Raw genomic sequence first — 115,057 nt, 5'->3', positions numbered from 1 at the left:
GGGAGGTCGACCAGCACAGTGCGAGGCAGCCTCCTGGCCTGAGCCAGGTGTGGGCGAGTCCGGCGACCGCGGCGCGGCGGAGCCGGTGGAAGGCATTGCCGATGACGATCGACTGGAAACTGTCCGGCCCGGCGGGCAGATCCTCGGCGCCGACGGTGATCGTACGCATGTGGGCCGCGCCGACGGTGATCGCCTTGGCGCGGACCGCTTCGGTCATGCCGGGTTCGGCGTCCACGCACCACACGTCCGCGAACGAGTCGCGCAGCGGGAAGGCGAGTTGGCCGGTGCCGCATGCCAGGTCGAGCAGGCGCCCCCTTCCCGAGGGGGCTGTCCGGCGTACGAGATCGGCGATCATCACGTCGGGGTAGGGAAGCCGGAACCGGCCGTAGTATCCGGCCGTACCGCGGTAGAGATCGGGCTCGAACCTCACGTCACCGGCCATGCGACCACCCGTCAGGTAGTGGCCAACAACAGATCTTCTCCGCTCGACGGGCGAAGGCCGTCGGTCCGATCGGCGAAGTAGCGTTCGGCGAGGACGGTCCCCGGCACGTGGTGGACGTCCTTGAAGCCGGCGTGACGGGCCAGCGCCACCATCTCCTGCGGGGCATAGAAGCTGATGGACGGCGTTCCGGCCGCTTGCGCCCGTGGCTTGGTCGCCTCGAGTGCGGGGCGGTCTGCGTCATCGACGAGTTCGGCCGGCAGCATGAAGGTCATGGCGAGCGTCGAGCCCGGGGCGAGCAGGGCGAGCCGCCGCAGGGTCGCCGCGATGGCGTCTTTGGTGAGGTACATGGTGACGCCGGTGCAGGCGACGACCGTCGGCCGGCCGGGATCGAAGCCGGCGTCGGACAGTTGCTCCCACCAGTCCGCACCCGCCTCGAAGTCGACCGGCACGAGTCGCAGCCGGTCGGGGATCCCGTAGCCGAGTTCGATCAGGCGTCGGCGCTTCCAGGCCTGGGTGCCCGGCTGGTCGATCTCGAACACCCTCAGACGGGCGGCGATCTCGGGCCTGCGCTGGGCGAAGGTGTCCAGACCGGCGCCCAGCACGACGTACTGGGCGACGCCGTGGCCGGCCTGTTCGGCCACCAGGTCCTCGATGAAACGGGCTCGGGCCACGATGGCCGCCCGGAACCCGCTGGTGCCCCGCGGGTCCATGTCCGGGCGGAGCCACCATCCTTCCTCAGGTGCCGCCAGTCGCAGCCCGATCTCGTCCTCGATCACGTAGGGCGACGAGTCGACCCGCACGTGCATCGCCCGCCAGAGGGCGACGCGCACCGCGGTGCTGTCCGGCACCTCGCTCTGCTCGTCCGTCACGATGCACCTCTCCTTGCGGTCGGTCTCCGAGTCGGCCGTGGACGACCGCGACGCGGGTTCCCGGCGCACCGGCCGAGAGCGTCGCGATCAGCCGGGCCCACGCCCCTTCCACACGCCGGGGCCTCAGTAGCCGAAGCTCGTCGTGTAGGCGCACTCGGTGTAGATGTAGCCGGACCTCAGCTTGGCCGTGTCCGAGGCCGGGGACTTCCCGGTTCCGCTCCGGGCCTTGTGCACGAAGTACGTGGTGCCCGCGGGCAGTCGGATGGTCCGTTGCGGATATTTCTTCCCGCTGTCGTTGCACGGTGTGAAGCCTCGCACGAGCGTGCTGGCGAGGGAGTAGGACGAGCAACTCCCGCAGGCCTTGAGAGGGAAGCTTCCCGTCACCGGCCCCGTGTACATCACGGTGATGTCGTCGGGACTGTCGTTCTTGACGGTGACGGAGATACTGCCGCCGGATGCCGTCGTGGGCAGTCTCTTGCCCGCGGCGGGCACCGTCTGGGCGATTTCCGCCGCGATGGCGATCTTCTGGGCGCGGGCTCGGTTCGTGTGGTGCGGATGGTTCTTGACGAAGTCGTTCATCGTGGTGACGGCCTCGTCGAAGCGCCCGTCCTTGTACTGGTCCACTCCGCAGGCGTACGTACCCGAGTCCGCGGTCCTGTCGGCCCGGTCGGCGTCCTTGCCGAGGTCCGCGGCCACACCCGCCTCTTCTCCGGGCAGCGCACGGACCTGGGTACCCAGGCTGTTGAGGTGCTGGACGGCCGTGCAGGGATCGCCGCCGGCCACCTGTCTCACGGCCTTGTCGACGGCCGTTTTGACGGTCGGCTCCACCTTCGCGGCCGCCGCGGACCGCGGGAACGTCGTCAGGAGATCGCTGAAGTGCGTGGTCCAGTCCGCCTCGCCGCCGCTCAGCGACGTCGACGCGCACTCGTAGAGCGAGGTCGCCAGCCGATCGTCGGGCCAGGTGGACAGTGCTCCGAGTGCCCGCTTGCCCATGGTCCTCGGTACGGTGCGCAGGTACTTCAGGGGCGCTATGGCGTCGCAGTAGTTCTTCTGGTCGTAGGGCGCACCGACTGTGGCGTAGTACGTCTTGAGCCGGTCGGGGACCCGGGCTGCCGCGCGGGAGCCGGGATGGTCGCCGCGCAGGCCTTGATAGACCGCCAGGGCCCGGCGGTAGTCGGCCTCCGCCGTCGCGAACGGCTGTTTGCCGGCGGTCTGGACGAGCTTGTCCGCCCGCTCCAGCCGGTCCATGAGCATCGCCTCGGTGGCGTCGTCACGCGCGCCGTCGTACAGGGCGACGCCTCCGGTCGGCACGGCCAGAAGGACGACCCCGAGCGCGATCGCGAGCCAGGCGCGCGGTGGCCACACCAGACGGGTCCGCAACCCCACGACCGCACCATGAACGGCCGCGAGACCGAGGAAGACCAAGTAGGCGACAACGGCTGCGGCCGGGACGCCGTCCGGGTCCGCGGGGAGGGCCACCAAGAGCAGCAGCGCGGTCGCGACCCAGCACAGCGCCATGAGTCCCCGACGGCGCACCAGCGCGTAACCCAGGCCCAGTCCGCACAGGTTCAGCAGGGCCACCGCGGCCGCTCGGGGCCCGTCAGCCGGAGCGGGCGGCGGTGTGCTCGGCATCGGCGGTACGACAAATCCGGCGCGCGGGCCGTTGTTGTCCCAGGACATGACGGCTCCCCCAGTCAATCACGCCCGAAGTTCTATGACTTGTCAGAGTACGTTCAATCATTCGGACGCGACAGAGGGTGCGCCGCGGCAGTGCGGGCACACGGGAAGCGGAGTGTCGCCGTCGGGGATCACCTGCCGTCGCCGGGGATCGCCCGTCCGGTCATTACTAACATTTGATTGGCCAGTCCAGACTGATAAAACTATTGTTAGTACTTGTGCAGGTGGATAGAGAAGCAGGTACCGATCACCCCCACGGACCGAGCGACACCGTCCGGCTCGCCTCCGACCTTCGCCTCGCCGTGGGCCGGATGACCCGGCGACTGCGCCAGGCCCACGCCGTGGGGGACGTGTCACTCTCCGGTGTTTCGGTGCTCGCGCGGCTCGCCGCCGACGGCCCCAGTTCCCCGGGATCCCTCGCCGACCTGGAACGCGTACGGCCGCAGGCGATGGCCAGCACGCTCGCCGTACTCGAACAGCGCGGGCTCGTCGGTCGTGGCCCCGACGCGGCGGACGGGCGACGGATCATCGTGGCGATCACCGAGGAAGGACGGGCCATGCTGGCGGAGCGGCGCTCCGAGTCCGTACACCGGCTCTCGGCCGTCCTCGACGAGTTCACCCCGGAGGAGCGCGGGGCACTCGCGTCGGCCCTGCCCCTCCTCGACCGACTGGCGGAACGGCTGTGACCGCGCCCACCTCGCGCTGGACGCGCCGGAAGGACACCCCCGCGGGCCCCGGCTACAAGTGGGTCGCCCTGTCCAACACCACGCTCGGTGTGCTGATCGCCACGATGGACGCCTCCATCGTGATCATCTCGCTGCCCGCGATCTTCCGCGGGATCGGGCTCGACCCGCTCGCGCCCGGCAACATCGGCTATCTGCTCTGGATGATCCTGGGCTATCTCCTGGTGTCGGCCGTGCTCGTCGTCGTCCTCGGCCGACTCGGCGACATGTACGGCCGGGTCAAGATCTACAACCTCGGTTTCCTCATCTTCGCGTGTGCCTCCGTCGCGCTGTCCCTCGACCCCTTCCGGGCCGGCGCCGGCGCGATGTGGCTGATTCTCTGGCGCATCGTGCAGGCCTTCGGCGGCTCCATGCTCACCGCCAACTCGGCCGCGATCCTCACCGACGCCTTCCCCACCCGGCAGCGCGGCATGGCCCTCGGCATCAACCAGATCACCGCGCTCGCCGGCCAGTTCCTCGGCCTGCTCGCCGGTGGCCTCCTCGCCGCCGTCGACTGGCGCGCGGTGTTCTGGGTGAGCGTGCCGATCAGCATCACCGGGACCATCTGGTCGTACCTGAGCCTGCGCGAGACCGCGGCGGGGCGCCCCGGACGCATCGACTGGCTGGGCAACATCACCTTCGCCGCGGGCGCCGGAATCCTGCTGGCCGGCATCACCTACGGCATCCAGCCCTACGGCTCCGACGCCACCGGCTGGGGAAATCCGTGGGTGCTCAGCGGCCTGATCGGCGGCGTCGTACTGCTGCTGCTCTTCTGCTACGTCGAGTCGCGCGTCGCCGACCCCATGTTCACCCTGTCGCTGTTCAAGATACGGGCGTTCGCCGCGGGCAACCTGGCGGCGCTGCTGACCGCGATCGCACGCGGCGGGCTGCAGTTCATGCTCATCATCTGGCTGCAGGGCATCTGGCTGCCCCTGCACGGCTACGCGTTCGAGGACACCCCGCTGTGGGCGGGCATCTTCATGCTGCCGTTGACGCTCGGCTTCCTGATCGCGGGCCCTGTCTCGGGCTACCTGTCGGACCGGTTCGGCGCCCGGATGTTCTCCACGGCCGGACTGGTCGTCGTCGCGGTGTCCTTCCTCGGGCTGCTCGCGCTGCCCATCAACTTCGACTACGGGCTCTTCGCGACGCTGCTCCTGCTCAACGGGCTGGGCCAGGGCATGTTCTCCGCGCCGAACACGTCCTCGATCATGGGCAGCGTGCCGCCCGAGTACCGGGGCGTCGCCTCGGGCATGCGCTCCACGTTCCAGAACTCGGGCACCGCTCTGTCCATCGGTGTGTTCTTCTCCCTGATGGTCTCCGGACTGGCCTCATCCCTGCCCGCGGCGCTCAGCAGCGGACTCCAGGCGCACGGCGTACCGGCCGGCACCGCCGAGCACGCCGCGTCGCTACCCCCGGTGAGCACGTTGTTCGCCACGTTCCTCGGCAACAACCCCATCGGGCACCTGCTCGGATCCGGCGGTACCCTCACCCACCTCACGGCGGCCCAGCACGCCACCCTGACCGGTCACACCTTCTTCCCGCAACTGGTCTCCGGCCCGTTCCACCACGGACTGGCCATCGTCTTCAGCGTCGCCGCGGGCATGGCGCTGGTCTCCGCCCTCGCCTCGGCCCTACGCGGCGGGACGCGCCCCGCCCAGGACAACGCGCCGCAGAGCCGACCGCCCGCTGCGGCCGGCCCGGCACCGGCGGAACAGCGCCGGGACAACGCACCCTCGTAGACGCGGGTCGTCGCCCAGGCCTGGCCGTGCGACGCCGGTACGGGCGGCCCGAGAACGGCCGTCGACCGCTCCCAGGCGATCTCAACCGGCGATCTCAACGCTGAGTTGGGAGCCCAGCTCCTCGAAACCCAGTACGGCGGCGACACGCCGGGAGGCGGGAGGCCGCGCGCGCCATTGCGGCAGGAGTCCGGCAGCGAGGGCATGCTCGACCGTCGCCGAGCCCGTCACCCGTGCCAGCCCGCGTCCTCGCGCTCCCGGCGCCGTCAGCACGCCGATGTGCGCGGTCCGACTCGGCCAGGCCCGATACCCGGCAGCGGCAACCACCTGCCCATGTTCTCGGATCACGAACACGGGCGACGTGCTCTCGTCCAGTGCGGCCTCGCCGGCGTCCTCACGACCTGCCGCCCGCTCCAGCTGCCGCAGTTCGGGGTGGCCGGCCGGCAGTCGCTCCACCGTCGCCGCACCGGCTTCCACCGGACGAAAAGCCTCCGGAGACACGTAAGAAAGCGCTGCCGGCCCCAGCACCCGGGCCACGGGCAGCACCTCCCGGACCGCGACGCCATCCACGACGTCTCCCACCGGCAGACCCGCCACAGCGTCGCGAACGGTCACGGCGGCGCTCTCGCTCGGCACGGTCACGATCGCCGACCCGCCCAGGGCGACCACTACGACCCAGCCGACGGGGCACAGCCCGGACTCCGCGGAGACCACCACGTTCACACCACCCGTCGGCGCGAACGACACCGGCACCCGGGCCAGGCCCTCCCACAGCCCACGGGCTCTGACCAGCAGCAGTTCCTTCGGCATGGCCCCCATCCTGCCAGCATGCCCCAGCTCCCACGATCGTCCGGCCGAAGCCCCATGGAGCCTTCCGACGAGAGGTGCTCGTCCTTCGCCGTCTTGACTCGGCGGCTCCGCCCCTCTAGTTCTGTCATGTCTGCGACAGTTCAACATACTGACTTCTGTTCGAAATGCCGAATCACTGGGTGGGGTGGGCGACATGACGATGAAGGACCAGCGGCGCGGCGGCGGCGCTGAGAAGCGGGCCGGTGACGACGCGATCGAGGACTCGCGCGGCGCCCTGAGTGGCGACGTATCACGGCGTCGGGCTCTGCAACTGGGCACGGTCGCCGTGGGCACGGCAGCGCTCGCGTTCGACCCGCCGGCCGCAGCGGCCGATCAGGACGGTCCGGCCCGGGTCGGGTGGGCCAGGGAGTGGTCGTTCGACGAAGGGTGGCTCTTCTTCCGCGGCGACACGAGCGACGCCGCGGACCCGTCCTTCGACGACGGTTCCTGGCGGGCGCTCGACCTTCCGCACGACTGGAGCATCGAGGACCTCCCGTACGCCACCTCCACCGACGGCGCAGCGACCAGCGACCCGTCCCTCCTCGTGCTCAAGGAACCCGACCCGTCGGCGCCCGAACCTCCCCAGGTGATAGGCCCGTTCGACACGAAGAACAGTCAGAACGGCGGCTCGACCGGATACACGGTGGGCGGCATCGGCTGGTATCGCAAGCACTTCAGGGTGCCGGAGCTCGGCGGCGGTCGTTCCACGTCGGGCTTCGACGCGGGCGGGCCACAGGTCGAGCTGCGCTTCGACGGCGTCTACCAGAAGGCGGACGTCTGGCTCAACGGCGTACACCTGGGCTTCCACCCTTACGGCTACACGGCGTTCGCCTACGATCTGACCCCACACCTGAACCCGACGGGACCGAACGTACTCGCCGTCCGGGTCGACAACAGCGGCCAGAACAGCCGCTGGTACTCGGGATCGGGGATCTACCGGCATACGTGGCTCACCGTGACGGGGCCCGTGCGGATCCCGCTCTGGGGCGTTCACGTGACGACGCCCGAGGTGAGCGAGCGCCGCTCGGTCGCTCACGTGGAGGTGTCGGTCGCCAACCTCGGCGCACGGCCCGCCAGGGCGTCCGTACGGGTCACGGTCCTCGACCCGCGCGGGCACGTCGTGGCCACGCGACACGCGCCCGCACGGAGTGTCGGATCGGGCGTCACGGCCGGCTCGTCGCTCGACATCCCGATCGAGCGGGCCGCGCTGTGGTCCCCCGGCTCACCGAACCTCTACACCGCATGCGCCGAAGTGCTGGTGCGCGGCAGGGTCGTCGACACCGTCACCGTCCGGTTCGGGATCCGCTCACTGGTGTGGAACGGCCAGGTGGGCTTCCTGCTCAACGGCGAACCGCTCAAGATCACCGGTGGGTGTGTCCACCACGACCACGGGCCGATGGGGGCCGTCGCGCTCGGCCGCTCGGAGGAACGCCGGGTCGAGATCCTCCAGGCGGCCGGCTTCAACGCCCTGCGCACCGCCCACAATCCGCCGACACCCGCTCTGCTCGACGCCTGCGACCGGCTCGGCATGCTCGTGATGGACGAGTTCTTCGACGTGTGGGACACGGGCAAGAACCCCCAGGACTATTCCGTGTACTTCCCCGAATGGTGGGAGCGGGACCTGACCAGCGCGGTGCTGCGGGACCGCAACCACCCCAGCGTGGTGATCTGGTCCCTGGGAAACGAGATCACCGACAGGACGAACGGACAGCGGGGCGCACAGCTGGCGGATCGCCTGCGTTCCCTCGACCGAACCCGCCCGATCACCCTGGGCGGCGGCTCGACCTTCAGCGCGGACGATCCGTCCTGGAGTTACGTCGATGTGGGCGACGTGCACTACAACGCGAACGGCAAGGGCTACGGGCCCCTGCACGACGCCCACCCCGAGCGGGCGATGACCCAGAGCGAGGGCTTTCCCGCGACGATCCACCAGGACACGAAGTTCGTGAACGACCACACGTGGGCCGCGGGGAACTGGGTCTGGGCCGCCTGGGACTATCTCGGAGAGTCCGGGATCGGCAAGACGCCGATGGCACCCGAGGGCACGGCCGCGGGCATCGGCGACCAGGACGTCATGCCCGGATGGTCGATCGCCCGGACGCTGCACCACTCCTGGGGCGGCTTCGGCTACCCGTATCCCTACTTCCAGGGGAACTGCGGGGACCTCGATCTGATCGGCCGGCGTAAACCGCAGAACCGCTGGCGGGCGGCCGTGTCGGGCGTCAGCCCCGTGGAGATGCTGGTGGAGCGTCCGACGCTGCCGGGGACCGAGCAAGTAGCCGTCTGGTGGGGCTACTTCGACGAGTTGGCGAGCTGGACCTGGGACGTCGAGCCCGGCCGCCCGATGACGGTTCATGTCTACACGCCGGGCGACCGTGTGCGGTTGCTGCTCAACGGTGCCGAGGTCCCGGGCGGCGCCGCGACTCCCGAACGTTCCATGGCCACGTTCACCGTGCCGTACGCCCCTGGCGAGTTGACGGCGGTCGCCGGCCGCGACGGCGAGGAGATCGGCCGGACGACGCTCGGGACGGTGGGCGCTCCGGCCGCGTTGCGGCTCGTTTCGGACGTCACGGATCTCACCACGAGCCGCGACGACCTCGCGCACGTGCTCGTCGAAGTGACCGACAGCCACGGCCGTCTCGTCCCTGACGCGACGCTCGAGGTGACGTTCCGGGTACACGGCGCGGGTGAGCTCGCCGCCGTGGGCAACGGCAATCCGCACAACGTCGACAGCTTCCGGCAACCACGCCGCCACACCTGGCACGGGCAGGCACTCGCGATCCTCCGGCCCGCGAAGAGGCCGGGCCGCGTCACCCTCACCGCGAGCTCACCCGGACTGCGGCCGACGGCACTCACGCTGGCAGTCGGTCAGCAGCGAACCCACTCGGACCGAGCTCAGCCGTAGCCCGGACCGCATACCGGAAGAGGGGGCCGGGGTCACCAACACCGTGCTCGCCGCCGCTCGTTCGGAGGACTTTCCCTGCGTGGTGTCGCCGCTCTGTCTCCAAATCCCCGCGGAATTGTCCGTGATCGGTAACGGACGCATCCCCCGGCGGTCCATCGCCGTCCTCACGGGTGCACGAGATCCACAAGGACGACGAGGAGTGGGGCGGACATGTCGCGGCATGGGGGACGGGGTTGGCACGGGCGGGTTCTCGCGGCGGCGGTCGGAGTGACGGCGGCGGCTGCCGCCACCTCGATGTGGACCGCGCAGGCCAATCCCGTCGAGGGGCGGCCGGCCGGCAGCTCGGCCCACTCCGGCGCGCCGAACGCCGGGTCCGAGGCTCCCGGTGGCAAGCCGGTGTCGGTGGACATCGCCCATGCATCGGACCGCGGGACCCACGGCGTCAACATCACCATCGACGACGGACCGGACCCCACGTGGACGCCGCAGGTCCTCCAGGTGCTGCGGGACAACGGCGTGAAGGCCACCTTCTGCATGGTGGGCACCCAGGCCCAGGCCCACCCGGACCTGGTCAAGGCGGTGGTGGCCGCCGGGCACCGGCTGTGCGACCACACCGTCTCGCACGACACGACCATGGACACCAAGTCCCAGGCCTACCAGTCCCAGCAGATCCTGGACGCCGAACGCATGATCACCCAGGCCTCCGGAGGCGTCCGGCCGGAGTACTACCGCGCCCCGGGTGGCGCCTTCACCCCCTACAGCCGCCACCTCGCCGCCTCCCACGGCATGCGACCGCTCGGCTGGAACGTCGACTCCAAGGACTTCGAACACCCCGGCACGGGCGCCATCGTCGCCACCGTCAAGAGCGAGATCTCCAACGGCCCGACCATCCTCTTCCACGACGCCGGCGGGGACCGCTCGCAGACCGTGGCCGCCCTGCGTGAGGTCCTGCCCTGGCTGAAGCAGCAGGGGTACTCCTTCGGCTTCCCCGTGCGCTGAGTACCCGCCACTCGTCCTCCCAGCGGATGAGTGCGACCCTTCAGCGGGTGAGTCCGGCCCGTTCGCAGGCGGGCCGGAGCTCGGCGGTGCAGATCTCGTCGACCCTGTACATGCCGTCCTTGAGGAGCGTCGGCTTGATCTTGTCCACCGTCACCGCCCTCGGCGTGAGCAGGACTGAGGGGATGTGCCTGGTGGTGGGGCTGTCGGTCGTCGTCGTGGCGATCGCGCCGAGGTCCTCGCCGCGTCCCAGGGCGACGGCCATGGCGGCGGCCGCGGCGGCCTCCGCCTTGAAGGGTTTGTAGACCGTCATGTACTGCTCACCCCTGACGATGCGCCGCACGGCGTCGAGGTCGGCGTCCTGGCCGGTGACGGGAGGGAGGTCCTTGACCCGGGCGCTCTTGAGAGCGGCGATGACGCCCGCGGCGATGGTGTCGTTGGCCGCCAGGACGCCGTCGATCCGGTCCGGCCCCAGGGCCGCCATCGCGGCGGACATATTGGCGTGGGCGCTGTCCATGCTCCAGCCCTGGGTGTCGTACGCCCTTCCGATCTTCACCCTGCCGGAGACGACGGACAGTGCGCCGCTGCGGAACCAATCAGCGTTGGGGCTGCTCGGATCGCCGTTCATCATGACGACGTTGGCGCCGTTCGCCTTGTCACCCATGGCCTTCAGGAGCGCCTCGCCCTGGAGCCTGCCGACCTGCGCGCCGTCGAAACTGACGTAGCCCGAGATCGGGCCTTCGGCGAGCCGGTCGTAGGCGACGACCGGGACACCCGCCTCGTGCGCCTCCTGGATCGAGGAGCGCAGCGCCCTGGTGTCGGTGGCGTCGAGGATGAGGACCCTGACCCCTTTGGTGATCATGGAGCTCATCTGTTGCCGCTGCCTCATCGCGTCGTTCTGGGCGTTGGCGTAGTCCAAGGTGCAGTGGGGGCACAGTTGTTTCAGCCGCTTCTCGATCAGCGGCTTGTCGGACCGCTCCCAGCGGGGGACGGTTCGGCTCGGGAGCAGCAGGCCGACGGTGAAGCCGTCCTTGCCCCTCTTCTCTTCCACTTCTTCGCAGGCGGCCAGGCACGTCGTCATGAATCCCGCGACGAGCACCGCTACGACGTGCCGTGTACGGGTCCTCATGGCAGACCCCCTCGCTCCGTCCGGGGCCCCGCGTCCACGTGAGCCTGCTCGCAGTGCGGCACGACGAGCTCGCTCCACACCTGTTTGCCGCCGGCCACCGGCACGGAGCCGAAGGACTCCGACATCGCTTCGACGAGCAGCAGACCTCGGCCGCCGGTCGCGTCCCAGTCCACGATCACCGGCTTGGCCGGGGCACGCGGCGAGCAGTCGCTCACGCTGACCCGCACCCGGTCCCCGCGGAGCATCAGGTCGACGCGGACCGGGCCCTGAGTGTGCACGAGGCCGTTGGTGACCAGTTCCGACACGACCAGCAACGCCGCGTCGGTCACTTCTTCGACTTTCCACCGACGCAGCGCGCGTGCGGTGAAACGGCGTGCGTGCATGACGGCGTCGGGCAGCCGCCACACCGCCCAGCCGGCCCGTATCGGCCGGGTCTTCATGCCGTCGTAGCGCAGCAGCAACAGCGCCACGTCGTCCTCACGAGGGTCGAGTTCGCCGAGCAGTTCGTCGGCCATTTCTCCCGGATCCGCCGGATCAGCCGCGGCGAGCGCGCTGCGGGTCCGGTCCATACCCTCGTCCAGGGGCAGGTCGACGGCCTCGACCAGGCCGTCGGTGACCATGACGATCACCGTGCCGGGGGCCAGCGCGCAGGTGGTCATGGGGAACTCCGCGTCCGCGAGGATGCCCAGCGGGAGTCCGCCCTCGACCTGTACCTCCTCGGTCCTGCCGTCGGGATGGCGCACCAGCGGTGCGAGGTGCCCGGCCCGTACGAACAGGACGTTGCCCTCCTCCATGTCCAGCTCGGCATAGCAGCAGGTGGCGAACAGATCGGTCTCCATACCGACGAGGAGCCGGTTGGCGTGCGAGACGACCACGTCGGGCGGATGGCCCTCCACGGCGTACGCCCTGATCGCGGTGCGCATCTGGCCCATGATCGTCGCGGCTCCGGCGCTGTGTCCCTGCACGTCGCCGATGACCAGCGCCACCCGGTCCTCGGAGAGGGCTATGACGTCGTACCAGTCACCACCCACCTGCAAGCCCCGTCTGGCGGGCAGGTAGCGGGCGACGGCCGTACCGCCGGGCAGCTCGGGCAGGCGCCGGGGCAGGAGACTGCGCTGCAGCATCGTCGCGAGCTCCTGTTCGGCGTCGTGTTCGCGCGCACGTTTGAGGGCCTGTCCCACCAGCGCCGCGGTGGCGGTCAGCAGGAACCGCTCCTCGGGGACGAATTCGTGCGGCTGGTCCCAGCCGACCAGGCACACGCCGGCGACCCAGCCCTTGGCGGGGAGCGGCAGGACGGCCAGCCCTCCGGCGCCGATGCCCGCGAGTCCGGGTTCGAGGGCCGCGCCGGCGGGCCACAGATCCATTCGTCCGTCCCGCAGAGCCATCTGAAGGGTGGGCAGGGCGCTGACCGGCGCGTCGGGCCACTCCGAACGCCACTCGGAACGCCACCACTGCGGCCAGGCGGCGGGCTCGGGCGGATCGAGCACGGTGACGGCGAGCCGGTCGTCCTGCAACTCGGCGAGCACCACCCGGTCGGCGCCCAGCGGCTCGCCCAGCGCGGTGACCACCACCCGGCTGACGTCACGGACCGTTACGGCGTCGTCGAGTGCGGCAGTCAGCCACTGGATCCTGGACACGTCGTCGGCGCTCTGCCGCAGGACCGAGGTCGCCGTCACCACACCCAGGACCTGCTCCGGCCGGCCGTCGAAGTCGGCCGCCACCTGGCAGCTCAGGCTCAGCCAGCGCATCTCACCGGTCGGGTGGCGGACACGGAACTCCAGTTCCCGTCGGCCGACCGTCTGGGTGGAGGGCTCCAGGACCGACATCAGCGCGTGCATGTCCTCCGGGAGGGCATGCGCGAGCAGGGTGTCCGCCTTGCCGTCGAAGTCATCGGGCGTGATGCCGGCGAGCTCGAGCAGCGTCTCGTCCGCCTCGATCAGGCCGGTGTCCGGCGTGATGACGAAGGAGCCGACGCGCAGACTCCGCAGGGCCGGACCCAGTAGCGGCGGAACGGGCCGCCCGGTTCCTGCCCGGAGCACGGCGCCGACGGCGTCGGCGTACTGCTCCAGGAAGCGCCGTTGCTCGGCCTCGAAGCCGCCCGCCGAATCCCCCACGACGACGAGGCAGCCCAGCCGCCGGCCCTCCGTCCCGAGGGGCAGCGCGGCGAGCGAGGTCTCCGGCCGCGGGGGCGTGGGCCCGCCCGTGGAGTAGGAGGCGAGCGCATCGGGTGTCAGCCACAGTGGTCGGCCGGTGCGAAAGGTGTGCGCCGCGGGTGAATCAGCGGACAGTGGCAAACGCTCCGGCAGTCCGTACTCGCAACGGGCGCATCCGGCCGTTTCCACCAGCCGAAGCTCCTGATTCCCGGCACCGGGCAGATAGACCGCTGTCAACGCCGCCCCCACGAACGTCAGGGCCCGCTCGCTCGTGACCGCCTCCGGCACCGGAAGCGGTGAACCGGTGTCGGCGGCGTCGGCCTGGTATGCCCGTGGCTTCACACCAGAATCGTATATGGGTATCAATGGGACATATTCCTCAGCCGGTGTCACACTTACGACGTGGTCGTCCTGCCACCGGGCCCTCGCCGCGCGAGGTGAAGGACAGGGAGGTCTCTCGCATGAAGGCCTGCATCCGGGGCGCGGCCATCGTCATGGCCGCGATCTCGACGGCCGTCGCTCTCACGGCCTGCGGGCACGACGCCGGGAACAGCTCCGGCGGTGGCAAAAACCTGACGATCGGTCTGCTGCTGCCGGACGCCACCACGACTCGCTGGGAGACACAGGACACGCCGCTGCTCACGAAGAAGATCACGGAGCTGTGCCACAACTGCACGGTCGAGCACGTCAACGCCAAGGGCGATGTGGCCATCCAGCAGGAACAGATCGACTCGATGATCACCAGGGGGGTCGATGCCATCGTGCTCGTGGCCGTCGACGCCAGATCGCTCGGCGTCGCGGTCAAGAAGGCCCATGCGGCAGGTATCCCGGTCATCGCCTACGACCGTCTCTCCGAGGGCCCGATCTCCGGTTATGCCTCCTTCGACGGCGAAGAGGTCGGCAGGCTCCAGGGCAGGGCACTACTGAAGGCGATGGGCGCCGAGGCGCGCACCGGAGCGATCGTCATGCTGAACGGCGATCCCAGCGACCCCAACGCGGTGGCGTTCAAGAAGGGCGCGCTGTCCGTGCTCAACGGGAAAGTGAAGATCGGCAAGGCGTACGACATCCTGCAGTGGCGGCCGGAGAGCGCGAACCTCGACATGTCCGGTGCCATCTCCGCCCTCGGCGTCTCCACCATCCACGGGGTCTACGCCGCCAACGACGGCCTCGCCGCCGGCAGCATCTCCGCCCTCAAGGCGAACAAGGTCGCCCCACTGCCTCCCGTCACCGGGCAGGACGCCGAACTGGGAGCCCTGCGGCGCATCGTCGCAGGCGATCAGTACATGACCGTCTACAAACCCTTCCCACCCGAGGCTTCCGCCGCCGCGGCCATGGCCGTGGCCGCGGCCCGCCATGAAGACCTCGACCGGGTCGCCACGGGCAAGGTGAGGACCCGCGACGGGAGGACGGTTCCCGCCGCATTGCTCACCCCCGTGTCCGTGACCGTCGGCAACATCAAGAACACCCTGGTGAAGGACGGCGTGTACACGATCCGGCAGATCTGCACCCCTCAACTCGCGGCCGCATGCGGCAAGGCGGGGCTCACCTGACAGGCGGGTTCCGAGCAGGTCCGGGCCCCGGGAAGGAGATGGTGACCGTGCCGACTCCCCCCTTGCTGGCGCTGCGTGGCGTGTGCAAGCGCTATGGCGTCGTCGAGGTCCTCACCGACATCGACCTGGAGATCTACGCCGGCCAGGTCCTCGCTCTTCTCGGGGACAACGGGGCCGGCAAGTCCACCCTCGTCAATGTCATCTCCGGCGTCGCCCCCGCGGACAAGGGCACCATCGAGTGGGAAGGCCGGGCGGTCCCCATCAAACGCCCCCACGACGCCCGGGACCTCGGTATCGCCACCGTCTACCAGGACCTCGCGCTGTGCGGGAACCTCGATGTCGTCGGCAACCTCTTCCTCGGGCGCGAGATCCGCAGGTTCGGGTTCCTCGACGAGGTGGAGATGGAGCGCCGTACCAGTCACCTGCTGGAACGCCTGACCAAAGCTGTCCCCGATCTGCGGGTTCCCACCGTCTCACTCTCCAATGGCCAGCGGCAGACAGTCGCCATCGCCCGCTCGCTCCTCGGCAACCCGCGCGTTCTCCTCCTGGACGAACCGACCGCGGCTCTGGGATTCGAGCAGACGCGCGAGGTCCTGGACCTCGTCGACCACCTGCGCGACCGCGGCCTGGGCGTACTGCTCATCAGTCACAACATGGGCGACGTCAAAGCCCTCGCGGACCGGGCCGCCGTGCTGCGGCTCGGTCGCAACAACGGCTTCTTCGACGTGAACACCGCATCTCAGGAACAGATCATCTCCTCCATCACCGGCGCCACGGAGAACGTGCCCCACCGGATGGCCTCCCACGAGTCGGGGTGGTGAAAGGGATGCGCAGGACGGCGGACAACGCTCGGGCCGAACCCACCGAACCCGACGCCGAGGCCCCGCAGCCCCGCCGCGGGCAGGCCTTCGTCCGTGCCCTCGCCCGTCTCGTCGATCGCTGGGCCGCCGTCGCCCGGCGCAAGCTCAACGCCGGCGAACTGGGCTCACTGCCCGTCGTCCTCGTCCTCGCCGCGGTCTGGATCACCTTCCAGTCCCTGAACAAGAACTTCCTCTCGCCCCGGAACCTGTCCAACCTCAGCGTGGACGTCGCGGGCACCGGCCTCATCGCGGTCGGCATCGTCTTCGTCCTGCTGATCGGTGAACTCGACCTGTCGGTCGGCTCGATCAGCGGTCTCGCGGCGGCCGTCTTCGCCGTTCTCGACGTCAACAACGGCGTGCCCGAGTGGCTTGCCGCCATCATCGGGGTGCTCACGGGTACCGCGGCGGGAACCATCCAGGGCTTCTCCTTCGCGAAAACCCGGGTGCCCGCGTTCGTCGTCACGCTCGCGGGACTGCTCACCTGGAACGGCTTCATGCTGTACATCCTCGAGACCAGCGGCACCGTCAACCTCGACGAGAACGGCCTCGTCGCCAAGCTGACCAGCTACTACTTCACCAATGACGCCGTCGCCTACGGCCTGGCGGCGCTCGCCGCGGCCACGGTCTTCCTCGTGCGCTACGAAGACAGGCGGCGCCGCAAGACCGTCGGCATGCCGTATCGCTCGCTGCGGGGAATCGTGGCGCACACCGGAGTACTCGCGGTGATCGCGTTCACCGGCGCGTATCTGCTCAACCGTTTCCAGGGCCTGCCGCTCGCCCTCCTGATCTTCCTCGTCGTGGTGGCCGGCCTGGACATCGTGCTGCGCCGCACACACTACGGGCGGCAGATCTACGCACTCGGCGGCAGCGTCGAGGCAGCCCGTCGCGCCAGTCTCAGTGTCACGGGGGTGCAGACCGCGGTGCTCGCGATCTCGGGCACCATGGCCGCGATCGGCGGTCTGTTCCTCGCCTCGCGCATCACCTCGGTGAGCCAGAGTTCGGGCTCGGGCGTCCTGCTGCTCAATGCCATCGCGGCAGCCGTCATCGGGGGCACCAGCCTGTTCGGAGGACGCGGCACCACCTGGTCTGCCGCGCTCGGCATGCTGATCATCCAGTCGATCGCCTCGGGCATGGCGCTCACGGACACCCCCGCCGCCGTCCAGTTCGTCATCACGGGCGGGGTGCTCTTCGCCGCGGTGGTCATCGACTCGCTGTCACGCCGCTCGCAGAAGGCACACGGGCGGGCTTGACGGGTGTGGCCCGGGATCACCTTGGCAGGTTTGGCCGCGAGCTACGAGGCTGCTGTGAATTCGTGCGGCGTTTGAACGCTGCCGGGCCCGTCTGCGTATGGCATGGGGGATTTCCATGCCTGGCCTGCCACGGGACGTAGGAGTACACACGTGAGACGCAACACGCGCAGACGCCCCATGGGGGCACAGCGTGCAACTTTTGCCGCAGCCGCACTGATACTGGGCGGCGGAGGGCTGGTAGCGGTCAATGTCTACGCTTCAGCGACCGAGAGCGGCTCGGCCGGTGAGCCCGGTCAGGCGAACCCGAGCAACCAGACCTGGGCATCGGGTGCCGCCACGATCGACTGTCCGGACGTGGGCAGCAAACTCGCCGAGGTGCCACAGCAGGCGAGGGCGGAGGTCGACAAGGAACTCGCCCTTCTCGACCAGCAGGTCTCCGAGGCGTACGCGCGAATGACCTCGGAGCAGCAGGCCAAGGCACAGGACGCGGACTTCCTCCAGAACGCGATCCTCGGTCCGCTGAAGGAGAAGCGGGGCGCGGTCATCGACCGCATCAAGACCGACTTCAAGAACGCGGGCGCCGAAGCCCCGAACTCGCTCGACGCTCTGGCCACCTGCACCGCGGTCCCCGCGGACCAGACCCAGAACAACGCCGGTGGCCAGAACAGCAACGGCCAGCAGCAGAACAACAACGGCGGTCAGCAGGGCGGGCAACAGGGCGGCGGCCAGCAGGGGGGCGGCGCGAGCCCCGTCAGCGGCCCCGTCGCAGCGGACTTCGTGGACATCACGACGCTCCAGCCGAACGTGCCGCAGAAACCGGGCAGCAGCGGCAACGCCTCGACCGGCACGTTCACCAGCTCGTGCGGTGTGAACGCCAACAAGAAGTTCAACACCGACAACGTGATCGTCGCCCCCGGTGTCACCAACGGCGCCCACCACCTGCACGACTACGTCGGCAACCAGTCGAACGACGCGTTCGCCACGAACGACGATCTCGCCAAAGCCGCGACCACGTGCCAGAACCAGGGCGACAAGTCCACGTACTACTGGCCGGTGCTCCGAGTGCAGGACGGTACGCAGGAGTTCGACGCCGACAAGAACGGTGGCGGCCTGGAGGGCAACGTCGGGAAGGTCCTGCAGGCGAAGCAGGCGCAGATCGAGTTCATCGGCAACCCGCAGAGCAAGGTCGTCGAGATGCCGACGTTCCTGCGCATCATCACGGGCGACGCGAAGGCGTTCACCAACGGCCCCGCGAACGCCAACGCGCACTGGAGCTGCACCGGCTTCGAGGACAAGGTGCAGCTGACGGACAAGTACCCGATCTGTCCCCAGGGCAGCAGCGTGGTGCGGTCGTTCGCCTTCCAGAGCTGCTGGGACGGTCAGAACATCGACAGCGCCAACCACCGCACGCACGTCGCCTTCGCCGACGCCAACGGCAACTGCGCGGGCGGCTTCAAGGCGATCCCGCAGCTGACGATGCGCCTGCTCTACGACGTTCCTGCGCCGACCCTCGAGAACGGCCAGGTGAAGAACCCGTACGCCGTGGACGGGTTCCCGGAGCAGGTGCACAAGGCGATCACCGACCACGACGACTTCATCAACGTCTTCGACGCATCCCTCATGCGGGAGATGGTGGACTGCATCAACACCGGACGACAGTGCGGCGACGGTGCTGGTGGAGGGACCGGCGGCGGTGCTGGTGACAACGGCGGTGCCGGTGGCAACGGCGGTGCCGGTGGCAACGGCGGTGGCGGCGACAACGGCGGTGCCGGAGGTGCCGGCACGGGCGAGCCGTCGCAGGGCGAGCCGTCCCCGAGTCCTGACGCCTCCTCCGGCGGCAACGACGCGCCGGCCTCCGCAACCCCCACGGACACACAGACCACGCAGCCTCCCGCCGGCACGCCCGGCACCACCGAACCGACGCGCGGCGGCCAGACCACCGGTACCGGTACCGGCCACACCGTCGTCGTGCCCAAGGCGGACACGTCGCCCTCAGCCGCGGCGAGCGACACGGCCGCCGCGCACGAGCACCACGGAAGCGACGCGACCCACCGGGCGCAGACGCCGGCCGCGGGCGCGGACGCCCCGTCCACGCAGGCGACAGCGCAGGAAACGTCGCAGGCAGGTTCGCAGTCGCAGTCGCAGACCGAACCGCAGGCGGTCACCGGCGATCTGGCCGACACCGGCACCAACCTCTGGCCGGCCGCGGCCGGTGGGGTTCTCGTGATCGCGGGCCTGGTGCTCCTGCGCCGCATCCGGCGCAGCTCCGTGTGACAACACCCCTGGGCCGCACACCCCGCCGCCCGTACCCGCACACCGCGGGTACGGGCGGCGCGGTGTCACTCCGGCGCGCTGTCAGCGTCGCCCGGGAATCACGTGGTCCCCGGCGGTTGGATCCACCCCAGCGACCGCTCGACGGCGCGCTGCCAGTTGTCGTATTCCAGGTCCCGCCGCTCGGGGTCCATGTCCGGCAGCCACTGGGCGGCCCGGTGCCAGTTGCGGCGCAGCACTTCCAGGTCCGGCCAGTAGCCGGCGGCGAGCCCCGCGGCGTAGGCGGCGCCGAGGGAGACCGTCTCGGCGACCATGGGCCGCACCACGGGCACATCGAGCACGTCGGCCACGAACTGCATGAGCAGGTTGTCCGCTGTCATGCCGCCGTCCACCTTGAGCTCCTTCAGCGCGACCGAGAAGTCGGCGTTCATGGCGTCGACGACCTCGCGCGTCTGCCAGCCGGTGGCCTCCAGGACGGCTCGGGCCAGGTGTCCCTTGGTGATGTAGGAGGTGAGGCCGACGATGACACCGCGTGCGTCGCTGCGCCAGTGGGGTGCGAAGAGACCCGAGAACGCGGGGACGATGTAGCAACCGCCGTTGTCCGCGACCGTCCGCGCGAGCGTCTCGATCTCCGGGGCGCTGTTGATCAGCCCCAGGCGGTCACGGAACCACTGGACCAGCGAGCCGGTGACGGCTATCGATCCTTCCAGGGCATAGACCGGGGGCTGGTTCCCGATCTTGTAGGCGACGGTCGTGAGAAGTCCGTGCCGGGACCGCACGAGATCGGTACCGGTGTTGAGCAGCAGAAAGCTGCCCGTTCCGTACGTGCACTTCGCCTCACCCGGTGTGAAGCAGGTCTGGCCGAACAGGGCGGCCTGCTGATCACCGAGAGCTGCCGTGATGCGGACGCCAGGGAGGACCGAGCGGGCATCCCCGTAGCCCTCGGCCGAGGACCGGATCTCGGGCAGCATGGGGCGGGGAACCCCGAAGAACTCCAGCAGCTCCTCGTCCCAGGTGAGGGCCCGGATGTTCATCAGCATGGTGCGACTGGCGTTGGTGGCGTCGGTGATGTGCAGGCCGCCTTCCGCGCCCCCGGTGAGGTTCCAGATCAGCCAGGTCTCCATCGTGCCGAACAGCACCTCGCCGTCCTTGGCGCGTTGATCCAGTCCGTTCACATGGTCGAACAGCCAGCGGATCCGCGGTGCCGAGAAGTAGGTCGAGGGGGGCAGACCGCAACGCTCGAGAAAGAATTCTTCCCCGGGCCGGCTTCTCAGGTCATCGACGAGCGGTGCCGTACGCGTGTCCTGCCAGACGATCGCCCTGCCCAGCGGCGCACCCGTCCGCCGGTCCCACAGCACCGTCGTCTCGCGCTGATTGGCGATACCGATCGCGGCGACCTCTCCCGCGCCGACACCGGCGTCGGAGAGCGCCTCGGGCATGATGCGCCGCAGATTGCGCCAGATCTCGACGGCGTCGTGCTCGACCCAGCCGGGCTTGGGGAAGTGCTGCTGATGCTCCCGCTGGACGACCGACACCAGCCGCCCATGGTGGTCGAACAGAATGCATCGAGTGGAGTTGGTGCCCTGATCGATGGACATCACATACCGTTCAACCATGATCCGGTCTGCCTTCCGATGTGTCGAGGAGGCGGGGTTCTCCTAGCGTGCTGCTCCCAGATCTCTGGAGATCGCCCGTGCGGCCTCACGGAGCAGAGTGATCAGGTTCGGCCGGGGACGGCCGTGGCCGTCGCAGATCCTCTCGACCGGGCCGGAGAGGCCGACGGCACCCACGACGAGGCCGCCGTGCCCCCGGATCGGCGAGGCGATACCGGCTTCCCCCATGCTCATTTCCTGGATCTCCGCGGCCCAGCCGACTTCCCGGACCTGGGCGAGCGCCCGGGTGAGCTTCTCCGGTTCGACCAGGGTGTGCCGGGTGTAGGCCTCCAGCCCGGCTGCCGAAGCCGACTCGAGGGACGCGGTCCCGTACGCCAGCAGCACCTTGCCCAGCGAGGAGGCGTGCAGAGGCAGCAGTGAACCCACGTCCAGGGTCTGGAGGGTGTCGTCCGGCCGGAACACGTGGTGGATCACGAGGACCTCGCCCTCGAAGGGGGTGCCCAGGCGGACCGCCTCCCCACTACGGGCGGCAAGGGCATCGGCCCAGTTGATGGAGCGCGACCGTAGCTCGTTGATGTCGAGGTAGCTGGTGCCGAGGTGCAGCAGCGCCGCGCCGAGCTGGTACTTCCCCGTCGACGCGTCCTGCTCCACGAAATCCACGTGCTGGAGGGTGCGGAGAATGCCGTGCGCCGTGCCCTTCGCCAGCCCGAGCGAGGCCGCCACCTCGCCGAGCCCGAGTCGACGGGGCCCACCAGCGAGCAGACGCAAGATCGCCGCCGCCCGCTCGATCGACTGGACTGGGCCGGCCATGAGGCGAGCCTAGTACCGCCACGGAGGGTTCGCTTTACGTGCAGGCCGCCGCCGGTTCACCACTGGGTCAAGGTGAGCGTTCGGTAATGGCGACCGCCGTTCATTGACCGGCCCCACTTCGCTTCCTACCGTTCACTGAGGCCCGGCAACGCGCGCTGTGGCTCGGCAACCGGCCGACAGCGCTCACCGGAGGAGAAGACATGGCGGCACAGCTCAATACGATGCTTCGGGAGGCGGTCGAACACGTCGGTCCGCTGCCCCATGTCGCCGAGGTCGTCTCGGCCGCACGCCGGCGCGTGAAGGCGGTCCTCGCCGACTGGAACGTGTCCTGCGAGATCGCCGAGGACTGTCTTCTGGTGGTCTCGGAGCTGCTCACCAACGCGATCGTCCACGCCCTGCCCCCGGCGGAGCTGCGGCTGTCCTGGGTGCGGGCCGAGGGGCTCAGCACTCTGCGCGTCGAAGTCACCGACGCGGGATCCGCGCTTCCGGCCGGACAGTCGCCCCCCGGAATCGATCCGGACGAGCACGGCCGGGGCCAGGAGATCGTCCACGCGCTGGCGACTCGGCACGGCATACGTGTCCACTCCGGCGGGATCACTCGGTGGGCCGACCTCGTCGGACCCTGAGAGCACACCACTCATTGACGAGAGCACGTGTCTGACTCCCTGCGAAGCGAGCTCTGCCGGTCAGCCGTGTCGGCGCAGGTCGTGGAAGAAGTCCTCGATGACGTGAAGGTGCCCGGATCGGGCCGTCTCGTTGTAGACGTATGTGCCGACGGCGAGGTCGAGCACACCGAGTCCGAAGGGTGAGAACACCAGGGGCCGGTCGGTGGGTTGTGTCGCTCGGCCGGTCATGACGTCGGCGAGTGTGCCGTGCAGGAAGTCGCGGTTGCCGGTGAGCTGCTCGGCCAGATGGGGGGATGTGTCGGCCTTGAGGCAGTGGTCGACGTCGTCGACGATGTTCGCCGAGGCGAGGATGATCTCGGGTGCGAGGTCGCGCAGGGACACATGCAGGACCAGGGGGTTGTGGTCGAACCAGGCCGGGTCGCCGATGTGCGGCTCGCCCGCGATGGTGGCGAAGACGACGAGGTCGCTGGAGCGGATGACCGCCTCGGCACTCTCGTGCACGGTGACCTGTCCCGCGGCGTCGCTCTGCTGGACGTGGTCGCGGAATCCGGCGGCGCTGTCGCCTGACAGGTCGTACACGCCGGTCTCCTCGAAGGACCATCCCACGGCTGTCAGGAAAGTGTGGATGTAGCGGGCGATCAGGCCCGTACCGACGAATCCGATGCGGGTGGGGCGCAGCCGGTTGCGGGTGAGGTGGTCCGCGGCCAGCGCCGCCGACGCGGCGGTTCTGGTGGCGCTGATGATGGAGCTCTCCAGGCAGGCGAAGGGGTAGCCCGTGTCGTGGTCGTTGAGGATCAGTACCGCGGAGGCCCTGGGGATGCCGGCCTGGACGTTGTCGGGGAAGCTGGAGATCCATTTGATGCCGTCCACCGGCGCCGGTCCGCCGAGGGAGGCGGGCAGCGCGATGATCCGGGCGGTGGGTCGGTCGGGGAAGCGCAGGAAGTAGGACGGGGGGGTTGACCGACTCTCCGGCGGCGTGCAGGTGATAGGTGGCCTCGACGAGGTCCACGATCTGCTTCTCCCGGTCCTGAAGGGCGTGCTGGACCTGGGCGCCGGAGATCACCGCGAATGTCGGCACGAGGTGCGGCTGGGACATGACGGGCTCCAGTGCGAGGGAACGGACGGTGGTCATACGGCGCTCACCCCGCCGGCGGGCGGCCACGCGGCCCGGCGCAGCGGCTCGGCCATGGCGAGGAGGACCTCGCGTGGTCCTTGGAAGGTGTCGCCGGGGTGCGGGCCCGCCTCGATGAGGGCGCCGGGGTCGCGTACGGCATGGTGCTGTTCCTTTCGATGTCGGCCAGGTCGATGTCGTTCAGGTCGATGTCGGTCAGGCGGAGGCCGGTGGTGGGGTCGTGTGGCGTTGGGGTCCGTGGTCGACCAGAGCGGCGAGGTCGGCGAGGACCGGGTGTGCCATGACGTCCTTGAGGGACACCGCACGATCCAGGGTGATGGCAAGCTTCACCGCCGAGAGGGAGGTGCCGCCGCGGTCGAAGAAGTGGTCGCGGCGTCCGATCCGTTCTTCCGGGACGCCGAGGACCTTCGCCCAGGCGGCCGCCAGGCGCTGCTCGGTCGGGGTGGCCGACGGCTGGTGCTCGTCGTCGGTGGTGGCGGGTTCTTCGGCGAGTGCCGCCAGGGCCTTCTTGTCGATCTTGCTGTTGGCGGTCAGTGGCAGGCTTTCGCGCCAGTGGAAGGCCGACGGGACCATGTACTCGGGCAGCGACTCGGCGAGCCGGTCGGTGAGGGTCCCGGTGTCCAGGGGCTTCGGGCCGGAGTAGAAGGCGACCAGGTGCTTGCTCCGGTCGGCGCGTTCGACCGTCACCACCGCGCCGTCGCGGACACCGGGGAGACGGAGCAGGGTGTTCTCGATCTCGCCGATCTCGATCCGGAACCCGCGGATCTTGACCTGGGCGTCCCGGCGGCCGAGGAACTCCAGCTTTCCCGAGGGGTGCCAGCGGCCGTGGTCGCCGCCGAGGTAGAGCCGTGTGCCTTCGCGGTGCGGATCGACCAGGTAGGAGGCCCGGGTGAGTTCGGGGTCGTTGATGTAGCCGCGCCCGACGCAGACCCCGGAGAACGCGATCAGACCGGGGGCGCCGAGCGGCACCGGAGTGAGGTGTTCGTCGACGACGTGGACGCGCACGTTGTTGACCGCGCGGCCCAGCAGGACGCGCTCCGGCGCCCGGTCCATGACCTCGTGGTTGGTGTCGTCCGAGGTCTCGGTCAGCCCGTAGGCGTTGACCAGCTTGATCCCGGGCTGGACGGCGAACCAGCGCTCGGCGAGCTCCTTCTTCAACGCCTCGCCGGTGACCGACACGTACCGCAGGCCGGGCAGCGGGCGGGGGCGCTGTTCGAGCTCCGTCAGGACGGCTTCGAGGTAGGAGGGCACGACCTGGAGGACGGTGACCTCTCCGTCGGTGAGGGTGTCGAGGAAGCGGGGTACGTCGAGGATGACGTCCTGTGCGACCAGCAGGGTCCGCCCGCCGACCAGCAGTGCGCAGACCAACTGCCACAGGGAGATGTCGAAGCACTGGGGCGCGGTCTGGGCGACCACGTGCCCCTCGCCGACCTGGAGGTCGTCGATCTTGGCGTAGAGGTGGTTGAGCATCCCCGCGTGCTCGCACATCGCGCCCTTCGGCTCACCCGTGGAGCCGGAGGTGAAGTAGATGTAGGCGAGTTGGCCGGGCGTGACCGGGATGCCGAGATCACCGTCGGGGTGGTCTTCCGCGTAGGCGGTGTCGACGAGGAGCCGCTCGGTTCCGGGAAGGAAGTCGAGGGCCTGGTCGAGGGTGGTGGTGCTGCCGGGTTCGGTCAGCGCCAGGGTGCATGCGGCGCGGGAGAGGGTGGCGGCGATGCGTGCGGCCGGGAAGTGCGGCTCGATGGGGAGGTAGGCGCCTCCGGCCTTGAAGACCGCGATGACGGCGGCCAGCCAGTCCAGATTGCGTTCGGTCACCACCGCGACGACGCCTTCGCGGGCAAGCCCACGAGCTACTAGGGCGCGGGCGAGCCGGTTGGCCCGGGCGTTGAGCTCCGCGTACGTCCACTGCCGGTCGGCGTGCACGGCGGCGACGGCGTCCGGATACTTGCGCGCCCGGTCCTCGAACAACTCGTGCATCCGCGCATCGGGCAGTTCCCGGTCCGGTCCGGCCAGTTGGTCGAGCTGGAACCGCAATTCCTCGGCGGACAGCAGGCTCTGGTGTGTGTGCTCGGCATCGGGGTCGGCGGTGATCAGCGTGAGAGCGGTCAGGTGGTAGCCGGCGATCCGGGCGGCACTGTCGGCGTCGAGCGCGTCGGTGCGGTAGCGCAGCCGCAGGACGAGTCGCCCGTCGTGGTGACGGACGCTCACCCGCAGTTCCGTGTCCTCGGTGAGGGCTCCGTCGATCGCAGCGGGATCGCGGACGATCCCGGCGGGGTCGGAGACGGTCTCGGTGAGGTCGAGGACGGTCTCGAACAGCGGCCCGGTCAGACCCAGTTCGCTCTTGAGAGCCTCGATGTCCTCGGCCGGGACGTCCTGGTGCGCGGACAGTCCGGTGGCGACCTGGTGGGTGTGGAGCAGCAGCGCGCGCCAGGAGGCGGGTGCGGTGGTGAGGCGGCACAGGAGCGGGCTGCCGCCCCGGGCCACGTAGCCGGTGGTGATCTCCCGCTCTCCGGACAGTGCCGCGAGCACCTTGGCGTGCGCGGTCAGCAGGAGCGAGGGCAGTGGTACCGCCAGCTCCGCCACCAGTCGGCGCAACCCGGTCACGGTGTCGTCGGGGACCGGTGTCTCGTACTCCCCCACGCCGGGCACCGGCTGAAGGGTCCACCGTGGGGCGGGCGTGAAGCCCCCGGCTGTCAGTACGCCGTGCCAGTATGCGCGGCCGGTCCGGCTGGGACTCACATGCGTTGCCATCGGGTCTTTCCTCTGCTTGTCGGCGGCGCGCGGTGTCAGAGACCGCGAGCCGGGGCGGTCTGGGTGGCGTGGGGTTCCTCGCCGGCCTCGACCTGGGTCTTGTGGTCCGGCATTTCCCGGGCGGGGTTGCCTCCCCATTGGGCGTGCGAGGGGATTTCCTCGCCCTTCATGAGGAAGGAGTCGGGGGCCAGCGCGGCGCCGTCCGCGATCGTGACGCCGTAGTGGACGAAGGCGCCGACCCCGAGGGTGCAGCCGTTGCCGAGGGCGCTGCGGTCTGACTTGAAGGCGCCGTCCTCCTGCGAGTGGCACTGGACCACGGTGCCCGCGTTCAGCGTGCTGTCGTCACCGATGGTGACGAGGGTGCGCTCCGGGAAGAAGCAGCCGTCGTCGAAGACCCGCTTGCCGATCCGGGCCCCCAGCAGCCGCCAGATCACGTTCTTGAACGGGGTGCCGTCGAAGGCCTGGATGTAGTGGACCGAGGCCATCTTCCAGAAGCGTTCGTGGCGCCAGAAGGAGGGTTCGTAGATCGAGCAGTACAGCGGCTTCTGGGGCTTGAATCCGGTGGAGGCCCGCTCGACGAGCGCGAAGTGGACGACGGTGTACGTGAGGGTGAGGACACTGGCCAATGCGATCGCCAGTGCGCCGAACGAGGGGTAGAGGTCGACCGCGCCCATGGTGATGAGGGTGATCACGAACAAGTGGATCAGCCGCGCGAGGAGATACAGGCCGGCGGTCGCCGCGTTGTGCCTGTTCTTGGCGGCCAGGCGGCGGCGCAGTTCGTCGCCGGTCTCGAGGTGGTTGAACCGGTTGTCGCGCATCACCGTGCGCGGGATCTCGAAGCTGGGTGAGCCCAGCAGGCCCACGCCTTCGCGCACGGGTCCGTCGATGGGGACCATGACCTTCGTCGCGAGCAGGCAGTTGTCTCCGGTCCTGCCCTGCGCGGGGTAGGCGATGCGGTTTCCGAGGAAGTTGTGCGGCCCGATCGACGTGCGGGACACACGGAAGGACGTGCTGGAGAAGTCGGCGTTCATGATGGACAGTCCGTCGGCGATCATGGTGCCGGTGCCGACCGAGCTCAGGTACGGATTCTCGTGCTGCACTTCGGTGCCGAAGTTCGACCCGGTCTGCTGAACGCGGGACAGGTCGTATCCGAGGTAGCGCAGATAGTGGACGATGCCGGAACTGTCGCCGAAGAGGGTGGTGAGGGACTTCCTGTTGGTCATCACCGCGATCGCCTGCTGAATGCCGTAGTGGAAGCCGTACAGCGGATAGACCTTGCCGGGTTTGACGGCCCGGCTCAGAAGACGCGGCACGGTGCCCACGACGAGGAGGGCGGCGAGCAGGGATCCGAAGAGGAGGATCACGGAGGCGATCAGGGCATCGACGTAGAACGCCGGGCTGGCCATCGGCTGCGGGTTCAGGAGCGTCTGAAGCTGCGGGAGCCCCGTGATCAGGGCTGTCACGCCGCCCAGCGCCAGCGGCAGGTACACCGCCAGCAGGCTCAGCAGCTGCACGACTCCGTACGCGGTCCTTTTGGCGGTGGGGCAGTCGGCGGGGGCGACCCTCCGGTAGTCCACCTCGGTCGGCTGCGCGGGGGAGCCGTGTCGGCGTTCACCGGCGGGCACCACCTGGCCGGTGTGCAGGGAGGAGGCGTGGCCCAGCTGGGCGCCGTCGCCCATCGAGGTCTCGATGTCGAGGACCGTGTGCTCGCTGACGAGCACGTTGCTGCCGAGGGTGACCGGGCCGGTCTGGATCACGCCGGCGTGGGCGCGGTAGCAGGACAGCAGCACGTCCTTACGGATGATCGTGCCCTCGCCGACGGTGAGCAGGTCGGTGCAGACCGGGATCGTGTGGGTGAGGATCGTGACGCCCTTGCCGATCCGTGCCCCGAGCGCCCTGAGGTAGAGCACGTAGAGCGGTGAACCGGCGAACAGACGCACCGGGCTGGTGCGGATCAACGTCTTGACGACCCAGAAACGCAGATAGGCCATGCCCCACAGGGGGAACTCCCCGGACCGCCAGCGGCCGACGAACGTCCACTTCACCACGATCGGAAAGGCGCACAGGCCGAGGAAGCCCGCGCCGGCGAGCAGGACGGACCGCAGGTAGAGGTCGAACAGGCCTGATCCCGCGGAGATCCACTGCTGACCTTCCTCGACGGCCAGGGCGACAAGGCAGGAATAGCCCAGGAAGATCAGGAACTGCAGCACTCCACAGACGACGTAGCGCCGTGTACGAGCCGCAGCCCGCGCCTCGGCCCGCGTCGGCCTCTCGGCCGATGCCCGTACATCGGTCGGTGACGGCGCCTCCGCGGACGGAGCCGAGGCGGGAGCGGGGACAGGGGCGGGAGCGGGAGCGGGAGCGGCGTCGACGAGCGCGGTGGCCAGGCTCCGGATGGTGGGGTGCCGGTAGATGTCCTTCATCGACACCGCCGGCATGTCCCCCCGCTTCCTGACCCGCGCGCAGAACTGGGCCATCACCAGGGAATCGGCACCCAGGTCGTTGAAGAAGTGGCTGTCCACCGGGACCTGCTCAACGCGTACGACGCCGGCCAGCACGTCGGCCAGAAGCCTTTCGGTGTCGGTCCCCGAACCGGTGTCCCCGCCGTCCTGGAGGGGTGGGATGTCAGCCGGTTCGGCCGTCAAGACCTCCACGGATTTCTCTAGCACGTGAGCTCCTCGATGACGTGTCATTCAGCGTCGGTCGGTACGGACGGAATCGTGATGTCCGCGCCCCTCCAGTAGGCCCGGCCGGGGGCTTCCTGTCCTGCCCCTGCATTTCGGGGCTTGACGAAGCGAATGGGTCTTGATAGTCGGGCCATTTTGCCTGTCGTCGCCCCGCGCGCCCCTGCTTTCCGTGCGCGTCGCGCGGGCTTACGACCACGCCTCACTGAGACCCGTTCGATCCGCGGGAAAATCACCCGGGAATTGAGCCGAACGGCCCCGCCCGGCCAGGTCACGGCCGCTTTCGCACGAAGACAGCGCGTGTCAAGTCCCGAATTTCGGTGGCATGACAGGGGGTCCGGATCAGGGCGTACTGGAGTCGTTCCGGCGACTCGCGAATCGCCGCTCCGAATTCCTCTCCGCGCCAGACCCGGACGGATCAGCGGCAGGAAGACCAGAAGGCAATCGCACCCCCGCAGTGAAGGAGACGACCATGCCCGTCATATCCGTCCCCCAGGACTTCAACGAGGACGATCTCTTCGTCGACCTTGAGGGAATCTTCGGGCACTCGCTGTTCCTCAAGTGCGAGGGCTTCAATTTCGCCGGTTCGATCAAACTCAAGGCCGCCACCGAAATGGTCGAGGCCGCCGAACGCGACGGCCTGCTGACGCCGGGCTCGGTTCTGGTCGAGTCGTCCTCGGGCAACCTGGGCGTGGCCCTGAGCATGATCGCTGCCGCGAAGGGCTACCAGTTCCTGTGCGTGACCGACTCCCGCTGCAACCTGGCGACCCGGCTGATGATGGAGGCCCTGGGAGGACAGGTCCACGTCATCACCGAACCCGACCCCGTCAGCGGCTTCCTCGGCGCGCGCATCGACCACGTCCGCGCGCTGTGCGCCTCCGAGGACCGCTATGTGTGGCTCAACCAGTACACCAACCCCAACAACGGCATGGCCCACTACCGGAGGACCGCACCGGCCATCGCCCGGCAGTTCCCGGACCTGGACGTCCTGTTCGTCGGGGCCGGCACCACCGGGACCCTGATGGGCTGCGCGCGCTACTTCCGCGAGTGGCACCGCCCGGTGCGCATCGTGGCCGTGGACAGCGTGGGCTCCGTGACGTTCGGGGGCGCCGCCGGTCGGCGGATGATTCCGGGTCTGGGCGCCAGCAGACGCCCGCCGATGCTGGACGAGTCCTACGTGGACGACGTGGTGCGCGTGGCGGAGACCGACACCATCCGGGCCTGTCACCGGCTGGCCGGGCGCGGGTTTCTGTTCGGAGGGTCCACCGGCACGGTGGTCAGCGGCGCGATGGACTGGCTGGCCCGGCACGAGGGGCGGGAGTTGACCTCGGTGGCCATCGCCCCGGATCTGGGTGAGCGGTATCTGGAGACCATCTACCAGACCAACTGGGTGCAGGACCTGTACGGCGAGGACGCCGTCGACCGCCAGGCACTGAGCGACGCGTCCCAAGCACTGGCCGGCGCGTCCCAGGCCGCCTGACCCCGTGTCCGTGCAGCGCCCCGCAACCGGGGAAGCGAGCGGGGGAAAGACACTGACGGCAGGTCAGGGGCAGGACCGCTTGGTGTTGTTCTCGGCGGTGGTGCGCGCCGTTTCGGCGAAGTCGGCGAATCGACCGGCCAGGGCGGCGAGGGCCTCGGGCCTGAGCCGGTAGTAGACGAACCGGCCGCACGGCTCCGTCTCCACCATCCCGGACTCGCGCAGCACCTTCAGGTGGTTGGAGAGGTTGGTCTGTTTGGCGCCCGTCTCCTCGATCAGGTGCGTGGTGCAGAGCGTCTCCCGGGCGAGGAGGGTCACGATCCGGAGCCTGAGCGGGTCGGCCAGGACCCGCATCAGATCAGCATCGGCTGACGTCAGCATGGACTGATACTGTCACATCACTCGAGGCTGATACGAGTTCCGGCCGACGCCGATCAGGGTTCACGCCCTCCGGGCCGACACTCACCCCCGCACGACCCGTTGACCGCGAAAGAAGTACCGATGTCTGCCACTCCGCTCGCCTCCGTGCTGTTCGTCTGTGTGCACAACGCCGGGCGTTCACAGATGGCGGCCGGCTTCCTTGCGCAGCTCGCGGGCGACCGGATCGAGGTCCGCTCGGCCGGTTCGATCCCGGGCCAGCAGGTCAACCCGGCCGCGGTCGAGGCCATGCGGGAGGTCGGCGTCGACATCGCCGGCCGGCAGCCGAAGCTCCTCACCACCGAGGCCGTCCAGGCGTCCGACTACGTGATCACCATGGGCTGCGGCGACGCTTGCCCGGTCTTCCCCGGCAAGAAGTACCTCGACTGGGCCGTGGAGGACCCGGCAGGCAAGAGTGTGGAGTCCGTGCGCCCCGTCCGGGACCGGATCAAGGCCCGTGTCGAGAACCTGATCAGCGAGATCGATGCCGCCCGGCAGGAGGCGTGAGGCCGTCGGTCCTCCCTCCAGGTTCGCGTAGACCGTGGCTCCGTCTCATTCGAGCGGGACGTAGGGTACACGGTTGGTGAGGGAACGTGCACGCAGTGGATCGGAAGTCCCGGCGCGTCGGTGACGGGGCCGTCGGACGACGGGGAGACGCAGTCGATCCGTTCCGACATGGAGGAAACGAGACCAGGGGAGGCGATGGAATGCGGCAGGCCGGTGTACTCGACGTCGGGTGCCACAGCGCTCTGCTCACGGTGGTGCGATCGCGGCCGGGCCATGTGATGGAGCCGGTGTTCTCCCACAAGGTGCGGCTGCGACTGCACGAGACGCTCGACCGCAAGGGGCGGCTCGACGACGCCGGGGTGGAGAGCGTCGAGCGCGCCGTCGCCCAGGCGATCGCCTCCGACCCCCGACTGCGCGGCACCGACATGTTCGCGTTCGCCACCTCCGTCATCCGGGACGCACCCAACCGTGACGAGGTCATCAGGCGCGTGGCGCGCAGAACCGGCACCCAGCTGAGCGTGCTGGACGGCGAAGAGGAAGCGCGGCTTGCCTACGTGGCCGCCCGCGAGTGGGTCGGCCCGGCGGCCGGCCGACTGCTGGTCCTGGACGTCGGCGGCGGCACCGTGGAGATCGCCTCGGGTACCGGCGACCAGCCGCACAGCGTCCACTCCCTGCCCCTGGGCGCCCGCAGAATCACCCGGGACTGGCTGCCCGGCGGCATCGCCCCGTCCAAACAGGGTCTCACCGAGATCCGTCGGTATCTGCGTCGAAAGCTGGAAGCCGTCCCCGACCTGCCGCGGGCGGAACCGGGCACCCGTGTGCTGGCCTGTTCCAAGACCTTCGAGCAGCTCGCCCGGCTTGCTGCCGCCCGAGGCAAGGCACACCGCTCGCAACGGAAGCTGGCCCTGTCCCAGTTGAGTGCCTCCGTCCCGGTACTGGCCGCCGCGAATCCGGCGCGCCGCGCCAAGCTCCCCGGCATCTCCCGGCACCGCGCCGAGCAGTCCCTGGCCGGAGCTCTGGTCGCAGAGGCCCTCATGGAGGCCTGCGAGGCGAAGGCGGTCGAGGTCTGCCCCTGGTCCACCCGCGAAGGCCTGCTGCTCGAGCACCTCGCCGCCCTCCACGACACACCCGGCGATCCGGAGCCTCACCGGCCCGGGCGGACAGGGAAGTCGGCCATGAGGGTGGGCGAATGACGAGCCGAGTGATGATGATCTCCCCCGCGATCAGTGCGGCGCTGCGGGAGGCACGCTTCGACGACGGATGCCCGCTCGACCCCACCGGCGCCGCGCGAGCGCGATCGGCCGCGGGCTCCCTTCCGGCAGCGCAGCGGGTACTCGTATCCCCCACCCCGCGATGCCGGGAGACCGCGTCGGCGTTGGGGTTCGACGGCGCTGTCGAAACCGCTCCGGCCGGGCTCGACGTGGGTGGTTGGCGGGGCCGTACGCTGGCCGACGTCAGCGCCGACGCCCCGGACGCCGTCGCCCTCTGGCTGGCGGACCCGACCGCCGCACCGCACGGCGGCGAGTCGGTGCGCCAGTTGTGCGAGCGGGTCGCGGCCTGGCTGGACGAGGCCGCGCGGTTCTCCGGCCGGACCGTCGCCGTGGTGGAGCCGGACATCGTACGAGCCGCGGCCGTTCGGGCCCTCGGGGCACCGGAGTCGGCGTTCTGGCGGATCGACGTACCGCCGCTGACCGCCACCGAGTTCAGCGGTCGTGCCGGACGCTGGAACGCGACGTTCGGGAGACCGCTCGCTCACGCCGAGAGTGGCGATCAGGGCAGCACTCACTGAGCTGACGCAGACGACTGACGGCTGCGCTCAGCGCCGACTGTGGGACCAGAGCACGGGGACAGGATGCCGGCCGCGGCCATCCCGTGCGGGGTGCCGAGGGCGACCCGGCCCGCCTGATCCGAGCGGTCGTACTGCTCGTCGGTTCGGATCGCCGGTGTTCGCCCGGGCCCGGGCCTCCACGGTCGGGGCGATCGGTCGGCTCATGACATGCGCCGGTCGCGACCGGCGCGATCCGCGCGGACGTCACCCCGGAAACCGCCTTCCGGGCCGTGGGGCATCCGCGCCTCGCACGACCAGCCCGGCTGGGAGGCCGGCGCTGAAGCCGTGGTACGCCTCGTTCGACGGCCTCCGCGACACCGCCACCGACCGGCGCTGCACCCCTACGACGGCGCCGGCTACGACGGCACCGGCCGCTCGTACGGCGTCTCCCGCCACGTCACTCCTTGTGGGCGACCTAAGTGCGGCGGGCCTTGCGAGCGAGCGACTGCCCCTCTCGGCCCCGGTCAGCGCCTGGGACGGCCGGCCGGGCACTGCGCCGAAAGCCAAGCGGGGGACGCGCACGGTCCCGAGTCCACCGGCCCCGTTCCGGGGACCATCGCGCGCTTGCACCACCCGCACAGCAGGCTCGCGTCGGCGCCGACCGCCGTCAGACGTCCCGCAGCGTCCACGGCCGCCCCGAACCATGTGTCCTCGACGACCACGACCGGGACGGATTCCAGCAGCCGCGCACTCCGCCACGCGCTCGGACCGGTGATCGACCGAACCGCCTGGACGACATCCATCCTCCGGCCGCCGGTACCGGTCGGCACCACGCTGAACTCCGGCTCCTCCACCGTCCCCCCAACCCCTCGGAACCCGGATCGCTTCAGCTGGACTCGCGGACGATCAGTCGGCACGGGACGGTGTGCACCCCCGGTGCCGGGTCGGCGTCGATGGCTTCGAGAAGTCGCAGGGCGGCGATCCGGCCGATCTCGGTGAGGTCCATGTCGATCGTCGTGAGGGGCGGCCTGCTGGCCAGGGCCATGGTGTCCCAGTTGTCGTAGCCGACGACCGCGATGTCACCGGGCACGTTGACGCCCCGCTCGCGCAGCGCGTCCGCCACGCCCCGGGCGATCTGATCGTTGCCGCAAAAGAAGGCGTCCGTGTCCGGTGCCGTGCGCAGGACCGCGTCGGCGGCGCGGCGCCCCCACGCCTCGCTCCACTCCCCGTGGTGCACCCGTCCCGTCGAGAGTCCGAGGGAGGCCCGCTCCAGATGCCCGATCGCGTGCCGGGCCCGGTCGCGGGCGGCCGCGTGGTGTTCCGGGCCGGTGATGTGAGCGATGCGCGTGCGGCCCGCGGCCAGCAGGTGCTCGACGGCCAGTACGGCCCCGCCCCGGTCGTCGGAGACCACCGAGGTGTCGGCCGGGTCGGTGGACGGCGAGAGCGCGTAGACGATGGGGACGTCCTCGATGCCGTCCAGGGGCGGACGGGGGTCCGTACGGCGGCCGGTGACGATGATGCCGTCCACCCGGCGGTCCATCAGGTTGCGCAGGTGGTGCTGTTCCCGGATCGCGTCGCCGCGGGTGTCGCACAGCAGGACGGAGATCTTGCCGGCTCCGAGCGCGTCCTCGGCGCCGAGCAGTACGGGGGTGCTGAAGCGGCCGATGCCGTCGGTCGTCATCAGCCCGACCGTCCAGCTGCGCCCCGTGTGCAGGCTCTGCGCGTGCTGGTTGGGCCGGAACCCGAGTGCCTCGACGGCGTCGAGGACCCGCTGGCGGGTCTCGGGACGCATGCGCCCGCCGCCGTTCAGCGCCTTCGACGCCGTACCCACACTGACGCCCGCCAGGGCGGCGACGTCGGCGAGCTTCGCCGGGCCGGCGGAGCGGGAACCTGGAGCAACGGTCACGAGCAAACCTTTTCCTGGACGGCAACGACCCGTCCATCGTCGCAGTCACCCGGGGGTGAGTGCCAGCCACCGGGCAACAGAAAAATCTCTTGCCGCGACTCTTGACCCGACTACCCCGCTGCCCTCTACTTCTCGGCAGGAAAAACGGTTGCTCAAACGAGTTCCGAGAACCTCCCGCCTCTCGAGCACGGGGGCCGTCGCGCCCTGCCCCGCGGCCCGGCTCCCTCCCGCCACCACCCCTCTCGGAGAACCATGCCCCGCACAGACTCGGCCCTGCCCTCCCCCACCGACGTCTCGGCTTCCACCGAACAGGGCGCTGCCCCCGTGGGCCCGGTCCGGCCCGGCCCGGCCGCCCCCGCCGCGCTGCGCCCCGCCCACGCGGAGGTGCGCACCGGCTTCTGGCACGCCCGGCGCGAGGTCAACGCCCACATCTCGATCCCGCAGGGCCCCGCTCTGCTGGAGTCCGCGGGAAACCTGCACAACCTGCGCCTGGCGGCCGGTACGGCCCAGGGCGAGTTCCAGGGCGGTTACCCCTTCGTCGACACCGACGTCTACAAGTGGCTGGAGGCCGCCTCCTGGCAGCTCGCCCGCAGCGGGCCGCCGGCCGACGGCGAGGAGAACAGCCCCGACCCGCGCGAACTCGCCGCCGAAGTCGCGCGGATCATCGCCCTGGTCGCCGACGCCCAGCAGTCCGACGGCTACCTCAACACCTGGTTCCAGGTCCGCAAGAACGGTGAGCGCTACCAGGACCTGCGCTGGGGGCACGAGCTGTACTGCGCGGGCCATCTGATCCAGGCGGCGGTGGCTCATCACCGTGCGACCGGTCGCGACGAACTCCTCGTCGTGGCACGACGGTTCGCCGACCACCTCGACTCCGTCTTCGGCCTTCCCGGCAGCGGCAGGCCGATCGACGGCGTCGACGGCCATCCGGAGGTGGAGACCGCCCTGGTCGAGCTTTACCGGGAGACCGGCGAGCGACGCTATCTGGATCTCGCCGGCTACTTCGTCGACCGTTACGGCCACGGCCTGCTCGGCGGCGAGGCGTACTGCCAGGACCGCGTGCCGTTGCGCGAGGCGGTCACCGTCGAAGGGCACGCCGTGCGCCAGTTGTATCTGCTGGCCGGTGCGACGGACGTGGCCACCGAGACGGGCGACGCCGAACTGCGCTCCGCCGCCGAGCGGTTGTGGCGGGCGATGACCACGACCAAGACCCATCTGACCGGTGGTCTCGGGGCGCACCACGACGAGGAGGACTTCGGCGACCCGTTCGAGCTGCCCAACGAACGTGCCTACTGCGAGACCTGCGCCGCCATCGCCTCGATCCAGTGGAGCTGGCGCATGGCTCTGCTGACCGGCGAGGCCCGCTACAGCGACCTGATCGAGCGCACCCTCTACAACGGGTTCCTCGCCGGTGTCTCACTGGACGGCGAAGCCTGGCTGTACGTCAATCCGCTCCAGGTCCGTGACGGCCACACGGACCCCGGTGGCGACCAGTCGGCCCGCCGTACCCGCTGGTTCCGCTGCGCCTGCTGCCCCCCGAACGTGATGCGGCTGCTGGCCGGACTCGAGCACTACCTGTCCTCGACCGACGCCGAGGGGCAGGGCCTGCAGATCCACCAGTACGTCACCGGCCGCTACCGCGGTGACCTCGACGGCATGCCCGTCACCGTGTCCGCCGAGACCGACTACCCCTGGCACGGCGCGGTGTCCCTGACCGTCGAGGAGACCCCGCGGGAGCGGCCCTGGACGCTGTCCGTGCGCATCCCGCAGTGGTGCCAGGAGTACCGCGTGCGGTGCGGCGACCGGACGTACGACCAGGCCGACGCCCCCGTCTCCGACGGCTGGCTGCGCCTGGAGCGCACCTGGGCGCCGGGCGACCGGGTCGTCGTCGAACTCGGCCTGGAGCCCCGCCTCACCGCGGCCGACCCGCGGGTGGACGCGGTCCGCGGCTGTGTCGCCATCGAGCGGGGCCCGCTCGTGTACTGCGTGGAGCAGGTGGACCACCCCGGGGGCGGTCTGGACGACGTCGTCATCGACACCGCGCGGCCGCTCGCCGTGAAGCAGCGGCCTGATCTGCTCGGCGGTGTCACCACCGTCCTCGCCACGGGCCGTCGCCGCGCGGTCCCGGACACCGGCTGGTGGCCCTATCGGTCCGCCGGCGCCGACCCGGCCATCGCGCCCTCGGGCGAGTCCGTCGAGCTCACCGCGATCCCCTACTACGCCTGGGCCAACCGGCAGGACGGCAGCATGCGCGTCTGGCTGCCCACCTCCTGACGCCGACCGACCTCCACGGCCTCCACCCGGCACCCGGCACCCGCCCACACCCCATCGCCCCGTCACCCCGTCACCCCGCACGACCACTCATGACAACGAGGTCACCGCAATGCGAAACACCCGCAGAACTCTCCTCGCCGCCTGTGTCGCCGTCGGCACCCTCGCCTCCGTCACGGCCTGTGGGGGCGGGGGTTCGGGTTCCTCCGGCTCCACCGGCAAGTCGGCGACGTACGCCTTCTGGGACCCGTACCCGCAGTTCGACACCTCCTCGGACTGGGGCAAGCGCGTGGCCCAGTGCGGTACCTCGGCGGGCGTCAAGATCAAGCGCACCGGCTACGACACCACCGACCTGGGCAACAAGGCGCTGCTGGCCGCCCAGCAGGGCAACGCGCCCGATGTGATGCTCGTGGACAACCCGGTCGTCTCCACCCTGGTCGAGGCGGGGATCCTCAACAAGACGACCGACCTCGGTCTGGACACGTCCGCGATCCAGAAGAACATCATCGGCGCGGGCACCATCGACGGCGCTTCTTACGGTGTACCGATCGGCGCCAACACGCTGGCCCTCTACTACAACAAGAAGATCCTGACCGCCGCCCACGTCGACCCCGCCTCCATCAAGGACTGGGCGTCGCTCACGACCGCGCTGAAGAAGGTCAAGTCGGCCGGGAAGAAGGGCATCACCTTCTCGGCGATCGGCACGGAGGAGGGCAGCTTCCAGTTCCTGCCGTGGTTCTGGGGCGCGGGCGGCGACCTCACCCACCTCGACTCGCCGAAGAGCGCCGCCGCGCTGTCGCTGTGGAAGCAGTGGGTCGACGAGGGTCTCGCGCCCAAGGACGTCCTGAACAACACCCAGACCACCAGCTGGCAGGAGTTCGCCACCGGCGACTACGCCTTCGGAGAGAACGGCACCTGGCAGCTCGCCAACGCCGAGAAGGCCGGATTCCCGTACGGGGTCGTCAGCATCCCCGGGCAGAACGGCGGTTCGGCGCCGGTGCCGACCGGCGGCGAGTTCGTCACCGTGCCCGTGCAGCAGGACACCGCGCGCTACGACGTCAGCAAGAAGATCGTCACGTGTCTGACCAGCTCGGAGAGCTTGCTGGCGAGTGACACCGCCCTGACGTACGTCGCGCCCACCGCGGCGGTCCAGGCCCAGCAGGTCGAGGCGAACCCGAAGCTGAAGCCGTGGGTGGCGGCCGTGGCCGCCGCGCGTGGCCGTACCAGCGGTGGTCTCGGCACGAAGTACCCCACCATCTCGCAGCCGATGTGGACGGCCGTACAGGCGGCCCTGTCCGGTGGCAAGAGCCCTCAGGCAGCTCTCGACGCCGCGCAGACGGCGGCCCGCAAGAGCAAGGGCTGACGCGGCCGGCCGGCACGAGCGCTGACAGCGCGCGGCGCCGCAGGCCGCGTCCCGGACACCGCCACCCGCATCCAGGAGTTCGCATGACCATCGCCCGAGCCGACCGCCGTCCCAAGCGGTCCCCGGCCGTGTCCGGAGCGGCGGGCGGCGCCGACCGGCGTGACGTGCCGCCACGCCGTCGGCGCGGCAGGAACCGGCTGACCGCGCTGGGCTTCCTCGCCCCGCTCGTGGCCTACCTCGCCGCCTTCTATCTCTATCCGCTCTACCGCAACCTCGATCTGAGCCTGCGTGACTACACGGTCCGCTCGTTCGTGGCGGGCGACGCGCCGTTCTCGGGCTGGGACAACTTCTCCCAGGTGCTGAACGACCCGACCTTCGGGCCCGCGATGCGCAACACGATGGTGTTCACGTTCGTGTCGATCGCGCTCCAGTACGCGGCCGGGCTGGCGCTCGCGGTCTTCTTCAACCGGCACTTCCGTCTCTCCACCACACTGCGGGCGCTGTTCCTCATCCCGTGGCTGCTGCCGCTCATCGTGTCGGCGTCGACCTGGTCCTGGATGCTGAACAGCGAGTCGGGCGTGGTCAATTACGCCCTCCATCTCGTCGGCGTCCCGCCCGTCGACTGGCTGACCTCGCCGCACTGGGCGCTCGCCTCGGTCGTCATCGCCAATGTCTGGATCGGGATCCCCTTCAACCTCGTCATCCTCTACAGCGGTCTGCAGAACATCCCCGGGGAGCTGTACGAGGCCGCCTCGCTGGACGGGGCGAGCGGTCGGCAGCAGTTCCGCCGCATCACCTTCCCTCTCCTGCGGCCGGTCTCCGCGATCACGCTGCTGCTCGGACTGGTCTACACGCTCAAGGTGTTCGACCTGATCTGGATCATGACGAAGGGAGGTCCCGGCGACTCCTCGTCGACGCTGGCGACCTGGTCGTACCAGCTCGCGTTCGGCACCCTGCTCCCGCACTTCGGCCCCGGTGCCGCCGTCGGCAACATCCTCATCCTCATCGCCCTCGTCTTCGGCCTGCTGTACGTCCGCGTCCAGAGGAGGCAGGAAGCGTGAAGTCCCCCGCGAGCTCCCGCCGTTACACCGCCGTCGGACTCCTGCTGACCGCGCTCATGCTGTTCCCGGTGTACTGGATGCTGAACGTGTCCCTCACCCCGCAGCAGGACATGCGCAAGTCCCCGCCCGACCTGTTCCCGCTGCACCCCACGTTCGAGGGCTACCGGGCCGTGCTGCACGACCAGCTGCCCTACCTCGGCACCAGTCTGCTGATCGGCCTCGGCACGGTCGCCGCCACCCTCGTCCTCGCCGCACCGGCCGGCTACTCACTGGCGAAACTCCGCCCCCGCGGCGGCGGCATGATGGGCCTGGCCCTCCTCGTCGCCCAGATGATCCCCGGCATCGTCATGGCGATGGGGTTCTACGGGATCTTCCTCAACCTCGGCCTGCTGAACTCCTGGTGGGGCCTGATCATCGCGGACTCCACCATCGCCGTGCCCTTCGGCGTCATGATCTTCACGGCGTTCATGTCGGGCATCCCCGACGAGCTCACCGCCGCCGCGCGCATCGACGGGGCGGGTACCTGGCGCACCTTCTGGTCCGTCGTCCTGCCGGTGAGCCGCAACGCCGTGGTCACCGTCTCGCTGTTCAGCTTCCTGTGGGCCTGGTCCGACTTCGTCTTCGCCAACACCCTCGACGGCGACGGCGATCTTCGCCCGATCACCCTCGGCATCTACCGCTACATCGGCAACAACAACCAGGAATGGAACGCGATCATGGCCACCGCCGTCGTCGCGTCCGTACCCGCCGCCGTCCTGCTCGTCCTCGCGCAGCGGTACGTGGCCGCCGGGGTCACCGCGGGCGCGGTCAAGGACTGACCGGGACGTCAGCCACCCATCCACCTCCTCAGCTGTCAGGAGAGCCGCCACCCATGCCTGTTGCGAGATCTCAACCACGCACGTCCAGAAGGCCGTTCGACCGCACGGCCGCCGCCGTCCTGGCGACGGCCCTGGCCGCCGCCGCGACCGCCCTCACCGGCACGCCCGCCCAGGCGGCCCCCACCGCGTCCACGACCCTGGTCGTCAACGCCGCCCAGACCCTGCGGTCCGTCACCCATGTCGCCACGGGCAGCCTCTACGGTCTCGCCGACGCGAGCACCCCGGCCGACAGCCTCGTCCAGCCGCTGAAGCCGAACACCTTCGTCCAGATGGCACCCGGCGGCCACCAGTTGCCCAACGGTGAGCCAAGCCCCGCCGGAGACTCCCTGGTCGTCGCCCCCAAGGCCGCCAGGGCCGGTGCGAAGGTCGTCGTCCGGATGCCCGACTGGTACCCCGACTTCCCCTACAAGTGGGTGAGCTGGAACGACTGGCTGTCCGCCGTCGACACCCAGGTCGCCTCGGTCAAGTCCTCCGGCGCCGGAAACATCAGCGCGTACGAGCTGTGGAACGAGCCCGACTGGACCTGGGACACCGCCAACGCCGGTGCCTTCGACGCGGGTTGGGCACGTACGTACAAGGAGGTCCGTGCCAAGGACGCCGCCACTCCCCTCCAGGGCCCCAGCTACTCGGCGTGGAACCAGAGCTGGATGAGCCAGTTCCTCACCGACGCCAAGGCCAGTGGCACCGTCCCGGACGTCATCGCCTGGCACGAGCTCCAGGGCAGCAAGGACATCGCCGCGCACGTCTCCGCCTACCGCTCCCTGGAGAGCAGCCTCGGCATCAGCCCGCGGCCGATCTCCATCGAGGAGTACGCGACACCGAGCGAGATCGGGATACCGGGTGCCCTCGTCGGCTACGTCGCCAAGTTCGAGCGGGCGGGCGTCCACGACGCGGAACTCGCCTTCTGGAACCACTACGGAACCCTGGGCGACACCCTCACCGACACCGGCGGATCGCCCAACGGCTCCTACTGGCTCTACAAGTGGTACGGCGACCTGTCCGGGAACATGCTCACCACCACTCCCCCGGCGCAGACCGGCATCGACGGCGCCGCCTCGCTCACCGGCGACGGCCGGCAGATCAGTGTGATCTTCGGCGGAGGCACCGGTTCGACGGCCGTCACCGTCAACGGACTCGGCTCCCTGTCCGCCTTCGGCGGCACGGTCCACGTCAAGCTGGAGTACACCCCGTCCAAGGGCCGCACCACGGCCGTCTCCGCCCCGTACACCATCTCCGAGAGCGACTATCCGGTCAGCAACGGCTCCGTCACCGTGCCCGTCGCGATGAACGCGTCCGACGGCTACCACCTGGTCATCACGCCCAGCGGGACGTCCGCCTCGCTCGCCGGGCGCTATCAGATCACCAACAAGAACAGCGGGCTCGCGCTGGACACCCAGAGCGCGGGCACCGCACAGGGCACCGCCGTCGTCCAGGCCACCTCGACCACCGGCACCGACCAGAACTGGACGCTGGTGTCGGCGGGTTCGGGCCTCTACAAGATCGTGAACCAGGCCAGTGGTCTGCTGCTCGGCGTCAACGGCATGAGCACCGCCGCCGGAGGTACGGCCCTGATCTGGGGCGACAACGGCACCGCCGACCACCTCTGGCAGCTGATCCCCGCCGACAACGGCTCCTACAAGATCGCCAACTACAACAGCGGCCTCCTGCTCGGCGTCACCAACATGAGCACCTCGTCCGGCGCCCAGGTCCTCCAGTGGGACGACAACGGCACCGCCGACCATCTGTGGAAACTCACCTCGCGCTGAGCACCGGGCCGAACGCTCCCGCGCCTGCCACGACCACCGACTTCGGCACCACCGCCCTGCCCTCGCAGGTCCATGGCGGTCGCCGCCCCGTTCGCGGGGGCGGCGACCGCCTTGGCGCTTCCGTGGGCTTCGGGCCGTCGCACCGGCCTGTCAGGCGGCTTGTGCGGTTGCTGGTGGGGCGGCTGATCGGTGCCGGAAGCGACCGCCCGGTACGCGACGCGGGTCCCCTGCGTGTCACAGTCCATCGGCCATCCCGTTGCCCCAAGGTATCCCGTCCACCGTCAGATGGAGGGTGACCCAGCGTCCGACCAGGCGTTCACACCTTGACATGGCATCGCAGCGGCCGCCGCCCATCATCGGATCGAACGGCAATTCGACACGCATACTTACCGGCTCCTCGGGGAAAACGCGTCGACGACAACCACCCCAAACATGCCCAGTTCAACACCCCAGTCCCCCAGCGAGCACCTCTCCTTGACCAACACAGGCGGTCCCATCGTGAGCAAGTCTTCCTTCGCCGAGCCGGAGCAATCCGAATCGCCGGTCCGATCGAAGACTGAACACCGCGAGGTGACCCATCCCGGTCCACTGCCGTCCCTCACCGGTCTGCGCTGGGTGGCGGCCCTTCTCGTCTTCTGCCTGCACACCCGCAACCTGGGCTACTTCAACGGGCAGGCCCGTCACTTCGCCGACTGGGGCTTCGGGGCGGGCTCCACCGGGGTCTCCTTCTTCTTTCTGCTCTCCGGCTTCGTCCTCGGCTGGTCCGCCCGCTCCGACGACCGCCCCACGGCCTTCTGGCGCCGCCGCTTCGCCCGCCTCTACCCCGTCCACCTGGTCACGGCCTGTATCGCGATGTTCGTCATGGGCATGGGCAAGCCGGCCGGCAGCGCGGCGAATCTGCTCCTCGTCCACTCCTGGTGGTACCCGTGGTGGCAGACACTCGACCCCGTCAGCTGGTCCCTCGCGTGCGAGGCGTTCTTCTACGCGACGTTCCCCGTGTTCGCCCTGCTGCTGCGGCACGCCGGTGCCCTCACCGCGACCGCGCTCGCCGGCGCGAGCGTCCTGACCGTGCTCATCCTGACCCGGGCGGACCTGGAGCTGGGTGTCGGCCGCACCCTGTACTCCTTCCCCGCCGCCCGGCTGCCGGAGTTCGTCCTCGGAGTCGCCGTCGCCCGCCTCGTGCTCCTCGGCCGCTGGCGCGGCCCCGGCCTGGAGGCGTCGGTGGCCCTGACGATCATCGGCTACTTCCTGGTCTCCCAGGTCGGCGGATCGTACGCCTGCGTCGCCTGCACCCTGGTCGGTTTCACCTGTCTGATCCCCGCGGCCGCCCTCGCCGACGTGCGCGGCCTGCCCAGCTTGTGGCGACATCCGGCCCTCGTCCGGCTGGGTGAACTCTCCTTCGCTTTCTACATGGTCCACCTGCTCGTGCTGCGCGCGGGACAGCACCTGTTCAAACCGTCGCCGATCGGCGCGATCAGCGCCTTCGCGGTGTCCCTGGCATTCGCCTGGCTCCTGTACGAGTACGTGGAGGTACCCGCCCGGCGATGGCTTCTGCGGCCCTTCCTGAGATCCCTGCGACGCACTCCGGTGTCACGCTGATCAGGCGGGACCGTCCCACAGCACATGCAGGGTGGGCGGCTTGCGGAAGACCAGCCCCTGCGGAGTGGCCGGTCGGGCCGGGTCGAGGCGCAGGGCGGGCAGGCGTTCGAGCAGGCGCTGAAGGGCGATACGGGTCTCCAGCCGGGCGAGGTGCGCGGCGATGCAGTAGTGCGGGCCGTGCGCGAAGGCCAGCTGGAGACGCGCGTTCTCGCGGCGGACGTCGAACCGATCGGGATCGGGGAAGACGGCCGGGTCGCGGTTGGCGCCGGCCAGAGAGACGGTGACCAGTTCACCCCGGCGGATCGTGGCCGGGCCGAGGACGGTGTCACGGGTGGCGTACCGGTCCACGACCGCCGCTCCGGGTTCGAGGCGCAGCGATTCCTCGATCGCGCCGTCCAGCAGGCCGTCGTCGTCACGGACGAGGGCGAGTTGGCCGGGGTGTCGCAGCAGGTGCAGCAGCGCGTTGGTGATCATCGCCTCGGTGGTCTCTATCCCGCCGAACATCAGCACCGCGGCGTTGGACGCCACTTCGGGCAGCGCCAGCCGCTCGGCGGCGGAGCCGAGGAGCGACGCCGCGCCCCGGTCGGCGACGGTGGCTTCGACGGCGGCCCTCAGCCGCGCGTACGCCTCGGCGCCCGCGGGTGCCGCCGCGTGTCCCGCGGTGATGTCCGAGACCGACCGCACGATGGAGTCGTACCAGGAGAGCACCGTGTCCGCGCTGGTGCCGACCAGCCCGAGCGCCTCGGTCACGACGGCGACGGCGAGCGGGCCGGCGAAGGCACGCCGCAGTTCGACGGCGCCCGCCGGTTGCAGCGCGGTGATGAGCCGGTCGGTCTCCCGCTCGATGAACGAGGCGAAGCCCTCGCGTACTTCCCTGGGGCGGAAGGGAGCGGTGAAGGGCTCCCGGTGGCGGGTGTGCTCGTCACCGTCCAGGGACAGCATGCTCGGGCCGACGACCTGTGCGGTGGAGAACCGAGGGTCGTCGACGGTGAAGGTCGCGGGGTCCCGCATCACGTTCAGCGCGAGATCACGGCGGGTCACCAGCCAGCCGTCCAGCTCGGGCAGCCAGGAAACGGGCTCGTGGGTACGCAGTCGCGCCAGGCGCGGATGCGGATCCGCGGCGAGTTCGGCGAGCGTGGTCGCGGCACCGAGCGGGAAGGAGCCGACGGCGCTCATCGCAAGCCTTGGCCGGGCACGGGGAATTGGATCACAACCAAGGCTAACAATCGTGCTGAAGCCGCGGCTGACGGGGGCGTGATAATTTGCCGGGGCCAGTCAAGGGAATCCGGTGCGAATCCGGAGCTGACGCGCAGCGGTAAGGGTGACGGGCGGGGCAACACGAAGCCACTGGACGGCGGTCATACGTGACCGGAGTCCGGGAAGGCGCCTCGTCCGGCCGATCCCGAGCCCGAAGACCTGCTGGCGGACCGTACGAACGGGCCCCGCGCCTGGGCCCTCGACGCCAGAGGATGTCCCGTGCCCGTTGCGCGCCCAGCCCACCACTGTGCCCTGCTCCTTTCCGGAGCCCTGTTGCTGACCGCTTGTGGCGGCGGCTCGTCCGCCGACGGAGACAAGTCGCCGAAATCCACCGGTGCGGTGTCGCTCGACAACTGCGGCCGGAAGGTCACGATCGCCTCGGCGCCGAAGCGGGCCGTGTCCCTGAACCAGGGCAGCACGGAGATCATGCTGTCCCTCGGCCTCGCCGACCGCATGGTGGGCACCGCCACCTGGACCGACCCGGTCATGAAGGGCCTGGAGAAGGCCAACGGGAAGGTGCCGCGGCTCGCGGACGACGCCCCCTCCTTCGAGAAGGTCCTCGACGCCGAACCCGACTTCGTCGCCGCCTCCTTCGCCTCCACACTGGCCAAGGGCGGTGTGGCTCCGCGCGAGAAGTTCGAGGAGCTGGGTGTGCCCACGTACCTCTCGCCCGCCGACTGCGAGGGCAAGGACAACAGCGGTGACGGCGATGGCGTGCGCACCGGGCCGCTGACCATGGAGGCGGTCTACGGCGAAGTACGCGACCTGGCCGCGGTCTTCGGCGTCGAGGAGCGCGGCGCCACACTCGTCGCGGACCTGAAGGCACGGGTGGCGAAGGCCACGGACGGGATCGACGCGTCCGGCACCACGGTCCTCTACTGGTTCGCCAACCAGGAAGCCCCGTACATGGGGGGCTGCTGCGGCGCCCCCGGCATCATCACCAACACCCTCGGCGCGAAGAACGTCTTCGCCGACACCAAGCAGGAATGGCCCCAGATCAACTGGGAGACCGTCGCCGACCGCGATCCCGACGTCCTGGTGATCGGTGACCTCACCCGCAGGTCGCAGACCGCCGAGACCGCCACGAAGAAGATCGAGTTCCTGGAGACCAATCCGGCCACCAAGAACATGGACGCGGTGAAGAACAAGCGGTACGTGCTGCTCAGCGGACAGGCGATGAATCCGACCATCCGCACGGTCGAAGGTGTCGAGAAGGTGGCCGCGGCGCTGCGCGAGTACGGGCTCGCCGGGTGACCACCGCCGCCATGACCTCCACCGTGGTGCGTGCGGCGGCCGGGCTCGCCGTGCTCGTCGCGTCCGTGGCGGTGGCCATCACCATCGGCCCCGCGGACATAGGCGTCGGGGAGGTCTGGTCCGCGGTGGCCTCCCACCTCGGTGGCCGGACCTCGGAGCTGTCCCCCATCCGCGACGGCATCGTGTGGAACCTGCGGTTGCCCCGCACCCTGCTCGCCGCGGTCTGCGGCGCCGGGCTCGCGGTGTGCGGGGCGGTCATGCAGTCCTTGCTGCGCAACCCGCTCGCCGACCCGTTCGTCCTCGGCGTCTCCTCCGGGGCCTCGACGGGGGCCGTCGTGGTCGTCGTGCTGGGCGCCGGCGGTGGAGCGCTGTCCGTCTCCGGGGGCGCGTTCGTGGGCGCGCTGTGCTCCTTCGCCCTGGTGCTGCTGCTCAGCCACACCCTCGGCGGCACGACCGATCGGGTGGTGCTCGCCGGGGTCGCCGCCATGCAGCTGTTCTCCGCGCTCACCTCCTTCGTCGTGATGACGGCGGCCGACGCCGAGACCACCCGGGGTGTCCTGTTCTGGCTGCTGGGCTCGCTCGGCGGAGCGGACTGGACCGATGTATGGCTGTGCGCGGCCGTCCTCGCGATCGTCCTGCTGGTCTGCCTCGGACACGCGCGCACACTCGACGCCTTCGCGTTCGGGCCGCAAGCGGCGGCCTCCCTCGGCGTCTCCGTGGCCCGTACCCGGCTGGTGCTCCTGTGCGGCACGGCGCTGCTGACCGCCGCGCTCGTCAGCGTGGCCGGCGCGATCGGCTTCGTGGGCCTCGTCCTGCCGCACGCCGCACGCGCCCTCGGCGGCCCCGGACACGCCCGGCTGCTGCCGGTGACCGCGCTCACCGGGGCGGTCTTCCTGGTCTGGGCCGACACCGTGGCCCGTACCGCACTCGACCCGCAGGAGGTGCCCGTGGGTGTGGTCACCTCGCTGATCGGTGTGCCCGGCTTCGTGCTGATCCTGTACCGCACCCGAAGGGTGAACCGATGACGCTCGGCGCCGACCGTGTCTCCCGCACCGCCGCCGGCCGGCTGATCCTGGACGGCGTCGACCTCACACCACTGCCTGGATCCGTCACCGGTCTGCTCGGCCCCAACGGCTCCGGCAAGTCCACCCTGCTGCGTCTGCTCGCCGGTGTCCTCACTCCCGCCTCCGGCGTCGTCACCCTCGACGGGCACCCGCTCGGCGACCTCGGCCGCCGGGCCATCGCCCGGCGCGTCGCCGTCGTCGAACAGCAGGTCGACACCCAGCTCGACCTGACCGTGCTCGACGTCGTACGTCTCGGCCGCATCCCCCACCGACGCGCCTGGTCGCCCTCGACTCCGGCCGACGAGAAGGCCGTTCGCACCGCGCTGGAGCGTGCGGACCTGACCGACAAGGCCGACCGCTCCTGGCACACGCTCTCGGGCGGCGAGCGCCAACGCGTCCACATCGCCCGGGCACTCGCGCAGGAACCACGCGAACTCCTCCTCGACGAGCCCACCAACCACCTCGACATCCAGCACCAGCTCGACCTGCTGGCCCTGATCGCGGAACTCCGCGTCACCAGCGTCGTCGCCCTGCACGACCTCAACCTCGCGGCCATGTACTGCGACCGGGTCGTCGTCCTCGCGCAGGGCCGGGTCGTCGCCTGCGGTACTCCGGCGGAGACGCTCACCGAGGCCCTGATCGCCGACGTCTACGGCGTACGCGCCACCGTCACCGGAACGGGAGAAGGCTCCGGCGACCATCCCCACATACGGTTTCTGGGAACACTCCCCGACCGCTGAGGAACCTGCCGCGCCCACTCGGCGCGGCCCGACTCGTCATCTCGCCAGCGGCGACCAGCCCGGCCGGAGGAGTTCATGGACGTCGGTACCACCGTCTATCAGGGCGACACGGCGCTCGGCGTCGTCGAGGAGTTCGTGCATCTGCGGCTGGTGTCGTTGCGCGAACGTTCGCCCGAGCGGGACGAAGAGGTCGCCTCCAAGATGCGGCAGCGGATCGCGGACGAGGTGCGCCGGCCAGGGTTCCTGGCGGTGACCGCCCGCATCGGCAGTCGGCTGTGCGGCTTCGGCACCGCCGTACGCTCCGCGGATCCCGCCCCGGAACATCCGGCACTGGGGGCCCGGCGGTCGCAGGAGTGGCTCGCGGGTGCCGTACGGATCACCGATCTCGTGGTGGCGCCCGCGGCGCGCGGCCGTGGCGTCGGCACCGGGCTCCTCGACGTTCTTCTGCTCCCCGCCATGGACGACCGGGCCTGGGCGGTGACCGACCATCAGGACACCGCGGCGCTGAACTTCTTCCGCTGCCGGGGCTGGCGCCAGACCGTGTACCCGCAGCCCGGGGCGCGCCCCGACCAGATCGTCCTCCTCGCTCCGCGGCACCCGGCACTGTCCGAAATCCGTGTGCTGCCGTAGTACGAACCCGGCCTGTTGATCAAGACCACCCCTGGGAGGTCAAGGTCACAACCTCCGGGAGGTCAAGGTCACAGCCGCGTCCTCTGCTGCTCACCTGCGTATTTGGCCTAGCATCCGAGCATGACGGTCCTGCCTGACGACGGGCTCTCGCTGGCCGCCGAGTTCCCTGACGCGACCCATGAGCAGTGGCAACGCCTCGTTGAAGGCGTCCTGCGCAAGTCGGGCAAGGAAGTCTCGGGCGCGGCAGCGGAAGAAGCCCTGTCCACCACGCTGGAGGACGGGCTGCGCGCCCGCCCTCTGTACACCGCGGACGACTCCGCGCCCGATCCCGGCCTGCCCGGTTTCGCTCCCTTCGTACGGGGCGGACGCCCCGAGGGCAACACCCTCGGCGGCTGGGACGTACGGCAGCAGCACACGGCCGACGACGGCGCGGCGGTCCTGGCGGACCTGGAGAACGGCGTCACCTCGCTCTGGCTGGTCGCCGGTGCGGGCGGCATTCCGGTGTCCTCGCTCGGCCGGGTCCTCGACGGCGTCTATCTCGACCTGGCGCCCGTCGTCCTCGACGCGGGACGTGAAGTCGAGCCCGCCGCACGCGAGTTGCTACGGCTCTACCAGGAGCGTGGGGTCGCCACGGCGGCGGTGCGCGGCAACCTGGGAGCCGACCCGCTGGGCCACGAGGCCCGTGCGGGAGACGGCGGGTTCGACTTCGCGCCCGTCGCCGCTCTCGCGGGGCTGTGCGCCGAGGAGTACCCGGGGCTGCGGGCGCTGACCGTGGACGCACTGCCGTACCACGAGGCCGGCGGCTCGGCGGCGCAGGAGCTGGGCAGTTCCCTTGCGACCGGCGTCGCCTATCTGCGGGAGCTGACCGAGGCGGGTCTGACCGTCCAACAGGCCGTCGCCCAGCTGGAGTTCCGGTACGCGGCCACCGCCGACCAGTTCCTGACCATCGCCAAGTTGCGGGCGGCGCGCCGGCTCTGGGCACGGGTGACCGAGGTCTGTGGGGCCCCGGGCGGGCAGGTTCAGCACGCGGTGACCTCGCCGGTGATGATGTCCCGCCGCGATCCGTGGGTGAACATGCTGCGCACGACGGTCGCGACGCTGGCCGCCGGAGTGGGCGGCGCCGACGCCGTCACCGTGCTGCCCTTCGACCACGCCCTGGGTCTGCCGGACGCGTTCGCCCGGCGGATCGCCCGCAACACCTCGACGATCCTGGTCGAGGAGTCGCATCTGTCCCGGGTGATCGACCCGGCGGGCGGCTCCTGGTACGTGGAGCGGCTCACGGACGAACTCGCCCACGCGGGCTGGGAGTTCTTCCAGTGGATCGAGCGGGAGGGTGGCCAGGCGGCGGCCCTGCGCTCCGGGCGGCTCGGTCAGGACCTCGCCCGCACCTGGGAGGCGCGCAGCGCGAAGCTCGCCAAGCGGCGCGAACCCGTCACCGGGGTCAGCGAGTTCCCGAACCTCGCCGAACGACTCGTGGAACGTGCTCCCGCCCCCGTACCGCCGTCCGGCGGGCTGCCGCGGGTGCGGCGCGACGAGGCGTTCGAGGCGCTGCGGGCCCGCTCCGACGCCCACCTGGCGGCGACCGGTTCCCGGCCGCGGATCTTCCTGGCCGCCCTCGGCCCGGCCGCCGCGCACACCGCCCGCCTCACCTTCGCCTCGAACCTGTTCCAGGCGGGTGGCATCGAGCCCGTCGCCGAGGGCGCCTTCGAGGACAGCGGTGCCACCGAGGTCTGTCTGTGCTCCAGCGACACGCTGTACGAGGAGCGGGCCGCGGAGGTCGCCGGGGAGCTGAAGGCGACGGGCGCCGGGCACGTGTTCCTCGCGGGCCGTCCCGGGCAGTACCCGGATGTCGATGCCTATGTCTTCGCGGGGTGCGACGCCGTCGCCGTGCTCTCCGCCACCCTCGACCGTATGGGAGTGTCCTGATGGCAGCGATGGGAATCCCCGACTTCTCCGGGATCGAGCTGGGGGTCCCGAAGGCCGACGGCGGGAGCGACGAGTGGCGCGGCGCCGTCAAGAAGGCCACGGGCGGGGCCGACCTCCTGTGGGAGACCCCGGAGGGCATCGCGGTCGAGCCGCTGTACACCGGGCAGGACCTGGAGGGCCTGGACTTCCTCGGCACCTACCCGGGCATCGCCCCGTATCTGCGCGGCCCGTACCCGACGATGTACGTGAACCAGCCCTGGACGATCCGTCAGTACGCGGGCTTCTCCACGGCCGAGGAGTCCAACGCCTTCTACCGGCGTAATCTCGCGGCCGGCCAGAAGGGCCTGTCCGTCGCCTTCGACCTGCCCACCCACCGCGGCTACGACAGCGACCACCCGCGCGTGACCGGTGACGTCGGCATGGCGGGCGTGGCGATCGACTCGATCTACGACATGCGTCAGCTCTTCGACGGCATCCCGCTGGACAAGATGACCGTGTCGATGACCATGAACGGTGCGGTACTGCCCGTACTCGCGCTCTACATCGTGGCCGCCGAGGAACAGGGCGTACCGCCCGAGAAGCTGGCCGGGACCATCCAGAACGACATCCTCAAGGAGTTCATGGTCCGCAACACCTACATCTATCCGCCGAAGCCGTCGATGCGGATCATCTCCGACATCTTCGCCTTCACCTCGCAGCGGATGCCGCGCTACAACTCCATCTCCATCTCCGGCTACCACATCCAGGAGGCAGGCGCGACGGCCGACCTGGAGCTGGCGTACACGCTGGCCGACGGAGTGGAGTACATCCGGGCGGGGCGGGAGGCGGGGATGGACGTGGACGCGTTCGCGCCCCGGCTCTCCTTCTTCTGGGCGATCGGCATGAACTTCTTCATGGAGATCGCCAAGATGCGGGCGGCGCGGCTGCTGTGGGCCAAGCTGGTCAGGCAGTTCGATCCGCAGAACGCCAAGTCCCTTTCCCTGCGCACCCATTCGCAGACCTCCGGCTGGTCGCTGACCGCGCAGGACGTGTTCAACAACGTCACGCGTACGTGTGTGGAGGCGATGGCGGCGACGCAGGGGCACACCCAGTCGCTGCACACCAACGCCCTCGACGAGGCGCTCGCCCTGCCCACCGACTTCTCGGCGCGCATCGCCCGCAACACCCAGCTGCTGATCCAGCAGGAGTCGGGCACGACGCGGGCGATCGACCCGTGGGGCGGCAGCGCGTACGTCGAGAAGCTCACATACGACCTCGCGCGCCGGGCCTGGCAGCACATCGAGGAGGTCGAGGCGGCGGGCGGCATGGCCAAGGCCATCGACGCGGGCATCCCCAAGCTGCGCATCGAGGAGGCCGCGGCCCGCACCCAGGCCCGGATCGACTCCGGACGCCAGCCGGTCATCGGCGTGAACAAGTACCGGGTGGAGACCGACGAGAAGATCGACGTCCTCAAGGTCGACAACTCCTCCGTACGTACCCAGCAGATCGAGAAGCTGCGGCGGCTGCGCGCGGAGCGCGACGAACAGGTGTGCCAGGACGCCCTGCACGCCCTGACCCGGGCCGCCGAAGGCACCGGCAACCTCCTGGAGCTGGCGGTGGACGCGGCCCGCGCGAAGGCCACGGTCGGCGAGATCTCCGACGCCCTGGAGAAGGTGTACGGGCGGCACGCGAGCCAGATCCGTACGATCTCGGGTGTGTACCGCACCGAAGCCGGCGAGTCGCCGTCCGTCGAACGCACCCGCACCCTGGTGTCCTCCTTCGAGGAGGCCGAGGGCCGCCGGCCCCGCATCCTGGTCGCCAAGATGGGCCAGGACGGGCACGACCGCGGCCAGAAGGTGATCGCCACCGCCTTCGCCGACCTCGGCTTCGACGTGGACGTCGGCCCGCTGTTCCAGACCCCGGGCGAGGTGGCACGCCAGGCCGTCGAGGCGGACGTGCACATCGTCGGGGTGTCCTCGCTGGCCGCCGGGCACCTCACGCTCGTGCCGGCGCTCAGGGAATCGCTCGCCGAGGAGGGCCGGGAGGACATCATGGTCGTGGTCGGCGGGGTGATCCCGCCGCAGGACGTGCCCACGCTCCTCGAGATGGGCGCGGCAGCCGTCTTCCCGCCCGGGACGGTGATCCCGGACGCGGCGTACGACCTGGTGCAGCGGCTGTCCGCCGACCTCGGCCACGACCTCTGACCCCCATGGCGATCGACCTGGGCACCTATGTGAAGGGCGTACTCGACGGAAAGCGGGCGCTGGTGGCACGCGCCATCACGCTCGTGGAGTCGACGAGGCCCCAACACCGCGTCCTGGCACAGGAGTTGCTGACCGAGCTGCTGCCGCACAGCGGGAAGGCGCGGAGGATCGGCATCAGCGGCGTACCCGGTGTGGGCAAGTCGACGTTCATCGACGCGTTCGGCACGCTGCTCACCTCGCTCGGGTACCGGGTCGCGGTGCTCGCCGTCGACCCGTCCTCCAGCCGGACCGGCGGTTCGATCCTCGGCGACAAGACGCGGATGGAGCGTCTGGCCGTCGACCCGGCGGCGTTCGTGCGCCCCTCCCCCACCGCCGGCACGCTCGGCGGGGTGGCGAAGGCGACCCGTGAGTCGATCGTGGTGATGGAGGCGGCGGGCTACGACGTGGTCCTGGTGGAGACGGTCGGCGTCGGCCAGTCCGAGACCGCCGTCGCGAACATGGTCGACTCCTTCCTGCTCCTGACCCTGGCCCGTACCGGGGACCAGTTGCAGGGCATCAAGAAGGGCGTCCTGGAACTGGCGGACGTCATCGCGGTCAACAAGGCGGACGGACCGCACGAGCGGGACGCCCGCGCGGCGGCACGGGAGCTGGCGGGCGCGCTGCGGCTGATGCATCCCGCCGACGCGGCCTGGACCCCGCCGGTCCTGAGTTGCAGTGCCCGTGAGTCGACCGGTCTGGACACGGTCTGGGAGCGCCTCGAACAGCACCGCACGCTCCTCGAATCCACCGGCCGCCTCGCCGCCAAGCGCCGCGACCAGCAGGTGGACTGGACGTGGACGATGGTGCGCGACGAACTCCTCGGCCGCCTGCACGCCGACGCGGCCGTACGCGCCCTCGCCCCCGGCCTCGAACAGCAAGTGCGGGACGGGGAGTTGACGGCCACGCTGGCCGCCGAGCGCATCCTGGGGGTGTTCGGCGGCCAGCGCGGCTGAACCGTGGGCAACGGCGCACCGGTTGATGCAGTGAGCCCTGTACGCGCCCCTGTGTGCCGGGGGAAAATGCGCCGTGTCGACGGTCATATGGCTGAGGTGGTGCGTACTCAGCCGCTCATTTTCCAGAAAGCAGGTCGGCTGCCGTGCTCTTGCGTCTGCCCACGTCCGTTTCCGAAGCGCAGGAGTGCATGGCCGAGGGGGCGGTGCCCATAGGCGGGGCGACCCTGATATGGGCCACCTGGCAGCGGGACGGCTTCCCCGAGCAGGCCATGTCGCTGCGCGATCTGCCGGAAGCCAACGCGATCGGCCGCGAGACCCTGGGCGGCGCCGTGATACTGAACCGGATCGACGACCGCGTGCCCGAAGCACTGCGCCGGGCGGCCGCCACCGTGGGGACCGGAGCCGTGCGCCGCACGGCCACCGTCGGCGGCAACATCGTCGGGAGCACCGTGCGCTGTCTGCTGCCCGCCGCACTCGTGCTGGAAGCGCGCGCGGTGGTCCTGGATCCGGACAGCGTCTACGAGACCGACCTGACCGAAGTCCTGGCAAAGGGCCACCTGCTGCTCGGCCTCCGCTGGCGCGATCCGATCACCAGCGCGTATCGCAAGCTGCCCGGCGAAGCGGGCGGTCCGCCGCCGCTCGTCGTCGCCGCCGCTCTGCACACCGCCGACACCGGAGGAACGCGCCTGCGCGTCGCCGTCCGCGACGGGTACGACGTACTCACCGAGAGCACCGAGTACGACGCCGGCTCCGACTGCACACAGGTCCTCGACGACCTGCGTCGCACGGGCGTCGGCGCACTGCACGCCACAGCCTGGGAAGCGGTCCACGAGCTGGTCACCGGCCTCTTGTCCCGTCCCACCGGTCGTTGAGGGCCCTCCCGAACACCGCCGGCACGGTCTTGGCGCTGCCGCCGTCGGCCCGAGGTCGCCCGTCGGGCAGGATGGGCGCCATGACCGAGATCCACACGCCCCGCCTCCTCCTCCGCCGCTGGTCCGACGACGACCTCGTGCCGATGGCGGACATCAATGCCGACCCCCGCGTCATGCGCTGGATCGACGACGGCTCCGTTCGCGACCTGGAGTACACGGCGGAGGCCATCGAACAGTGGGAAGAGGAATGGGACGAGGAGGGCTTCGGCCTCTTCGCCGTCGAACTGCTGGCCTCCGGCGAACTGGCCGGCTTCGTGGGCCTGTCCGTGCCCGAGTTCCTGCCGGAGGTACTGCCCGCCGTCGCCATCAGCTGGCGGCTCGGCTCACCGTTCTGGGGTCAGGGATACGCCTCCGAAGCCGCCCAGGCCACGTTGGAGTTCGCACTCCAGGACCGTGGCCTCGACCGTGTCATCAGCATCACCCGAGCGGGAGACGACGCCTCCGAGAACGTCATCCGCAAGCTCGGCATGACGCCGGAGCGTGAGACGACACACCCGGTGTACGGCCATCCGCTGCGCGTTCACGCCATCGATCTCACCGAGTTCCAGGCCTGAACCCCGCCGAGCCGTCGATTCCCGCGGTTCACGCCCTGGTACGGTCCGGCGCGGCCGGCGGCGCGACGAGCACCTGGGTGAGCGGGATCCGCGCCAGCAGGATCGCTCCGTACAGGATCAGGGCGGCCCCGACGGTCTCGGGGATCAGCCACCAGCCGGTGCGCACCCGCTCCGCGTACAGGGTGACGCCCAGGACGAGGCTGACCAGGGCGTCACCGAGGGTGAGGGCGGGCTGGGAAGCGACGAGGGGGCCGGACTGGACGGCGTTCTGCAGGAGAAACAGCGCGCAGACTCCGGTGGCGGCGAAGGCGTAGGTCTGCCAGGCGAGGAAGAACCCGGTGACGCCGCCCGTCTCCCAGGCGTGCGTCGCGTCCTTGATCAGGGCCGCGGTGAGTGCGTAGCCGATGGCCGCCGCGGCGCCGAAACAGGCCGCGCGTGCGCGTCCGGCCGGGCACCTCAGCGCGACACCGACGGCAGCCACGATGACGCCGACGCAGCACACGATCGCCAGGATCCACCCGCCGGTGCTGGGCCGGTCGGTCCCGACCGAGGGGGCGGCCGCGGCCAGCACGGTACCCAGCCCGACGGCGATGCACGCCACGGCGATCCACCCGCGCCGGGTCACCCGACGTCGCAGCACCAGACCGCCGATGAGCAGCGCGAACGGCAGTTCCAGGACGAAGATCGGCTGTACGACGGACAGCGCTCCGTTGACCAGCGCCAGCGCCTGGAAGCATGCCGCCGCCATGACCGCGGCCATCCCGCCCAGCCACACCGGCCGGTGCAGCAGCTCGACGAACAGCCTGGCGTGGAAGCCCTCGGACAACGGCACGTCCTGTGCCGCGCGGCGCTGGAGCACAGTGGCGGTCGCGTTGCTGACCGCGGCCAGCACCGCGAAGACGACCGAGAACACCAACGTCACCGGCTTGCCCCTCCTCCTCTCCCTCTCCCCCTCCCGCTCCTCTCCCACGGGCACCGGCCGAGGAGCACGCGTCACCCCCATGCTCCCGCGACACCACGGAGTCCGCCCCTTGGCACACCCAGGTGCCGGTGCCCGGACCACGGACAAGGCCCTGGCCGCCGCCCGCCCGGCCGCACCTTCGGCGTCATGGGCGGATGCGGGCGATCGCGCAGTGTGATGGTCCGGTTACATCGCCTTCGCGAGACGTACGCTTCCGGCCTGCCGGTTGGGGCAGACAGTGCGCTCGCGGTTTGCCCAGCCTCCCGGGCCATGCGATCCACTCTGCAGATCGCCGCCGACTCCGGCTGCAACGGCAACATCGGCTTCTCCTCGTACTTCTACGCCGAGTTCAGCGACAGCGCCAACTCCAACGGCGGTCCGGTCTACACGACAGCCTGGACTGGCGGCCGTCGTACGCCCTGAAGGAGTCGCTGGCCGCGCTCTGGGCGGCGACGTCCGCGCGGCCGGAAGGCGGCCGGGTGCCGTGAGCCTGCTCGGGGCCGACGGCTGCTTCCTGGACCGGGTGACCTCGGACCCGGCCGAACTGCCCGCCTGCCGAAGGCTGGTGCGTGCGGTACGCCGGCTGGCACCACGACCGTCGTGCTCGATCCCGGGGTGCACCCGGCGCCGGGGTACACGCGCGTCGCCGACCTGACGGTGACCTTCGAGGGGCACTGGACGACCTATGTGTCGGCGTTCAGCACACCGGCGTGGACCGCCCGGCACCCGCCCGACCGGTTCTGCCATCTCGTCCACGGTGTGCCCGAGGTGCTCGTACCGCTCGCCGTGCGCACCGCGCGCGAACGCGGCGCGGCGGTCCACGGTCCCGTGACGGGAGAACCTCCCCGTCCCCGGGCGCAGTTGACGCCCGCGCTGAGCGAGGCCGACTGAGCCCGGAGTCGCCGCGGACGCCGGGAAGGACGCACGGGCGTCGACACGTGCCATGCTGGAACCGCTGATCATGGCGGAGAGCGAGGCAGAACACCAGCGTGAGGACAGCGACACGGCCGGGCCGGACGAGGATCTGGGACCGATTCGCGGCATCGGACCCCGGGCTGCTGCGGCTCATGGCCGGGCTGCGGACGGTGGGGGCCATCGCGCTCACGCTCGCCGTACTGGCGCTGCTCGGGGCCGGTAAGACTCACTTGGTTGCCGGTTCCATCTCGGCCATGGCCGCGACCTTCGCCATCAAGGAGAAGCAGCGGCGCCAACAGGCCGTCACACTCGCGCTCGGGCTGGTCGTGGCACTCGCCGCGATGTCGCTGGGGGCACTGCTCAGCACCCACGTGGTCGCGGGTGACCTCTTCTTCCTGGCGCTGATCTTCGCCGCCGTGTACAGCCGCCGCTTCGGTGATCGCGGAACGGCGCTGGGCCTCATCGGGTTCCAGGTCTACTTCGTGTCGCTGTTCGTCAGGGCCGGTGTCCCCGGTCTGCCGGGACTGTGCGGGACCGTGATCGTCGCGTTCGTGTGCAGCGCGCTGGTGCGTTTCGTCGTCGTACCGGAGACGCCCGAGCGTGTGCTGCGTCGGTTGCGCGTGGCCTTCCGGGCCCGTCTGGCGCAACTGGTGGCCGCCCAGATCGAGTTGCTGGACGCCGGCCCTGACCGGGCGGAGAAGGCTCTCGATGAGGTCAGGCGGCACACCGCCCGGCTCCACGAGAGCGCGATGATGATCCAGGGACGGCTGGCGGAGGGGACCAGCGACAGCGTCACCGCCGCGCTCGTGCAGCGGCGGATCGCCGACGCAGAGATCGCCGCCGAGCGGCTCGGGGTGCTCATCCTGACCGCCCGCAGCGCGGAACGCGCCGACACGCTCACCCTGCATCTGCCGAACGCGCCCGTGCCCGCGGCGAGCGACCGGCTCCGGGCGCAGGACGGCACCACCGCCACCCTGCGCCGTGATCTCGAAGCGCTGCGCCTGCTCGTCCTGCGGCCGGTCGCCGAGGACCGCGGCACCGGGATGGCCCATGTGCGCAACCGGCTGCTCGGTTACCGCGACGAGGAGAACCTGCCGCGCGCCTCGGCGGCCGTCCAGGACGTCTTCCGCGGGATCGGGGAGACGGGGCGTTCCGTCCTGGGACTGCGACTCGCCATCGACGGACCGCAGGACGAGTCCGACGACACACCCTCGACGACCCGTTCCCGTGAGGAGTTGGACGCCGAGGACGTCGCCATCGCCAAGGAAGAGGAGGAGGACGGGGAGGGCGCGCACGACCCCACGGGGTGGAAGCGTCCGACGACCCGTACCGCGGTCCAGGTGTCGGTGGGTTCGGCCCTGGCCATCGTCGGTGGGGAGTTCCTCTCCAGTCAGCGCTGGTACTGGGCCGTGCTGACCTGCTGGGTGGTCTTCCTGAACACGGCGTCCACCGGAGAGATCCTGGTCAAGGGGTACCGGCGGCTGCTCGGCACCGTCCTCGGCGTCATCGCCGGTGCCCTGCTGGCGAGTCTGGTCGGCTCCCATACCTGGACCGCGTTCGCCCTGGTGCTGCTGTTCATCTTCGCGATGTTCTTCACCGCGCCGCTGTCGTACGCCCTGATGTCCTTCTTCGTCACGGCGATGCTGGGCCTGCTGTACACGCTGCTCAACACCTACAGCACCGGGGTGCTCGTCCTTCGTATCGAGGAAACGGCGCTCGGCGCCACCTGTGGTGTCATCGCGGCCGCCCTGGTGCTGCCGGTGAACACGGACCGCCGTACCGACGAACTGCTCGCCACGGTTCTGAAGCGGCTCGGGGAGGTCACCGGTGCGGCGGTCGACCAGCTGAGCGGCGGCCCGGCGATCGAGCTGCTGGACAAGGCGCGGGATCTCGACACGGCTCTGGACGATCTACGGTCCTCCACGCAGCCGTTGACCCATCCGATCACCCCGCTGCGAGCCCGCCGGCAGACCGCGCGCTATCTCGTGGCGCTCCTGGAGACGTGCGCGTACCACGCGCGTTCCCTGGCGGCGACGGCCGAGCTGTTGCCCTACAGCAAGACCGTCGCGGCCGATCCCCGGCTCAAGGGGGCGGGCCGGCGCATCGCGCGCAACATCGACGTCCTGGTCGCACGCGTCGAGGACGACGACACCGAAGGCGTGGCCGAGACCGGGCCCAGCCTCGCGTCCATGCTGGAGACGGACCGGCCGGGCCTTCCCCGGCACGACCGCGTCACCGACCGGGTGCTGCGGCATCTGCAGCGCCTGGACGAAGGCGTGATCGGCCTCGCCCGCCCCCTCGGAGTACCGGTGTCGACCCCCGCGAACATGGCGTCCCGGGGGCCCGCCGCCTAGGAAGTGCCGGTGGTCACGCCTTCAGGAATGCCGCCAGGCCCTCCAGCAGCCGTTCCACGTCGTCCTCGTCGTTGTACGGCGACAGTCCGAGGCGCAGGCCTCCGGTGTCGCCCAGGCCGAGGTGGCGCGATGCCTCCAGCGCGTAGAAGGTTCCCGCGGGCGCGTGCACGCTCCGCGCCGCCAGGAAGCGGTAGGCGTCGTCCGTGTCTCGGTCGTCGAAGGTCAGGAGCAGGGTGGGCGTGCGGTCGGCCGCCCGGGAGCGGATCGTGACGCCCGCGAGTGCGGCGAGGCCGTTCTCCATCCGGTCCCGCAGCGCTCGCTCGTGCCGCTCGACCGACGCGAACGCGGACCGCAGCCGGGTGCGCCGGTCGTCCGCCGGACCGGTCCCGAGACCGGCGAGCAGGTCGACGGCGGCGCGGGTGCCGGCGAGGAGCTCGTAGGGCAGCGTCCCGAGCTCGAAACGCTCCGGGACCGCGTCGGAGGAGGGCAGCAGCTTGTCGGGACGCAGCGTCTCCAGCAGGGCCGGAGCGGCGGCGAGCACGCCGTGGTGCGGGCCGAGGAACTTGTACGGCGAGCAGACGAAGAAGTCGGCGCCGAGTCGCGCGAGGTCCACGAACGTGTGCGCCGTGTAGTGCACGCCGTCGACGTAGAGCAGTGCGTCCGTGCGGTGGACCAGACGGGCGATCTCCGCGACGTCGGGGAGCGTGCCGATCAGATTGGAGGCGGCGGTGACGGCGACCAGCCGGGTGCGTTCGGTGAGCAGGTCACCCACGGCCGCGGGCGGGAGTTCACCGGTGACCGGATCGAAGTCGGCCCATCGCACCCGGGCGCCGGTCCGCTCCGCGGCCTGGATCCAGGGGCGGATGTTGGCGTCGTGGTCGAGACGGCTCACCACGATCTCGTCGCCGGGGGCCCAGTCCTTGGCCAGCGCCCGGGAGAAGTCGTACGTGAGTTGGGTGGCGCTGCGGCCGAAGACGACTCCCGAGGGTTCCCCGCCCAACAGGTCGGCCATGGTCTGCCGGAACTCCCCGACGAGAGCCTCCGCGTTCGCCTCTCCCGCCGTGACACTCCCCCGGTTCGACAGCGGGCGGGTGAGCGCGTCGGCGATCGCCGCGCCGACCGGCGCCGGCGTCTGGGTGCCGCCCGGACCGTCGAAATACGCGATGCCGGTCCGCAGGGCGGGGATCTGGGCGCGCAACGCGCCGACGTCGTAGGTCACTCGGGCTCCTTGGGCTGCGATGTCGTCCGCTCGGGGACCATGACATCAGGCGAGTCGTCGGGGCGGCAGGCTTCGGTAGTAGCTGCCGACCCGGGCCAGGTATACGGGGTCCAGGGTCTCGCGGTCGATCCGGACGTTCCGAAGACCCACACGCCCCCTCCTGAATCGTCCACCCCAGGTGTCAGCGCCTGCGCCCGCGGGTCGCCCAGCCGCCGCCGACGCCGGAGACGTGCAGGGCGAGCAGGGCCAGCCCTATGAGCATGACGTTGGTCGACGTGAAGACGTCGTTCGTCGAGAGGTCCGCGGCATTGATCAAGAACGCGATGAACAGCACGATCGCCGCAACGATTCCGAGCATGAACTCTCCTCTTCCGAAGTGATGGTGGAGTCCGAGTGCCCCCAGGAATCCTGTCGACACGACTGCGCGGGGCCGAACCGCGGGTCCTGCCGTCATCATGGAGCCCACCACCCGGGCCGCACACGCCCCCACCGGCCCTCAGCTCGTCGAAAGCGGACAGCAATGGCACACACCCCGGCCGTATCGGCCCGTTCCCCCTTCGGAGCCGGTTCGTGAACGCGGCCCGTGTCCCGGGTCTGGTCTTGCCCCTGGTCTATCTCTGCGGGCTCGTCGCGGTCCTGGTCTGGTACTGGCGGCACCGTGGCGAGTAGGCGGCACCGCGGCGAGTAGAGCGAGTACGGCGAGCAGCGAGGGGCACGGCCGGCCACCGTGCGGAGCGATCGCGGTCATCTCCGGGCGAGGTAGCTGCGTACCGTCGTTCCGGACGTGGCGGTGTGGACGCGTACCAGGTCGGACAGGAAGTGGACGAGGAGCAGCCCCCGTCCGCCGAGTTGGTCCGGGCGCACCGGGCGGCGGCCGGCCAGGGGGTCGGTCAGGTGTCCCTCGTCACGCACCTCGCAGACGATCTGCTCGCTCTCGGCCCAGATCCGCAGCGTCCCCGAACCGCCTCCGTGCACCACGCTGTTGGTCGTCAACTCCGCGACGACGAGGTTCAGATCCTGCAGCCGGGGCGGCGCCATCCCCCGCTCCCGTGCCTCGCGCAGCGCGAAGTCGCGTGCGGCGGGCAGCATTCCGGCGGCGAAGCGGACCGTGGCCGCTCCCGGCGGATACGGCAGGGTCTCGTTGTAGCGCGCGAGGACGCGTTCGGGATCGTAGGCGTGACTGACGCCCGGCCGCCCGTCGCTGATCACCACGGGGTGCGTGGCGTGTGCGTCGGTGATCACGTCGTCGGAGAGGGTTCGGGCGTCGTACGGGCAGAGGATGGTCGCGTCGCGGCCGTGGAACGCCGTGTTGATGAGGGCTTCGTGCTGGACGCAGGCCGGGTACTCGAGCGGCGTGCGACCGTCCCAGACCGGCTCCCCGATGATGCGCACAGGGCGTCCGGGGTGGGCGTCGACGAAGGATCGCAGGACGGCGGGGATGATCCGGCCGGGGTTCCGGCCGGCCTGTGTCATGTCGATCCAGCGGACCTCGTGGGCGACTGGTCCGAGTTCCGCCTTGAGCAGCGACAGTCGGGACGGAGGTGCCGCCACCGCCACAGGCAGGCCGGTCGCGAGGCCCTCGGACACGAAAGGCAGCGTGCCTTCCGCGTACTCCTGCTCGGAGCGGTACAGGAGCGCGGGGTGCGCGAACGGCTCCGCCCGGTCTCGGACGAGGGGCGAACGCGCTCCGTCTTCTCCCTGCTCCATGCCCACTGGCTCACCTCGGATCCCACTGTAGGCGGCGGCGGTTGCCGTCGGCGTGCATCCGGCAGAGGGCTTCGGCGAGAAGGAGTACTGACGCCACGTCCGGCGGGCCGCGGAAACGAGGCGTTCCGCGGGTTTCGGAGCTTGGGTGGCATGACTGGCTTGAGACGGGGCAGACGGGCTCTGTCTTCAATTCCTTCGAACGAACAGGGGTGGACCGCATGGCAGCCGTGACGGCAGCGAAGGCAACCAACACGGCACAGCAGGCAGGGACGGCACAGGAGGAGGTACTCCCCCTGATCGACGAGCCGCTGAAGATCAGCCCGAAGGACGCGCGCGCGTTGTCGCGTCAGTTCTTCGACCGGCTGGCCGTGCTGGAGGAAGGCACGCACGACTACCAGTACGCGCGCAACACACTCATCGAGATGAACCTCTCCCTCGTGCGGTACGCGGCGGCCCGCTTCCGCAGCCGCAACCAGGACGAGATGGAGGACATCGTCCAGGTCGGCACGATCGGGCTCATCAAGGCGATCGACCGTTTCGAGCTGACCCGCGAGGTCGAGTTCACCTCCTTCGCCGTTCCGTACATCGTCGGCGAGATCAAGCGTTTCTTCCGCGACACCAGCTGGGCCGTCCACGTTCCCCGGCGTCTTCAGGAGGCGCGGATCGAACTCGCCAAGGCGACGGAAGAACTGCGCACCCGCCTGGGCCGCACCCCGACCACGCGTGAGCTGGCCGCGCTGATGTCCCTCTCCGAGGAGGAGGTCATCGAGGCGCGCAAGGCCTCCAACGGCTACAACTCCTCGTCCCTCGACGCCGCGCTCACGGCCGACGACGGCGCGGACGGGGACACCGTTCTCGCGGACTTCATCGGCGAGGACGATCCCTCGCTCGAACTCGTCGACGACTTCCAGTCCCTGGCCCCGCTGATCGCCGAACTGGACGAACGTCAGCGCCGGATCATCCACATGCGTTTCGTCGAGGAGCGCACCCAGGCCGAGATCGGCGAGGAACTCGGCATCTCGCAGATGCACGTCTCGCGTCTGATCACCCGCATCATCAAGCGTCTTCGCACCGGGCTGCTCGATCCCGCGGTCGCCTGACGCACCGCGGTCGTCCGACGCGCCCGCCTCGGGCAGCGTGCGACCGGCGCGCCGCGGGACGGTCCCGCCCGACTTCGGGCGGGACCGTCCTGTGCGTCACCGGGCCGGAGTACCGGTCGACGCCGTGCTCGGCGCCGGGGCGTACCCGGCGGGCCGGGCGGTGAAGACTCCCCGGCCCCGGGTCCGGCTGCGCAGCCGGGTCGCATAGCCGAACAGCTCGACCAGCGGCACGGTCGCGGTGATCACCACGACGCCCGCCCGCGCGACGGAGCCCGAGACCTGCCCGCGTCGCGCCGCCAGGTCACCGAGGACCCCGCCCACCGCGTCGTCCGGCACGGTGACCGTGACGTCCGCCACCGGTTCCAGGAGAACCATCGCGCAGGCGCGCAGTGCCTCCCGCAGCGCGAACCGGCCGGCCGTCCGGAACGCCCGCTCCGAAGAGTCCTTCGGATGGGTCGCTCCATCGGTGAGGACGACACGCACCCCGGTGACCGGGTGCCCGCCGAGCGGCCCGTCGGCCAGCGCGTCACGGCACCCGGCCTCCAGCGCCCGGACGTACTCCTGCGGCACCCGTCCGCCTACGACGGTCGAGCGGAACTCGAAGCGCGTCGCGCCGCCGCCGTCGCCGTCGCCTGTGACGTCCTCCAGCGGCTCCACGTCGAGCACGACATGGGCGAACTCACCGGCGCCGCCGTCCTGTTTGACGTGCCGGTGGACCAGCCCCGACACTCCCCGGACGACCGTCTCCCGGTAGGCCACCCTCGGCCGGCCGACCCGGACGTCCAGACCGTGGGCGAGCCGGATCTTCTCCACCGCCACCTCCAGATGCAGTTCGCCCATGCCCGACAGGACCAGCTGGCCGGTCTCGGGGTCGGTGCGCACGACCAGCGAGGGATCCTCCTCGACCAGCCGCGTCAACGCGGACACCAACTGCTCCGCTTCAGCGCTGCCGACGGCCTCGACGGCCACCGAGACGACCGGATCGGCGACGGTCGGCGGTTCGAGAACCAACGGAGCCCCGGGGGTGCACAGGGTCGACCCGGCGCGGGCCGACTTCAGCCCGACCACCGCGACGATGTCGCCCGCCACCGCCCGCTCCAGTGGGGCGTGACGGTCGGCCTGGACCCGCAGGATCCGGCCGATGCGCTCGGTGCGCCCCGTGCCCGAGTCCCACACCGTCTCTCCCCTCCCGATCGTGCCCGAATAGACACGCAGATACGTCAGCCGCCCCGTGGCGGTCCCGTTCACCTTGAACACCAGTGCCGCGAACGGTGCCGCCGGGTCGGCGAACCGCTCCTGTTCCCTACCGTCCCGGGTGCCGCGTATCGCGGGCACGTCGCGCGGCGACGGCAGATAGGCCACCACGGCATCGAGCAGTGGCTCGATCCCGCGATTGCGGTAGGCCGAGCCGCACAGCACCACCACGCCGTCGCCGGAACGGGTCAGGTCGCGCAGCGCGGCGGTCAGGGTCCGCGCGGAGAGGGTCCCTTCCGCGCAGAACTCCTCGAGCGCGCCGGGGTGGAGTTCCGCCACCGCTTCCTCCAGCTGTCGGCGGCGGCTTTGCGCGGCGTCCCTCAGTACCTCGGGCACCGGGCCTTCCTCGACCGTGTCGCGGCCTTCGGGCCAGACCAGTGACCGCATGCGCGGCAGATCCACCACACCGGTGAACCCGGCCTCCGATCCGATCGGCAACTGGACTACCAGTGGGGACGGATGCAGCCGCTCCCTGATCGACTCGACCGCGGTGTCGAGGTCGGCACCGGCGCGGTCGAGCTTGTTGACGAAGGCGATCCTCGGCACGCCGTACCGGTCGGCCTGACGCCACACCGCCTCGCTCTGCGGCTCGACTCCCGCGACGGCGTCGAAGACCGCCACCGCGCCGTCGAGCACGCGCAGGGAGCGCGCCACCTCGTCGGAGAAGTCGACGTGGCCCGGGGTGTCGATCAGGTTGATCCGGTGCGCGTCCCAGGCACAGCTCACGGCCGCGGCGAAGATGGTGATGCCACGATCGCGTTCCTGGGGGTCGAAGTCGGTGACGGTGGTGCCGTCATGGACCTCACCCCGCTTGTGGGTGGTCCCGGTGAGGTACAGGATCCGCTCGGTGAGGGTGGTCTTCCCGGCGTCGACGTGGGCGAGGATGCCCAGGTTGCGGACGGCGGCGAGCGGGGTGTCGAGGTGACGGTGCAGGTCGGTACGCACGGCCCATGGCCTTTCGGAATGATCCGGATGGGGCGGCGCGATTTCCCGGACGAAGCGGCCCGCGGTCGTGCCACGGGCCGTGCGGGGACCTCCGGCCACGGCACATCCCCATCGGGGCGTACGGAGCCGATCTGCCCGGTGACGGGCGGAGAGAGGTCAGATGTTCGTCACGGACCACCGGTGTCGGCCGCGCAGCCGGCACCGGGGACCCGGAGACACGAGGATCACCTCGTAGCGCGAAGGGGGAACGACGACAGCGGTGCGGTGACGCACGGCCCGGCTCCCCTCACTCGTCAGGACGCGCGCCGTGATGTCCCGCAGGAGCGGTGAGCGCGCGTTGTGGGGTGAGTGTAGGGAGCGCGCAGCGGTCGGCGCACCGGGTTTTGGGCAGGTCCGGTCAGAGCAGGCCGGAGTCGGACTCCGAAAGCGCCCGGGCGAGCAGTCCACCGGGCGGCTCCGCGGGCTGCAGCAGTTCGGCGACGGCCGCCCCCGTGGCGCCGTGCCAGGTTCCGTACCGTCGGAGCATGGCGTGGTCACCACCCTTGACCAGCAGCACACCCGCGCGGGAGCCTGCGGCCCTGGCCCGGCGGACGAGCGCGATCGACTCCGACGGATCGGTGACGCGGTCGCGGTCACCGTGGAGCGCGATCACCTTCTTGTCCTGGAGGTGGGCCACCGGTTCGCCCTCCGGACACCAGGGCGCCAGCGCCACCACTCCCCCTACCTGTGTCGCCGCAGCGACGCGCAGAGCCGCCCGGCCGCCCATCGAATGACCCACGAGAATCACCGGCACCTCACCGACGAGGCGGGCGAGCTCCGCGAGTGCCCGCTGGACGTCACCGACGGGGTCGGCCCGTGAACCGTTCCAGCCCTGGAGGCGGTAGCGCACCTGCCCGAGGAAGACCTCGTCGTCCGGCACGGCCGCGGCGACGGCCCGGACCACGGGCCTCATCCGCAGCGCCGCCACGTTCCAGGATCGTGAGGGGGCCAGGCTGTCGGCCCGGCCCCCGTGCAGGACGAGCACGGCCGCACGCGCCGCGTCCGAGTGACGGACCGGCACCAGGGCGGTGTCGGCCCCGACCGGTCCACGCGCCGGTGCCCCAGAGGTCCTTGTCCGCGTTCGGCCGCGCATCACAGCTCTTCCCGTGTTCCGACTCCGCCTGTGGGAGAAGTGTCCCATCGCCCACGGGTCGTCCGACGCCGGGCTCCGCGCGGGCGGGCGCCCTCGGCGAGAGTGCGCTGGTTGGCCCGGACGGCTTCGGTGTTGCCGGACCCGGCGAGTTCCAGGTCGAGACCGGGGCCACCGCCGAGCACACCGGGGGAGATTCCGCTGTCGTGGTCGACCAGTGCGACATCGAGAGCCCGGTCGATCGCCATGGCTTCCTTGAGCGCGCTCTCGATGTCTACCTGATCGCCCTGTTCACCTGTTTGATCCGGGAGAGCTCGAGGCAGCTCGCCCTCCTGTCCGACGAACACGGCTCGGCTCGAGCGCGAACCCCGCGCCCCGGCGCGTCCCCGGGTCCTCCATGCACCAGGAAACCGTTGCGGCACCGGCACCCGGCGGGAGATGCGCGCCCGCTGCGGCAGGGGAGACGTGATCGTCACAGCGGTGGGAAGGAGTCGGTGGTGCCGGCTGGCGAGAACCCGTCACAGCCTGTCATTCCGGCCACTGCCGAGGCCGCGATCACTCTCGTAGCGTCTCGCTCATGCTCTTCGTCACACCCGTACTCATCGGCGCTCTCTACGCGTTCCTCATGTCCCTGCTCCGGGAGCCCGCGAGGCGGCGGTTCAACGCCGTCATGGTCGCCGGGGCCGGAGCCGCCTATCTCAGCAGTGGCAGTTTCGGTGCCTGGGAGTTCGTCTTCACCGCCGCGGTCACCTACTGCGCCTATCGCGGCCTCGACTCGTACGTCTGGATCGGCATCGCCTGACTGCTGCACACCGCCTGGGACGCCCTGCACTACCTGCGGGGAGCCCCGATCGTCCCGTTCGCCACGCACTCGTCGCTCGGCTGCGCGATCTGCGACCCGGTGATCGCCCTCTGGTGCCTGCGCGGCGGCCCCTCGCTGCCCACCCTGATCGGCTCCTGGTTCTCCAAGCGCCCCGCCTCCCCGACCGACCCCTCACACGCCCAGCCGCCCACGGGTGGTGCGCAGACGCCGACACGCTTCCTTCCGAAGGGAATGCTCAGAGAATTGCGATTTTCAACCACCAGCGGGAATTCCCCGCGCGGAACACGGAAATCCCCGGCGTCCGGCGGCCCGCCCGGCCCACCGTGATGCGCACGACCCCCGGAAGGAGGAGCGTGGTGGGGTAGGGAGGAGTGCTATGGGCACGGCCGACCGCCGGCGTCGGGGCCGGGAGTACCAAGGCTGGCTGCGCGGAGCACCACCACCGCGCTGGGTGCGGGTGCTGCCGCCGGCCCTGCTGGTGACGGTCTGCGCCGCCGAGCTCCTGAGTCGGTACCCCTTGGACATCGGCTTCCTGCTGGGCGCCATCCCGTCGCTGGCCGTGCTCTCCTACGGACCGGTGGCGACGGCCGTCTTCGGCGCCGTCATCATCGTGTTCCTGTTCGTACCGCCGCTCCAGCTCAACCATCCGGGCAACACCGACCTGCTGACCATCACGTTCGTCGCGATCCTGAGCGTCGTCATCTCCCTGGTGCGCAGTCGGCGCGACGCTCACCTGGTCACGGTGCGCACCGTCGCCGAGGCCGCCCAGCTCGCCGTACTGCCGCCGCTTCCCGAACGCGTGGGCCCGGTGCAGTGCTCGGCGTTCTACCGGGCGGCCCAGCGCGAGACACTGGTGGGCGGCGACTTCTTCGATGTGCGCGCCGGCCCGTACGGCGTGCGGGCGGTGATGGGCGATGTACAGGGGCACGGGCTGTCGGCCGTCTCGACCGTCGCCTCCCTCCTCGGGGCGTTCCGGGAGACCGTGCTCGACGAGGGCGACCTGAAGTCGGCCGCGGCCCGCCTCGATCGACGGCTCGTCGTGGACTCGGCCCAGACCGCACACGCCGAACTGTTCGCGACCGCCCTGTTGCTGGAGTTCTCGGCCGACGCGGACGCGGTGCGTCTGACGTCCTGCGGACACCCGCATCCGTTTCTGCTGCGCGACGGCAAGGCTGTCGAGCTCGTTCTCGAACCAGGAGCCCCCCTCGGTCTCGGGTTCTTCGACATCTCTCCGCCGCAGATCTGCACCGTCCGGCTGGAGCGCGGCGACCGGCTGTTCCTCGGCTCCGACGGAGTGTCCGAGAGCCGGGACGCGACGGGCGCCTTCTATCCCCTGGCCGAGCGCCTGACCCCGTTGGCCCGGGAGAGGCCGGCCGACCTCACCGACCACCTCTGGGAGGACCTCCTACGGTTCTGTACCACCGTGCGTGACGACGTCACGATGCTGGTCCTCACGCCCGACGCCCAGGGCGAGCGGCGGTGAGGACCCTTCGCCCGCCCGGACCGCGCGGGGCGGGCCGGACGGGCGAGGTCGGCGGGCGGACAGGTCAGGGGGTGAGCTGCCACTGCTGGATGTAGCCGACGTCGATCGAGGCGGTGTCCTGGACCCTCAGTTTCCAGGTGCCGTTGACCGGTTGCGCGGAGGCGTCGACCGTGAAGGTCTGGTCGACGTTGTCGGCGCTGCCGCCGCTGTGGTTCAGGAGCGAGTAGACGGTGCCGTCGGGGCCCACCAGGGAGACCGTCAGGTCACCGCGGTAGGTGTGGATGATCTTGACGTAGACCTGGGTGGTGGCCGAGGCGTTGCCGGTCCGGCCGGTGACGGTGATGGGTGACTCGACCGCGGCTCCGGCGTCGGGGATGTCCACCCGCGTGCTGTTGGCGTAGATGTTCGCCACCCGCCAGGTGAAGCTCACCGAGACGGACGCTCCCGTGCTGTCGGTGACCGTGACGGTCACGGGGCTGGTCCCGGTGGTGGTGGGAATTCCGGAGATCAGGCCGGTGTCGCTGATCGTCAGGCCGTCCGGCAGGCCGGTGGCCGCATACGTCAGGCCCGCGCCGGAGTTGGTGGTGTAGGCGCTGGTCTGGAGGGAGACCTGCTGGCCGACGCCACTGGTCTGGTCGTCGATCGGCGCCACGTTGACACCCAGCGCGATCCGGTCGCCGACATGGATCCCGGCCCAGGCGGCGGCGACGGCGAGGTAGGTGTCGCTGTACGCGCCGAAGAGGTCGGCGGCGGCCTGGAGGGTCGCGGTGCGGGCTCCGGCGTAGTTGGTGCTGGAGGTCATGTAGGTGGTCAGGGCCCGGTACCAGATCCGCTGGGCGTTCTCGATGCCGATGCCGGTCACGGGTACACCGTCGTAGGTCGGGCTGTCGTAGGAGACCCCGTTGACAGTCTTGGCGCCGCTGCCCTCGGAGAGCAGGTAGAAGAAGTGGTTGGCCGGTCCGGAGGAGTAGTGGACGTCGAGGCCGCCCAGCGAGGAGTCCCAGTTGTCGCGGGACGCCCCGTCCTTGGAGGGCTTGTCCATGTACCGCAGCGGGGTGCCGTTGCCGTTGATGTCGATCTTCTCGCCGACCAGGTAGTCGGGGACGTCGGCGGACAGGTTGGCGTGGAACTCCACCGCGGCGGCGAAGATGTCCGAGGTCGCCTCGTTGAGGCCACCGGACTCACCCGAGTAGGTGAGGCCCGCGGTGGCGGCGGTCACGCCGTGGCTCATCTCGTGCGCGGCGACGTCCAGGGCGGTCAGCGGGTGCGCGTTGCTCGCGCCGTCCCCGTACGTCATGCAGAAGCAGGTGTCGGACCAGAAGGCGTTGACGTAGCCGTTGCCGTAGTGCGCCCGGCTGTAGGCGGCCACGCCGTCGTTGCGGATGCCGTTCCGGCCGAAGACGTCCTTGTAGTAGTCCCAGGTGGCCGCGGCGCCGAAGGCGACGTCCACGCCGGCCGTCTGCCGGTTGCTCTGGGTGCCGTCTCCCCAGACATCGTTGTCATCGGTGAAGAGGGTGCCGGTGCCCGAGGTGCCCTGGTTCAGGTCGTAGGTGCGGTGACCCGCGCGGTCGCCGTCCACCAGCTGGTACGTGGAGCCGGACGGCGTGGTGCTGAGCGGAACCGATCCGCTGTACTGGCCCGTGCCCGTGCCCGTACGCACCGCCTGGAAGTCGAACAGGGCCTTGCCCGAGGTGGCGTCGGTGATGACATGGAACTCGCTCGGCGTGCCGTCGTCCTGGGTCCCGCCGACCACCGACTCCCAGGCCAGCACCGGCTCTGCTCCGGCGGCCCAGACGACGAGCCGGGGAGCGCCGTCGACCGCGGGACGCGTGGCGTCGGCCTTCTTCGCGACCGCGAGCGCCTTGTGGACGGCGGTGGCGGACGTGACGCGGGCGGTGGTGGTCGGCACCTTGAGGTCGGCCTTGCTCGCCTCGGACACGGTGGACAGACCGTTCCTGACGTGTACGACGAGGTCGCCGCCGAGGACCGGCAGTCCGGCGTAGGTGCGTTCGTAGCGGGTGTGTGTGGTGCCGTCGGCGTCCTTCGAGACGTCCTTGACGATCAGCTTCTCCTTGGAGCCGAGGTCGAGGATCTTCGCGGTGTCGCCGACCGCGGCGGTGGCGCTCTTGAGCAGCGCGGCGTGCGCGGCGGGAGACAGCTTCGCCGGGGTCGCGGCGGCCCGGGGGGTGGCGACGATCTTCGCGTGGCCGCGGTCGCGGGGGGCCGCGGACGCGACGCCGGTGTGGAAACCGGCGGCGAGCAGCGTGCCGGCGGCGGTGAGCGCCAACGCCGCGGTGTATCTGCGTCGGTGCGAGGTGCGGTGGGGCGGGAGCAAGGGCTTCTCCTTCTGGCGACGATCGGCCCGTGGTCGAGGCCGAGAGAGCGGGCCGGCAGGGTGTGGCCGGCTGGCAACGCGCTGAGCAGGGAAGGGCGCTGCACGAGGTGACCCACGAAGGGGTGTGTCGGAACTCGGCGGCGCGCGACAGGTGGGGGGTGTGAAGGAACGGTGAACGTTCAAGAGCAGACTGGCATCGCTCACACAGTTTTGTCATGGAGATGACAAAGCAACGGCTGAAATTGGCTATGGATTGCTGGATGTTCGCCCCGGCCCAGGGCGCTTTTCGGCCGGTGCCGGACGGTCCGGGCGACGTGGGTGGTGAGGGTGACATGGGTTCCCGGGTGCGGAAAGCTGCTCACGCCGGTTTCCGCGGACCGGACCGGTACGGGGACACTGGCCTGACGATGAATCAGTGGAATCAGCGGGACCAGGGCACGCGCCGTCGACCGGTGCGGCTCGCGACGTTCAATGTGCTGCACGGTCGGCCGCTGCCGGGCGGAGGATCCCTCTCCCCCGCGAACCCGGCAGAAGGACCACTCGCCCGAGCCGTCCTGTCCCTGAAGGCCGATGTCCTGGCCTTGCAGGAACTGGACCGCCTCCAGGAGCGATCGGGCGGGGTCGACCAGGCGCCGGTCGCCGCCGAGGCGGCGGGGCTGAAGCACTGGCGCTACGCGAGCGCGTTCCACGCCCGTTCCACAGCGGACCGGGGGTGGATCCGCGACCCGGCCGAGCCCGGGCTGCGGGTGTACGGCCCCGAGGACGCCGGCTCGGCCACGGACGTCCCCTCGCACGGGATCGCGTTGCTGTCCCGGTTTCCGGTACGGGACTGGCGGGCCCGGCGGTTGGCCCCGGCGCCCCTCGGTATGCCCTTGAAGATGCCCGGGCGGCCCGGGCTCACGATGGTCAGGGACCAGCCGCGCGCCGCGCTGGCCGCCGTACTGGAGGGACCGGGCGGTCCGTTCACGGCGGTGGCGGTGCACCTGTCGTTCGTACCGGGCTGGAACGTCGCACAGCTGCTCGCCGTCCGCGACTGGATCGCCGACCTGCCCCCACCTCATGTGCTGCTGGGCGATTTCAACCTGATCGGCGCCCTGCCCAGGGTCGTGCTGAACGCTCCCGGGAAGACCCGCACCCCACCGTCGCCCAGTGGCTGGTTCGACCTGGCCCGCACCCCGACCTATCCCGCGCACCGCCCGGTCGTGCAGTTCGACCATGTGCTCGCGAACGGCGTCGGCGTGACGGCGGCGAGCGGAGTGCGCACGCCCGCGACGGGGATCTCGGACCATCGCCCGCTCGTGCTGGAACTGTCCCTGTGACCCCGCCCGTTCAGCCCGCCGTGCCGAGGGCGGCGCGTGTCATGAGGCCGGCCAGGGCCGAGCGGGACGGTGTGTCCCGCCCGTGCGGCAGACGGCGGACGCAGACGGATGCGTCTCGACCGTACGGCGGCTGAGGTGCAGCCGCGCCGCGATGGCCGGGTTGCTCAGTCCCTGCGTCCCTGGGCAGCGCCGACGAAGGCGTCGGTGAGCGCGTGGAACGGGATGTGCTGCTCGTACTCCGTGGCTCTGCCGCGCGGCACGGTGAACCCGGCCTGCCCCAGGCCGCTGATCACGGCGTCGAGACGAGCCGGCTGCGCGGTCCCGCCGACCAGTTGTGCCGCGCTCGCATCCCCCCATGGCACTGTGAGCGCCTGGTACGTCGATTGCGGTGCGGGGGGGGGCGGCGGCTCAACGGCCCGTCCGGATCAGGCCCGTCAGGTAGCGCCAGAGCGACGAGCGGCGCTGGACGGCCTGGTCCGTCGCCGCCGTCCCGGACACATCGGGGGTGTCGGACTCCGCGCCTGTTGCGTGCTCCTGTCCTTCCGGCGCCAACGGGGCGACCGGCGAGGCGAGTTCATAGCGCACGGGCAGCGATCGCAGGCCGCGCATGAACGGGGAGGAGCGCCAGGGCAGTTGGTCCACCGGGAGCGCGAGTTCCAGGTGGGAGAAGCGCTCGAACAAGCGGCTCACCCCTGCCGCCGCGACCGTCGACGCCAGCTCGCGTGCCGGGCACTGGCGTCGGCCCGCGCCCCACGCGAGGTGCGCCCGGCTGCTGATCGTCGTGTTGGCCACCGCGTGGTCGGCGAAGACGGGATCGGCGTGCGCGGCGGCGGAGGACACCCAGACCGGATCGCCTTCACGGATCGTGTAGTTGCCGAGCGGAGTGTCCTTGGCCGCGAACCTCGGTACGAAGTTCACCAGGGGCGGTTTGCGCATGACGACCCGGTTCATGGTCTCCCTGACCATCCCGGCGGACAGACTCGCCCGTGCGCTGCCCTCCCCCGCGATGACCTCGACCACGGTGTTCGAGATCAGGATGCCGACGTGGTCGGACGTCATGCCGAGCAGCATGAACAGCTCGCGGGCGAGCGCGTCGAGGGAGAGGTCGGGGTGGGCTGCCAGCAGGTAGGAGGGGAAGTCGTCGCCCGGCCGCGACCGCTTGGCCGCCGCCAGTTCCACCAGGGTCTCCAGCAGGCGTTCCAGGGCGGGTTCCGCGTCCGGCCCCGCGTCGAGCACCCGCCACATGTCCATCAGCGCGTCGTCGCCCTGTGAGCCGGGGAAGCCGAGCAGATGGCTTGCCACCATCAGCGGCAGCGGCCGCGCGAACTGCGCCGACAGGTCGGCCACGCCCGTGCCGCCGCCCTGTCCCAACAGGGTGATCAGCTCGTCGGCATGGGCGGTGACGGCCGCTTTCAGCCGCTTGGTCTGCGGATGGCGCGGATCCTGGAAGGGTTTGAGCGCCGCGTCCCACGCCGTCCGCAGCGGCTGGTAGCCGGGACCGCCCTGGATCAGCACGTGGTTCACCTCCAGGGAGGGTGCGAGCGGCCAGTCGGCGGGAACCCTGCCCTCCGACCGGGCCCGCCAGTTCTCCAGCCCCTTGGGCCACGCGTCGTCGTCCTGGAGGACTTGAAGCGACTCGCGGTACCCCAGCACCAACCACGCCGGTACGCCCAGCAGATCGACCGGCGCGACCGGTCCGTGCCGCTGTCTGAGCCGCTCGTAGACGAGCGCGGGGCGCGTCTCGTAGTCCCGGGTCAGCAGCGGCTGCGCGGTCATCGCCTCCAACCGCGTGTCGTCCACGTCCATGGATCCGCCGTCCCCCATGTGGGATTCCACCGTTCGCAGCCCTTCGACGCTCCCCACCACCGGTTCGTAACTCTTCAGCGGCTACGAACCGGTGCCAGACCCTACCCCAGGCCGCACGAACAGACCGCCGCGGGGCGCCCGTTGGTTCAGGCCGTGACCTGCGCTGGTTTGCCCGGAGTGCGCAGGACCGGGTCGGTGCGCAGACGCAGGAAGGCGAGACCGAGGGCGACGGCCTGCAGCGCGGCGCACACCGCGATGACGTAGTCGAGGGCCCACGGCGAGGTGAGGGCGACCACGATGCCCGCGAGCGGGAAGGGCAGCAGCAGAAGCAGGATGGTCAGGGAGAGGGTGCTGCCGAAGACCGCGGCCGGGATGAGAAGGGAGCGCAGCGTGCGCAGGACGACGGTCAGGCCGCCGTCGCCCGCCATGAACAGCGCCATGAGGACGACGTACGCGGTGTACGTGGGCGCGTGGGCCAGGGCGAGACAGGCCGCGGACGCGACGGTGGAGCACACCACGCCGACTCCCCACAGGCCCAGCCGGTTGAGCGCGAAGCGGCAGACGGTGACCGTCAGGAGCGTGGAGGCCGCGGCTGCCGACCAGAGGGTGCCGACGGCCGCGGGGGACAGTCCGAAGCGCTCGACGACGATGATCGGGCTGGCGGACTGGAGCAGCCCGAGCGCGAGGTTGGAGACGGTCAGACCGCCCACCAGCCAGCCGAGCGCGGGCAGCGAACGCAGCGTCCGCCAGCCCGTCTTGAGGCCCGCTCCCCGCTGTGTGGCGCCGGGTTGGGAGCCGCGAAGGGGGGTCGGCGGGGTCTGCAGGGCGAGGGCCGCCGCCAGGCACGACAGCACGCTCAGAACGGCGAGCATGTGGGTCGGCCCCGCCAGCAGCAGGACGCCGCCGAGCGCGGGGCCGGTGAGCGTCGCCGTCTGGTCGATGCCGATCAGGACGGCCTGAACCTTGTGTGCCTGGGTGTCCGCACGGCGGCTCACGATCGCGCCCACGGCTTCGTTGGCGATGAAGCTGAACTGCGTCAGGGTGCCCGTCGCGGCGGCCAGCGCCATCACGACGAGTGTCTGCGCCGTCCCCCGTTCCAGCATCGTCAGCGCGACGCTCCCGCCGGCCACGAGCACCCCGCGCGCCAAGGAGGCGAGGAAGAACACGATGGCGGCTCCACACCGGTCGACCAGGTCACCGGCGAGACCGAAGGCCGCCACCCGCGGTATCCATTCCAGCGCGAAGGCCAGCCCGGTCAGCGAGGCGGATTCGGTCGTGGCCAGCACCAGGAGCGGCATGGCGTACGTCGACATGGAGAAGGCGAGTGCGTCGAAGGCCCGCGGTGCGTAGACCCGGCGGAGCAGGCTGCCGGGAGGTACGGCGGCATGCCGACCGGCCGGTCGGCCCTCGTACAGTTGAATGGTCACAGAGTATGGGGGGCTTTCACTCAGCTGTGATGGGGAACGCCCGGCGGGCTCGAAGGACCCCCAGGCGGGCAGGTGCACGACATTCATCGAGCCGGAGAGCCACCCGCCGTCCACGGCGTGACGCCCCGGCAGCGGTCCGTTCGACACCGGCGGCACCTACGGGGTGGTGCGGGCCGCCCAGGCACCGGGACCGGTGGAGACCTCTCCACCAGGACCGGCGGAGAGAGGACTGCTCGTCCCTGCCATGGCGCGATGTCGGGTCACACGAACTCCGCTCGGAACGAGGGCGAGTCGGGAAACGGGCATGCGGGATGAATCGGCACGACCGAGACCGGGGAAGGGCATCGACGCAGGCCTTGTTTAGGCATCAACATCTGTGCAGCCACAAGGTAGCCGAAACTTGCGGATCACCCGAAAGCGTAATCAGCCAAAGTCACCGACCTGCGGCTGAATATGACATCAGCAACAGCCGGGCCGTGCAAGAGGTGCGCCGGATCCCGCCGGACCGTCGCACGGGGCGGTGCGCGGAACGGACGCGTCGGGCAGTGGGAGCCGGGGAGTCAAGAGGGGGACGCCCGGACCCGAACGGTGAAATCGCGTATGCCGGTTTGCGGTGTCCACCTCCTGGCCACACGGTGAAGAAAGGCATGTCGCCGCACCCCACTCGTCGGCGGCCTCGAGGAAAGCGACTGTGATGATGAAGGGCAATGCCAGAACGAAGCAGCTCAGGGGCAAGATGAGGGAGACCCTCGGCAAAGCCCTGGGCGACAAGTCCATGCAGAGGGCGGGCCGCGGCGAACAGCTGCGCGGAAAGGCCCAGGAGATGACCGAAAGGGCCGCGGGCCAGATCCGGCAGCGGACCAAGCACTGAGGACGACGGCCCGGGCGTCCCGGATACGGTCCTCGGCGCCCCGGGCAGGGTGTTCAGCGCCCCCGGGCGCGGTCGTCGGCGTCGTCCCTCGGGTGGATGCGACGGTGCCGCTCGGTCCGCCGACGGTGACGAACCGTGTTCCGGCCTGCCGGCCCCATCGCGGTGGTCGGCGCCCTACGAGGTCAGTGGCCCGGGATCGATACCGGCGAGGGCCGCTTCCTCTCGCCGGCGTGCGCGACCACGCCACCGAGGAGGGTGCGCGACGCGCCGGAGGCTCCGCCGGGTCGGCGGAACCCCGCAACGGAGGGCGCGCAGGACCATGACTCTTCAGCATCCCGCCGACCGCGGCGGCGCCGGACGCGGCAGGTTCGAACGATTCGCGGAGTCGGTGTCCACGGTGACCAGTTCACCGGCCTTCTTCGTCTTCTGTCTCGCGCTGGTTTCCTTCACCGTCGCCGTGCACATCGCCGGAATCGGGACGGAGTGGCTCCTTCTCGCCGGCGACTCCATGACAGCGGTGACGTTGCTGCTCCTCGCGCTGCTCAAGAATTCGGAACTCCGGGCCGAGCGAGCGATTCAGCGCAAGTTGGACGCCATCGCCGCCGCTCTGCTCGAAGCGCAGGAAGGTGAACCCGGAGAGGCGCACGAGAACCTCAGGGACGTGATCCGGATGGAGGAGGAGATCTGAGGGACCGAGGGGCGACTCGTTCCCCGGGCGGGCCTACGCGTGTGTCAGCCGGAGCCGTAGATCGATCTCCTGGTCGCCGGAGGCGGATCCGGACACCTGGACGCCGAAGGCGGACGTGAGGGTCTGCCGCAGTCGGTCGACCGCCACGGGACCGCCTTGGAGCTCCACGGTGACGGAACCGTTCAGGGAGAGGTCGGACGGAAGCGCGGCGTCGCGCGCGTCCCGCCCGACGAGGAAGGCTCCGGTCCAGGTGTCGGACCGCGCGGCGCTGTCGTGCCGTGGCATGTCGTCACCGCTTTCCTCAGCGAAGCGTGTGCCCAGAACGCGCAACACGGTGTCCGCGTCCGAGATGGAGCAGGCGTCCAGGACGACCTGCACCAGCTCCGGGGAAGAGGCCGACCGATCGGCCGGGTCGGGGGATGACGAGGTGTTGTGCGCGGTGTCGGTGTGGTGCGCCGTGCTGTTCATGGTGTCCTCTCACGTCTCCTGGTCGGGCCCGGCACCGGCGGAGCGGAGCCGAACCGCATGCGGGTCGCGTTGTCGTCAGAGTTCGCGCAGGGCGGGCAGCAGTGCCTTCTCGGCCCAGGCGATGAACGGGAGTTGCTGGTCGCCGCCCACCTGCACCAGGGCGATCTCGGTGAAGCCCGCCTCCACATAGGGTCGGACCGCCTCCATGAAGGTGTCGACGTCGCACAGGACGGCTCCCGCGGTGTCCTGCGGCGTGACGTACCGGGTGGCGCCCTCGAAGCCCGAGGGGCCCGGCAGTTCGGCGTTGACGGGCCGGCCGCCGAGGGCCCAGCGGAACTGTTCGCGCGCGGGCCATCGCGGCCTCCCGGTCCGGGTCGTAGCAGACGGGCAGTTGCCCGACGCGCGGTGTGCCCCGGCCGCCACTTCGGTAGAAGGCCTCGATGCGTTCCGGCTCAGGCTCGGTGGCGATGACGAGGTCCGCGAGCCGGCCGGCCAGGGAACAGGACCGCTTGCCGGATACGGCCACCCCGATCGGGGGCGGTTCGTCCGGCCGGTCCCACAGCCGGGCGTTCGCCACCTCGAAGTGTGTGCCCCGGTGATGCACCTAGCCGCCCCCGAAGAGCTCGCGGATGATCTCCACGGCTTCCTCGAGCCTCTCCAGGCGGATCTGCGGAGAGGGCCAACCACTGCCAACCACTGCCCACCACATGCTCGTTGAGGTTCTCGCCCGAGCCGAGCCCGAGCCGGAAACCGGCCCTCCGAGAGCAGTTGCAGGGGCGCCGCCTTCCGCGCGACGACGGCGGGGTGACAGCGGGTCGTCGGGCAGGTCACGTATGTCATGAGCGGTATCCGCGCCGTCGCCTGGGCGGCGGCGCCGAGCACGCTCCACGCGCAGGGGGCGTGCCCCTGCGACTCCAGCCAGGGAAAGTAGCGATCGGACGTGACGGAGACGTCGGAGCCAGCCCGCTCCGCCTCGACCACGTGTTCTACGAGGTCGCGGGGGCCGGCCTGCTCGGCCATCACCGTGTAGCCGATTTGTGCCATATCATCCGCATTACCCGTAGCCATGATCCGAAACATCCGACCGCTGTCACAGGTGGCGAGTCGGCGCCGACCGGAGGGGGCACCGCCTTACCGACGCCAGGCTCCCCCACGCCCCGGAGGTCACGGTCCTCCGGGGCAGGCCGGGTCAGGCCGAGTCGCGGATGAGCACCCGTCCCGGGGTCCGGGTGATGCCGCCCGTGTCGAGGCCGAGGGCGGCACGTGCGGCCAGTCGCCCGTGGGCTTCGGCGTCGATGTGGACGGTGGTGAGTGCGGGGGTGATCAGGCCGCCGTACTCGGTGTCGTCGAAGCCGATCACGGCGATGTCGTCGGGCACGGTGAGACCGAGGTCGTGCAGGGCGGTCAGGGTGCGCAGGGCGACGTCGTCGTCGAAGGCCGCGACGGCCGTCACCGACTCGTGCGTCGCGCGGAACGCCTCAACGGCCGCATCGGCTTCGGCCGCGTGGACCGCGCCCCGACGACCTCCTCCGGGAACCTGATCAAGATTGGCCGCCGCGATATCGAGAAGACCGAGCCGTCGGCCCGTACCCATGGTCATGGGGTCGCCCCGCCCCTGACATGGCCGACATTCGAAGAACAGGCAGCCTCATGAACGCATCCGCTTCCATCGGCGTCACCGGCCTCGGAGTGATGGGCCGCAACCTGGCCCGTAACTTCGCCCGGAACGGTTACACCGTCGCCGTCCACAACCGCTCCGCCGGCCGCACCCGCGCGCTGGTGGACGAGTTCGGCCACGAGGGCACCTTCGTCCCGGCCGAGACGGCCGAGGAGTTCGTGGCCGCGCTCGCCCGCCCCCGCCGCCTCATGATCATGGTGCAGGCGGGCGCCGCCACCGACGCCGTCATCGACGAGTTCGCCCCGCTCCTCGAGAACGGCGACGTGATCATCGACGGCGGCAACGCCCACTTCGCCGACACCCGCCGCCGCGAGGCCGCGCTGCGCGAACGCGGCCTGCACTTCGTCGGCGCGGGCATCTCCGGCGGTGAGGAGGGCGCCCTCAACGGGCCGAGCATCATGCCCGGCGGCTCGGCGGAGTCGTACGCCGTCCTCGGCCCGATGTTCGAGAGCATCAGCGCCAAGGTCGACGGCGAGCCCTGCGCCACCCACATCGGCACCGATGGCGCCGGACACTTCGTCAAGATGGTCCACAACGGCATCGAATACGCCGACATGCAGCTCATCGCCGAGGCCTACGACCTGCTGCGCCAGGTCGCCGGGTACAGCCCCGCCGAGATCGCCGACGTCTTCCGCACCTGGAACGAGGGCCGCCTCGGCTCCTATCTGGTCGAGATCACCGCCGAGGTCCTCGCCCACACCGACCCGCACACCGGTGGCGCGTTCGTCGACATCGTCGACGACGCCGCCGGGCAGAAGGGCACCGGCCGCTGGACCGTGCAGACCGCCCTCGACCTGGCCTCCCCGGTCACCGCCATCGCCCAGGCCACCTTCGCCCGAGCCGCCTCCGGCCAGAGCGACCTGCGGGCCGCCTACCGAGGGCTGCCCGGCGGCACGACTCCCCCGCTCAGCCGCACCGAGGCCGCACGCTTCACCGCCCAGGTCGAACACGCCCTGTACGCCTCGAAGGTCATCGCCTACGACCAGGGCTGGAAGATGATCCTGGACGCCGCCGCCGAGTACGGCTGGAAGATCGACCTCGGTTCGGTCGCGCGCATCTGGCGCGGCGGCTGCATCATCCGCGCCTCCTTCCTCGACCGTATCCGCGCCGCCTACGCCACCGACCCCGACCTCGTCAGCCTGCTCGCCGAGTCCGGTTTCGCCCAGGAGATCAGCGACGCCCAGGTGCCCTGGCGGGAGATCGTCGCCTCCGCCGCCCGGCGTGGCATCCCCGTCCCCGCGTTCTCCGCCGCGCTCGCGCACTACGACACCCTGCGCGCCGATCGCCTGCCCGCCGCTCTCCTCCAGGGGCAGCGCGACTACTTCGGCGCCCACACCTACCGGCGCACCGACCGTGAGGGCTCCTTCCACACCCACTGGTCGCAGCCCGACCGCCCCGAAACCACCGCCTGACAGGGACTCGGGCCGCGCGGGACACGGCGCGCGGCTCACTTCCGTGAAGGGGGCTCGGCAGCACGCCGCCCACGGCCGTGGTCAGCAGCAGGGCCGCGGCGAACAGAAGGCTGACGGGCAGGGACATCCACACTGTGCGACGACTGGGAGAACCAGATCGTCTTCACGTGCCCCTCGGGTGACCTCGGCACGGACGGCGGCACCCCGTACGAGGGCTCGGGGGCGCGCCTCGTACGGGGTGGTCTCGGGGGGACGGTGCCGCGGCGGATCAGGCCAGGGTCGCGGTGTCGATCACGAAGCGGTAGCGCACGTCCGAGGCCAGGACACGCTCGTACGCCTCGTTGATCTTCTCGGCGGGGATGATCTCGACCTCGGCGCCGATGCCGTGCTCGGCGCAGAAGTCGAGCATCTCCTGCGTCTCGCGGATACCGCCGATCAGCGACCCCGCGTACACGCGGCCCTGCATGATCAGCGAGAACACGTTCAGCGACAGCGGCTCCGCGGGAGCGCCGACGTTGACCATCGTGCCGCCCACGGCGAGCAGGCCGAGGAAGGTGTCGAGATCGAGCTTGGCGCTGACCGTGTTGAGGATGACGTCGAAGGTGCCGGCGAGCTGCTCGAAGGTGGCCGGGTCGCTGGTGGCGTAGTAGTGGTCGGCGCCCAGCCGCAGGCCGTCGTCCATCTTCTTCAGCGACTGCGACAGGACGGTGACCTCGGCGCCCATCGCGTGCGCGATCTTGACGGCCATGTGACCGAGTCCGCCGAGGCCGATGACGGCGACCTTCTTGCCGGGGCCCGCGCCCCAGCGGCGCAGCGGGGAGTAGGTGGTGATGCCCGCGCACAGCAGCGGGGCGGCCTCGTCGAGGCCGAGGCCTTCGGGGATGGTGACGACGAAGTCGTCGTTGACCACGACGTGGGTGGAGTAGCCGCCCTGGGTCAGGGTGCCGTCGGCGTCGATCGAGCCGTAGGTGAGGGTGTTGCCCTTGAGGCAGTACTGCTCCTCGCCCCGCAGGCAGGGCACGCACTCACGGCAGGAGTTGACCATGCAGCCGACGCCGGCCCGGTCGCCCACGGCGTACCGGGTGACCTCGGAACCGACCTGGGTGACGATGCCGGCGATCTCGTGGCCGGGGACCAGGGGGTAGGTCGCCGGGCCCCACTCGCTGCGGACGTTGTGGATGTCGGAGTGGCAGATGCCGCAGTACTTGATGTCGATGAGGACGTCGTGCGGGCCGACGTCACGGCGCTCGACGGTGGTCGGCGCGAGCGGTTCGGTCGCCGAAGTGGCGGCGTATGCGGGGACGGTGAGCACCGGTCCTCCTGTGGGGGGGGTGAAGGGGATGGGGTCGTCGGCATCCGGACGGTTGCCGAAGTCCGGCGTCCAACTCGCTGTTGACCTCGCTCGTCGCCGACCTGACCGTGATGTTCAGGGGAGCGGTGTGCAGGGGTGTGGCAGGGCCCCCAGGGGGCTGTCGCGCAGGTCAGGCGGCGCCGGAGTGGGGCGCACCCACCAGCGGTCGGCGCCGTGGTCAGGGCTGGACGAGCACCTTCAGTGCCTCCCGGGCGGCCATCGCGCGATAGCCCTCGGGTACCTCGTCGACGCTCACCGTGCGGTCGAAGACGCGCCCGGGTTCGATCTTCCCCTCGAGGACGTCGGGGAGGAGTTCCTCGATATAGGCGCGGGCCGGAGCCACACCGCCGGTGAGGGTGATGTTGTTCATGAACACCTCGAAGCCCAGGGGCGCCTGGTCGTACTGCGGCGCGCCCACCCGGCTGATCGTGCCGCCCGCGCGCACCACGCCCAGCGCCGTCTCGAGGGCGGGCAGCGTACCGACGCACTCCAGCACCGTGTGCGTACCGTCGCCGCCGGTCAGCTCGCGCACGCGCGCGACGCCTTCCTCACCGCGTTCGGCGACGATGTCGGTGGCACCGAAGTCACGGCCGAGATCGGTGCGGTCCTTGTGCCGCCCCATCAGGATGATCCGCTCGGCGCCGAGCCGCTTGGCGGACAGCACCGCCGACAGCCCGACCGCTCCGTCACCGACCACGGTCACGGTCGTCCGCGGGGTGACTCCCGCCGTCACCGCGCAGTGGTGGCCGGTGCAGAACACGTCCGACAGGGTCAGCAGCGACGGCAGCAGGGCGGAGTCCTCGCCGACGGGCAGCTTCACCAGCGTCCCCTGGGCCTGCGGTACCCGCACCGCCTCTCCCTGGCCGCCGTCCACCCCGTCCGTGGCCCAGAAACCTCCCTGCCGGCACGAGGTGTGCAGGCCCTCGCGACAGAAGTCGCAGGTGTTGTCCGAATAGACGAAGGGGGCCACCACCAGGTCTCCGGTCTTCAGTCCGGACACCTCCGCGCCGGTGTCCTCGACCACACCCAGGAACTCGTGGCCGATGCGGTCGCCCTGCTCGGTGGGCGGACGCGACCCGTACGGCCACAGGTCGCTGCCGCAGATGCACGACCGCAGCACGCGTACGACCGCGTCCGTGGGCCGCTGGAGCTTCGGGTCGGGAACCTCCTCCACCCGCACGTCACCGGCACCGTAAATCAGAGTTGCGCGCATGAGTCTTTCCGATCGAGTCGTCCTGTACTTGCTCGCAGAGCGTCGAGAGCGGCGGCAGCGCCGCGTCCGACTCGGAACAACCGGGAATTCAGGCGACTGCCCCCTTCACCCAAAGGGGACATTCCGGCCGTTCAAAAAGTATGGGTCCCGATATCGGGGCCCGCACTCTCACGCCTGTCTGCGATGACGACTCGAGGGCGCCCTTTCAGACCTTCCAGGAGCGCAGCTGGTCGGCGACGGCGGGGACGCCGACGCGGGTGTCGTGGATCTTGCGGACGAGGTCGGACAGGGCTCCGTAGGGCGGGTCGATGCCCTCGCCCGACTGATCCATGTACTGGGCGGCGACGAACGCGGCGAACAGGCTGTTGCGGTGCGGCAGGGGCTCCAGGCGCACGATGGTGTGCATCAGCGCGGCGGCGCGCCAGGCCGCGTCCGGGTCGGCCGCGGCGAGCGTGGGCAGCTTGGTCTTGTGCCGGGCGACGGCCGCGACGAGCGCGGAGTAGTCCGACACGGACATGTCCTCGCGGGCGAGGGCGGCCTCCTGGACGTCGAGCAGCCAGGCGACATCGATGGTCAGGTGCATCAGGCGGCCGCGGATCCGTCCCGGCGCTCGGCGGGCGGCACCTCGTCGGGGAACGCGTCGTCGAACTCGCCGCGCAGCCGGTCGGCCCAGGCGGTGGCGCCTGCGACGAACTGCCTGCGCTGCATCTCCCGGACACCGAGGTCGTGCAGATACTGCTTGAGACTCTTGCCGTCGGCCGAGGCGGCTGCGCGCACTCCCTCGAGCTCCTCTTCCGTGAAGGTCACGTTCAGTGATGGCATACAAGGATGGTACCTGGTTGGTACCTGGGGCGCGAGAGCCCAGGACCGGTCGCCGGCGCCGAGCCGGGTGCGGTGCCGGTGTCCTCCTGGATGAACGAGCGGCCAGGGGCGTCAGGTCCCGGACGTCGCCGATCTAAGCTCGGCGCATGGCCAAGTACTTCGACGTGCACCCCGAGAACCCCCAGCAGCGCACTCTCAGCCAGGTGGCGGACATCATCCGCGGCGGAGGGCTCGTCGCCTATCCGACCGACTCCTGCTTCGCCCTCGGGGCTCAGCTGGGCAACCGGGACGGACTCGACCGGATCCGTTCGATCCGTCGGCTGGACGACCGGCACCACTTCACCCTGATGTGCCAGGACTTCGCGCAGCTGGCCCACTTCGTACGCCTGGACAACGCGGTGTTCCGTGCGATCAAGGCCTCGACTCCGGGTAGTTACACCTTCATCCTCCCGGCGACGAAGGAGGCACCGCGCAGGCTGCTGCACCCGAAGAAGAAGACGGTCGGTGTCCGGATTCCCGACCATGTCGTCGCCCGGGCGCTCCTCGCCGAGCTCGGCGAGCCCCTGCTGTCGAGCACCCTGCTCCTCCCCGATGAGGAGAAGCCGCTGACCCAGGGCTGGGAGATCAAGGAGGAACTCGACCACGTGGTGGACGCGGTCCTCGACTCCGGCGACTGCGGCGTCGAGCCGACGACCGTCATCGACTTCTCGCAGGGCGAGCCCGAGATCGTACGACGAGGAGCGGGCGACCCCTCCCGGTTCGAGTGAGACGCTCCCTCTCGGTTCGAGTGATTCGAGCGAGCGGGGCGGGCCGGGCGGTCAGAAGGCGGGGCCGCTGACCTTCCAGATCCGGGTGGCGACCTGGAGGTTGAAGCGGCTGTCCACCTCGTCGAGCCGACGGCCGCTGACCTCCCTGATGCGCTGCAGACGGTAGCGGAGCGTGCTGCGGTGCACGGCGAGGGACTGCGCCGTCTCGTCGTAGTTGCCGCCATGGTCGAAGTACCGGGTGAGGGTGTGCACCAGGTCTGTGCCGTGGGCGTCGTCGTAGTCGAGGAGCGCGCCGAGCCATTCGCGGACGAAGTCGGTGACGTCCCCCGCGTCCTTGTCCCGGGCCAGGATGCGGTAGAGGCCGAGCTCCTCGCAGGTCGTGGTGCCGTCCGCGGGGTGGGACTGGCGGCGTACGGCGAGCGCGCGGACGGCCTGGTCGAAGGAGCGCGGGATGTCCGCCACCGCCTCGCACAGGCTGCCGATGCCCACCGCGCCGTGCGGGGAGCCCACTTCGTCGGCGAGGGCCTTGTACAGGCCCGAGTCGCGCGGCTCACCCCGGACCACGAGCACCGCCATGTCGCCTCGTCGGGCCAGCAGCGACCGCAGGCCCCGTCCCTGCGCGGCACGTCCCACCGCTCCCAGGAATCGGTCGTCGGCGGCCGTTCCCCGCCATTGTGCGACCGTGACGTGGTGCGGTCCGTGCAGGTCGTGGCCGACGGCCTCGGCTCTGGCGTACGCGCCTCCGGCGTCGGCGCCGGTGAGCAGGTCGTCCACAAGTTCCCGGCGCAGGCGCAGTTCGGCCTCCGCCAGACTGCGGCGGTGGGCCAGTTCCAGGGACAGTGCCGTGCACGCGTGTTCGAGGGCGAACCTTTCAGCCTCGCCCGCCGTGCCGTCGGGGTCGATCAGCTCGATGCTGCCAAGGGGCTCCCCGTGGTGGCGGGCCAGTCCGACGAGGCGTCCCTCGTGGCGGATCGGACCGAGCTCGCGCATCGCGTCGTGCATGAGTTGCTCGCGCTGGAGCGGATCGGGCTTGGCGTGGACCTCGGGCGGGACCGGCCCGGCGCGGGCGAGGAGGTTTCCGAAACGGTCCTCGACACGGGTGGCGAGGCCGGTCAACTCGTACACGGCGGCGGCGATGCCGTGCTCCCCCTCGTCGGTGAGGGAGGTCCGGGCGAGGACGTCGTGCACGGTGCGCTGCTCCTCCAGCTCCGCCACCAGCGCGGTGAGTCTTCCGTTGACCGCGTCACGCTCCTCGATCGCCCGGAACAGCTGTCGGGCGTACTCGCGGTCGCGGCGGCGGGCCTCGGCGTTGTAGAGCGCGGCGCCGGTCGGCTGAGCAAGGGCGTAGACGAGGAAGCGGTCCTCGTCGGGAGGCGGTTTCCCGGCGCTGACCAGCAGGTAGCCGAGCAGCCCGCCGGAGCTGCGCAGGCCCACTGCCCAGCCCCAGCCGCCCTCCCGGAACTGGACGGCGCCGTCCTCCCCCTCCAGCGCGGTCAGCTGCTCGACCGGGTCGGTCAGATCGCGCGGTGCCCGGCCGTCAAGGGCCCGCGTGCTCGGCGTGGCCTCGAGCTCGAAGCGGCCGTCCCTGAGCATGTAGCAGCCCTCGGGCCGGCAGTCGAGAAGGCGTGGCACCTCGTCCATGGCCAACTGGAGGATCTCGTCCACCGGGCGGCCGTCGAGCATGGTCACGGCCAGGACGAACACGTCGTACAGGCTCGCCGACTGCCTGCGTCCCCAGCCGGTCAGGGCGGTGGTCGGCGCCCGGCTGCCGAGGCCGCGTGGTGCGATGCTCCGGTGCGCCGCACCGGTCGCGTCGTCGGCCGTGCCAGACATGCCGTAATACTATCTTTCACCCCTTTTCGCCGCTTCTTGCGTTGGGCACCCATGGGGGCGGCGCGTACCGCGTGGCCTCCTGCACTCCCAGGGGGAGACGAAGGGCCGAACTTCGCCCCGTCGGGAGCAGGCGTCGCCCTTCGTCCCGTAACACCCTGGCAAGGACGGAACCCACGACCCGTGTCCGCCCGCTGACGCCCGCGGACACGCGACCTCACCTGAAGACAACCGCCGCCACCGGAGACGGGCGGACGCCGGGGGTGGCAGGCGAAGGAGTTCCTCATGGCCAAGGCAGTCGGAATCGACCTGGGCACCACCAACTCGGTGATCGCCGTATGGGAGGGCGGTGAAGCGACCGTCATACCCAATGCCGAGGGCTCGCGCACCACGCCCTCCATCGTCGCCTTCACCGACAGCGGCGAACGGCTGGTGGGTCAGCTCGCCAGGCGCCAGGCGATCCTCAATCCCAAGGGCACCATCTACTCGGCCAAGCGGTTCATCGGCCGGCACTTCGACGAGATATCCGACGAGGCCAAGGCGGTGGCGTACGACGTCGTCGAGGGCGAGGGCGGAGTCGCGCGCTTCAAGGTGCGCGACAAGCTGTACGCGCCCGAGGAGATCAGCGCGCTGGTGCTGCGCAAGCTCGCCGACGACGCGGGCAAGCAGCTGGGCGAGAAGGTCACCGAGGCCGTCATCACCGTGCCCGCGTACTTCAACGACGCCCAGCGCCAGGCGACCAAGGACGCGGGGCGCATCGCGGGGCTCGAAGTACTGCGGATCATCAACGAGCCGACGGCGGCGGCACTGGCGTACGGCATGGAGAAGAAGCAGCACGAGACGGTGCTCGTCTTCGACCTCGGTGGCGGCACCTTCGACGTGAGCATCCTGGACGTCGGTGACGGGGTCGTGGAAGTGCGCTCGACGGCGGGCGACAGCCACCTCGGCGGCGACGACTTCGACCGTCGCCTCGTCGACCTGCTCGCGGACGGCTTCCAGAAGGAGAACGGGATCGACCTGCGCAAGGACCCGCAGGCGCTGCAACGGCTGTTCGAAGCCGCGGAGAAGGCCAAGACGGAGCTGAGCTCGGTCACACAGACGCAGGTCAGCCTTCCGTTCATCACCGCGGACGCCTCCGGCCCCAAGCACCTGACCGAGACGGTCATGCGGTCCACGTTCGAGAAGATCACCGCCGACCTGGTCGAGCGGACCATGGAGCCGGTCAAGCAGGCGATGACCGACGCCAAAGCGAGCGCGAACGACATCGACGAGGTCATCCTCGTCGGCGGTTCGACGCGCATCCCGGCCGTGCAGAACCTGGTCCGCCGGCTGACCGGCGGCAAGGACCCGAACATGAGCGTCAACCCCGACGAGGTCGTGGCGCTGGGCGCCGCGATCCAGGCGGGCGTGCTCAAGGGCGAGGTCAAGGACGTCCTGCTGCTCGACGTGACCCCGCTGTCGCTGGGCGTGGAGACCCGTGGCGGTGTGATGACGAAGATCATCGACCGGAACACCACGATCCCGGTCCGCCGCTCGGAGACCTTCTCCACCGCGGAGGACAACCAGGAGGCCGTGGACGTCGTCGTCCTGCAGGGCGAGCGCGAGATGGCCGCCGACAACCGGATCCTCGGCCGCTTCCAGCTGAAGGACATCCGCCCCGCCCCGCGCGGCGAGCCGCAGGTCGAGGTCATCTTCGACATCGACGCCAACGGCATCCTGAACGTCACCGCACGGGACAAGGACACCAGCAAGGAACAGACCATCACGATCAGCGAGGGCTCCAACCTCGACCAGGGCGAGGTCGAGCGGATGGTCCAGGAGGCCGAGCAGCACCGCGGCGAGGACCAGGCGCTGCGCGACGCCGTGGACGCCCGCAACGAACTGGACGCCGTGGCCTACCAGGTGGAGCGCCGGCTGAACGAGCTGGACGACGCGGTGCCCTCGCACGAGCGGGCCCGGGCGGACATGCTCGTCGCCGATGCCCGTGAGGCGGTCCAGCAGGAGGCGTCCCCGGACAAGGCCAGGCCGCTGACCTCCGAGCTCCAGCAGGTGCTGGCGTCGCTCGCCCAGTACCAGGCGGGCGCGGCCGCACAGGCCCAGGCCGGCGCCGGAACCGGAACGGAGGACACCGCGAGCGCCTCGGCAGCAGCCGGCGACGACGTGATCGACGCGGAATTCGACAAGAGCTGAGGAGCGGTCATGGCCACCGAGCAGGAGCCGATGACGCCCCCGGAACAGCCGGACGAGCCCCCCTCGTCCTCGCAGATGCCGGAGGCGGACGAACAGACCGCCGCCCTCGACGAGATGCGCGACCGCTGGCGCCGCGCGCTCGCCGACCTGGACAACCTCCGCAAGCGTCATGCGAAGGAACTCGAACGCGTGCGGGCCGAGGAGCGCGCCCGCACCGCCGGGGCCTGGCTGCCCGTCCTCGACAACCTGGAACGGGCGCTGGCCCACTCCGACTCCGACCCCTCCGCCGTGCTGAAGGGCGTCGAAGCCGTACGCGACCAGGCGGTCGAGGTGCTGCGCGGCCTCGGGTATCCCCGCTACGAGGAGACCGGAGTGCCCTTCGACCCGACCCGGCACGAGGTCGTCGGAGTCGTCGACACCCCCGACGCCGAGCCGAACACCGTGGCCCAGGTGGTGAGCCCGGGCTACGGGGCGGACGGGAAGCAGTTGCGCCCCGCCTTCGTCGTGGTCAGCAAGCGGCAGGAGTGACGCCCCATGGCACGGGACTACTACGACGCGCTCGGGGTGCCGCGCACCGCGAGCGCGGAGGAGATCCAGCAGGCGTTCCGCAAGCTGGCGCGCAAACACCATCCCGACGTCAACAAGGACCCGGGAGCCGAGGAGCGCTTCAAGGAGATCAACGACGCGTACAGCGTGCTGTCCGACCCCAAGACCAGGCAGCGCTACGACCGCTTCGGTGAGAACTACCGGCAGATCCCGGAGGACTACGACGAGCGGGTGGCCGCGGGAGCGGGTGCCCGGGGCGGCTGGAGCGCGGGCGTCGGAGGGGCCGGAGGAGGCGGCGGACGCGGGGTGCGCTTCCGTACAGCGGACGGTGTCGACTTCGACGGCTCCGGCGTCGACTTCGAGGACCTGTTCGGCGGGATCTTCGGACGAGGCGGGGGCGCGGGGGCGGGGGGCGGCTGGGGTCCCGTGCCGGGCGCCGACCAGGAGGCCGAGATCCAGCTCGGCGTCGAGGAGGCCTACCGGGGCGGCAAGCGCGGCATCACCCTGGGCGGCCCCACCGGGCAGCGCACCTACGACGTCAGCATCCCGCGCGGGGTGGTGGACGGGCAACGCATCCGGCTGGCCGGAGAAGGCGGCAGGGGCAGCCCCGACGCCCCGCCGGGCGACCTGTATCTGCGCGTGCGGATCAAACCCGACGGTCGGTTCCGGCTGGAGGGCCGCGACATCCACGTGGTCCTCCCGGTGACACCGTGGGAGGCGGCACTCGGCGCGACCGTGCCGGTGTCCACGCCCGGCGGCACGGCCAAGGTCACCGTCCCCGCGGGCTCCTCCAGCGGCCGCCGACTGCGTCTGCGCGGCGAGGGCATGCCCAACCCGCGCGGCGAGGACGGCAATCTGTACGCGGAGGTCCGCATCATGGTGCCGCCCGAGCCGACCGCCCGTGAGCGTGAGCTCTTCGAGGAACTGGCCGCCGCGTCCGCCTTCGACCCGAGGAGGCCCCGATGACCACAGCCCCCCGTCCCGGCGGTGCGCACCGCCGTACCGCCACCCCAGTACCCCGGCCGGCCCTGAACATCGTGGTCCGCGCCGCCCCGCTCGGACCGGCCCATCGGCTCGGTCTCGACGCCGTCGCCACCCGTTCCGGTCTCCATCCGGACCTCGTACGCCGGTTCGTCACCCTCGGCCTCGTCGACGCCACCCGGGACGCCACCGGGCGACTGTGGTTCGAGCCGTCCGCTCCCGCCACCCTCGCCCGCATCCAACGACTACGGGCCGCGCTCCCCCTCAACTACGCCTCCCTGGGTCTGGTGCTCGATCTGCTCGACCGGATCAGTGAGTTGGAGGACGCCCTGAGGCGCAGCAACGCCGGCTCCAGGAGTGATGAATCGTGGATATGAACCGGCTCACCCAGAAGTCCCAGGAGGCGCTCCAGGAAGCGCAGACCATCGCCGGCCGGCTGAACCAGACCGAGGTCGACGGCGAGCATCTGCTCCTCGCCCTGCTCGACCAGCCCGACGGCCTGATACCGCGGCTGATCGACCAGTCGGGCGCCGACACCCGGGCCCTGCGCACCGCGCTGAACGAGGAGTTGGCCCGCAGGCCGAAGGTGACGGGCCCCGGTGCCACCCCCGGGCAGGTGTACGTCACCCAACGGCTTGCGAAGGTACTGGACTCGGCCGAGCAGGAGGCCAAGCGGCTCAAGGACGAGTACGTGTCCGTCGAGCATCTGGTGCTGGCCCTCGCCGACGAGGGCTCCCGCACGGCATCCGGCCGGCTGCTCAAGGAGCACGGCGTCAGCAAGGACGGGTTCCTGTCCGCGCTCACCCGGATCCGCGGCAACCAGCGCGTCACCTCGGCGACGCCCGAAGCGGCGTACGAGGCACTGGAGAAGTACGGCCGTGATCTGGTCGCCGAGGCACGCAGCGGCAGGATGGACCCGGTGATCGGCCGGGACGCGGAGATCCGCCGGGTCATCCAGATCCTGAGCCGCAAGACGAAGAACAACCCCGTGCTCATCGGTGACCCGGGTGTCGGCAAGACCGCCATCGTGGAGGGGCTCGCCCAGCGCATCGTACGGGGCGACGTGCCCGACGGGCTGCGCGACCGGACGATCTTCTCCCTCGACATGAGTTCGCTGGTGGCAGGCGCCAAGTACCGCGGCGAGTTCGAGGAACGACTGCAGGCCGTACTGAGCGAGGTCAAGGCGGGCGAGGGGCGCATCCTGCTCTTCGTCGACGAACTGCACACGGTCGTCGGCGCGGGCGGCGGCGCCGAGGGCGCCATGGACGCCGGGAACATGCTCAAGCCCATGCTGGCGCGCGGCGAGCTGCACATGATCGGCGCCACCACCCTCGACGAGTACCGCAAGTACGTCGAATCCGACGCGGCCCTCGAACGCCGCTTCCAGCAGGTGCAGGTGGACGAGCCGAGCGTCGAGGACACCATCTCCATCCTGCGCGGACTGCGCGAGCGCCTGGAGGTCTTCCACGGTGTGAAGATCCAGGACACCGCGCTGGTCGCGGCGGCGACCCTCAGCCACCGCTACATCTCCGACCGGTTCCTGCCGGACAAGGCCATCGACCTGGTCGACGAGGCGTGCGCGCGGCTGCGTACCGAGATCGACTCCATGCCCGCCGAACTGGACGAGATCACCCGCCGGGTGACCCGTCTGGAGATCGAGGACGCGGCACTCGCCAAGGAGACCGACGCCGCCAGCAAGAAGCGACTCGACGAGCTGCGCCGCGAACTGGCCGACCTGCGCGCCGAGTCCGACGCCATGCACGCCCAGTGGGAGGCCGAACGCCAGGCCATCCGCCGGGTGCAGGAGCTGCGCCAGGAACTCGAGCGCGTCCGGCAGGAGGCCGAGGAGGCCGAACGCAGCTACGACCTCAACCGGGCCGCCGAACTGCGCTACGGCAAACTCACCGAACTCGAACGCCGTCTCACGGCCGAGGAGTACGCGCTGGCCGCCAAGCAGGGCGAGAACCGGCTGCTGCGCGAGGTCGTCACCGAGGACGAGATCGCGGAGATCGTCGCCGCCTGGACCGGCATCCCCGTCACCCGCCTCCAGGAGGGCGAGCGCGAGAAGCTGCTGCGCCTCGACGAGATCCTCACCGAGCGGGTGATCGGCCAGAACGAGGCGGTCAAGCTGGTCACCGACGCGATCATCAGGGCCCGTTCCGGGATCCGGGACCCGCGCCGGCCGATCGGCTCGTTCATCTTCCTCGGCCCCACCGGCGTCGGGAAGACCGAGCTGGCCAAGGCGCTCGCCGCGGCGCTCTTCGACTCGGAGGAGAGCATCGTCCGTCTGGACATGAGCGAGTACCAGGAACGGCACACCGTCAGCAGGCTGGTGGGAGCGCCTCCCGGATACGTCGGCTACGAGGAGGGCGGCCAACTCACCGAGGCGGTGCGCCGCAAGCCGTACTCCGTGGTCCTGTTCGACGAGATCGAGAAGGCCCACCCCGACGTCTTCAACATCCTGCTGCAGGTGCTCGACGACGGCCGCGTCACCGACTCCCAGGGCCGCACCGTCGACTTCCGCAACACCGTGATCATCATGACCTCCAACATCGGCTCGACCCACCTGCTGGACGGGGTGTCCGCCGACGGCGACATCAAGCCCGACGCACGGGCGCTGGTGATGAGCGATCTGCAGAGCCACTTCCGGCCCGAGTTCCTCAACCGCGTCGACGACATCGTGCTGTTCAAGCCGCTGGGCCTTACCCAGATCGAGCGGATCGTGGAGCTTCAGTTCAACGACCTGCGCCGGCGGCTGGCCGAACGGCAGATCACCGTCGAGCTCACCGACACCGCCCGCGAACTCATCGCCGAGCAGGGCTTCGACCCCGTGTACGGAGCCCGGCCGCTGCGCCGGTACATCTCGCACGAGGTCGAGACGATGGTCGGCCGGGCGCTGATCCGCGGTGACGTGCGGGACGGCGCGACGATCCGCGTCGACGCCCAGAACGGCGAACTCGTCGTCACCTACGGCGGACAGGCCGCACCGGACGTGCGGAAAGCCGCGTGAGTGCGGTGACGACGAGCACGGGCACGAGCAAGACGGTCGTCTGCGACCACTGCGGTCGCAAGAACCGGGTGCCGGCGGCGGCCGGGGGCACGCCGCGCTGCGGGAACTGCGCGTCCCCGCTCGCGTGGATCGCCGACGCCGGCGACGCCGACTTCGCGGAGGTCGCCGAACAGGCGAAGCCGTACGTCGTCGTCGACCTGTGGGCCACCTGGTGCGGGCCCTGCCGGATGGTCAGCCCCGCGCTGGAGCAGGTCGCCCACGAACTCGCCGGCCGGGTCAAGCTGGTCAAGGTCGACATCGACCAGAACCCGCGGCTCGCCCAGCGGTTCCAGGTACAGGCCGTACCGACGCTCCTGCTGCTCGACAAGGGAGAGGTGATCGCACGCAAGACGGGAGCGGCGCCCGCGCCGGCGCTGAGGCAGTGGGTGGAGGAGACCCTGGCCGCCCGTCACTGAACCCGGCCGTCGACGCGCGATCCGTCAACGCCAGTCGGGAGCACCCGAGGCGGGCGACAGCAGGGACTCGATCTTCATCCGCATCTCCCGCATGACGGCGACGATACGGGCCTCGTGCTCGCCGGTGAGCCGGGCCACCGGAACCGAGCAGCTGATCGCGTCGACGGCCGGCGTGTCGTAACGCAGGGCGAAGCCGAAGCCCGCGATACCGGGCACCGTCTCCTCGCGGTCGATGGAGTAGCCGCGCTTCCGTACCTCCGCGAGGTCCGCGAGCAGGGTGGCCTGCTCCGTGTGCGTGTTCTCCGTGAGAGCGGTCAACGGCTGCGCCGGAAGTGACAGTTCGCTGTCCGGACGCTCGGCGAGCAGGGCCTTGCCGAGGGCACCGGCGTGGGCCGGGACCCGGCGGCCGACCCGGCTGAGGGTACGCGCGTACTCGTGGGACTCGCGGGTCGCGAGATAGACGACGTCGGCGCCGTCGAGGCGGGCCAGGTGAATGGTCTCCCCGAGCGCGTCCGAGGCTTCGTCGAGATAGGGGCGGACCACCCGTACGTGCCGGTCGCTGTCGAGATAGCTGGTGCCCGTGAGCAGGGCACGGATCCCTATGCCGTACAGCGAACCGGTGGTGTCGGCGCGCACCCAGCCGCGGTCGACGAGGGTCTGCAGCAACTGGTACATGCTGCTGCGCGGCACCCCCAGTTGCGCGGCGAGTTCGTCCAGCCGGGCCGGCCGGTCGCCCCGCCCGGCGAGCAGTTCCAGCAGCGCGACCGTGCGGGCCGCCGACTTCACTTCTCGGACACCACTGCTCTCCGGCATGGGGCCCATCGTAAATCCGCCCTGCCGCACCCATTGACCTCGCGCGTTCACGAACCTAGCCTCCATCTTCATACATAGACGTCATCTGCATATGAGGACAGAGTTCATGACACGGTTCAGTGCGGCGGCCGAAGACGTGGCCAAGCGACTGCGGGACGGCATGGCGGGCGGGGTGCTGTCCTTCCCGCTCACGAGCTTCCGGGAGGACGGCGGGCTGGATCTGGCGGCATACCGTGCCTACCTGTCCGCCCAGCTGGACAGCGCGCCGGGCGCGGTGTTCCCCGCCTGCGGTACTGGAGAGTTCTTCTCGCTGGACGAGGACGAGTACCGGGCGGTCGTCGGAGCCACGGTCGAGATCGCCGACGGACGGCTGCCGGTCGTCGCGGGCATCGGCTACGGCTGGGCGCAGGCCCTGCGTTTCGCCCGGATCGCGGAGGAGGCGGGCGCGGACGCCGCGCTGGTACTCCCCCACTACCTGGTCGCCGCCCCGCAGGACGGGCTGGTGGAACAACTGCGGCGGATCGCCTCCGGCACCTCTCTGCCGCTGATCGCCTACCAGCGCGGTCAGGTCGCCTTCACCGCCGACAGCCTGCGCCGGATGGCGGAGATCCCCACGGTCATCGGCCTCAAGGACGGACACAGCGACCTCGACCGCCTCCAGCGCCTCACGCTCGCGGCGCCCGACGGCTTCCTCTTCTTCAACGGCGCCTCCACCGCCGAGATCCAGGCCCGCGCCTACGCCGCCGTGGGCGTCCCCGCCTACTCCTCGGCGGTCCACGCCTTCGCACCCGAGATCGCGAACGCCTTCTTCGCCGCCCTGCGGGACGGCGACGACGCGGGAGTGACCAAGCTCCTGCGCGACTTCTACGTCCCGCTCGTCGAACTGCGCGACCGGGTCCCCGGCTACGCGGTGTCGCTGGTCAAGGCCGCCGCCCGGCTGCGCGGTCTGCCGGTCGGGCCGGTTCGCGCGCCGCTCACGGACCCGGGTCCGGACGATCTCGGAGCGCTGGCGAAGGTGCTCGACGACGGTCTGAAGGTGGTCGGTGCCGTACGGCGGTCTGACTGACAGATGACGTCGTCTGTCATCTGTTATCCGTCATCTGTTATCCGCCATCTGTCACCTGTCATCTGTCATCCGTCATCTGCCCTCTGTCACCCGTCACCCATCGCCCGTCACCCGGTCCAACCAGTTCAAAGGGGAACTGAGACGTGCCGCTCCTCGTAGTCGGGATCAGCGTGCTGGTCCTGCTGCTGCTCATGACCAAGTTCAAACTGAACGGCTTCGCCGCCCTGCTGCTGGTGGCGGTCGGCGTCGGTCTGGTCCGTGGGATTCCGCTGGAGAAGATCCCGGACGTCCTCTCCGAAGGCATCGGCGGCCAGATCGGCGACACGATGCTCACCATCGGGCTGGGCGCGATGGTCGGCCGTGTCATGGGGGATTCCGGCGCCGCCCAGCGCATCGCCGGCAAGCTCCTCGACGCCTTCGGCCCGCGCGGCGTCCAGGTCGCCATGGTGGTGACGTCGATGCTCATCGGCGTGACGATGTTCTACGAGGTCGCGTTCATCATCATCGTGCCCATCGCGTTCACGCTGGTACGTGTGACCGGCGCGAAGCTGCTGTGGGTCGGGCTGCCGATGTCGATCGCCCTGTCGACCATGCACAGCTTCCTGCCGCCCCACCCCGGTCCCACCGCGGTGGCCGCGACCTTCCACGCGTCCGTCGGTCTGACGCTGTTCTACGGCCTGTTCATCGCCGTCCCGGTCGGCGCGCTCATCGCCCTGGTGTGGCCACGGCTGCCGTTCATCAGGGCGATGAATCCCTCGATCCCCCCGGGCCTGGCCGGCGAGCGGGTCTTCGAGGACGAGGAGATGCCCGGGCTCGGCTGGTCACTGGGCGTGGCCCTGTTCCCCGTGGTGCTGATCGCCGGCGCCGCCGTGACCGACATGGCCACGTCCGGTTCGAGCCCGTTCCTGCACTTCGTCGCCTTCATCGGATCCGCGCCGATCGCACTGCTGCTGACGCTGCTGCTTGCGGTCTGGGCGTTCGGCCCGCGCATCGGCCGGAGCCTCGCGGAGGTCAGCGCCTCCTGCAACTCCGCCGCCCAGGCGATGGCCATGATCCTGCTGGTGATCGGTGCCGGTGGCGCCTTCAAGAACGTCCTCGTCGAGGGCGGGATATCCGACTACATCAAGGACCAGACGCACGGCTGGTCTCTCTCGCCGATCGTCCTCGCGTGGCTCATCGCGGTCATCCTCCGGGTGGCACTGGGCTCGGCGACGGTCGCCGTCGTCACGGCCTCCGGCGTGGTGCTGCCGCTCCTGGCGGGCGGCGGGGTACACCCCGAGATGATGGTGCTCGCCGTCTGCTGCGGTTCGATCGCCTTCTCCCACGTCAACGACCCCGGATTCTGGCTGTTCAAGGAGTACTTCGACCTCTCGGTCGTCGAGGCGATCAAGGTCCGCACCACATACACCACCGTGCTGGCCGTCCTCGGTCTCGGCGGTGTCCTGGCGGTCGAGTGGGCCCTCGACGTCCTCAGCCTCTGACCACGGCCCCTGTCACCCCCGTACCCAAGGACTTTGAGACGTATGAGCAAGAGTCAGCCGACCGTCACCGCCTTCTCCGTCTACCCGGTCGCCGGCCGGGACTCCATGGAGCTGAACCTCTCCGGCGCGCACGGCCCCTACTTCACCCGCAATGTCGTCGTCCTGACGGACTCCGAGGGGCGTACGGGTCTCGGTGAGGTCCCCGGCGGGGAGAAGATCACGCGGACCCTGCGGGATGCCGAGTCCCTGGTCGTCGGAGCGAAGGTCGGTGACTACAAGCGCGTGCTGCGCGAGATCGGTGACCGTTTCGCCGACCGCGACGCCGGTGGGCGCGGCGCCCAGACCTTCGACCTGCGGACCACCGTCCACGCCGTCACCGCGGTCGAGTCGGCGCTGCTCGACCTGCTGGGGCAGCATCTCGACGTACCTGTCGCGGCGCTCCTGGGCGACGGACAGCAGCGCGACTCCGTACGGGTCCTCGGCTATCTGTTCTACGTCGGTGACCCCGGCCGCACGGAACTGGAGTACGTCCGCGAGCCGGACGCGGCCGAGGACTGGTACCGGATCCGGCACGAGGAGGCCCTGTCGCCGGAGGCGATCGTCCGGCAGGCCGAGGCGACCCACGACCTGTACGGCTTCCGGGACTTCAAGCTGAAGGGCGGTGTCCTCGCGGGCGCAGAAGAGGTCAAGGCCGTACGGGCGCTCAAGGACCGCTTCCCCGAGGCGCGGATCACCCTGGACCCGAACGGCGCATGGTCGCTGCGCGAGGCGATCGAGCTGTGTACGCCCCTGGTGGGCACGCTCGCCTACGCGGAGGACCCCTGCGGAGCCGAGGGCGGCTACTCCGGTCGGGAGATCCTGGCCGAGTTCCGCCGCGCGACAAGTCTGCCGACCGCGACCAACATGATCGCCACCGACTGGCGGCAGCTGACCCATGCCCTGGCCCTGCAGTCGGTGTCCATCCCGCTGGCCGACCCGCACTTCTGGACCATGCAGGGCTCGGTGCGGGTGGCGCAGCTGTGCAACGCGATGGGGCTGACCTGGGGTTGCCACTCGAACAACCACTTCGACATCTCACTGGCGATGGTGACGCACTGCGGGGCCGCGGCTCCTGGCGCGTACAACGCCCTGGACACGCACTGGATCTGGCAGGAGGGTCTGGAGCGCCTGACCGTCGAACCGCCGCGCATCGTCGACGGGGAGATCGCCGTGCCGGACGCGCCCGGTCTCGGTGTCCGGCTCGACAGGGAGCGGCTGCTGGCGGCCCACGAGCTCTACCAGGAGAAGGCGTTGGGGGCGCGTGACGACGCCGTCGGGATGCGCTACCTCGTCCCCGGCTGGGAGTTCGACAGCAAGCGTCCATGTCTGGTGCGTTGAGCCACTCTCATTTCCGTCGTGGGACCGACTGTTGTCCATTCACCCTTCCGGGTGAGGACTTCGGCCTGACAGACTCCGGAGGGTGCGCGACTTCGACATGCTTGTCATCGGATCCGGCCCGGGTGGTCAGAAGGCCGCCATCGCCGCGGCCAAGCTCGGCCGCCGGGTCGCCGTCCTCGACCGCCCCGACATGGTCGGCGGGGTCTCCATCCACACCGGGACCATCCCTTCCAAGACCTTGCGCGAGGCGGTCCTCTATCTCACCGGCCTCACCCAACGCGATATGTACGGCCAGAGTTACCGCCTCAAGGAGGACATCACCGTCGCCGATCTGACCGCGCGCACCCAGCACGTGGTCAGCCGCGAGGTCGACGTCATCCGCAGCCAGCTGTCCCGCAACCACGTCTCGCTGTTCGCCGGCACCGGCCGCTTCGTGGACGACCACACGGTCGCCCTGGTCGAGGCGAACGGCAACGAGAAGCTGCTGACCGCCGAGCACATCGTGATCGCCACCGGCACCCGGCCGGCGCGTCCCGCGAGCGTCGCGTTCGACGGACGCACGATCATGGACTCGGACAACGTTCTCAACCTGGAGCGGGTGCCGCGCTCCATGGTCATCGTCGGGGCCGGGGTGATCGGCATGGAGTACGCCTCCATGTTCGCGGCCCTCGGCAGCAAGATCACGGTGGTCGAGAAGCGGGCCGCGATGCTCGACTTCTGCGATGTCGAGGTGATCGAGTCGCTCAAGTACCACCTGCGGGACCTCGCCGTCACCTTCCGCTTCGGGGAGACGGTCGCCGCGGTCGAGCATCATCCCCGGGGCACTCTCACCGTTCTGGAGAGCGGCAAGAAGATCCCCGCGGACACCGTGATGTACTCCGCGGGCCGGCAGGGCCTCACCGACGAACTCGACCTGGACAAGGCCGGGTTGTCCGCCGACCCGCGCGGCCGCATCAAGGTCGACGAGAACTACCGTACCGAGGTGCCGCACATCTACGCGGTGGGCGACGTCATCGGCTTCCCGGCGCTGGCGGCGACCTCGATGGAGCAGGGCCGTACGGCCGCGTACCACGCCTTCGGCGAGCCGGTGCACCCGATGCACGACCTCCAGCCCATCGGCATCTACACCATCCCGGAGATCAGCTTCATCGGGCGCACCGAGGACCAGCTCACCGAGGAGTGCGTACCCTTCGAGGTCGGCATCTCCCGTTACCGGGAACTGGCCCGAGGCCAGATCATCGGTGACTCGCACGGCATGCTCAAGCTCCTGGTGTCCCCGGACGACCGCAAGCTGCTCGGCGTGCACTGCTTCGGCACCGGGGCCACCGAGCTGATCCACATCGGGCAGTCCGTGATGGGGTGCGGCGGTACGGTCGACTACCTCGTCGACGCGGTGTTCAACTACCCCACGCTGGCCGAGTCCTACAAGGTCGCCGCCCTGGACGCCACCAACAAGATCCGCCAGATAGACCGCCTGAGGGACTGACCACCGCCAGGGCCCCGCAAGGCCCGTATCGAGGTCCAGCACGGGCGAGGCCCGGGATGCCTTGTGAGGCATCCCGGGCCCGCTCACGCCGAGGTCATTCCTTCGCACCGATCGCCTCGACCGGCCGGATCCTCAGCAGCATGCGCGTCGGCAGCATCGTGCCCGCCGCCGCGAGGGCCGCCGTCGCGCCGGCGATCGCCAGGTAGCCGAGGCCGGGTACGGCCGGGACCGGGGTGCCGCTCACCGCCATCGACACGAGGACGAGCGGGAACGCGGAGAGCAGGGTCCCGATGCCCACCCCGGCCGCGATGACGATGACGCTCTCCCGCCGCATCATGCCCACGACCTGCCCGCGGGCCGTGCCGGACAGCCGCAGCAGAGCGAACTCGCGGCGGCGCGCGGCCGTACTCATCGCCAGCGTGTTGACGACGGTGATCGCCGTGTAGGCGATGATCACGCCGACGACGAGGTAGTTGACCCACGCGTTCGCGCGTTGTTCCGCGAGCTGGTCGTCGACGGCGAGGCCGTCCCGGAGCACCGTGCCGGGGTAGGCCGCGGCCAGGTGCGACAAGGCCGGGGTCAGGTCGGGTGCCGAGGGAGCGGAGCGTACGAGGACGGACTCGTCGACCTTGCCGGTGGTGTGGGCGAGCAGCAGGTCGTGGTCCATGGTCACGTCGGTGAATCCGAACCCGCGTTCGTACACGGCGACCACCTTGGCCCGCAACGGGGTGCCGTCGCCGAGGTGGAGCCGGGCGGTGTCCCCGACGCCGAGCCCGAGCCAGGAGGCCGTGGTGGTGCTGATCGCCACGGTGTCCCGCGACAGGGCCTTCATGTTCCCTTCCCGCGGCCGCAGATCGAGGGCGCTGCCGAGCGCCCGGGGATCCACGCCCTGCGCGCTGAGCGAGACGGGCTCCTGGGCGCCCAGCATCTTGCCGAGGGCGACGACCTTGGACCTGACCAGTCCGGTGGCCGACGCCACCTGCTTCATGTCCCTCACCTTCTGGGCGAGTTCGGGTGACACTCCGGACGGCGCGGTGAGGACGTGGTCGGCGACCAGCCCGGCCCGCAACTGGTCGGCCGACTCCCTGAGCCCGGTGGTCTGCGCGAAGACGACGGTCGACGAGAAGGAGACGGCGAGCACGAGCGGGGTGATCGCGCCGGCCAGCCGGGCCACGTTGGCCCGGGTGTTGGCCGCCGCGAGGTAGCCGGTGACACCGGTCCGGTTCAGCAGCGGGGCGAGCAGGCGTACGGCGGTACGGGAGACCAGCGGGCCGAGGACGGCGACCGCGACGACGAGAACGAGGACGAGGGAGTTGGCGAGCCCGACGAGGGTGAAGAAGTCGGCGTCCTGTGCCAGCCCGGTGACGAAGATCCCGGCCGACAGCACGAGCAGCACACCGCCGGTGATCCGGCGTCCGCGGCTGAGCCCCGGGGTCTCCACGGCGGCCTCGCCGAGCGCCTCGGTGGGCCGGATCCGCGTCGCGCGATGCGCGGCGGACAACACCGCGACCAGCGCGGTCAGGACGGTGACGAGCACCGCCGCGAGAAAGGGCAGGGGGCTGAGGGCGAGCCCGAAGTCCGAGGGCACGATGCCGTGTCCGGCGAACCGGTCGCGCAGCCCGTACACGAGGAGCAGACCCGCCGGGCAGCCGACCACTCCGGCGAGCAGGCCGGTGGCGGCGGCCTCGGCGGCGACCATGCGCCGGATCTGGCCGGGGGTGGTGCCGATCGCGCGCAGCAGGGCGATCTCCCGGCGGCGGTGCCGGATCGACAGGGACGTGGTGGCGTACAGGACGAACACGGCGACGAGCAGGACGTTGCCGCCGATCGCGGCCGCCAGGACGACGAGGTTGGAGCCGCTGACGGTGACGTCGAGGAACTCGGCCCGTCCGCGCCCGTCCCCGGTGTGCACGGCGAGGGTGTCGTCGTGGAGCGTGGACTGGATGGCGTCGGCGAGTCGGTGCGGTGACGCACCGGGCGCGGCGAGGACGCCGAAGGCCTGGAAGGAGGCTCCGGGAACCGACCGGCGCAGGGTCGCGTCGGCCAGGAACGCCACGGACCGGCGGGGGGCGCCGCCGCCCTTCAGGGCGACCAGTCCGGCGACCCGGAAGGTACGGGGCACCGAGGTGGTCATCAGGCGGATGTCGTCGCCCGGGCGGACGTCCGCCTGCGCGGCGAGTTCGGTGTCCAGGACGATCTCTCCGGCGGCGCGGGGCGCGTGACCGGTGGTCAGCCGGAAGTCGCCGAGGCCCAGGCTCGACCAGTTGTGTGCCTCCGCCCCCGCGCCATGGTGTCCCGGCACCGGCTGCCCGGCATCGGTCACCAGCCGCACCGGGGCGCCCACGTCCGCGATCACCGCCTTCACTCCGTCCACGCCGGTGATCCGGTCGGCCAACGAGGCCTGCAGCGGTACGCGTTCGGGCAGCGGCTGGGACTCCTTCACGGTCGATCCGTCGAGGTCCTTGAAGGTCAGTTCGACCTCCTGGCGGCCCGCGACGAGGACATCGGCAGCCGCGTACCGCTCGGCGGAGGATCCGGCCCGTATGCCCGACTCCAGCAGGATCCCGCACGCGCTCAGGACCGCGGCGCCCAGCAGCAGGGCGACGAAGGTGCCGACGAAACCGCCCTTGCGGGCCTTGAGCGTCAGCAGGGCGAGACTCAGCATCAGGCGGCCCTCCGCAGGCCGGCCATGACGTCCGCGACGCGGTCGGCGCTCGGCTCGGCCAACGCGTCGACGAGGTGCCCCGCGCTCAGGAAGAGCGCGTGGTCGGTGTGTGCGGCGGCCACCGGATCGTGGGTGACCATGACCACCGTCTGATGCAGATCGGTGACCGCCTGCCGCAGCAGCCCCAGGATGTCCCGTGCGGTCTCCGGGTCGAGCGCCCCGGTCGGCTCGTCGGCGAAGATCACCTCGGGCCGGGTGACCAGGGCACGCGCGATCGCCACCCGCTGCTGCTGGCCGCCGGACAGCTGGGCGGGGAAGCGCGCGAGCCGGTCGCCGAGGTCGACGGCCTTCACGATGTGGTCGAACCAGCCCTCGTCGACCTGCCGTCCGGCCAGCCGCAGGGGCAGCGTGATGTTCTGCTCGACGGTCAGCGAGGGCAGCAGGTTGAACGCCTGGAACACGAAGCCGATGCGGGTGCGCCGCAGCTCCGTGAGCCGTCGCTCCTTCAGCGTCGACAGGTCCTGTGCGCCCAGCCGGACCATGCCCGAGGTGGGCCGGTCGAGGCCTGCCGCGCAGTGCAGGAAGGTGCTCTTGCCGGATCCCGAAGGGCCCATCACGGCCGTGAACGTGCCGGGTGCGATGCCCGCGCCGACCTTGTCGAGCGCCAGGACGGCCGAGGGGCCGTCGCCGTACCGCTTGGTCACGTCCGTCAGCTGCACCGCGTACCGGCCGTCGGCCGGCCCGTCCGGTTGTTGGCTCCAAGACCGCACTGTGACTCCTCGACTTCTCACATTCCGGCTACTCAAGTCCCGGCTTCTCGCACGGCGTTCCGTGAGTGGTGCTCCCAGTCCAGCGGCGGCAACGGGCCGCGGCCTCGGCCACACCGTCGAACCGTGGTCTCCGCCGGTCGGGCGAGATCTCCGATGCCCTCCGCCGTACGGAGGAGGGCAGGGTCTCCTCGCGCCGCCGGTCGCGCGGGCGCCTCCTCCTTGCGGAGGATGCCGCCGCGGAGGAGACCGGCGGCGCGCTCTCACCCTCAGGGCAGATCAGGGCGCCGGGTGAGCCGTCTACCGTGGGGCGCATGGACCTGATGGACTCGTTCGCCGGGCGCCGTGTGCCCCCGGCCGTCACCGACGCGGGTCTGGCCCTGCTGCTCATCGCCGGATGCGCGGCCACGCCGCTGGCGATCCCGCCCGGCGGGCCCGAACTGCGTTCGCCCGACGCCTGGTTCCTGGTGCTGGTGCTGGTGTCCGCGCTGCCGCTCGCCGTCCACCGCCGGTGTCCGCTGCCCGCGCTGCTGGTGATGTCGGCGGCGGCCGCCACGCTCCAGGGCCTCCATTACATCCCGCAGCTCTCCGGACCCGAGGGCACCTCCATCGGACCGACCTACGTGGGCGTGGCCACGGGCGTGTTCCTCACCGCCGTACGGTCGACTCCCCGTGCGGCGACCCTGGTCGTGGCGGTGCTCATCCCGGCCGCGGCCGTCACCGAGTCGCTGCTCGCGCCGGCCGGGTACCGTGTCACCACCCTGCTGATCGAGACGGTGCTGCTGGTCGCCGCGTGGGCGCTGGGCCGGCTCTCCAGGGCTCGCGCCGCCATCCGGAACCAGGCGCTGGAACGGGCCGCGGCGATCGAACGCGAACAGGTCGCCAACGCGCGCGCCGCCGTGATGGAGGAACGGGCCCGGATCGCCCGCGAGTTGCACGACATCGTCGCCCACAACGTCAGTCTCATGGTGGTGCAGACCATCGCCGCCGACCGGGTCCAGGACCGCGACAGCGCCAAGGCCCACGAACTGCACGGCACCATCGAGGAGACGGGACGGGCCACTGTCACCGAGCTGCGCAGGCTCCTTGACGTGCTGCGGACCGACGAAGAGGCGGAGAGTGACCCGAACAAGGAACCGCCCCAGCCCACCGTCGACGCTCTGCCGGCGCTCGTGGAGTCGGTGCGCGCCGCCGGTCTCCAGGTCGAGTTCGACACCAGGGGAACCCCCGCCGAGCTCCCGGCGGGTTCACAACTCGCCGTCTACCGCGTCGTACAGGAAGCCCTCACCAACACCCTGAAGCACGCCGGTCACACGCACACCGCGCTGACCGTCTCCTGGGAGCCGGAGCGGCACCGACTCACCGTGCGGCTCTGCGACGACGGGCCGCGGCAGGGCGGCGAGACATCGCGGCCGCCCCTGCCGACGAGGGGTTCCGGTCACGGTCTGGTCGGTATGCGGGAACGGATCGGCGCCGTGGGCGGCTCCCTGCACACCGGCAACCGTCCGGGCGGCGGATACTGCGTCCACGCCGTCGTCCCGCTCCCCTCCCCCGAACCCGACCCCCAGCACGAAGGGCACTCCCCGCATGCAAGCCATCCGCGTCCTGCTGGTCGATGACCAGCCCATGATCCGGACGGGATTCCGGCTCATCCTCGAGGCCGAACCGGACATCGTCGTCGTCGGTGAGGCGTCGGACGGCGTCGCCGCCGTCGAGAGCGCCGAGGCCCTCACCCCGGACGTCGTCCTGATGGACATCCGGATGCCGCACATGGACGGTGTAGAGGCCACCCGCCGGATCGTGGGGGCGGGTTCGCCCAGCCGGATCGTCATCCTCACCACCTTCGACCTGGACGCGCACGTCGTGGACGCCCTGCGCGCCGGGGCCAGCGGTTTCCTGGTCAAGGACGGTCCCGCCGACTCCCTGGTGGGCGCCATCCGTACGGTGGCCGACGGTGAGGCGGTGCTCTCTCCGCGCGTCACCCACCGGCTGCTGGACCGCTTCGCCCACCTCGCCGCGCCCGCGACGCCGACCGTGCCGACGAAGCTCGACGCCCTGACCGGGCGCGAACTCGACGTGCTGCGCGCCCTCACCCGTGGTCTGTCCAACGCGGAGATCGCGCTCGAACTCGGCGTGGGCGAGACCACGGTCAAGACGCACGTCGCCCATATCCTGGAGAAGTACCAGCTGCGCGACCGCGTCCAGGCCGTGATCCTGGCGTACGACTGCGGCCTGGTCGTCCCGCGTGGAACGTCCTGACGGGGGGGCACGGGGAGCGGGCGCCCGGCCATCGAGTGGCATGCCCGCGTGATCACCGATCGCGGACTGGGGAGCGCCGCGGTCAGCGTGGGCCGGTCCGGTCCGCCGTCACGCGCAGGTATGCGATACCGGTGTCGAGCGCGGCCTTCAGGTGGGTCGAGTCACCCGTGGACATCATCACCGACACACCTCCCTGGACTCCGGCCAGCAGTGCGGCGGCCGTCGTGTCGACGTCGAGGGTGGGCGACACCAGGCCACGCGCCCTGAGCGCGCGCATGCCCTGGGCGAGTTGCTCCTGCCACTGACGCATCAGCTCGGCCACGATGGCCCGTGCGCCCGGCCGGGATCGCCCGACCTGGAGGAACAGGGACCCCAACGGGCATTGATCGCCCTGGCGTTCATACCGCTCCACGACCGCGTCCCGCCACTGGTACCAGGACTCCCAGGAGTCCAGACTCCCCAGATGCGGCTGCTGGTCCTCCAGGACCCGGTCCGCCTCGAACTGCGCCACCGCCAGCAGTAGTTCGTCCTTGCCTTCGGGGAAGTAGTGAAAGAGCTGGCTCTTGCTCGTACCGGTCCGGGCGCGGATGTCGTCGAGGGTGGTGAAGGCGACACCCCTTTCGCGGAGCACCTCGGCGGCACCCTCGATGATGCGGGCCCGCGTGGCCCGGCCTTTCGTGGTCGGCGCGTGCGGCATGGTGCGCTCCCTCCATCCCTGGACCGGCGTACTGAACCGACTCATTTGACTGGCTCGCTGGACGTGGTCACCGCTGATTCGCCGCTGACTCACTGGACCGATGAGTCCATTTTACGTCCTCGCGGCGCCCCGGACTGGACTTGCTGGTCCATTTTTGCCGCTGCACAGTGGGTCGCGCGGTTCAGCCCACTGGTGGACCGCCGTACGGAGCCGGTCGGCCTGCCCGGCCGCGGAGAGCGGGACGAGGGACCACATCATGGGTGAACGACTGCACAACAAGACCGCGCTCGTCACGGGGTCGACGAGCAACATCGGGCGGGCGATCGCCGAGGCGTTCGCCGCGGAGGGGGCCCATGTCATCGTGTCGGGGCGCGATCGGGAGCGGGCGGCCCGGGTCGTCGAAGGTATCCGCGCCGCCGGCGGACGGGCCGATTTCCTCGTGGCGGATCTGGACGGCAGTGCCGGGGCCTCCCGGGACCTGGCCGAGCGGGCACGCGGGCCCCTCGGCGGGCGCATCGACATCCTGGTCAACAACGCCGGTATCTACCCGGGTGACGTGACCACCGCCACGGACGAGGAGGCGTTCGACCGGGTCTACGCGGTGAACGTCAAGGCACCGTTCTTCCTGACCGCCGCCGTCGCACCGGGCATGGCGGAGGCCGGAGGGGGCAGCATCATCAACCTCGGGTCATGGGTCGCGCGCCTGGGTATTCCGGTCGGCGCGCTCTACAGCTCCACCAAGGGAGCCATGGAGACCCTCACCCGGGCATGGGCCGCGGAGTTCGGGCCGCGGGGAGTACGGGTGAACGCCATCTCGCCGGGCGTGATCCTCCCCCGCACCGCGGAAGGGAGCGAAGCGCACCCCGGCGAGATCATGATGAAGGGGACACCGGCCGGCGAAGTCGGCAGCCCGGACGCCATCGCGCGCGCCGCCGTCTGGCTGGCCGGTGACGAGGCCTCCTTCGTGCACGGATCGGTGGTGGACGTCGACGGGGGCCGCGTGGGTGCCGCCGTCATCGCCGCGTGAGTCACCGCACGCGATTCCCGTCGCTCCACGGCAAGGGCGTTCACGGACCGGCTTGATGTCCGTGGCCGGAGTCGCACGGGCGCTTTGTCGGGCACGACCCGGCCCCGGTCGGGCCCGGCATGCGCGGCGGACAAATGTTCGGGACCAGCATCGCGATCACCGGTTAAGCTCCCCCAGCGCGCGTCGGGCGCGGACCAACAGGGTGGGGGACATGACCGAGGATTTCGCCGAAGCCAAGCAGGGCCCGAACGCATGGGCCCAGGCCATCGCGGCGGTGGTGGTGGTCGGTGGGCTGGGGGCCGGACTGTTGGTACTGCAGGGGGTCTCCGAGCAGAACTCCGGTGACAGGGGCCCGGCCACCTGCTCCTCCTCGAAGGCCACGCAGGCCACGAAGGACACCGGGTCGTCGAGGCACGTCTCCGGAGCCCAGCTGTGCACGGCGCTGAACCGCTCGGACCTGCCGGCGCTCCTCGGAACCCCGGCAGAGCAGGCGGAGACGGCCGGAGGCAACGAGAGCTCGGTCAAGCTCGCCGGCGGCACCGAGATCGCCACCCCCGAGGCCACTGTCACGCTGAAGACCTACTCGGTGAAGATCTCGGCGTCCTACGACCATCTCCCGGTCGCTCAGATGGCCGACCTCCTCAACACCGCGCAGAAGAGAACGGTCCTGGGACACCCGGCAGTCCTCTACTCGGACCGGACCATCGCCATCACCTTCAACGGCGACGGCAAGACCGACACCGGCCCTGGCGGCATCGCCCGCAGCCTGCTGGTCGCCCAGGACTCGAAGGACGGCGGCGGCTCCTACGAGATCGCCATCTGGCGCCAGGACTCCGTCGTGCCCGACGATGCGGCACTGCTCAGCGTCGCCGAGAGCGTGCTGCCGACGATCCCGGGCTGGGTCAACGGCTGACCCGGCACGCACCGACCACGCCGAAGGCCGGCCCCCTCGCTCTCGGGGTCTCCCCCTTCGACCAGGCGGCCTCCCTGCTCGGCGGGTCCCCCGCGGCCCCGGAACTGCGCGCGCGGCACACCCCGCGCCGGACACGGCACTTGATACCCGGGGGGCCGTTCCACCACCGGTCTTCATCGCAGGGTGAGCGGGGTCTCGGATGCGACGCGGGTCAGCTTCTCCGGGTTGCGGACGTAGTAGAGGCCGGTGATGCGGGCGTTCTCGACACGGACCGTCGACCTCGCCGTCCAGGCGTAGGACGAGTGCCGGGTTGCCATTGACCACGGTGGGGTCACTTGTGAGCGTGCCTTCTACCTTGCCGGTCCCGCCGACAATGAAGCGGACCACCTTCTCGGCACCGCTGATCGGCCGCAGCGCGGCCTGCTTGACGCCACCGCCCTCGCTCACTTCGGTGTTCTCTGTCATGGCGTCTCCTTCGTTTCCGGGGGTTCGGCCTCAAGACACCGCGGAATCGATCGCCGTGACAGCATGTGAGGCAGGTCACTCCACAGACCCCGCTCGCACCGCGCCCGGCGGAACCGGAGGAGGGGTGGCAGTCGTCTCCTCAGCGATCAAGCTTGAGGAGTGTGCGCAGTGCGGATCTACATCAGCGCGGACATGGAGGGCGTCACGGGGCTCGTCGACGCCGACGATGTGCAGCCCGGCGGCCGGGACTACGAGCGTGGACGGTTGATGATGGCGGAGGACGTCAACGCCGCGATCCGGGGTGCCCTCGCAGCCGGCGCCACCGACATCACTGTCAACGATGCTCACGGACCGATGCGCAACATCCTTCCGGAAGCCCTGCACCCGGCGGCCCGCCTCATCCGCGGCAAGCCCAAGCACATGTTCATGCTCGAAGGTCTCGCGCCCGAGCACGATGCCATGGTCTGCGTCGGCTATCACTCGCGGGCCGGCGCGCTCGGGGTGCTGAGCCACAGCTTCATGGGCCACGAGATCGAAGACATGTGGCTGGACGGCCGGCCGGTGGGCGAGATCGGCCTGGCCCACGCCACCGCGGAGGCCATCGGCGTTCCGGTGGCGGTCCTCACCGGTGACGACTGCGCCTGCGCGGAGATGGCCGAATGGGACGCCTCTGTCACCACCGTGGCCGTGAAGAACGCGCGGGACAGATTCGCGGCGGATCTGCGACCTGCCGAGGAAGCACGTGCCGCGATCGAGGAGGCGGTCGCCGCCAGTCTGTCGGCGCGACGACCGGCCACGGTGGTCCCATCGGGCCCGTCCACGCTCACCGTCCGCTGGCAGTCGGCTTCAGTGGCCTCCACCCTCCTGGGAATTCCAGGGGTCACCTCGCCGGACACGCGGACCGTCCAGGCGCAGGGCACTCTGCCCAGCCTCTACCGGCTCTTCGGAGTGTGGATGCGAGTAGCGGCCTCCCTCACCAACCAGCCCCCGTACTGCTGACCCTTGGTGGCCGCCCGGGACCGCCTTGCACCCTTTACCTGGATGACTCGGATCACTTGGACTGCTTGTATTCGGCTTACTTGGATTCGACTCGTCCGAGCGGGTCTGCGTCGGCCGCCAGCGCGTCACGCGCCGCCTGCCAAGCGGAATCCCCGGGGTGGAGCGCCGTGTGGAGGTAGGCCCAGGTGAGCCGCTGGACCGCGGACACGCGCCCGGGGTTCTCGTCCGTGGTCTCGGCGACGTCGTATCCGGAGACCCCACCGAGCCCGTGCTCCGCGTCGAACAGGGTGAGCAGGGACTTGGGGCCCGGGGAGAGGAAGTACGGATCGGTGTGCCAGTCCGGGCCGCGAACCGTCAGGTGGGTGGAGGCGTCCTTGTCGCCGGCGACCACAAGTGCGGGTGTCGTCATCTCGGAGAAGTCCGTGGTCGAGAAGAACGAATAGTTCTCGGCCACGAACTCGGTGACGGCATCGCCGCCCCTGCCGGGCGCGGCAAGCAGTACACCCGCCTTGATCCGGGGCTCGGCCAGGTTCACTTCCGTTCCGTCGTCCGGATCGGTGAGCCGGGCGCCGAGCAGCAGGCTTGCGGTGTGCCCGCCCATCGAGTGCCCGGCCACGGCCACCTTGTCGTGGTCCAGGCGTCCGAGGAGCTGCGGCACGGCGGCCTCGATCACGTCGAATTGGTCGAGGATGCGCGTCATGTCCTCGGCCCGCGAGCGCCAGTGCAGAGGCCCTCCGGGGGTGGCGGGATCCAGGCTCAGCGTCCTCGAGCTCAGGTGGGTGGGCTGGATCACGACGAAGCCGTGCGCCGCCCAGAAGTTGGCGAGGGGGGCGTAGCCGTTCAGCGAGGAGAGGTGGTTCGAGTAACCCTGGCCGTGCGAGAGGAGGATGACCGGCAGGTCGCTCCCGGTCACGGGCGCGGAGACGCGCACCTCCAGATCCACGGCCCGGCCGGGGGCCGGCAGTACTACGGGACTGACCGAGAGCACTGGAGTGGGCGGAACGAAGGTGTGGGCCGGGTACGTCGATTCACTCATGATGCGTATGTCCCTTCCATGACCTCTGCTGCCGGTCCCATTCGGCTGACTGCGGGTGAGGCGGTCAGGCCCCGTCAGGGGCGTCCGGCATCGGCTCCGCATCAAACGGAGCGTCGTTCCGATTAAGATACGGAGCGACGTTCCGCTTTGTCAACGGCCGCCGGCGGGAGAGCGGGGTGCGCGTCGGCGCGTGGCCGGTCCGGCGAGTTCCGAATCCCTTTCTCGGCCGGTCGCCCCGTTGGCGGATTCGTCGCCCCTGCACCCGACGAGGCGTGTTGAATGGCGTGGCTGAAGGTCCGTCACCCAACTGTTCACAGGGGATCTGGACGCTGCCGGAAATCTTGGTCGGGCTTGCCGCTTCGGGGGGAACGACGGTCGTGACGGCGGCCGGCACCGACAGCTCGTACGTCCCCGACCCGCGCGTGCGCGCCGACCCGCTGGTGTCCCCCGCGGGCGCGGCCGACACCGCCGACCTCAAGGGCATCGCCCCGGCTCTGGTCGTCACGGCGCAGTACGACCTTTTCAAGGCGGAAGCCGTGCGCTACGCCGAGCGTCTTCAGCGGGCGGGCGCCCTCGTCGAGCATCACGACGTGCTCGGGGTCGATCATGGGTACGACGGCAAGGACGACAAGAAGGACCTGGAGACCTACGCTGTGATCGCCCGTCATGTGCGGCGGGCCGTCAACCCCGAGGTCCGCGAGGCTGGTTGAGCGGCGCCGCACGCCGGGATGAGCCAGTCGGGCCGGAGGCGGTTGAGCGGGTGGCCCGGGACGGACGAGGCGCCCGCCGCACGTCGGACGCCCCGACCACCCGCTCCTCCATCCCCCTCTCCATGGAGGTGACTGTCAGCCCTGCGAGCGGGCCTCGGGTGGCGCGATGCCCAACTTGTCAGCGCTCTGCGTCAGTTCACGCCACACCTTCGCCGTCACGGGTACCCCCTTCTCGGCGCGCCGCACACTCAGGGCGGCACTGCGCTCACCGGGGTAGAACACCCCTTCGGCGCCGTCCGCCGCGGGCAGGCTCTTGAGCGTGCCCAGGGTGGCGTCGACAGCCGCGGTGAAGGTGTCCGCGTCGCCGAAGGCCGCCGGGTCGATGGCGATGATCAGGGCGTTCTGGCGGTGCCCCCGGCCCTGGGGATCGTCCGAGTGGAAGGCGGCGAAGATCGGCGCTCCGACGAGCACGCTGGTCAGCAGTTCGAACGCCAGCGACATGCCGGACCCCTTGGCGCCGCCCAGCGGCAGCGGCATGACCGCCTTCTCCGGGTCGGTGGTGGGGGTGCCGTCCGCCGTGGCGGCGGCCCCCTCCGGCAGCGGGGTGCCGCTCGCCCTGGCCTGGCGGATCTTCCCCAGCGCGATCGTGGCGGTGGCCATGTCCAGCAGGAGCGGCGCGTGGCTCGCGGCGGGTACGGCGATGGCGAGCGGGCTGGTGGCCACGGCCGCGCCCTTGACCCCGGTGTAGCCCATGTTGGGCATCCCGGCGACGAAGGCGAGCCCGACCAGGCCCTGTTCGGCGATCTTCGACACGTAGTAGCCGATGGCGCCGGTGTGGACGGTCCGGCGCACCCCCACGGCCGCGACACCCCCCGCCCGGGCCCGGGTCACCGCCTCCTCGGCGGCCGCGGTGAGGGCCACCGGGCCGGGCGCGCGATCGGCGTCGAGGACGGCGACCGCCGTCGTGCTGGACTCGAACGTCATCTCGGGCCGGGCGTTGGCCACCCCCTTGGCGAGCAGCTCAAGATAGGCGGGGACCCGCGCGGCGCCGTGGGAGTCGACGCCGCGCAGCGCGGCCCAGACGAACACGTCGGCGGTGGTGCGGGCGTGCTCGGCGCCGAGCCCGCCCTTCTCCAGGAGGGCGGCGGCGAAGGCGCGCAGGCCGTCGGCGGGGACAAGGACCGTGCCCGGCTTGGGCGTTGGGGTGTCGGTCATGGTGGCGGGGGCCTCCTGGGTCAGCGGGTGACGAGAACGTCGACGACGGCGGTGGTGCCCTCCACCACGGCCTTGAGCGCGCGCTCCAGGGCGGGGGCGAGCGCGTCCGGCGCGTCGACGGTCTCGGTGTGCATGCTGAACGGCTCGGCGAACTGGGCGAGTCGAGGCAGCCGGTGCAGGTCGGTACCGAGCCACTCGCCGGTCTCGGCGGCCGCGCCCTCGGGGTAGAACCTGCGGTGGTTGAGGTTCATCGACTTGTAGACGCGGTTGTTGAACACCACGATCAGCAGCGGCAGGTCGTACGTCTTGGCGGCGTCGTACGACGGGATGACGGGGTTGTACGCGAAGGCTCCGTCGCCGATGGTGAGGACCACGGGCCTTTCCCTGGCGGCGAGTTTGACGCCGAGGGCCACCGCGATGCCCTGGCCGAGTCCGCCCTGCACATAGAAGTACGAGTCGGGGCCGGAGGTCCGCACATGGCGTTTCACGACGCGGCTGTGTGTGATCGTCTCGTCGACGACGATCGCGTCCCTCCCGTCGAGCAGCCCCCGCAGGGTCGCGGCCACGAGCACCGGGTCGATACCCTCGGCCCCTGCCGCCTTGGCCTCGGCCGCGACGATCGCGGCCTGCTCGTCGGCGTGTCGCTCCTCCTGCGCGGCGCGCCGCGCGGTGACGGCGGTCACGGCCACCTCGTCGGCGTGGACAGCCTTCGCCCGCTTGGTGAGCTGGCGCAGGGTGTTGGCGACGTTGCCCTCCAGGTACCGCTCGGCGAAGAGGACTTGGTAGACGACGTGCGGGCGCTGCGGCACCTCGTCGATGACGACGATCCGCGCCTTCGACGGGCGGCGCGAGGGCGGGTAGAAGGGCGCACGGCAGTTGACGAGGAGGATGAGGTCGGCCTCGTCCATCCATGGGCCGATGTCGCTGCCGGCGTGCAGCGGGTGGGTGCGCGGGAAGTTGCCGCACACGGCCGAGTCGGGCTCGACGACCGGGATGTTCCACGCTTCGGCGAAGGCGAGGAGTGCCTCGAAGCCGCCCGCCTCACGGCCCGCAGTCTCGGTGACGATCACGGGGCTGTCCGCCTCGCGGATCAGCTGGGCGACGAGGTCGGCCTCTTCGGGTGAGCTGTGCGTGGAACCCGGCGGGACCACGGGCACGGCCTCACGGCCGTCCCACTCCTCCAGCAGGATCTCGAGGGGGATGTTGAGGTAGGCCGGGCCCGCCGGGGCCCGCCAGGACAGTTCCGCCGCCCGCGTGATCATCGTGGGCAGGGTGTGGACGCTCGCCGCCTCGTTGGCCCACTTGGTGAAGGGCTGGGCCACGCCGTGCGGGCCGCCCACGACGGACAGGTTGCGGTACCACTGGCCGCCCGGGTCCTGACCGGGGCCGTCGCCGTACGTGGTCGACTCCGAGGAGGCGACCACCATCGGGACGCCGGCGAGGAGCGCGCCG

General features: G+C 70.5%; 92 protein-coding genes, 5 pseudogenes and 1 riboswitch (2 of these 98 running past the window's edge). Of the genes and pseudogenes, 55 read left to right on the top strand and 42 right to left on the bottom strand.

The window, feature by feature from the left end:
* The 3 genes from ACZ7M2_RS28355 to ACZ7M2_RS28345 form a co-directional block, all read right to left on the bottom strand.
* Positions 1-442, bottom strand: partial view of a class I SAM-dependent methyltransferase gene (locus ACZ7M2_RS28355; protein ID WP_471597667.1) — the 5' portion only. It extends 380 nt beyond the left edge of the window; only the first 442 of its 822 coding nucleotides appear in the window; its start codon is at positions 440-442; its stop codon lies off the left edge, out of view.
* Between the two features lie 11 nt (positions 443-453).
* A complete protein-coding gene (locus ACZ7M2_RS28350; protein ID WP_471597666.1) occupies positions 454-1,311 on the bottom strand; it encodes a class I SAM-dependent methyltransferase in 858 nt (285 codons plus the stop codon).
* A 123-nt stretch (positions 1,312-1,434) separates the two neighbouring features.
* Positions 1,435-2,991, bottom strand: coding sequence for a hypothetical protein (locus ACZ7M2_RS28345; protein ID WP_471597665.1), 1,557 nt, complete (start codon positions 2,989-2,991; stop codon positions 1,435-1,437).
* A 221-nt stretch (positions 2,992-3,212) separates the two neighbouring features.
* On the opposite strand from ACZ7M2_RS28345, the gene ACZ7M2_RS28340 reads away from it, so the two are divergent.
* Both ACZ7M2_RS28340 and ACZ7M2_RS28335 read left to right on the top strand, forming a co-directional pair.
* On the top strand, positions 3,213-3,674 hold the full coding sequence (locus ACZ7M2_RS28340) for a MarR family winged helix-turn-helix transcriptional regulator (RefSeq protein ID WP_471597664.1): 462 nt from the start codon (positions 3,213-3,215) through the stop codon (positions 3,672-3,674).
* A gap of 104 nt (positions 3,675-3,778) precedes the next feature.
* Positions 3,779-5,449, top strand: coding sequence for an MFS transporter (locus ACZ7M2_RS28335; RefSeq protein WP_471597825.1), 1,671 nt, complete (start codon positions 3,779-3,781; stop codon positions 5,447-5,449).
* 81 nt (positions 5,450-5,530) lie between these two features.
* Here the strand turns inward: ACZ7M2_RS28335 and ACZ7M2_RS28330 are convergent, their stop codons facing one another.
* Complete coding sequence (locus ACZ7M2_RS28330; protein ID WP_471597663.1) at positions 5,531-6,256, bottom strand: GNAT family N-acetyltransferase; 726 nt, start codon at positions 6,254-6,256, stop codon at positions 5,531-5,533.
* A 193-nt stretch (positions 6,257-6,449) separates the two neighbouring features.
* Between ACZ7M2_RS28330 and ACZ7M2_RS28325 the strand changes: the two genes are divergently transcribed.
* Together ACZ7M2_RS28325 and ACZ7M2_RS28320 are read left to right on the top strand one after the other, a co-directional pair.
* Positions 6,450-9,200, top strand: coding sequence for a glycoside hydrolase family 2 TIM barrel-domain containing protein (locus ACZ7M2_RS28325; protein WP_471597662.1), 2,751 nt, complete (start codon positions 6,450-6,452; stop codon positions 9,198-9,200).
* Between the two features lie 210 nt (positions 9,201-9,410).
* Complete coding sequence (locus ACZ7M2_RS28320) at positions 9,411-10,199, top strand: polysaccharide deacetylase family protein (protein ID WP_471597661.1); 789 nt, start codon at positions 9,411-9,413, stop codon at positions 10,197-10,199.
* A gap of 40 nt (positions 10,200-10,239) precedes the next feature.
* Here ACZ7M2_RS28320 and ACZ7M2_RS28315 read toward each other — a convergent pair whose 3' ends face one another.
* Together ACZ7M2_RS28315 and ACZ7M2_RS28310 are read right to left on the bottom strand one after the other, a co-directional pair.
* Positions 10,240-11,325, bottom strand: coding sequence for a sugar ABC transporter substrate-binding protein (locus ACZ7M2_RS28315; RefSeq protein ID WP_471597660.1), 1,086 nt, complete (start codon positions 11,323-11,325; stop codon positions 10,240-10,242).
* Positions 11,322-13,766, bottom strand: coding sequence for a SpoIIE family protein phosphatase (locus tag ACZ7M2_RS28310; protein ID WP_471597824.1), 2,445 nt, complete (start codon positions 13,764-13,766; stop codon positions 11,322-11,324). The genes ACZ7M2_RS28315 and ACZ7M2_RS28310 overlap by 4 nt, the downstream gene beginning before the upstream one ends.
* 173 nt (positions 13,767-13,939) lie before the next feature.
* Between ACZ7M2_RS28310 and ACZ7M2_RS28305 the strand changes: the two genes are divergently transcribed.
* From ACZ7M2_RS28305 to ACZ7M2_RS28290, 4 genes are all read left to right on the top strand, one after another.
* Positions 13,940-15,028 (top strand): substrate-binding domain-containing protein, encoded by a 1,089-nt coding sequence (locus tag ACZ7M2_RS28305; protein ID WP_471597659.1) that lies wholly within the window; start codon positions 13,940-13,942, stop codon positions 15,026-15,028.
* A 38-nt stretch (positions 15,029-15,066) separates the two neighbouring features.
* Entirely contained in the window at positions 15,067-15,849 is a 783-nt protein-coding gene (locus ACZ7M2_RS28300) for an ATP-binding cassette domain-containing protein (RefSeq protein WP_471597658.1), read from the top strand.
* A 5-nt stretch (positions 15,850-15,854) separates the two neighbouring features.
* Positions 15,855-17,138, top strand: coding sequence for a sugar ABC transporter permease (locus tag ACZ7M2_RS28295; protein WP_471597657.1), 1,284 nt, complete (start codon positions 15,855-15,857; stop codon positions 17,136-17,138).
* A 177-nt stretch (positions 17,139-17,315) separates the two neighbouring features.
* A complete protein-coding gene (locus ACZ7M2_RS28290; RefSeq protein WP_471597823.1) occupies positions 17,316-19,412 on the top strand; it encodes a DUF1996 domain-containing protein in 2,097 nt (698 codons plus the stop codon).
* Positions 19,413-19,510: 98 nt separating this feature from the next.
* On the opposite strand, the gene glpK is transcribed toward ACZ7M2_RS28290, so the two are convergent.
* A complete protein-coding gene (glpK, locus tag ACZ7M2_RS28285) occupies positions 19,511-21,025 on the bottom strand; it encodes a glycerol kinase GlpK (RefSeq protein WP_471597656.1) in 1,515 nt (504 codons plus the stop codon).
* Between the two features lie 42 nt (positions 21,026-21,067).
* Positions 21,068-21,832 carry an IclR family transcriptional regulator gene (locus ACZ7M2_RS28280; RefSeq protein WP_471597655.1) on the bottom strand — a complete coding sequence of 255 codons (765 nt, stop codon included), beginning with the start codon at positions 21,830-21,832 and terminating at the stop codon, positions 21,068-21,070.
* Between the two features lie 200 nt (positions 21,833-22,032).
* Here ACZ7M2_RS28280 and ACZ7M2_RS28275 point away from each other — a divergent pair, with 200 nt between their 5' ends.
* Positions 22,033-22,458 carry an ATP-binding protein gene (locus ACZ7M2_RS28275; RefSeq protein WP_471597654.1) on the top strand — a complete coding sequence of 142 codons (426 nt, stop codon included), beginning with the start codon at positions 22,033-22,035 and terminating at the stop codon, positions 22,456-22,458.
* A 60-nt stretch (positions 22,459-22,518) separates the two neighbouring features.
* Here the strand turns inward: ACZ7M2_RS28275 and sbnB are convergent.
* The 3 genes and pseudogenes from sbnB to ACZ7M2_RS28260 all read right to left on the bottom strand — a co-directional run bounded on the left by sbnB (position 22,519) and on the right by ACZ7M2_RS28260 (position 29,010).
* Positions 22,519-23,590: pseudogene (gene sbnB, locus ACZ7M2_RS28270) on the bottom strand (2,3-diaminopropionate biosynthesis protein SbnB).
* A 195-nt stretch (positions 23,591-23,785) separates the two neighbouring features.
* The gene (locus ACZ7M2_RS28265) at positions 23,786-26,341 is read right to left on the bottom strand and encodes a non-ribosomal peptide synthetase (protein WP_471597653.1); all 2,556 of its coding nucleotides are present in this window, start codon (positions 26,339-26,341) and stop codon (positions 23,786-23,788) included.
* A gap of 35 nt (positions 26,342-26,376) precedes the next feature.
* Positions 26,377-29,010 (bottom strand): Pls/PosA family non-ribosomal peptide synthetase, encoded by a 2,634-nt coding sequence (locus ACZ7M2_RS28260; protein ID WP_471597652.1) that lies wholly within the window; start codon positions 29,008-29,010, stop codon positions 26,377-26,379.
* 487 nt (positions 29,011-29,497) lie between these two features.
* Here ACZ7M2_RS28260 and sbnA point away from each other — a divergent pair, with 487 nt between their 5' ends.
* Positions 29,498-30,505: a 2,3-diaminopropionate biosynthesis protein SbnA gene (gene sbnA, locus ACZ7M2_RS28255; protein WP_471597651.1), complete on the top strand. Its 1,008-nt coding sequence runs from the start codon at positions 29,498-29,500 to the stop codon at positions 30,503-30,505.
* Positions 30,506-30,568: 63 nt separating this feature from the next.
* Here sbnA and ACZ7M2_RS28250 read toward each other — a convergent pair whose 3' ends face one another.
* On the bottom strand, positions 30,569-30,883 hold the full coding sequence (locus ACZ7M2_RS28250) for an ArsR/SmtB family transcription factor (RefSeq protein ID WP_352047068.1): 315 nt from the start codon (positions 30,881-30,883) through the stop codon (positions 30,569-30,571).
* Between the two features lie 120 nt (positions 30,884-31,003).
* Here ACZ7M2_RS28250 and ACZ7M2_RS28245 point away from each other — a divergent pair, with 120 nt between their 5' ends.
* From ACZ7M2_RS28245 to ACZ7M2_RS28235, 3 genes are all read left to right on the top strand, one after another.
* Positions 31,004-31,426 (top strand): arsenate reductase ArsC, encoded by a 423-nt coding sequence (locus ACZ7M2_RS28245; RefSeq protein ID WP_471597650.1) that lies wholly within the window; start codon positions 31,004-31,006, stop codon positions 31,424-31,426.
* A 200-nt stretch (positions 31,427-31,626) separates the two neighbouring features.
* Entirely contained in the window at positions 31,627-32,619 is a 993-nt protein-coding gene (locus tag ACZ7M2_RS28240; RefSeq protein ID WP_471597649.1) for a Ppx/GppA phosphatase family protein, read from the top strand.
* Entirely contained in the window at positions 32,616-33,215 is a 600-nt protein-coding gene (locus ACZ7M2_RS28235) for a histidine phosphatase family protein (protein WP_403692323.1), read from the top strand. Before ACZ7M2_RS28240 ends, ACZ7M2_RS28235 begins: the two co-directional genes overlap by 4 nt.
* Positions 33,216-34,080: 865 nt before the next feature.
* On the opposite strand, the gene ACZ7M2_RS28230 is transcribed toward ACZ7M2_RS28235, so the two are convergent.
* Entirely contained in the window at positions 34,081-35,100 is a 1,020-nt protein-coding gene (locus tag ACZ7M2_RS28230) for a LacI family DNA-binding transcriptional regulator (protein WP_471597648.1), read from the bottom strand.
* Between the two features lie 252 nt (positions 35,101-35,352).
* Between ACZ7M2_RS28230 and ACZ7M2_RS28225 the strand changes: the two genes are divergently transcribed.
* The 5 genes from ACZ7M2_RS28225 (at position 35,353) to ACZ7M2_RS28205 (ending at position 42,439) form a co-directional block, all read left to right on the top strand.
* A complete protein-coding gene (locus ACZ7M2_RS28225; protein ID WP_471597647.1) occupies positions 35,353-37,374 on the top strand; it encodes a glycoside hydrolase family 127 protein in 2,022 nt (673 codons plus the stop codon).
* A gap of 109 nt (positions 37,375-37,483) precedes the next feature.
* Entirely contained in the window at positions 37,484-38,734 is a 1,251-nt protein-coding gene (locus ACZ7M2_RS28220; RefSeq protein WP_471597646.1) for a sugar ABC transporter substrate-binding protein, read from the top strand.
* A gap of 83 nt (positions 38,735-38,817) precedes the next feature.
* Entirely contained in the window at positions 38,818-39,795 is a 978-nt protein-coding gene (locus ACZ7M2_RS28215) for a carbohydrate ABC transporter permease (RefSeq protein WP_471597645.1), read from the top strand.
* Between the two features lie 56 nt (positions 39,796-39,851).
* Positions 39,852-40,613 carry a carbohydrate ABC transporter permease gene (locus ACZ7M2_RS28210; protein WP_471597822.1) on the top strand — a complete coding sequence of 254 codons (762 nt, stop codon included), beginning with the start codon at positions 39,852-39,854 and terminating at the stop codon, positions 40,611-40,613.
* Between the two features lie 53 nt (positions 40,614-40,666).
* A complete protein-coding gene (locus ACZ7M2_RS28205) occupies positions 40,667-42,439 on the top strand; it encodes an RICIN domain-containing protein (RefSeq protein ID WP_471597644.1) in 1,773 nt (590 codons plus the stop codon).
* Positions 42,440-42,673: 234 nt separating this feature from the next.
* Here ACZ7M2_RS28205 and ACZ7M2_RS28200 read toward each other — a convergent pair whose 3' ends face one another.
* A complete protein-coding gene (locus ACZ7M2_RS28200) occupies positions 42,674-42,823 on the bottom strand; it encodes a hypothetical protein (protein WP_471597643.1) in 150 nt (49 codons plus the stop codon).
* A 186-nt stretch (positions 42,824-43,009) separates the two neighbouring features.
* Between ACZ7M2_RS28200 and ACZ7M2_RS28195 the strand changes: the two genes are divergently transcribed.
* Positions 43,010-44,038, top strand: coding sequence for an acyltransferase family protein (locus ACZ7M2_RS28195; RefSeq protein ID WP_471597642.1), 1,029 nt, complete (start codon positions 43,010-43,012; stop codon positions 44,036-44,038).
* Here the strand turns inward: ACZ7M2_RS28195 and ACZ7M2_RS28190 are convergent, their stop codons facing one another.
* The gene (locus tag ACZ7M2_RS28190) at positions 44,039-45,214 is read right to left on the bottom strand and encodes a cytochrome P450 (RefSeq protein WP_471597641.1); all 1,176 of its coding nucleotides are present in this window, start codon (positions 45,212-45,214) and stop codon (positions 44,039-44,041) included.
* A gap of 81 nt (positions 45,215-45,295) precedes the next feature.
* Positions 45,296-45,476: riboswitch (cobalamin riboswitch) on the top strand.
* A 38-nt stretch (positions 45,477-45,514) separates the two neighbouring features.
* Between ACZ7M2_RS28190 and ACZ7M2_RS28185 the strand changes: the two genes are divergently transcribed.
* From ACZ7M2_RS28185 to ACZ7M2_RS28145, 9 genes are all read left to right on the top strand, one after another.
* Positions 45,515-46,549 carry an ABC transporter substrate-binding protein gene (locus tag ACZ7M2_RS28185; RefSeq protein ID WP_471597640.1) on the top strand — a complete coding sequence of 345 codons (1,035 nt, stop codon included), beginning with the start codon at positions 45,515-45,517 and terminating at the stop codon, positions 46,547-46,549.
* An 11-nt stretch (positions 46,550-46,560) separates the two neighbouring features.
* Complete coding sequence (locus ACZ7M2_RS28180) at positions 46,561-47,574, top strand: FecCD family ABC transporter permease (RefSeq protein ID WP_471597639.1); 1,014 nt, start codon at positions 46,561-46,563, stop codon at positions 47,572-47,574.
* A complete protein-coding gene (locus ACZ7M2_RS28175) occupies positions 47,571-48,353 on the top strand; it encodes an ABC transporter ATP-binding protein (protein ID WP_471597638.1) in 783 nt (260 codons plus the stop codon). The genes ACZ7M2_RS28180 and ACZ7M2_RS28175 overlap by 4 nt, the downstream gene beginning before the upstream one ends.
* A gap of 75 nt (positions 48,354-48,428) precedes the next feature.
* Positions 48,429-48,983 (top strand): GNAT family N-acetyltransferase, encoded by a 555-nt coding sequence (locus tag ACZ7M2_RS28170; protein ID WP_471597637.1) that lies wholly within the window; start codon positions 48,429-48,431, stop codon positions 48,981-48,983.
* 120 nt (positions 48,984-49,103) lie between these two features.
* On the top strand, positions 49,104-50,909 hold the full coding sequence (locus ACZ7M2_RS28165; RefSeq protein WP_471597636.1) for a methylmalonyl-CoA mutase family protein: 1,806 nt from the start codon (positions 49,104-49,106) through the stop codon (positions 50,907-50,909).
* Between the two features lie 8 nt (positions 50,910-50,917).
* A complete protein-coding gene (gene scpA / locus ACZ7M2_RS28160) occupies positions 50,918-53,092 on the top strand; it encodes a methylmalonyl-CoA mutase (protein ID WP_352047246.1) in 2,175 nt (724 codons plus the stop codon).
* A 5-nt stretch (positions 53,093-53,097) separates the two neighbouring features.
* Positions 53,098-54,084 carry a methylmalonyl Co-A mutase-associated GTPase MeaB gene (gene meaB / locus ACZ7M2_RS28155; protein WP_471597635.1) on the top strand — a complete coding sequence of 329 codons (987 nt, stop codon included), beginning with the start codon at positions 53,098-53,100 and terminating at the stop codon, positions 54,082-54,084.
* A 143-nt stretch (positions 54,085-54,227) separates the two neighbouring features.
* Entirely contained in the window at positions 54,228-54,956 is a 729-nt protein-coding gene (locus ACZ7M2_RS28150) for an FAD binding domain-containing protein (RefSeq protein WP_471597634.1), read from the top strand.
* Between the two features lie 80 nt (positions 54,957-55,036).
* Positions 55,037-55,570, top strand: a complete 534-nt coding sequence (locus ACZ7M2_RS28145) for a GNAT family N-acetyltransferase (RefSeq protein ID WP_471597633.1) — start codon at positions 55,037-55,039, stop codon at positions 55,568-55,570.
* A gap of 28 nt (positions 55,571-55,598) precedes the next feature.
* Here the strand turns inward: ACZ7M2_RS28145 and ACZ7M2_RS28140 are convergent, their stop codons facing one another.
* On the bottom strand, positions 55,599-56,492 hold the full coding sequence (locus ACZ7M2_RS28140; RefSeq protein ID WP_471597632.1) for a DMT family transporter: 894 nt from the start codon (positions 56,490-56,492) through the stop codon (positions 55,599-55,601).
* 309 nt (positions 56,493-56,801) lie between these two features.
* Between ACZ7M2_RS28140 and ACZ7M2_RS28135 the strand changes: the two genes are divergently transcribed.
* The 3 genes and pseudogenes from ACZ7M2_RS28135 (at position 56,802) to ACZ7M2_RS28125 (ending at position 59,800) form a co-directional block, all read left to right on the top strand.
* Entirely contained in the window at positions 56,802-56,954 is a 153-nt protein-coding gene (locus ACZ7M2_RS28135; RefSeq protein ID WP_471597834.1) for a hypothetical protein, read from the top strand.
* Between the two features lie 76 nt (positions 56,955-57,030).
* Positions 57,031-57,422, top strand: a pseudogene (locus ACZ7M2_RS28130) (spherulation-specific family 4 protein); the annotation flags it as partial.
* A gap of 98 nt (positions 57,423-57,520) precedes the next feature.
* Positions 57,521-59,800 carry an FUSC family protein gene (locus ACZ7M2_RS28125; RefSeq protein WP_471597631.1) on the top strand — a complete coding sequence of 760 codons (2,280 nt, stop codon included), beginning with the start codon at positions 57,521-57,523 and terminating at the stop codon, positions 59,798-59,800.
* Between the two features lie 13 nt (positions 59,801-59,813).
* On the opposite strand, the gene ACZ7M2_RS28120 is transcribed toward ACZ7M2_RS28125, so the two are convergent.
* The 3 genes from ACZ7M2_RS28120 to ACZ7M2_RS28110 all read right to left on the bottom strand — a co-directional run bounded on the left by ACZ7M2_RS28120 (position 59,814) and on the right by ACZ7M2_RS28110 (position 62,726).
* Positions 59,814-61,019, bottom strand: coding sequence for a cysteine desulfurase-like protein (locus ACZ7M2_RS28120; RefSeq protein WP_471597630.1), 1,206 nt, complete (start codon positions 61,017-61,019; stop codon positions 59,814-59,816).
* Positions 61,020-61,200: 181 nt separating this feature from the next.
* On the bottom strand, positions 61,201-61,377 hold the full coding sequence (locus ACZ7M2_RS28115; protein WP_095856747.1) for a hypothetical protein: 177 nt from the start codon (positions 61,375-61,377) through the stop codon (positions 61,201-61,203).
* A gap of 386 nt (positions 61,378-61,763) precedes the next feature.
* Positions 61,764-62,726, bottom strand: a complete 963-nt coding sequence (locus tag ACZ7M2_RS28110) for an anti-sigma factor RsbA family regulatory protein (RefSeq protein WP_471597629.1) — start codon at positions 62,724-62,726, stop codon at positions 61,764-61,766.
* Positions 62,727-62,944: 218 nt separating this feature from the next.
* On the opposite strand from ACZ7M2_RS28110, the gene ACZ7M2_RS28105 reads away from it, so the two are divergent.
* A complete protein-coding gene (locus tag ACZ7M2_RS28105) occupies positions 62,945-63,826 on the top strand; it encodes an RNA polymerase sigma factor SigF (RefSeq protein WP_352047092.1) in 882 nt (293 codons plus the stop codon).
* A gap of 96 nt (positions 63,827-63,922) precedes the next feature.
* Here the strand turns inward: ACZ7M2_RS28105 and fusA are convergent, their stop codons facing one another.
* From fusA to ACZ7M2_RS28090, 3 genes are all read right to left on the bottom strand, one after another.
* Complete coding sequence (gene fusA, locus ACZ7M2_RS28100; protein ID WP_471597821.1) at positions 63,923-66,013, bottom strand: elongation factor G; 2,091 nt, start codon at positions 66,011-66,013, stop codon at positions 63,923-63,925.
* A gap of 409 nt (positions 66,014-66,422) precedes the next feature.
* A complete protein-coding gene (locus tag ACZ7M2_RS28095; RefSeq protein WP_403692378.1) occupies positions 66,423-67,085 on the bottom strand; it encodes an alpha/beta hydrolase in 663 nt (220 codons plus the stop codon).
* Between the two features lie 71 nt (positions 67,086-67,156).
* Positions 67,157-67,402: a hypothetical protein gene (locus ACZ7M2_RS28090; protein WP_471597833.1), complete on the bottom strand. Its 246-nt coding sequence runs from the start codon at positions 67,400-67,402 to the stop codon at positions 67,157-67,159.
* Positions 67,403-67,731: 329 nt separating this feature from the next.
* Between ACZ7M2_RS28090 and ACZ7M2_RS28085 the strand changes: the two are divergent.
* A pseudogene (locus ACZ7M2_RS28085) lies at positions 67,732-68,106 on the top strand (DUF6010 family protein); the annotation flags it as partial.
* Positions 68,107-68,353: 247 nt separating this feature from the next.
* Positions 68,354-69,460, top strand: a complete 1,107-nt coding sequence (locus tag ACZ7M2_RS28080; RefSeq protein ID WP_471597628.1) for a PP2C family protein-serine/threonine phosphatase — start codon at positions 68,354-68,356, stop codon at positions 69,458-69,460.
* Between the two features lie 64 nt (positions 69,461-69,524).
* On the opposite strand, the gene ACZ7M2_RS28075 is transcribed toward ACZ7M2_RS28080, so the two are convergent.
* Positions 69,525-71,795, bottom strand: a complete 2,271-nt coding sequence (locus ACZ7M2_RS28075; protein WP_471597627.1) for a M4 family metallopeptidase — start codon at positions 71,793-71,795, stop codon at positions 69,525-69,527.
* A 407-nt stretch (positions 71,796-72,202) separates the two neighbouring features.
* Between ACZ7M2_RS28075 and ACZ7M2_RS28070 the strand changes: the two genes are divergently transcribed.
* On the top strand, positions 72,203-73,114 hold the full coding sequence (locus ACZ7M2_RS28070; RefSeq protein ID WP_471597626.1) for an endonuclease/exonuclease/phosphatase family protein: 912 nt from the start codon (positions 72,203-72,205) through the stop codon (positions 73,112-73,114).
* A gap of 164 nt (positions 73,115-73,278) precedes the next feature.
* Here the strand turns inward: ACZ7M2_RS28070 and ACZ7M2_RS28065 are convergent, their stop codons facing one another.
* The 3 genes from ACZ7M2_RS28065 to ACZ7M2_RS28055 form a co-directional block, all read right to left on the bottom strand.
* Complete coding sequence (locus ACZ7M2_RS28065; protein ID WP_471597625.1) at positions 73,279-73,476, bottom strand: hypothetical protein; 198 nt, start codon at positions 73,474-73,476, stop codon at positions 73,279-73,281.
* A 46-nt stretch (positions 73,477-73,522) separates the two neighbouring features.
* A complete protein-coding gene (locus tag ACZ7M2_RS28060) occupies positions 73,523-74,938 on the bottom strand; it encodes a cytochrome P450 (protein ID WP_471597624.1) in 1,416 nt (471 codons plus the stop codon).
* A gap of 128 nt (positions 74,939-75,066) precedes the next feature.
* The gene (locus ACZ7M2_RS28055; protein WP_352047099.1) at positions 75,067-76,347 is read right to left on the bottom strand and encodes an MFS transporter; all 1,281 of its coding nucleotides are present in this window, start codon (positions 76,345-76,347) and stop codon (positions 75,067-75,069) included.
* Positions 76,348-77,041: 694 nt separating this feature from the next.
* Here ACZ7M2_RS28055 and ACZ7M2_RS28050 point away from each other — a divergent pair.
* Positions 77,042-77,218: a CsbD family protein gene (locus ACZ7M2_RS28050; RefSeq protein WP_079065332.1), complete on the top strand. Its 177-nt coding sequence runs from the start codon at positions 77,042-77,044 to the stop codon at positions 77,216-77,218.
* Positions 77,219-77,537: 319 nt separating this feature from the next.
* Positions 77,538-77,906 carry a low affinity iron permease family protein gene (locus ACZ7M2_RS28045; protein ID WP_471597623.1) on the top strand — a complete coding sequence of 123 codons (369 nt, stop codon included), beginning with the start codon at positions 77,538-77,540 and terminating at the stop codon, positions 77,904-77,906.
* Between the two features lie 33 nt (positions 77,907-77,939).
* Here ACZ7M2_RS28045 and ACZ7M2_RS28040 read toward each other — a convergent pair whose 3' ends face one another.
* The 3 genes and pseudogenes from ACZ7M2_RS28040 to ACZ7M2_RS28030 all read right to left on the bottom strand — a co-directional run bounded on the left by ACZ7M2_RS28040 (position 77,940) and on the right by ACZ7M2_RS28030 (position 79,974).
* Entirely contained in the window at positions 77,940-78,374 is a 435-nt protein-coding gene (locus ACZ7M2_RS28040; RefSeq protein WP_471597622.1) for a hypothetical protein, read from the bottom strand.
* Between the two features lie 75 nt (positions 78,375-78,449).
* Positions 78,450-79,418, bottom strand: a pseudogene (locus ACZ7M2_RS28035) (TIGR03557 family F420-dependent LLM class oxidoreductase).
* Positions 79,419-79,563: 145 nt separating this feature from the next.
* Positions 79,564-79,974 carry a substrate-binding domain-containing protein gene (locus ACZ7M2_RS28030; RefSeq protein ID WP_471597621.1) on the bottom strand — a complete coding sequence of 137 codons (411 nt, stop codon included), beginning with the start codon at positions 79,972-79,974 and terminating at the stop codon, positions 79,564-79,566.
* Between the two features lie 50 nt (positions 79,975-80,024).
* Here ACZ7M2_RS28030 and gndA point away from each other — a divergent pair, with 50 nt between their 5' ends.
* Entirely contained in the window at positions 80,025-81,464 is a 1,440-nt protein-coding gene (gene gndA, locus ACZ7M2_RS28025; protein ID WP_471597620.1) for an NADP-dependent phosphogluconate dehydrogenase, read from the top strand.
* A gap of 268 nt (positions 81,465-81,732) precedes the next feature.
* Here the strand turns inward: gndA and ACZ7M2_RS28020 are convergent, their stop codons facing one another.
* The 4 genes from ACZ7M2_RS28020 to ACZ7M2_RS28005 form a co-directional block, all read right to left on the bottom strand.
* On the bottom strand, positions 81,733-82,776 hold the full coding sequence (locus tag ACZ7M2_RS28020; protein ID WP_352047104.1) for an NAD(P)-dependent alcohol dehydrogenase: 1,044 nt from the start codon (positions 82,774-82,776) through the stop codon (positions 81,733-81,735).
* Between the two features lie 217 nt (positions 82,777-82,993).
* Complete coding sequence (locus tag ACZ7M2_RS28015) at positions 82,994-84,028, bottom strand: zinc-dependent alcohol dehydrogenase family protein (RefSeq protein ID WP_471597619.1); 1,035 nt, start codon at positions 84,026-84,028, stop codon at positions 82,994-82,996.
* Between the two features lie 205 nt (positions 84,029-84,233).
* On the bottom strand, positions 84,234-84,611 hold the full coding sequence (locus tag ACZ7M2_RS28010) for a toxin Doc (protein ID WP_352047106.1): 378 nt from the start codon (positions 84,609-84,611) through the stop codon (positions 84,234-84,236).
* Positions 84,611-84,850, bottom strand: coding sequence for a hypothetical protein (locus ACZ7M2_RS28005; RefSeq protein ID WP_352047107.1), 240 nt, complete (start codon positions 84,848-84,850; stop codon positions 84,611-84,613). Before ACZ7M2_RS28005 ends, ACZ7M2_RS28010 begins: the two co-directional genes overlap by 1 nt.
* A 146-nt stretch (positions 84,851-84,996) precedes the next feature.
* Between ACZ7M2_RS28005 and ACZ7M2_RS28000 the strand changes: the two genes are divergently transcribed.
* Positions 84,997-85,617 carry an L-threonylcarbamoyladenylate synthase gene (locus ACZ7M2_RS28000; protein ID WP_067374821.1) on the top strand — a complete coding sequence of 207 codons (621 nt, stop codon included), beginning with the start codon at positions 84,997-84,999 and terminating at the stop codon, positions 85,615-85,617.
* Positions 85,618-85,668: 51 nt separating this feature from the next.
* Here ACZ7M2_RS28000 and ACZ7M2_RS27995 read toward each other — a convergent pair whose 3' ends face one another.
* The gene (locus ACZ7M2_RS27995) at positions 85,669-87,450 is read right to left on the bottom strand and encodes a PucR family transcriptional regulator (RefSeq protein ID WP_471597618.1); all 1,782 of its coding nucleotides are present in this window, start codon (positions 87,448-87,450) and stop codon (positions 85,669-85,671) included.
* A gap of 282 nt (positions 87,451-87,732) precedes the next feature.
* Between ACZ7M2_RS27995 and dnaK the strand changes: the two genes are divergently transcribed.
* The 6 genes from dnaK to trxA are packed head-to-tail and all read left to right on the top strand — an operon-like array spanning position 87,733 to position 94,629.
* Positions 87,733-89,637 carry a molecular chaperone DnaK gene (dnaK, locus tag ACZ7M2_RS27990; protein ID WP_471597617.1) on the top strand — a complete coding sequence of 635 codons (1,905 nt, stop codon included), beginning with the start codon at positions 87,733-87,735 and terminating at the stop codon, positions 89,635-89,637.
* A gap of 9 nt (positions 89,638-89,646) precedes the next feature.
* On the top strand, positions 89,647-90,165 hold the full coding sequence (locus ACZ7M2_RS27985) for a nucleotide exchange factor GrpE (RefSeq protein ID WP_352047111.1): 519 nt from the start codon (positions 89,647-89,649) through the stop codon (positions 90,163-90,165).
* A 6-nt stretch (positions 90,166-90,171) separates the two neighbouring features.
* Entirely contained in the window at positions 90,172-91,149 is a 978-nt protein-coding gene (locus tag ACZ7M2_RS27980) for a DnaJ C-terminal domain-containing protein (protein ID WP_471597616.1), read from the top strand.
* Complete coding sequence (locus ACZ7M2_RS27975) at positions 91,146-91,541, top strand: chaperone modulator CbpM (protein ID WP_101406834.1); 396 nt, start codon at positions 91,146-91,148, stop codon at positions 91,539-91,541. Before ACZ7M2_RS27980 ends, ACZ7M2_RS27975 begins: the two co-directional genes overlap by 4 nt.
* Positions 91,532-94,174 carry an ATP-dependent chaperone ClpB gene (gene clpB / locus ACZ7M2_RS27970; RefSeq protein ID WP_471597615.1) on the top strand — a complete coding sequence of 881 codons (2,643 nt, stop codon included), beginning with the start codon at positions 91,532-91,534 and terminating at the stop codon, positions 94,172-94,174. The genes ACZ7M2_RS27975 and clpB overlap by 10 nt, the downstream gene beginning before the upstream one ends.
* Positions 94,171-94,629 (top strand): thioredoxin, encoded by a 459-nt coding sequence (gene trxA / locus ACZ7M2_RS27965; protein ID WP_352047115.1) that lies wholly within the window; start codon positions 94,171-94,173, stop codon positions 94,627-94,629. The genes clpB and trxA overlap by 4 nt, the downstream gene beginning before the upstream one ends.
* Positions 94,630-94,653: 24 nt before the next feature.
* Here the strand turns inward: trxA and ACZ7M2_RS27960 are convergent, their stop codons facing one another.
* Complete coding sequence (locus ACZ7M2_RS27960) at positions 94,654-95,442, bottom strand: IclR family transcriptional regulator (RefSeq protein WP_471597614.1); 789 nt, start codon at positions 95,440-95,442, stop codon at positions 94,654-94,656.
* A 106-nt stretch (positions 95,443-95,548) separates the two neighbouring features.
* Here ACZ7M2_RS27960 and ACZ7M2_RS27955 point away from each other — a divergent pair, with 106 nt between their 5' ends.
* From ACZ7M2_RS27955 to sthA, 4 genes are all read left to right on the top strand, one after another.
* A complete protein-coding gene (locus ACZ7M2_RS27955) occupies positions 95,549-96,508 on the top strand; it encodes a 5-dehydro-4-deoxyglucarate dehydratase (RefSeq protein ID WP_471597613.1) in 960 nt (319 codons plus the stop codon).
* Positions 96,509-96,651: 143 nt separating this feature from the next.
* A complete protein-coding gene (locus ACZ7M2_RS27950; protein WP_352047118.1) occupies positions 96,652-97,989 on the top strand; it encodes a GntT/GntP/DsdX family permease in 1,338 nt (445 codons plus the stop codon).
* A 42-nt stretch (positions 97,990-98,031) separates the two neighbouring features.
* Positions 98,032-99,366: an enolase C-terminal domain-like protein gene (locus tag ACZ7M2_RS27945; protein WP_471597612.1), complete on the top strand. Its 1,335-nt coding sequence runs from the start codon at positions 98,032-98,034 to the stop codon at positions 99,364-99,366.
* Positions 99,367-99,448: 82 nt separating this feature from the next.
* Complete coding sequence (gene sthA, locus ACZ7M2_RS27940) at positions 99,449-100,852, top strand: Si-specific NAD(P)(+) transhydrogenase (protein WP_352047119.1); 1,404 nt, start codon at positions 99,449-99,451, stop codon at positions 100,850-100,852.
* Between the two features lie 94 nt (positions 100,853-100,946).
* Here the strand turns inward: sthA and ACZ7M2_RS27935 are convergent, their stop codons facing one another.
* Together ACZ7M2_RS27935 and ACZ7M2_RS27930 are read right to left on the bottom strand one after the other, a co-directional pair.
* Entirely contained in the window at positions 100,947-103,517 is a 2,571-nt protein-coding gene (locus tag ACZ7M2_RS27935; RefSeq protein ID WP_471597611.1) for an FtsX-like permease family protein, read from the bottom strand.
* Positions 103,517-104,287: an ABC transporter ATP-binding protein gene (locus tag ACZ7M2_RS27930; protein ID WP_471597610.1), complete on the bottom strand. Its 771-nt coding sequence runs from the start codon at positions 104,285-104,287 to the stop codon at positions 103,517-103,519. Before ACZ7M2_RS27930 ends, ACZ7M2_RS27935 begins: the two co-directional genes overlap by 1 nt.
* A gap of 311 nt (positions 104,288-104,598) precedes the next feature.
* Here ACZ7M2_RS27930 and ACZ7M2_RS27925 point away from each other — a divergent pair, with 311 nt between their 5' ends.
* Positions 104,599-105,903 (top strand): sensor histidine kinase, encoded by a 1,305-nt coding sequence (locus ACZ7M2_RS27925; RefSeq protein ID WP_471597609.1) that lies wholly within the window; start codon positions 104,599-104,601, stop codon positions 105,901-105,903.
* Positions 105,872-106,543 (top strand): response regulator, encoded by a 672-nt coding sequence (locus ACZ7M2_RS27920; protein ID WP_471597608.1) that lies wholly within the window; start codon positions 105,872-105,874, stop codon positions 106,541-106,543. The genes ACZ7M2_RS27925 and ACZ7M2_RS27920 overlap by 32 nt, the downstream gene beginning before the upstream one ends.
* An 82-nt stretch (positions 106,544-106,625) precedes the next feature.
* Here the strand turns inward: ACZ7M2_RS27920 and ACZ7M2_RS27915 are convergent, their stop codons facing one another.
* Complete coding sequence (locus ACZ7M2_RS27915; RefSeq protein ID WP_471597607.1) at positions 106,626-107,240, bottom strand: TetR/AcrR family transcriptional regulator; 615 nt, start codon at positions 107,238-107,240, stop codon at positions 106,626-106,628.
* A 256-nt stretch (positions 107,241-107,496) separates the two neighbouring features.
* Here ACZ7M2_RS27915 and ACZ7M2_RS27910 point away from each other — a divergent pair, with 256 nt between their 5' ends.
* Together ACZ7M2_RS27910 and ACZ7M2_RS27905 are read left to right on the top strand one after the other, a co-directional pair.
* Positions 107,497-108,267 (top strand): SDR family NAD(P)-dependent oxidoreductase, encoded by a 771-nt coding sequence (locus ACZ7M2_RS27910; RefSeq protein ID WP_471597606.1) that lies wholly within the window; start codon positions 107,497-107,499, stop codon positions 108,265-108,267.
* Positions 108,268-108,478: 211 nt separating this feature from the next.
* Positions 108,479-109,180, top strand: a complete 702-nt coding sequence (locus tag ACZ7M2_RS27905; protein WP_471597605.1) for a DUF6215 domain-containing protein — start codon at positions 108,479-108,481, stop codon at positions 109,178-109,180.
* A gap of 173 nt (positions 109,181-109,353) precedes the next feature.
* Here the strand turns inward: ACZ7M2_RS27905 and ACZ7M2_RS27900 are convergent.
* Positions 109,354-109,627, bottom strand: a pseudogene (locus ACZ7M2_RS27900) (RNA polymerase subunit sigma-24); the annotation flags it as partial.
* Between the two features lie 186 nt (positions 109,628-109,813).
* On the opposite strand from ACZ7M2_RS27900, the gene ACZ7M2_RS27895 reads away from it, so the two are divergent.
* Positions 109,814-110,644, top strand: coding sequence for a M55 family metallopeptidase (locus ACZ7M2_RS27895; RefSeq protein WP_471597604.1), 831 nt, complete (start codon positions 109,814-109,816; stop codon positions 110,642-110,644).
* Between the two features lie 76 nt (positions 110,645-110,720).
* Here ACZ7M2_RS27895 and ACZ7M2_RS27890 read toward each other — a convergent pair whose 3' ends face one another.
* Positions 110,721-111,680, bottom strand: a complete 960-nt coding sequence (locus ACZ7M2_RS27890) for an alpha/beta hydrolase family protein (protein WP_471597603.1) — start codon at positions 111,678-111,680, stop codon at positions 110,721-110,723.
* Positions 111,681-112,057: 377 nt separating this feature from the next.
* Between ACZ7M2_RS27890 and ACZ7M2_RS27885 the strand changes: the two genes are divergently transcribed.
* On the top strand, positions 112,058-112,390 hold the full coding sequence (locus ACZ7M2_RS27885; protein WP_471597602.1) for an alpha/beta hydrolase fold domain-containing protein: 333 nt from the start codon (positions 112,058-112,060) through the stop codon (positions 112,388-112,390).
* A gap of 135 nt (positions 112,391-112,525) precedes the next feature.
* On the opposite strand, the gene ACZ7M2_RS27880 is transcribed toward ACZ7M2_RS27885, so the two are convergent.
* The gene (locus tag ACZ7M2_RS27880; RefSeq protein ID WP_471597601.1) at positions 112,526-113,605 is read right to left on the bottom strand and encodes an Ldh family oxidoreductase; all 1,080 of its coding nucleotides are present in this window, start codon (positions 113,603-113,605) and stop codon (positions 112,526-112,528) included.
* Between the two features lie 20 nt (positions 113,606-113,625).
* Positions 113,626-115,057 carry the 3' portion of a thiamine pyrophosphate-dependent enzyme gene (locus ACZ7M2_RS27875; protein ID WP_471597600.1) on the bottom strand. The gene runs 302 nt beyond the window's last position, so the window shows 1,432 of its 1,734 coding nt (coding positions 303-1,734); its start codon lies beyond the right edge, outside the window — the gene reads right to left on this strand; it ends in the stop codon at positions 113,626-113,628.

This window comes from Streptomyces sp. NPDC111507, from assembly GCF_055638955.1.
Note: the sequence above shows the minus strand (reverse complement) of the source record. Positions and strands in the feature narration are given on the sequence as shown.

Bases quoted from the DNA above. Each gene is read 5' to 3' on its own strand.
- ACZ7M2_RS28345 (WP_471597665.1), bottom strand. From the start codon at position 2,991: ATGTCCTGGGACAACAACGGCCCGCGCGCCGGATTTGTCGTACCGCCG.
- ACZ7M2_RS28335 (WP_471597825.1), top strand. From the start codon at position 3,779: ATGGACGCCTCCATCGTGATCATCTCGCTGCCCGCGATCTTCCGCGGG.
- ACZ7M2_RS28330 (WP_471597663.1), bottom strand. From the start codon at position 6,256: ATGCCGAAGGAACTGCTGCTGGTCAGAGCCCGTGGGCTGTGGGAGGGC.
- ACZ7M2_RS28325 (WP_471597662.1), top strand. From the start codon at position 6,450: ATGACGATGAAGGACCAGCGGCGCGGCGGCGGCGCTGAGAAGCGGGCC.
- ACZ7M2_RS28320 (WP_471597661.1), top strand. From the start codon at position 9,411: ATGTCGCGGCATGGGGGACGGGGTTGGCACGGGCGGGTTCTCGCGGCG.
- ACZ7M2_RS28315 (WP_471597660.1), bottom strand. From the start codon at position 11,325: ATGAGGACCCGTACACGGCACGTCGTAGCGGTGCTCGTCGCGGGATTC.
- ACZ7M2_RS28305 (WP_471597659.1), top strand. From the start codon at position 13,940: ATGAAGGCCTGCATCCGGGGCGCGGCCATCGTCATGGCCGCGATCTCG.
- ACZ7M2_RS28300 (WP_471597658.1), top strand. From the start codon at position 15,067: ATGGTGACCGTGCCGACTCCCCCCTTGCTGGCGCTGCGTGGCGTGTGC.
- ACZ7M2_RS28295 (WP_471597657.1), top strand. From the start codon at position 15,855: ATGCGCAGGACGGCGGACAACGCTCGGGCCGAACCCACCGAACCCGAC.
- ACZ7M2_RS28290 (WP_471597823.1), top strand. From the start codon at position 17,316: ATGGGGGCACAGCGTGCAACTTTTGCCGCAGCCGCACTGATACTGGGC.
- glpK (WP_471597656.1), bottom strand. From the start codon at position 21,025: ATGGTTGAACGGTATGTGATGTCCATCGATCAGGGCACCAACTCCACT.
- ACZ7M2_RS28280 (WP_471597655.1), bottom strand. From the start codon at position 21,832: ATGGCCGGCCCAGTCCAGTCGATCGAGCGGGCGGCGGCGATCTTGCGT.
- ACZ7M2_RS28275 (WP_471597654.1), top strand. From the start codon at position 22,033: ATGGCGGCACAGCTCAATACGATGCTTCGGGAGGCGGTCGAACACGTC.
- ACZ7M2_RS28265 (WP_471597653.1), bottom strand. From the start codon at position 26,341: ATGGCAACGCATGTGAGTCCCAGCCGGACCGGCCGCGCATACTGGCAC.
- sbnA (WP_471597651.1), top strand. From the start codon at position 29,498: ATGCCCGTCATATCCGTCCCCCAGGACTTCAACGAGGACGATCTCTTC.
- ACZ7M2_RS28250 (WP_352047068.1), bottom strand. From the start codon at position 30,883: ATGCTGACGTCAGCCGATGCTGATCTGATGCGGGTCCTGGCCGACCCG.
- ACZ7M2_RS28245 (WP_471597650.1), top strand. From the start codon at position 31,004: ATGTCTGCCACTCCGCTCGCCTCCGTGCTGTTCGTCTGTGTGCACAAC.
- ACZ7M2_RS28240 (WP_471597649.1), top strand. From the start codon at position 31,627: ATGCGGCAGGCCGGTGTACTCGACGTCGGGTGCCACAGCGCTCTGCTC.
- ACZ7M2_RS28235 (WP_403692323.1), top strand. From the start codon at position 32,616: ATGACGAGCCGAGTGATGATGATCTCCCCCGCGATCAGTGCGGCGCTG.
- ACZ7M2_RS28225 (WP_471597647.1), top strand. From the start codon at position 35,353: ATGCCCCGCACAGACTCGGCCCTGCCCTCCCCCACCGACGTCTCGGCT.
- ACZ7M2_RS28220 (WP_471597646.1), top strand. From the start codon at position 37,484: ATGCGAAACACCCGCAGAACTCTCCTCGCCGCCTGTGTCGCCGTCGGC.
- ACZ7M2_RS28215 (WP_471597645.1), top strand. From the start codon at position 38,818: ATGACCATCGCCCGAGCCGACCGCCGTCCCAAGCGGTCCCCGGCCGTG.
- ACZ7M2_RS28210 (WP_471597822.1), top strand. From the start codon at position 39,852: ATGCTGTTCCCGGTGTACTGGATGCTGAACGTGTCCCTCACCCCGCAG.
- ACZ7M2_RS28205 (WP_471597644.1), top strand. From the start codon at position 40,667: ATGCCTGTTGCGAGATCTCAACCACGCACGTCCAGAAGGCCGTTCGAC.
- ACZ7M2_RS28200 (WP_471597643.1), bottom strand. From the start codon at position 42,823: ATGCGTGTCGAATTGCCGTTCGATCCGATGATGGGCGGCGGCCGCTGC.
- ACZ7M2_RS28190 (WP_471597641.1), bottom strand. From the start codon at position 45,214: ATGAGCGCCGTCGGCTCCTTCCCGCTCGGTGCCGCGACCACGCTCGCC.
- ACZ7M2_RS28180 (WP_471597639.1), top strand. From the start codon at position 46,561: ATGACCTCCACCGTGGTGCGTGCGGCGGCCGGGCTCGCCGTGCTCGTC.
- ACZ7M2_RS28175 (WP_471597638.1), top strand. From the start codon at position 47,571: ATGACGCTCGGCGCCGACCGTGTCTCCCGCACCGCCGCCGGCCGGCTG.
- ACZ7M2_RS28170 (WP_471597637.1), top strand. From the start codon at position 48,429: ATGGACGTCGGTACCACCGTCTATCAGGGCGACACGGCGCTCGGCGTC.
- ACZ7M2_RS28165 (WP_471597636.1), top strand. From the start codon at position 49,104: ATGACGGTCCTGCCTGACGACGGGCTCTCGCTGGCCGCCGAGTTCCCT.
- scpA (WP_352047246.1), top strand. From the start codon at position 50,918: ATGGGAATCCCCGACTTCTCCGGGATCGAGCTGGGGGTCCCGAAGGCC.
- meaB (WP_471597635.1), top strand. From the start codon at position 53,098: ATGGCGATCGACCTGGGCACCTATGTGAAGGGCGTACTCGACGGAAAG.
- ACZ7M2_RS28145 (WP_471597633.1), top strand. From the start codon at position 55,037: ATGACCGAGATCCACACGCCCCGCCTCCTCCTCCGCCGCTGGTCCGAC.
- ACZ7M2_RS28135 (WP_471597834.1), top strand. From the start codon at position 56,802: ATGCGATCCACTCTGCAGATCGCCGCCGACTCCGGCTGCAACGGCAAC.
- ACZ7M2_RS28115 (WP_095856747.1), bottom strand. From the start codon at position 61,377: ATGCTCGGAATCGTTGCGGCGATCGTGCTGTTCATCGCGTTCTTGATC.
- ACZ7M2_RS28110 (WP_471597629.1), bottom strand. From the start codon at position 62,726: ATGGAGCAGGGAGAAGACGGAGCGCGTTCGCCCCTCGTCCGAGACCGG.
- ACZ7M2_RS28105 (WP_352047092.1), top strand. From the start codon at position 62,945: ATGGCAGCCGTGACGGCAGCGAAGGCAACCAACACGGCACAGCAGGCA.
- ACZ7M2_RS28090 (WP_471597833.1), bottom strand. From the start codon at position 67,402: ATGGCGATCGACCGGGCTCTCGATGTCGCACTGGTCGACCACGACAGC.
- ACZ7M2_RS28080 (WP_471597628.1), top strand. From the start codon at position 68,354: ATGGGCACGGCCGACCGCCGGCGTCGGGGCCGGGAGTACCAAGGCTGG.
- ACZ7M2_RS28070 (WP_471597626.1), top strand. From the start codon at position 72,203: ATGAATCAGTGGAATCAGCGGGACCAGGGCACGCGCCGTCGACCGGTG.
- ACZ7M2_RS28060 (WP_471597624.1), bottom strand. From the start codon at position 74,938: ATGGGGGACGGCGGATCCATGGACGTGGACGACACGCGGTTGGAGGCG.
- ACZ7M2_RS28050 (WP_079065332.1), top strand. From the start codon at position 77,042: ATGATGAAGGGCAATGCCAGAACGAAGCAGCTCAGGGGCAAGATGAGG.
- ACZ7M2_RS28045 (WP_471597623.1), top strand. From the start codon at position 77,538: ATGACTCTTCAGCATCCCGCCGACCGCGGCGGCGCCGGACGCGGCAGG.
- ACZ7M2_RS28040 (WP_471597622.1), bottom strand. From the start codon at position 78,374: ATGAACAGCACGGCGCACCACACCGACACCGCGCACAACACCTCGTCA.
- ACZ7M2_RS28030 (WP_471597621.1), bottom strand. From the start codon at position 79,974: ATGACCATGGGTACGGGCCGACGGCTCGGTCTTCTCGATATCGCGGCG.
- gndA (WP_471597620.1), top strand. From the start codon at position 80,025: ATGAACGCATCCGCTTCCATCGGCGTCACCGGCCTCGGAGTGATGGGC.
- ACZ7M2_RS28015 (WP_471597619.1), bottom strand. From the start codon at position 84,028: ATGCGCGCAACTCTGATTTACGGTGCCGGTGACGTGCGGGTGGAGGAG.
- ACZ7M2_RS28010 (WP_352047106.1), bottom strand. From the start codon at position 84,611: ATGCACCTGACCATCGATGTCGCCTGGCTGCTCGACGTCCAGGAGGCC.
- ACZ7M2_RS28005 (WP_352047107.1), bottom strand. From the start codon at position 84,850: ATGCCATCACTGAACGTGACCTTCACGGAAGAGGAGCTCGAGGGAGTG.
- ACZ7M2_RS28000 (WP_067374821.1), top strand. From the start codon at position 84,997: ATGGCCAAGTACTTCGACGTGCACCCCGAGAACCCCCAGCAGCGCACT.
- ACZ7M2_RS27995 (WP_471597618.1), bottom strand. From the start codon at position 87,450: ATGTCTGGCACGGCCGACGACGCGACCGGTGCGGCGCACCGGAGCATC.
- dnaK (WP_471597617.1), top strand. From the start codon at position 87,733: ATGGCCAAGGCAGTCGGAATCGACCTGGGCACCACCAACTCGGTGATC.
- ACZ7M2_RS27985 (WP_352047111.1), top strand. From the start codon at position 89,647: ATGGCCACCGAGCAGGAGCCGATGACGCCCCCGGAACAGCCGGACGAG.
- ACZ7M2_RS27980 (WP_471597616.1), top strand. From the start codon at position 90,172: ATGGCACGGGACTACTACGACGCGCTCGGGGTGCCGCGCACCGCGAGC.
- ACZ7M2_RS27975 (WP_101406834.1), top strand. From the start codon at position 91,146: ATGACCACAGCCCCCCGTCCCGGCGGTGCGCACCGCCGTACCGCCACC.
- ACZ7M2_RS27960 (WP_471597614.1), bottom strand. From the start codon at position 95,442: ATGCCGGAGAGCAGTGGTGTCCGAGAAGTGAAGTCGGCGGCCCGCACG.
- ACZ7M2_RS27955 (WP_471597613.1), top strand. From the start codon at position 95,549: ATGACACGGTTCAGTGCGGCGGCCGAAGACGTGGCCAAGCGACTGCGG.
- ACZ7M2_RS27945 (WP_471597612.1), top strand. From the start codon at position 98,032: ATGAGCAAGAGTCAGCCGACCGTCACCGCCTTCTCCGTCTACCCGGTC.
- ACZ7M2_RS27935 (WP_471597611.1), bottom strand. From the start codon at position 103,517: ATGCTGAGTCTCGCCCTGCTGACGCTCAAGGCCCGCAAGGGCGGTTTC.
- ACZ7M2_RS27925 (WP_471597609.1), top strand. From the start codon at position 104,599: ATGGACCTGATGGACTCGTTCGCCGGGCGCCGTGTGCCCCCGGCCGTC.
- ACZ7M2_RS27920 (WP_471597608.1), top strand. From the start codon at position 105,872: ATGCAAGCCATCCGCGTCCTGCTGGTCGATGACCAGCCCATGATCCGG.
- ACZ7M2_RS27915 (WP_471597607.1), bottom strand. From the start codon at position 107,240: ATGCCGCACGCGCCGACCACGAAAGGCCGGGCCACGCGGGCCCGCATC.
- ACZ7M2_RS27910 (WP_471597606.1), top strand. From the start codon at position 107,497: ATGGGTGAACGACTGCACAACAAGACCGCGCTCGTCACGGGGTCGACG.
- ACZ7M2_RS27905 (WP_471597605.1), top strand. From the start codon at position 108,479: ATGACCGAGGATTTCGCCGAAGCCAAGCAGGGCCCGAACGCATGGGCC.
- ACZ7M2_RS27890 (WP_471597603.1), bottom strand. From the start codon at position 111,680: ATGAGTGAATCGACGTACCCGGCCCACACCTTCGTTCCGCCCACTCCA.
- ACZ7M2_RS27880 (WP_471597601.1), bottom strand. From the start codon at position 113,605: ATGACCGACACCCCAACGCCCAAGCCGGGCACGGTCCTTGTCCCCGCC.